Raw genomic sequence first — 111,499 nt, forward strand, 5'->3', positions numbered from 1 at the left:
GGTGGCGCTGGGGCTCTCGAAGGATCTGCTCCAGCGGGTGGCGAGCGTGACGCTCAAGGAGCGGCGGCGGCTGGTGGTCGCGGTGCGCGAGACCCCGTTGAACGGGCCGACGCTGAAGCATCTGGTGACGCTGGACGAGGCGGGCGCCGTGGTGCTGCCCGCCTCACCGGCGTTCTATGCGGGGGCGACGCACATCCAGGATCTGGTGGACTTCGTCGCGGGCCGGGTGCTCGATGCGGCCGAGGTGCCGCACGGGCTGTACCGGCGGTGGGAAGGGGAGCTGCGGGGTGGCTCCAGGGAAGTGGAGGAGGCCCCGGAGGCTCCTTAGCGCTGCTTCGCTGCGGCGCGGCCGAAGAGGCGCCGGGTCCGCGGTGCCGCGGAGCGGTGGGCACGTGAACGATTGGCCTGGTCCTGAAGCTCGCGCATGCGGGCGTAGGCCATCTCGATCGAGTACACGGTGACAACTCCTGTGAGATCGTCTCTGAAAGATTCGCAGGGTCAAGGCCCTGTATGCCTTAGATTCTACATGCAGAACACGAATATGCGTAAAGATTGGAAGGCTTGAGGGCATGGACGCGGTGGATAGGCAGCTCATCCAGGCACTTCGCGAGAACGGCCGGGCCTCGTATGCGGAGCTCGGCCGGCTCGTCGGCCTCTCCGGGCCCAGCGTCACCGACCGGATCAACCGCCTGGAGGCGGCCGGCGTGATCACCGGCTACCGCGCGACGGTCGACGCCGCCTCGCTCGGCCTCGGCGTCACGGCGCTGGTGGGCATCTCGCTGTCGGACGCCACCGACCACGAGGACGTCGCACAGCGGCTGCGCGACCTCGAAGAGATCGAGGACTGCTGGTTCATCGCCGGCGACGACTCGTACATGCTCAAGGTGCGGGTGGGTGACGTGGACGGCCTGGAGCGCACCATCCGGCGGCTGTCCGGCACCAAGGGCGTCTCCCGTACGCGCACCACGATCGTGCTCTCCACCAAGTGGGAGAACCGCGTCGGCCAACTGCCCGAAGAGGCCGAGTAGGCCGCCGGGCGCCGCCGGTACCCACCGGGGCGGACGGGCGCGCCAGGGGGCTCCGTCCGCCTCCCTTACGGGGGAGTACGCTCGGTGAAGCCCGTTTCCGGCTCCGGAGGAACGGCACCGATACGGCAGAGACTGGGAGGCGACCGGATGGCTGCGTCGATGGATGTGGGCCTCAAGCGCGAGCTGGAGGCGAAGGTCCACGCCGGGGAGCGGCTGACCCGCGAGGACGGTATCGCCCTCTACGAGTCCGACGACCTGGCCTGGCTGGGCGGCCTCGCCCATGAGGTGCGTACGCGCAAGAACGGCGACGTCGTCCACTTCAACGTCAACCGTCACCTCAACATGACGAATGTGTGCACCGCGTCGTGCGCCTACTGCTCCTTCCAGCGCAAGCCGGGGGAGAAGGACGCGTACACGATGCGCATCGAGGAGGCCGTCCGCCTCGCCAAGGCGATGGAGAACGACAACCTCACCGAGCTGCACATCGTCAACGGGCTCCACCCCAACCTGCCGTGGCGCTACTACCCCCGCTCGCTCAGCGAGCTGAAGAAGGCGCTGCCGAACGTCTCCCTGAAGGCCTTCACCGCCACCGAGATCCACCACTTCGAGACCATCTCCGGGCTCTCCGCCTCCGAGATCCTCGACGAGCTGATCGACGCCGGCCTGGAGTCGCTGACCGGCGGCGGTGCCGAGATCTTCGACTGGGAGGTCCGGCAGCACATCGTCGACCACCGCACCCACTGGGAAGACTGGTCGCGCATCCACCGCCTCGCCCACGAAAAGGGCCTCAAGACCCCCTCGACGATGCTCTACGGGCACATCGAGGAGCCCCGCCACCGCGTCGACCACGTCCTGCGGCTGCGTGAGCTCCAGGACGAGACCGGCGGCTTCCAGGTCTTCATCCCGCTGCGCTACCAGCACGACTTCGTCGACATGCAGGACGGCAAGGTCCGCAACAAGCTCCAGGCCCGGACGACGATGGCGACCGGCGCCGAGGCCCTGAAGACCTTCGCGGTCTCCCGCCTCCTCTTCGACAACGTCCCGCACGTGAAGTGCTTCTGGGTGATGCACGGTCTTCAGACCACCCAGCTCGCCCTTCAGCACGGCGCGGACGACATGGACGGCTCGGTCGTCGAATACAAGATCACGCACGACGCGGACAACTACGGCACGCCGAACAAGCTGACCCGTGAGGACCTGCTGGAGCTGATCCGCGACGCCGGCTTCCGCCCCGTCGAGCGCAACACCCGCTACGAGGCCATCCGCGAGTACCCGGGCCCGGACCCGGACCGCCGCGAATCCCCGCAGCCGATGCGCGTCTGACCTGCTAGGGAGCGCCGTCGGCGGGGAGCGTTAGGGTCCGGGTCATGAACGTGCGTTTCGACCTGGACCCTTCCGTCACCCCCGAACTCCATGACGGAATATGCGCGTTGTGGGCCGATGTCTCCAACGCCGGGGGCGCGGTCGGGTTCGTCCCGCCGGTGACCCGCGAGGACGTCCGCCCGGAGCTGCGGAGGCATCTGACGGCCATGGCCGAGGGGCGCCAGCGCCTGGTGGTGGGCCGTGACGCGGACGGCCGGGTGCTGGCCACGGCGTTCCTCACCACCAACACCCACCGCCTGATGAAGCACTGGCTGTGGGTCTACACCGTCATGGTGCACCCCGCCCTCCAGGGCCGGGGCACCGGCCGCCGGCTGATGACGGCGGTCGCCGACGCCGCCCGCTCCGTCGAGGGGGTCACCGCGCTCCGCCTCACCTGCCGCGGCGGCTCCGGCGCCCGCCCCTTCTACGAGGCCTGCGGCTACCGGGAGGTCGGCCGGGTGCCCGGCGCGATCCGGGTGGCGGACGACGACTACCGCGATGACATCACCATGTGGCTGGATCTGGGCTGACGGGCGGGCCGGCGGGCGCTGCGAGGGGCGGGCCGCGCCAGGACCGGGCTGCGGCGGGGGCCGCGAAGATCGCCCGAAGCGCTGTGCTTGACTGGATGCAGACCCTTTAGGTTGCCGTTGAGGAGAAGGTCCCATCCGTGAGTAGCCACAACTTCGCCACGCTCCGCTACACCGCCCTTCGCCTCGGCCTCTTCGTCGCCTCGTTCGCCGTGGTGTGGGTGCTGGCGTACCTCCATGTGATTCCGCTCGGACTCGGCGCCTCCAACATCTTCTGGCTGCTGCTGCTCGCCATCGTGATCTCCGCGCCGCTCAGCTTCGTGCTGCTGCGCAAGCAGCGGGACGCGATGGCCGAGCAGATCGCCCCCAAGGTCGACCGCCAGCGTGCCCGCTTCGCGGCCAGCGCCGGCCAGGAGGACGGCCTGAAGTAAGGCCGCCCACCGGGGGCCACCGGCCCCGTGATGTAACACGCCTCACAGCCGCTTCGTCGCGACAGGCGCCCGTCGCCGTGGACTTCGCTCCACGGGCGGGCGCCTGTCGCGTTTCTGACGGTGGGTCCGGTGCGCGGACCGCGCCGAGAACCCAAAGATTTTCTTTGGGTTCCTCAAAGTTCAAGTGTTAACGTTCGTGTCATGAAGACAGCAGCCGCGCCTCCGTCCCCCATGAGCACTCCGCTCGTGGCGCGCCTGCATGTCGATCTCTGCCGCTGTATGTCCGCGGCCTGTTGCCGCCGCTGACCTCTCTCCTCCAGCGGCCGGAGATCCTTCTCCCCACCCCTCCGGGCGGGAGAGGCCCGCAACGCTGCTGCTCCGCAGCCGCTTGAGTCCCTGGCGCTTCTTTTCGCCGTCCCTGACGCCTGACCTGTCCCCGGAGTGTGTCCCTTGTCCCCGTCCGCCGAGACTTCCGAGTCCGCACCGGCGCCGCAGCGCCCCACGTCCTCCCGCATACCCAAGATCCCGTTCTGGGTGCAGATCCTTACCGGCCTGGCCCTGGGCGTGCTGCTCGGCTGGGTCGCCAAGAGCGGTGACGTCGGCTGGCTCACCACCACGCTTCAGCACATCGGCGACCTCTTCGTGCAGCTGCTGAAGCTGGCCGTGGCGCCGCTGGTCTTCTTCGCGATCCTGGTGTCGATCACCAACCTGCGGCAGGTCAACAACGCCGCCCGGCTCGCCTCCCGCACCCTGCTGTGGTTCATGGTCACCTCGCTGATCGCGGTCGCGATCGGCCTGGCGATCGGCCTGCTCAGCAACCCCGGCGCGGGCACCGGCCTGACCCCCAAGGACGGCAAGCTCCCCGACCACGCGGGCTCCTGGATCGACTTCCTGACCGGCATCGTCCCCACCGACATCATCACGCCGTTCACCGAGCTGAACGTCCTCCAGATCGTCTTCATGGCCGCCGTCGCCGGTATCGCGGCGCTCCAGCTCGGCGAGAAGGCCGAGCCGGTCCTCGCGCTCAGCCGCTCGGTGCTGGAGCTGCTCCAGAAGGCCCTGTGGTGGGTCATCCGCCTCGCCCCGATCGGCACCGTCGGCCTCATCGGCAACGCGATCGCGACGTACGGCTGGAACCTCATCGGCAAGTACGCGACCTTCACCGTCGACATCTACGTCGGCTGCGCGATCGTCCTCTTCGGCGTCTACCCGCTGCTGCTGTCGACCGTCGCCAAGGTCAACCCGCTCCAGTTCTTCCGCGGCGCCTGGCCCGCCATCCAGCTGGCCTTCGTCTCCCGCTCCTCGGTCGGCACCATGCCGGTCACCCAGCAGGTCACCCAGCGCCTCGGCGTGCCGCGGGAGTACGCCTCCTTCGCGGTGCCGTTCGGCTCGACGACCAAGATGGACGGCTGCGCCTCGATCTACCCGGCGATCGCCGCGATCTTCATCGCCCAGATCTTCAACGTCGACCTGGGCATCGGCGACTACCTCCTGATCGCCTTCGTCTCCGTCATCGGCTCCGCCGCCACCGCCGGCCTGACCGGCGCCACGGTCATGCTGACGCTGACCCTCTCCACCCTGGGCCTCCCCCTGGAGGGCGTCGGCCTGCTGATGGCCATCGACCCCATCCTGGACATGATGCGCACCGCCACCAACGTGGCCGGTCAGGCAGTTATCCCGATCCTGGTCTCCGCCCGGGAGAAGCTCCTCGACCGCGACGCGTACAACGGGGCGCGGAGCATCTCCCCGGACACGGCCGCCGCCGAGGAAGCGGAAGCAACCGCCTCCGTACCGGCACCGGCTGCCGCCTAGCGTTCCGAGCCGTCCCCATGACTGCGCCCCGGCCTCACGGAAAGGCCGGGGCACAGCCGTATGTGCCCGCTGTCCGCGGACCGGCGGGGCCGGTTTCAGGCCACCGTCACCGCTCCCGTGTGGGTCAGGATCGCGGTGGCCAGTGGTGCGTGGACGGCGGGCGGGAGCGCATGTCCCATGCCCGGGATCTCGACGAACCCCGCGCCCTGGATGCACTGGGCCAGGTGCTGGGCGTGCGGCGGCGGGAAGACCGGGTCGGAGGGTGCGCTGACCACCAGGGCCGGTACCTCGTTCCGGGCGAGCTGGTCCGTGCGGAGCATGCCGTCGTGCTCCGCACGGCCGTGTGCGGTGCCCACCCGGTGGTGTCCCGTGTGCGCGATGACCCGGTGCTCGAAGGCGCGGAAGTAGTCGTCATCGAAGGGGAGCCGGTCACCGGCGAGTACGCGCCAGTGTTCGATCCGGCGCTCCACTTCGGCCGCCGGGCCGTGCTCCTCGACCGGACGCGACCACAGCTCCAGGACCTCGGGCGAGATGCCCGGCAGTGCGTCGGCCGGGACCGTGCTGCCGTCGGGGCGGGTGCAGTGGGTGGTGCTGAGGGCCATGGTGCTGATGAGAGTGGCGCTGAGCAGTCGGTCGGGGTGGTCGGCGAGCACCATCTGGGCGAGCATGCCGCCCAATGACATGCCGACGATATGGGCCCGGTCGATGCCCAGCCCGTCCAGGACCGCGATCACGTCATCGGCGAGATCGGCGATCCGGTACGGCCGTTCCTCGAAGGACCAGGTGGAGCGGCCGGTGTCGCGGTGGTCGTAGCGGACGACCCGGTGGTGCGCGGCCAGCGCGTCGACCAGCGGCTCCGGCCAGCCGAGGCCGCTCGCCTGGGCACCCATGATCAGCAGCAGCGGGGCCGCGTCGGCGGCACCGCGCTGCTCGGTCCACAGGCGGACCTCGGGGGCGGCTTCGATGAACTGCTGCATGGGGTCCTCCAGGTGATGTGGACAAGGGCGTCGCCTCACCGAGTGGCGCGACGAGACGTATCGTCTCGCTATAGCCGAAACGCGTCAAGAGGCGAGGGGTGGGAAGCGAAGATCGTAAACTTACTTTGCAGTAAAGGGGCGGGATGGAGGGACATTTGGGGTGGGAGCTGTGAAGAGCAAGCGGGTGCCGCGCGCCGTCCGGGAACAGCAGATGCTGGACGCGGCGGTGCTGACCTTCGCGCGGCGCGGATACCGGGCGGCCTCGATGGACGAGATCGCCGAACTGGCCGGAGTCTCCAAGCCGCTGGTCTATCTCTACCTGAATTCGAAGGAAGACCTGTTCAACACGGTGATCCGGCGGGAGTCGGCGGCGCTGGTGGCGGCCGTGACATCGGCCGTCGAGCCGGGGGCGGCGGCCGACCGGCAGCTGTGCAGCGGCCTGAAGGGCTTCTTCGCGCACACCGCCGAGCATCCGTACGGCTGGGCCGTACTCCACCAGCAGGCGCGGACGCACGGTGAGCCGTTCGCGCGCGAAGTGGCCGCGCTGCGGGCGGAAATCGTCGCGTTCGTCACGGAGTTGCTCGGTGCAGCCGCAAAGGAGGCGGGCTGCGTCGGCGAACTGGTCGAACGGGAGGTCGCCGGCCTCGCGCACGCGCTGGTCGGCGCGGCCGAGTCACTCGCCGAGTGGGCCAATGTCCGTACGGACGAAGGGGCTTCGGGCGACCCTGAGCATCCGTCGGCCAAGGACACCGCGGCCACGATGATGAACTTCGCCTGGATGGGCCTCAACCAGCTCATGGGTGGAGAACGCTGGGTGCCCGGCGGCCTCGTCGACCACGAGAGCCGCTCCTGCGCCAGGCGCTGACCCGGCCCACGCGCCGACTGCCGCCCCGGTCCCGGTCCTCCGGGGCCGGGGCGGCTCCGTCATTGACGGCACGAAGGTGGTGCCGGGGTATTGGCCAACTCCCGGTCCTCGCTTAGATTTACCTCGAAGTAAGGTTACTTCCGGGTCAGGAGCTGGGTCGAGGATGCGTTTGCTGCCCGGCGGGGGCCTTGGTGGGTCTCGTGTTTGTCTGCGGGTGGGGTGTGGCTGGGCGCGCCGTTCCCCGCGCCCCTAAGGGGGCGCCGTACGTCGTTTGGTGCGGCGCCGTGGTGGCTGGTGCCGTTGCGGGGTCTGTGGGTGCCGCGGGGGCCGGAGGGGACGCACCGGGGCCCGTCCTCGGCGCGGGCGACGCGGCTGCGTGCGTTTGATTGCCCCGGTGTTTGCTCCGGTCCTGCGGGCGGGCCCCGGTACATCCCCTCCGACCGTCCAGCGTTGCCGGCTGCCGGACGGTGGCACCGCCCGTCACAGACCACCTCGGCCCGCGCCCAAGCTGCGGCGGACAGCTCGGCCAGATGCCTGCCAAGGGGTGCCGCTGCACGGCCGCCGTAACGGTCATCGGTACGGCGGGAGGGCCGCGCACGCACGGTGGTTGGAGGGGATGTCCGGTGCCCCGCCCGCAGGACCGGAGCGAACGCCGGGGCTCCCAACTTCTGGGACCAGGGCCGCCCGCGCCGAGGACGGGGTACCGGGCGTCCCCTCCGACCCGCCACCCACAAGCCGTAGGCGAACGGCGCCCAGCCACCGGCAAACCCGCACAGGAACGACGAGGAGCCGCTCGTGTCCCACCAGGAAAGTGCACCCACCGGATCACTCACCGCACCCAGCTCCACCCCCACCCCCACCCTCACCGAGCCGCAGAAAACCCTGGTCGACGGCACGGTCCGCGAGGTCTACGTCCCTCCGCTGGCCCCGCCCGTACGCAGCGGCTCGCTGGGGGACCTCCCCTTCGTCAACGCCCAGGAGGCCCCCGGCGACATCGTGCTCGCCCGTAAGCAGCCCAGCGGTATCTGGCGCGACATCAGCGCCGCGGAGTTCGCCGCAGAGGTACGCGCCGTCGCCAAGGGCCTGCTCGCGTCCGGCCTCCGCCCCGGTGACCGGCTCGCGATCATGGCCCGTACGACCTACGAGTGGACCCTCGTCGACTTCGCCGCCTGGGCGGCCGGCCTGGTCACCGTCCCGCTCTACCCCACGTCCTCCGCCCACCAGGCGCAGTGGATCCTGCACGACTCCGGCGCCCGCGCCTGCGTCGTGGAAGGCGTCGACGAGGCCCGTCTGATCAGCGGCCTCCGCGCCGAACTCCCCGCCTTGGACCACCTCTGGCAGTTCAACACCGGCGCGGTCCCCCAACTCGTCGCGGCGGGCCGCGACATACCGGACGAGGCGGTCGACCAGTGCCGCGCCGCCACCGGCCCGTACGCCCTCGCCACCCTCATCTACACCTCCGGCACCACCGGCCGTCCCAAGGGCTGCGCCCTCACCCACGCCAACTTCTTCGCCGAGGTAGACAACGCCGTCGAGCTGCTGCACCCGGTCTTCAAGTCGGTCAGCGAGGAGCCCGCCGCCACCCTCCTCTTCCTGCCGCTCTCCCATGTCTTCGGCCGGATGGTCGCGGTCGGCTGTCTGCGCGCCCGTGTCCGCCTCGGGCACGCCCCCAGCATCCGGACCGACGATCTCCTCGCCGACCTGGCGGGCTTCCGGCCGACGTTCCTGCTGGCCATCCCGTACGTCCTGGAGAAGGTCTTCAACACCGGACGGGCCACCGCGGAGAAGATGGGCCGGGCCGCCTCCTTCGACCGCGCGGTCCGTGTCGCGCGCTCCTACGGCGAGGCCGTCGAGGCCAAGGAGCACGGGACGGGCCCGGGCCCCGGCGTGGCCCTCAAGGGCGCCCGTAAGCTCTACGATCCCCTCGTCTACCGCCGCATCCGGGCCGCCCTCGGCGGCAAGGTGCGCCACGTCCTCTGCGGCGGTTCCCCCCTCGGCCGCCGCCTCGCCGCGTTCTACACCGGCGCCGGCATCGAGATCTTCGAGGGGTACGGCCTGACGGAGACCACCGCCGCCACGACCGTCACCCCGCCCCTCCGGCCCCGTATCGGCACGGTCGGCTGGCCGCTCCCCGGTACGGCCGTACGCATCGCCGACGACGGCGAGATCCTGATCCACGGCGACCACGTGTTCTCCGGCTACTGGGACGCGGCCCTCGGCGCGGCCCGCCCCGTCACCGACCAGGGCTGGCTGGCAACCGGTGACCTCGGGGCTCTCGACCCGGACGGCTACCTCACGATCACCGGCCGCAAGAAGGAGATCATCGTGACGACGGGCGGCAAGAACGTCGCCCCGGCCCCTCTGGAGGACCGTCTCCGGTCGCACCCTCTCGTAGGCCAGTGCATGGTCATCGGCGACAACCGCCCCTACATCACCGCACTGATCACCCTGGAGCCGGACGGGCTCGCGCACTGGCGCCAGATGAACAAGAAACCGGACCTGCCGCCCGAGCGCCTGGTCCGCGACGAGCGCCTGCTGGCCGACATCCAGCGCGCCGTCGACGACGCCAACGAACTGGTCTCCCGAGCCGAATCCATCCGCCGCTTCGCGGTCCTCCCGGTGGACTTCAGTGAGGAAACCGGGCACCTCACCCCGTCCCTGAAGCTCCGCCGGGCCGCGGTGGCCCGCGATTTCGCCAAAGACATAGCGGCCCTTTACGAAAGCAGGTGACCCCCGGTCTGGAGCAAAAGCCCTCGGCGCGTCAAACTGGAACCCCGTGTCACCTCTGTGGGGGAGGTGGCACGGGGTCTGACGTGCGATGCCGTGCCACGGCATCTGGCTGACTTCCACCGGACGAACCTGTGGCCGTCGGCGCGTCGTCCCCCCCCAGGGGCCGGTCAAGGGTGTCTGTTCCGGGGCGAGTTGTCCGGGTCTTCTCAGCGTGGCGGCAGGGCCACGGCCGTCTGCATATCGCAGGTGTTGCACCAGAACGCCCAGCCGTTGGCGTCGACGGACCGCGACCCGCAGGCCAGGCACGGGTCGCCCACGAAACTCGCGGCGACCCAGGATCCGGCGGTCGCCGCGCGCCGCCCGGCGACCGCGCATTCGTCGGCGTAGCAGGGGATGCACAACCCGCCCTGCTGGCCGGGCAGTTTCATCGACCGTATCCCGCAGGTCGAGCACGGCAGCTTGCCGACGTCCTGCTCGTCCAGGCCGACCGGCTTACCGTGCCTACTGGAGGCCGCCATGTCGCCTCTGCCTCCTCTATGCCAGGACGGTTCCGGTGCCGCCACAACCGGAGCACTGTGTGGTGACGCGGTCGCCGGTCGGCGTCTCCCAGTCCACGGTGCCTCTGCCGGCGCAGTCGGGGCAGGGCTTCTGCGGGGGCAAGTGCTCGCTCATTCTGCCCACGGTATGCCGGGTCATGTTCCGATGTGACCACTTTCCGTGATCGCTTCGGTACGGAGTTGCGTCGGCGCTGTGCGCGCCCCCAGGTGCGCGGTGGGCCGGGCGGGCCAGGGGAGGGCGCTGCCGGGGGGACGCGGGGCGGGCGGCACGCCCGGCAGGGGAATCCGGGTATTTCTTCCCCTGCGGTTCGCCCGGCCGGGAGTCGAGGCGGCCTGCGAATCCGCGGTCATTGGCGGAAGAATTCCCTAATGCGTGCGGCATTCGGGTGTGTCATGCGCCGGACGGCAAGAATTCATGTGTCCGCCATTCGTGGCGGTGCGCGTGTCGGCGGCGAAAAGGCAGGAGCCCCGCTCGCCACCGAAGTGGCGGAGCGAGGCTCCTTGGGTACTGCTTAGGGGCGACCTGGAAGAAATTCCGGGCCGGGCAACTTAGACCGGCGTGACGTTCTCCGCCTGCGGACCCTTCGGGCCCTGCGTGACGTCGAAGTTCACCTGCTGGTTCTCCTCCAGGGAGCGGAAGCCAGAGGCGTTGATCGCCGAGTAGTGGACGAAGACATCCGGGCCGCCGCCGTCCTGGGCGATGAAGCCGAAGCCCTTTTCAGCGTTGAACCACTTGACGGTTCCGGTAGCCATAAGCCCTCCTTGGGCCAAAGGGTTGCCCTGCTCCAGAACCTGCAAAGAAGTCTGAAACTACAAGAGCCTGCGGGGTCACATGCTCCGCAGGCTCTGTACTGCAAGGGAAACCAAACTGCAACTTGCGCTGAGCGTAGCATGTGCTGCTCCTGAGGCGGAAGAGCCAAAGATCACGTTTAACCGACCGCACTAACGTCCATACGGCGACCCGCCGCGCTGCCCCTGGGGAGACAGGTCTAGCCTCCGCATGTGGACAATTCAACCTTCGGAGACGCACCCGCGGGAGCCGACGCCGGCCGCCGTCGCAGCCGGCCGCGAGTGGGCCACATCCAGTTCCTGAACTGCCTGCCCCTTTACTGGGGCCTGGCCCGTACGGGCACCCTGCTCGATCTGGATCTCAGCAAGGACACGCCGGAGAAACTCAGCGAGCAGCTTGTCCGCGGGGACCTCGACATCGCGCCGATCACGCTCGTCGAATTCCTGCGGGCCGCCGACGACCTCGTCGCCTTCCCCGACCTCGCCGTCGGCTGTGACGGCCCGGTGATGTCCTGCGTGATCGTCTCGCAGAAGCCGCTGGACCAGCTGGACGGCGCCCGGGTCGCGCTCGGCTCGACCTCGCGGACGTCCGTACGGCTGGCCCAATTGCTGCTCGCCGAGAAGATCGGGGTGCGGCCCGACTACTACACCTGCCCGCCGGACCTGGGGCTGATGATGCAGGAGGCGGACGCGGCGGTGCTGATCGGCGATGCCGCACTGCGCGCCAATCTGCACGACGGGCCGCGGCTGGGCCTGGAGGTGCACGACCTCGGCCAGATGTGGAAGGACTGGACGGGTCTGCCGTTCGTCTTCGCCGTCTGGGCGACCCGGCGCGAATACCTGGAGCGCGAGCCGGCCGTGGTGCAGAAGGTGCACGAGGCGTTTCTCGCCTCGCGTGATCTGTCGCTGGAGGAGGTCACCAAGGTCGCCGAGCAGGCGGCCCGCTGGGAGACCTTCGACGAACCGGTTCTGGAGCGCTACTTCACCACGCTGGACTTCCGCTTCGGGCCCGCGCAGCTCAAGGGTGTCGCGGAATTCGCCCGGCGGGTCGGGCCGACGACCGGGTTCCCGGCGGATGTGACGGTGGAGCTGCTGGAGCCGGCGGCCGCCCGTTAGCGAGCGGTGGCGCGGCACGGCACCCACTGCCGAGGCGAAGGGGTACGCCCGGTACTCCTGAGCCCGGCCGTGGCCTCCCCTCCCCGGATGTGCCACGGGCGGTCGCCCGGCCGGGCGGCGGGGGTGTCGTACCCCTGACGTACGCTGGTTCAGTTCGTGATGCCCGCCTGCGAAAGGGACGCCCCGGTGACCGAGAACGCCGACCTCCAGTCCGTACTCGACCGCGCCGCGCAGGGCGGCCGCATCACGCCGGAGGAAGCGCTCGACCTGTACCGCTCCGCTCCGCTGCACGCGCTGGGCAAGGCCGCCGACGCCGTCCGCCGCCGCCGCTACGCCGGCACCGAGCACATCGCGACGTACATCATCGAACGCAACATCAACTACACCAATGTGTGCGTGACGGCCTGCAAGTTCTGCGCCTTCTACGCCGCGCCCAAGGACACCGCCAAGGGCTGGACCCGCGACCTCGACGACATCCTGCGGCGCTGCGCGGAGACCGTCGAGCTGGGCGGCACCCAGATCATGTTCCAGGGCGGCCACCACCCGGACTACGGCGTCGAGTACTACGAAGAGCACTTCTCCGCCATCAAGAAGGCCTTCCCGCAGCTGGTCATCCACTCCCTCGGCGCCTCCGAGGTCGAGCACATGGCCAGGATCTCCAAGGTGTCCGTCGAGGAGGCCATCCAGCGCATCCACGCCGCCGGCCTGGACTCCTTCGCGGGTGCCGGTGCCGAGCTGCTGCCCGCGCGTCCCCGTAAGGCCATCGCCCCGCTGAAGGAGTCCGGCGAGCGCTGGCTGGAGATCATGGAGACGGCCCATGAGCTGGGCGTGGAGTCGACCTCCACGATGCTGATGGGCACCGGCGAGACCAACGCCGAGCGGATCGAGCACCTGCGGATGATCCGTGACGTCCAGGACCGTACGGGCGGCTTCCGCGCCTTCATCCCGTACACCTACCAGCCGGAGAACAACCACCTGAAGGGCCGGACGCAGGCCACCCTCTTCGAGTACCTGCGCATGATCGCCATCGGGCGGCTCTTCTTCGACAATGTCGCGCACATCCAGGGCTCGTGGCTGACCACCGGTAAGGAGATCGGTCAGCTGTCGCTGCACTACGGCGCGGACGACCTCGGCTCGATCATGCTGGAGGAGAACGTGGTCTCCTCGGCCGGCGCCAAGCACCGTTCCAACCGCACGGAGATCATCGACCTGATCCGCAAGGCGGGCCGGGTCCCGGCGCAGCGCGCGACGACGTACGAGCACCTGCTCGTGCACGACGACCCGGCCAACGACCCGGTCGACGACAAGGTCGTCTCGCATCTGTCGTCGACGGCGATCGAGGGCGGCACCGCCCATCCGGAACTGAAGCTGGTCGACGCCAACTGAGCCGCGGATGCTGACACTTCACCGGGTCCGGGGAGTCCGGCCCGGTCATGACGGGGAGCCGCTCGCCGGGTACGCGGTCCTCGTCGACGGCGCCCGTCTCGCCGCCATCGGCCCGTACGAGGAGCTGTGGGCGGCCTACGGCGGTCAGGCGCGGGTCCGGGAGTGGGACGGTGTGCTGACTCCCGGCCGGTACGAGCCCGAGGGCGCCGCGCTGTTGGAGTCCGCCTACCACCCCGACCCGCGCGAGGCCGACGAGCTCGGCAGCGAGCCGCTCACCGGCGAGGCGCTCGCCGCCCTCGGGATGACCGAGACCCGCTGGGGCGCCAGCGCCCGTCGTGGTCTTCAGCGTCTGCTGGCCGCCGGGACGACGGCGCTGACCGGGCCGTTCACCCGGCCCGCGGTCCGCACGGCCGTCCAGCGGTCCGGGCTCGCGGAGCCGCCCGGCGGCCGCCCCCGTGCGCTGACGGTGGGTGGCGCGGCCGATTTCGCGGTCTTCGCCGAGGACGGCAGCTGTCTGGCCACCGTCCTCGCCGGCCGTCTGGTGTACCGCCGCCGCTGACGGCGGGCGTTCCGGGGCGTGCCCGGTGCGGTCCCCGGCCCCGGCACGGTGGACAATGGCCGGGTGACCCGAGCATCCCTGGACAAGCAGCCGCACGAAGTCGCCGCGATGTTCGACGACGTGGCGGCGCGGTACGACCTCACCAACGACGTGCTCTCCCTGGGGCAGGCGCGGCTGTGGCGCAAGGAGGTGGAGCGTGCGGTGGCCGCACGGCCCGCCGAGCGGGTGCTCGACCTCGCGGCCGGTACCGGCACCTCCTCACTGCCGTTCGCCAGGACCGGTGCGTATGTGGTGCCGTGCGACTTCTCCGTCGGCATGCTGGGGGAGGGCAAGAAGCGGCACCCGTGGCTGCCGTTCACGGCCGGTGACGGTACCCGGCTGCCGTTCGCGGACGCGGTGTTCGACGCCGTCACCATCTCCTTCGGGCTGCGCAACATCCAGGACACCGATGCCGCGCTGGCGGAGCTGTACCGGGTCACCAAGCCGGGCGGCCGGGTCGTGATCTGTGAGTTCAGCGAGCCGACCTGGGCGCCGTTCCGGACGGTCTACACCGAGTATCTGATGCGGGCGCTGCCGCCGGTCGCCCGCGCGGTCAGCAGCAACCCGGACGCCTACGTCTATCTCGCCGAGTCCATCCGCACCTGGCCCAACCAGCCCGAACTCGCCGCCCGGCTCCAGGGCGTGGGCTGGACCGAGGTGGCCTGGCGCAATCTGACCGGCGGCGTCGTGGCGCTGCACCGGGGACGCCGGCCGGCCGAGGGCTGACGACGGCGCCGCATTCCCCACCGTGGGCAGGGCACTTCTCTGCCGATGAGCGGAAGGGCGCTGCCGAGGAATTCCGCAGCGCCCTTTCCCGTTCGTTCCAGGGCCTCACAGATCCAGCCGGTGGCAATACGCCGTACGCTGCCCGTTCGGCGTGATCACCGTCTCCGCCCGGCGCATCCCCAGCCGCCGGGTCACCGCGAGCGACCGCTCGTTCGCGGCGGCCACCATCGCCACCACATGACGGACCCCGGCCGCCCGTACGGACTCCAGCGCCGCCTGCGCCGCAGTGGTGGCGTAGCCCTTGCCCCAGTACGCGCGGTCGAGCCGCCAGCCGATCTCGATCTCGCCCGCCGGTCCCCAGTCGTGCGGCCAGGGTTGGGCGCCGGTGAAGCCGATGACCGCGCCGTCCGCCGGGTCCACCAGGGTGTACAGGCAGAAGCCCAGCTCGGCGTGGTGCCGGCGCTGACGGGCGGTGAGCTCGTCGTACTCCGAGAGTTCGGCGGGGGCGCCACCGCGGAACTCCATCACGTCCGGGTGGCTGAAGGCCTGGTGCCAGTGCCTCGCGTCCTCGTCGGTGGGCACCCGCAGTTCGACCGAGGGGAGTGGTGTGTGCACAGACTTCATGGGGGACAACCCTTCAGGTTCTGATCACCAAGGCCCCCATAGACTGCACATGCCCAGTGCCGGTCGGCACCCAGATATCCAGATATCGACTTCCGGGAGACAGCGCCGTGACCGAATCCGCGTCCGTGACCGATTCCGTGACCCCCGCCCGATCGGAGCACAGCGCGGATGTGATCGTCGTCGGTGCCGGGCCGGCCGGCTCGGCCACCGCCTATCACCTCGCCAAGTCCGGTCTGGATGTGCTCCTTCTGGAGAAGACCGCGTTCCCGCGCGAGAAGGTCTGCGGCGACGGGCTGACCCCGCGCGCCACCAAGCAGCTGGTCGCGATGGGCATCGACATCTCCGAGGAGGCGGGCTGGCTGCGCAATAAGGGCCTGCGGATCATCGGCGGCGGCTCCCGGCTCCAGCTCGACTGGCCGGAGCTGGCCTCGTACCCGGACTACGGACTGGTCCGTAAGCGCGACGACTTCGACGAGCAGCTGGCGCGGCAGGCGCAGAAGGCCGGGGCGCGGCTGTACGAGCGCTGCAACGTGGGCGCGCCGATCGTCCACGAGCTGACGGGCCACATCACCGGTGTGCACGCCAAGCTCGGCGAGGAGAAGACCCCGGTCACCTTCCACGCCCCGCTCGTCGTCGCCGCCGACGGCAACTCCACCCGGCTCTCGCTGGCCATGGGCCTGCACCGGCGCGAGGACCGCCCCATGGGCGTGGCCGTCCGTACGTACTTCACCTCGCCCCGCCATGACGACGACTACCTGGAGTCCTGGCTGGAACTGTGGGACCGCCGCGGCGCCCAGGACCGGCTGCTGCCCGGCTACGGCTGGATCTTCGGCATGGGCGACGGGACGAGCAACGTCGGCCTCGGCATCCTCAACTCCAGCTCCGCGTTCAAGGAACTGGACTGGCGCGAGATCCTCAAGGCGTGGTGCGCCTCGATGCCCGCCGACTGGGGCTACACGCCGGAGAACATGACCGGACCGATCCGCGGCGCCGCGCTCCCCATGGCCTTCAACCGCCAGCCGCACTACACCAGGGGCCTGCTGCTGGTCGGTGACGCGGGCGGGCTGGTCAACCCGTTCAACGGCGAGGGCATCGCCTATGCGATGGAGTCCGGTGCGATCGCCGCCGAGGTCATCGTGCAGGCGCACGCCCGTGCCACGTACGCGCAGCGCGAACTGGCCCTGGCGCGCTACCCGAAGATCCTCAAGGACACCTACGGCGGCTACTACTCGCTGGGCCGCGCCTTCGTGAAGCTCATCGGCAACCCCAAGGTCATGAAGATCGCCACCCAGCGCGGACTGACCCACCCGCTGCTGATGCGCTTCACCCTCAAGATGCTCGCCAACCTCACCGACCCCACGGGCGGCGACGCGATGGACCGCATCATCAACGGGCTGAGCAAGGTCGCCCCGAAGGCCTGACTCCGGGGCCGGCCACCGGACGGGAGGTCCGGGACCGGCCCCGTCCGTGCTCCTGCGGCGCCCGGAAAGATTTCCCGGCGCCGCGGTCACACTCTCCGGCCGGGATCCGTCAGTGCGGTGACGACGGATTTTTTTTAAGGAGAGCAGCGATGGAAGCACGGATGAAGAACCCCGCGGTGGTCCTGCCCGAGGCCATGCAGCCGCTCCTCGACGTGGTCCGGGCGACCCGCCGGGGCGGGGTGCCGGAGGCGACGCTGGAGCTGGTCCATCTGCGCGCGAGCCAGATCAACGGATGCAGCTTCTGCGTCGACGGGGGAGTGAAGAGCGCCCGGAAGGCGGGCGTCAGCGACGATCAGCTGTTCGCGGTGGCGGCCTGGCGGGAGGCGCCGTACTTCTCGGACGCCGAGCGCGCCGCCCTGGCGCTCACCGAGGCGGCCACCCGGCTCGCCGACAGCTCCGACCCGGTGCCGGACCACCTCTGGGACGCCGCCGCGGACCACTTCGACGAGCGTCAGCTCTCGGCGATCATCCTGACGATCGGCATCACCAACCTCTTCAACCGGCTCAACGCGACCACCAGGCAGCCGGCCGGCGCGGGCTGGTAGCTCCCGCCCGGCGGCGGCCGGTGAGCGCCCAGGGTGGGGCCGGCTCGCGGCCCCGCCGAACGTCCTTGGCGGCCCGTCGGTGCATCCGGCGGGCCGCCGCTGCGAAGCCGCGCTCCCGGGGCCCGGTGACCGGTCCGTCAGCCGACGGGGGCGTGGGCCGGTGCGGGGAGCCGGCGTGCCGGGTCCGGGGACGGCAGCCGGCGGGCCGGGGCGGTCAGCCGCTCGGCGCCCGGCGGCACCGGCACCGCCGCGAAGATCGCGTTCTGCTGCTCCTGGAGCTCCCGCACCCGCGCGGGCGGAGTGCCGGGCAGCCGCTGCTCCTCGTACAGCTTGTGGGTCTCCAGCTGTGCCGCCTTGCTCTCGGGGGTGTGGAACTGGACCTCGAAGAGCTGGCCGGACCGGGGCGCGCGCCAGACGGAGTTGACCGCCTTGTAGCCGGCGGGCCGGTGCCAGGTGTTGGTCCAGCGGGTGGAGTCGTTGCCCCAGGTGGACAGCAGCCCGGCCGCGGTGTGGACGCCCTGGCTGTAGGTGCCGGCCGGCCACTGGAGGGTGAAGCGGACCGCGTCATTGATCGTGCGGAGCGCCGCGTCCACGGTCTGCCCCGGTGTCTCCCGCAGCCGGGTGGCGACCTTGCGCTTGAGCGAGTCCGGCGACTTCAGCCGCTGGTCGAAGCCGACCAGCTCGGCATGGCTGATCCTGGCGGCCGCCCGGACCTCGGGGCTGATGGTGCGCTCGGCCCGCCGGGCGCGGGCGACGAAGCCGTCCACCTTCTTGTTCTCGGCGGCCGTCAGATGCAGCCCGTCCCGGTGCCAGCCGCCGTCGAGGCCGACGGGCCGGCCGGTGAGCGGTGCGGTGGTCGGGGCGGCGGCGGTCGCGGTGTGGACGGCGCCCAGGCCGAGCGCGGTCGCCAGGGCGGCGGCCGTCGCGGCCCGGCCGACGAGGCGGCGGGGGGTGCGATGCGTGTTCATCGGAGCGCGGTTCCCTCTCTCTGCGGATACCGGACGACGCATAAGCGGCATCCACGGCATATGGCGAGAGGTGCAACGGCGCGCACCGCGCATCGGTGGCTCCACGGGGCGGCCTTCGGCCCGTACCTGGCTTGATCATGGCGCCGGGCGGCGCGAATCATCCGTCGGACGACGGGGCGGCAGGACGGCCCGGAGCCTCAGCCCACGCAAAAGGACCGTCCCTCCCGAGCGGCGAGAGGGACGGTCCCTGTGCGGTGTTCGTGTGCGCGGCGGTCCTAGAGGACGCGCACCGCGCCGGTCGGCATGTCGTAGTCGAGCGGGCGCTCGACGATGCCGGTGCTCGGGTTCTGGGCGCCGATGAACTTGCCCCCGCCGACGTAGACGCCGACGTGGTAGGCGCTGCCCGCGCTGCCCCAGTACAGGATGTCGCCGACCTGGAGGTTGTCCAGGCCGACCTGGGTGCCGGCGGTGGACTGGTCCTGCGACACCCGCGGCAGGTCGATGCCGATCTGGTTGAACGCGGCCTGCGTCAGACCGGAGCAGTCGTACGAGGAGGGGCCGCTGGAGCCCAGCACGTAGGCCTTGCCGAGCTGAGCCTTGAGGAAGGCGACGAGCGTGGCGGAGCTGCCGGTGGCGTTCGACGCCGGGGCGGACAGGGTCGAACGGTCGGAGGAGCGCGAGGCACGGGCCTCGGCGGCCTCCTTGGCCTTACGGGCTTCCTCGGCCTTCTTCTTCGCCGCGGCCTTGGCCTTCTTCACGGCCTCGGCCTTGTGCTTCTCCGCGGCCTTGGCCGCGTGCGAGAAGGCGCTGTCCTGGAGCGCCTGACGCTCGTAGTTGAACGCGACCTGCTCGGCCGTGTCGGCGCTCCTGGCGGCGCTGGTCGCCAGCGCCGTCGTGATCGTCGGCATCTCCTGGGTTTCGGAGACGGGCTTTTCCGCGGCGTTGGCCGGCACGGTGGCGCCGGTCACCGCGAGGGTGAGGAAGCCACCGGTCACGCCCGCCCGCAGCGCCCGCGAGGACGCGGAAGGACGGCGGGGCTTCCGGTGGCTGGGTATGAGTGCGTTCGGGGACATGGCAATAACGGCTATCAGGCACCGCAGGTTGCTGCCAAGAAAGGTGCAGTGCGCCACACTTGACGCGTACGCGACGAACAAACCGGACTTTTGTCCGCCTGCTGCCCCCGCGGCGGGATGTCCGAATTTCGCGATCATGTTCCTACGCATGGCATTTGCTGCTCCGCGCGGGCCCGGCGGGCGCCTACCACTTCCGCATCCGCCACGCCAAGGCTTCCCGGGCGTCAAGCGCTTAGTGCTGGAAATAGCGTGGGATAGGTCACTCTTGAGTGTCCGTTATGTTCCCGTGATCTGGCGTCGGCCGGCCGCTCGTGAACGGAAGCACGTGCCGACGATCACGACCGGGTCGCGAACGGGCCGCACCTACGGCGCCTGCTGCGTATAGCAGTTGGCCGCGTCCAGCGCCAATTTGCTTGTAGCGGCAACTACTTGATATTGGCAACCCCGCACTGACCAGCGGTAACACCAGGGAATGTCACCTCTCGTGATCACTCGCGCGCTTCGCGTATGAAGATCACCGCTCATCCGACTTCATGATCCTTCGCCGGGTGGTGGAGATCACAAAGGCGTTGTTCACCCCCGTGTCGCAGATCACAGGACAGCGGGCATAAGATGCAGGCGGCTCGGGCTTGTGAACTGCCTCACATAGGCACGATCTCCATGGGGCAGCCGGAGGGCCCGGGCGGACCGCCATCCAGTCATCGTCGACTGAAGGGAGCGAGGACGGTGAACGCTTACGCGCCCATCCTCGTACTGGGAGCCCTCGGGGCAGGCTTTGCGATCTTCTCCGTCGTGATGGCCACCCTCATCGGGCCCAGGCGTTACAACCGGGCCAAGCTCGAGGCCTACGAGTGCGGCATCGAGCCGACGCCGCAGCCGTCCGGCGGTGGTCGCTTCCCGATCAAGTACTACCTGACGGCGATGCTCTTCATCGTCTTCGACATCGAGATCGTCTTCCTCTATCCCTGGGCCGTCACCTTCGACGCCCTGGGGCTTTTCGGGCTCGTCGAGATGCTCCTCTTCGCGCTCACCGTCTTCGTCGCCTACGCCTATGTCTGGCGTCGTGGCGGCCTGGAATGGGACTAGGGGTCACACATGGGACTTGAAGAGAAGCTGCCGAGCGGCTTTTTGCTGACCACTGTCGAGCAGGCCGCGGGCTGGGTGCGTAAATCCTCGGTCTTCCCTGCGACCTTCGGGCTGGCCTGCTGCGCCATCGAGATGATGACCACCGGCGCCGGGCGCTACGACCTCGCCCGCTTCGGCATGGAGGTCTTCCGCGGCTCGCCGCGACAGGCGGATCTGATGATCGTGGCCGGCCGGGTCAGCCAGAAGATGGCGCCCGTGCTGCGGCAGGTCTATGACCAGATGCCGAACCCGAAGTGGGTGATTTCCATGGGGGTTTGCGCCTCGTCGGGCGGAATGTTCAATAACTATGCGATTGTGCAGGGCGTCGACCACATTGTTCCCGTTGACATTTATTTGCCGGGTTGCCCGCCGCGTCCCGAGATGCTGATGGACGCCATTCTCAAGCTCCACCAGAAGATCCAGGACACCAAGCTCGGGGTCCATCAGGAGCAGGCCGCCCGTGAGGCGGAGGAAGCGGCACTCAAGGCGCTGCCGCTGATCGAGATGAAGGGGCTGCTGCGGTGAGTGAGCAGAAGAACCCCGAGCGTCCCGAGCCGGAGGGCCCGGACGAGGCGGTGCCCGCGCAGCGCGAGGACACCGGCGAGGCGATCGCCACCCGCCGCGGCATGTTCGGCGCCAACAACGGCGGGGACACCACCGGCTACGGCGGCCTCGTCCGCACGGTCCGGCTGCCCGGCGCGGCCCAGCGGCCGTACGGCGGACCACGCGGCAGGGCCGACGGCTACGGGGAGTTCGACGAGATCGCCGACGAGCTGGAGGGCGCCCTCGACGAACAGGGGCTGGTCCCCGAGAACGTCATCGAGAAGACCGTCGTGGACCGCGACGAGCTGACCTTCCACATCGAGCGCGGCCATCTGCCGGCCGTCGCCAGGATCCTGCGGGACGACCCGGCGCTGCGCTTCGAGCTGTGCACGGGGGTGAGCGGAGTGCACTTCCCGGGCGACAAGGGCCGCGAGCTGCACGCCGTCTACCACCTGCGCTCGATCACCCACAACCGGCTGATCCGGCTGGAGGTCTCCGCCCCGGACGCCGACCCGCATGTGCCCTCGCTCGTGGAGGTCTATCCGACCAACGACTGGCACGAGCGGGAGACCTACGACTTCTTCGGAATCGTCTTCGACGGCCACCCGGCGCTGACCCGGATCATGATGCCGGACGACTGGCAGGGCTTCCCGCAGCGCAAGGACTACCCGCTCGGCGGCATCCCCGTCGAGTACAAGGGCGCCCAGATTCCGGCTCCCGACCAGCGGAGGTCGTACAGCTGATGACTACTGCACCGCACTCCCACTCCTCGTCCGGCCACCGCACCTCGAGCGACTTCGACACCCAGGAGTCCCTGGCCCGCGAGACCACCGAGGGGACCGTCTACAACGTCTCCGGTGGCGACTGGGACGAGATCGCCGCGGCCGCGGTGAAGGCCGACGACGAGCGGATCATCGTCAACATGGGGCCGCAGCACCCGTCCACCCACGGGGTGCTCCGGCTGATCCTGGAGATCGACGGCGAGACCGTCACCGAGGCCCGCTGCGGGATCGGCTATCTGCACACCGGCATCGAGAAGAACCTCGAATTCCGGACCTGGACGCAGGGCACCACCTTCGTGACGCGGATGGACTACCTGACGCCCTTCTTCAACGAGACGGCCTACTGCCTGGCCGTGGAGAAGCTGCTGGGCATCACCGACCAGATCCCCGACCGGGCCTCGGTCATCCGCGTGCTGCTGATGGAGCTCAACCGGATGTCCTCCCACCTCGTGGCCATCGCCACCGGCGGGATGGAGCTGGGCGCCACCACGATCATGATCTACGGCTTCCGCGACCGTGAGCTCATCCTCGATCTCTACGAGCTGATCACCGGCCTGCGGATGAACCACGCCTACATCCGGCCCGGCGGCCTCGCCCAGGACCTGCCCCCGGGCGCGGTCGACCAGGTGCGTGAGTTCGTCAAGAAGATGCGGAAGAACATCGGCGAGTACGACAAGCTCGCCACCGGCAACCCCGTCTTCAAGGGCCGCATGGAAGGCATCGGCTATCTCGACCTGGCCGGCTGTATGGCCACCGGCGCCACCGGGCCCATCGTGCGCGCCGCGGGACTGCCGCACGATCTGCGCAAGACCCGGCCGTACTGCGGCTACGAGGACTACGACTTCGAGGTGCCGACCGCCGACACCTGCGACTCCTACGGCCGGTTCCTGATCCGGCTGGAGGAGATGCGCCAGTCGCTGCGGATCGTCGAGCAGTGCCTGGACCGGCTGGCGCCCGGTCCGGTGATGGTCGCGGACAAGAAGATCGCCTGGCCCGCCCAACTGGCCCTCGGCCCGGACGGTCTGGGCAACTCCCTCGACCACATCAAGAAGATCATGGGCACCTCGATGGAGGCCCTGATCCACCACTTCAAGCTGGTGACCGAAGGCTTCCGGGTCCCGCCGGGCCAGGCCTACGCGGCCGTCGAATCACCCAAGGGCGAGCTGGGCGTGCACGCGGTCAGCGACGGCGGCACCCGCCCCTACCGGGTGCACTTCCGCGACCCGTCCTTCACCAACCTTCAGGCCATGGCGGCGATGTGCGAAGGCGGCCAGGTCGCCGACGTCATCGTCGCCGTCGCGTCCATCGACCCCGTGATGGGAGGCGTCGACCGGTGAACGCCACTCCGGCAAACCAGGACGTGCAGCTGGGGATGCCCGCGCTCCCCGCCCCCGATTACCCGGCGGACGTACGGGCCCGGCTGGAGACGGACGCCAAGGAGGTGATCGCCCGCTACCCCGGCTCGCGGTCGGCGCTGCTGCCGCTGCTGCACCTCGTACAGGCCGAGGAAGGGCATGTCACCCGTACCGGCATCCGCTTCTGCGCCGAGATGCTCGACCTCACCACCGCCGAGGTCACCGCCGTCTCGACCTTCTACTCCATGTACCGCCGCAAGCAGAGCGGGGACTACCAGGTCGGGGTCTGCACCAACACGCTGTGCGCGGTGATGGGCGGCGACGCCATCTTCGAGGAGCTCAAGGAGCACCTCGGCGTCGGCAACGGCGAGACCACCGGGGACGGCGCGGTCACCCTCGAACACATCGAGTGCAACGCGGCCTGCGACTTCGCCCCGGTCGTGATGGTCAACTGGGAGTTCTTCGACAACCAGACGCCGGAGAGCGCCCGGCAGCTGGTCGACGACCTGCGGGCCGGCCGGACCGTCGAGCCCACCCGCGGTGCGCCGCTGTGCACGTTCAAGGAGACGGCCCGGATGCTCGCCGGCTTCCCGGACGAGCGGCCGGGCGCCGTCGAGGCCACCGGCGGCGCCGGCCCCGCCTCGCTGATCGGGCTGCGGCTGGCCAAGGGCGAGGCCGCTCCCGGCCGCGGCGCCGACCACGTCGTCTCCCCGCGGACCACGGCCGACGGCGCGCCCTCCGACGAGCCCCCGTCCGGCCACCCCGCGGACGAGGCGCCCTCGGGCCACCCCAGCTCCCACGACGCACCGCAGCAGACCTCGGCCTCCGACGAGGCCAGCCCCTCTCCCGCCACCACCTCGGACGGAGAGGCTTCGCCTCGCAGCAACGATGCGGCCGGCCCCACAGCAGAGGAGGGGGAGTGATGACAGTGGCAGCCGAACACGGGGGCGCCTCCCGGCCGGAGGCCGGCGGGGACTCCCACCCCGAGAAGCTTCTGACGCCCGTCCTGTCCGCCTTCTGGGACCAGTCCGCGTCCTGGACGCTGGAGACCTACCGCCGGCACGAGGGCTACGAGGGACTGCGCAAGGCACTGGCGATGCCCCCGGACGACGTCATCGCCTACATCAAGGACTCCGGGCTGCGCGGCCGCGGCGGCGCGGGCTTCCCGACCGGGATGAAGTGGCAGTTCATCCCGCAGGGCGACGGCAAACCGCACTACCTCGTGGTCAACGCCGATGAGTCCGAGCCCGGGACCTGCAAGGACATCCCGCTGCTCTTCGCGAACCCGCACTCCCTCATCGAGGGCATCGTGATCGCCTGCCATGCGATCCGGTCGAACCACGCCTTCATCTATCTGCGCGGCGAGGTCGTGCCCGTCCTGCGGCGGCTGCACGAGGCGGTGCGCGAGGCCTATGCGGCGGGCTTCCTCGGGAAGAACATCCTGGGCTCGGGGCTCGACCTGGACGTGATCGTGCACGCGGGCGCGGGTGCGTACATCTGCGGTGAGGAGACCGCGCTGCTCGACTCCCTGGAGGGCCGTCGCGGACAGCCCCGGCTGCGTCCTCCCTTCCCGGCGGTGGCGGGCCTGTACGCCTGCCCCACTGTCGTGAACAACGTCGAGTCCATCGCTTCGGTTCCCGCGATCATGAACCGGGGCAAGGACTGGTTCCGGTCGATGGGCAGCGAGAAGTCCCCGGGCTTCACGCTCTACTCGCTCAGCGGCCATGTGGCCAACCCCGGCCAGTACGAGGCCCCGTTGGGCATCACCCTGCGCCAGCTGCTGGACATGAGCGGCGGGATGCGCCGCGGCCACCGGCTGAAGTTCTGGACGCCGGGCGGCTCGTCGACGCCGATGTTCACCGACGAGCACCTCGATGTCCCGCTCGACTACGAGGGCGTCGGCGCGGCCGGCTCGATGCTCGGCACCAAGGCGCTCCAGTGCTTCGACGAGACCACCTGTGTGGTCCGGGCGGTCACCCGCTGGACCGAGTTCTACGCGCACGAGTCCTGCGGCAAGTGCACGCCCTGCCGTGAAGGGACGTACTGGCTGGTGCAGTTGCTGCGCGACATCGAGGCAGGCAAGGGGCGGCCGGGCGACCTCGACAAGATCGACGACATCGCCGACAACATCAACGGCAAGTCGTTCTGCGCCCTCGGCGACGGCGCCGCCTCGCCGATCTTCTCCTCGCTCAAGTACTTCCGCGAGGAGTACGAGCAGCACCTCAACGGCAAGGGCTGTCCCTTCGACCCGGCCAGGTCGACCCTCTGGGCCGACAACGACGCTCACCTGGGGGTGAAGGCATGACCGTCACGACCACGGGGTCGGACAGCGGCTCCGCCGCCCGTCCCTCGGGGGGCGGCGAGGCAGCGATCCCGCCGGAGGACCTCGTCACCCTGACGATCGACGGCATCGAGATCTCCGTCCCCAAGGGGACGCTGGTCATCCGCGCCGCCGAACTCCTCGGCATCGAGATCCCGCGCTTCTGCGACCACCCGCTGCTGGACCCGGCGGGCGCCTGCCGGCAGTGCATCGTGGAGGTCGAGGGCCAGCGCAAGCCGATGGCCTCCTGCACCATCACCTGCACCGACGGCATGGTGGTCAAGTCGCAGCTGACCTCCCCGGTGGCCGAGAAGGCCCAGCGCGGGGTGATGGAGCTGCTGCTGATCAACCACCCGCTGGACTGCCCGGTCTGCGACAAGGGCGGCGAGTGCCCGCTCCAGAACCAGGCGATGCAGGTCGGCGACCCGGAGTCGCGCTTCGAGGGCAAGAAGCGCACCTTCGAGAAGCCGGTGCCGATCTCCACGCAGGTGCTGCTGGACCGTGAGCGGTGTGTGCTGTGTGCGCGCTGCACCCGCTTCAGCAACCAGATCGCCGGCGACCCGATGATCGAACTCGTCGAGCGCGGCGCCCTCCAGCAGGTCGGCACCGGAGAGGGCGACCCCTTCCAGTCGTACTTCTCCGGCAACACCATCCAGATCTGCCCGGTCGGCGCGCTCACCTCCGCCGCGTACCGCTTCCGCTCCCGCCCCTTCGACCTGGTCTCCTCGCCGTCGGTGTGTGAGCACTGCGCGGGCGGCTGCGCGACCCGTACGGACCACCGGCGCGGCAAGGTCATGCGACGGCTGGCGGCCGACGACCCCGAGGTCAACGAGGAGTGGATCTGCGACAAGGGGCGGTTCGCCTTCCGGTACGCGCAGCAGCGCGACCGGCTGGAGCACCCCCTCGTGCGCAACCCGGAGTCCGGCGAACTGGAGCCGGCGAGCTGGCCCGCGGCCCTGGAGGCGGCGGCCCGTGGACTGGCTGCCGCCAAGGGGCGCACCGGCGTACTGACCGGCGGCCGGCTGACCGTCGAGGACGCCTACGCCTACGCCAAGTTCGCCCGGATCGCGCTGGGCACCAACGACATCGATTTCCGGGCGCGGGTGCACAGCGCCGAGGAGGCCGACTTCCTGGCGTCCCGGGTCGCCGGCCGCGGCCGTGACCTGGACGGCGGGGGCGTCACCTACACCGCGCTGGAGAAGGCACCGGCCGTGCTGCTGGCCGGTATCGAGGCCGAGGAGGAGGCCCCGGGTGTCTTCCTGCGGCTGCGCAAGGCACACCGCAGGAGCGGACAGCGCACCTACGGGCTGGCCGCCTACGCCTCGCGCGGGCTGATCAAGGCCGGCGGGACGCTGCTGCCGTCCGCGCCCGGTACCGAGACCGAATGGCTGGACGCGCTCGCGGGCGGCGTCGGCCTGGAGGGCGAGGGCCGTACCGCGGCCGAGGCGCTGCGGGCCGAGGGTTCGGTGATCGTCGTCGGTGAGCGGCTGGCGGCGGCGCCCGGCGCGCTGACCGCCGCGCTCCGCCTGGCGTCGGCCACCGGGGCCCGCCTGGTATGGATTCCGCGGCGGGCCGGTGAGCGCGGCGCCGTCGAGGCGGGGGCGCTGCCCGGACTGCTGCCGGGCGGCCGGCCGGCCACCGATCCGCGGGCCCGCGACGAGGTCGCCGCCGCCTGGGGCGTGGCCGCACTGCCGCACCGGCACGGCCGGGACACCGGCCAGATCATCGAGGCCGCGGCGACCGGCGAGCTCAGTGCGCTGCTGGTGGCGGGTGTCGAAATCGCCGACCTGCCGGACCCGGCCCGCGCGCTGGCCGCGCTGGACCAGGTCGGCTTCCTGGTCAGCCTGGAGCTGCGGCCCTCGCAGGTCACCGAGCGGGCGGATGTGGTCTTCCCGGTGGCGGCCGTGGTGGAGAAGGACGGCACCTTCCTCAACTGGGAGGGCCGGGCGCGGCTGTTCGAGGCCGCGCTCAAACCGGACCAGATGACCCGCCGGCATCTGCTGTCGGACTCCCGGGTGCTGCACATGCTCGCCGACGCCCTCGACGTCCACCTGGCGCTGCCGGACATCCGTTCCGTACGCCGCGAACTGGACCGGCTCGGCGGCTGGGACGGCCCGTACGCGGGCGAGCCCGCGGAGACCGGGCGTCCGCTGCCCCGCCCCGACAGCGGGGAGGCCGTCCTCGCCGGCCACCGGCTCCTGCTGGACCAGGGACGGCTCCAGGAAGGCGACCCGGCGCTGGCCGGCACCCGGCACGCCGCGGTCGCCCGGCTGTCGGAGACCACTGCGCAGGAGACCGGGGTCAAGGACGGGGATCTGCTGGCGGTCACCGGGCCGGCCGGCGCGGTCCGGCTGCCGCTCCAGGTCACGCCGATGCCCGACCGGGTGGTGTGGCTGCCGCTCAACTCCACGGGCGGTGGGGTCGCCGCCGATACCGGGGCCCGCCCCGGTGACCTGGTGAAGATCTCCGCCGCCCCGGGCACCCCGGAGCCGGCCGAGGAGGTGGACGCATGATGCAGCAGCTCGATCAACTCGCCGCCGCCGGCAGCGCGCTGGCCCAGGAAGACCTGTCGATGTTCGGCCGCGACCCGTGGTGGCTCGTCGTCATCAAGGCGGTCTTCTGCTTCGCGTTCCTGATGCTGACGGTGCTGTTCTCGATCGTCTGGGAACGCAAGGTCGTCGCCTGGATGCAGCTGCGTATCGGCCCCAACCGGCATGGTCCCTGGGGGATGCTCCAGTCCCTCGCCGACGGCATCAAGCTGATGCTGAAGGAGGACCTGGTCGTCAAGCGGGCCGACAAGGTGGTCTATCTCCTCGCGCCGGTCGTGGCGGCCATCCCGGCCTTCATGGCGATCGCGGTGATCCCCTTCGGGCCCGCGGGCAACGAGATCTCGATCTTCGGTGTCCGTACCCCGATGCAGCTGACGGACCTGCCGATCGGCATCCTCTACATCCTGGCCACGGCCTCGGTCGGCATCTACGGCATCGTGCTGGCGGGCTGGTCCTCCGGCTCGACCTATCCGCTGCTCGGCGGACTGCGTTCGTGCGCGCAGATGATCTCGTACGAGATCGCGATGGGGATGTCGTTCGCGGCGGTGTTCCTCTACTCCGGGTCGATGTCGACGTCGACCATCGTGGAGTCGCAGCAGAACCGGTGGTACATCCTGCTGCTGCCGGTGTCGTTCATCATCTACATCGTCGCGATGGTGGGCGAGACCAACCGCGCGCCGTTCGACATGCCGGAGTCCGAGGGCGACCTCGTCGGCGGCTTCAACACCGAGTACTCGTCCATCAAGTTCGCGATGTTCATGCTCGCCGAGTACATCAACATGGTGACCGTCTCGGCCGTCGCGATCACCCTCTTCCTGGGCGGCTGGCGGGCACCCTGGCCGATCTCCACCTTCTGGGAAGGCGCGAACCACGGCTGGTGGCCGCTGCTCTGGTTCACCCTCAAGGTGCAGCTGCTGCTGTTCTTCTTCATCTGGCTGCGCGGCACCCTGCCACGGGTGCGCTACGACCAGTTCATGAAGCTGGGCTGGAAGGTCCTCATCCCGGTCTCGCTGGTCTGGCTGATGCTGGTCGCCACCGTCCGGGCGCTGAAGAACGAGGGCTACGACTTCTCCCAGATCGTGCTGTACGTCGCCGGCGGCGCCGTCCTGCTGCTGTTGATCTCCCTGCTCGTGGACTTCTTCCGGCGCGCTGAGGTGGTGGAGGAGACGGACGGCGACGGCGCCTTCGACCCCATGGCGGGCGGCTTCCCCGTGCCGCCGCTGCCCGGACAGAGCCTGCCGCCGGTGCCGCGCCGCAGGCCGCGCCGGGAGCGGGAGCTGATTGTCAGTGGCGGGACGGACACTGTCAGTGACGGAATCGGAAACGACGGAAAGGGGGGCGACGGTGCCTGAGTTCCAGAACCCCGTGGCCGGCTTCGGCGTGACCTTCAAGGCCATGTTCAAGAAGCGGCTGACCGAGCAGTATCCGGAGGAGAAGAAGCCGACGGCGCCGCGTTTCCACGGCCGCCACCAGCTCAACCGCCATCCGGACGGGCTGGAGAAGTGCATCGGCTGCGAGCTGTGCGCCTGGGCCTGCCCGGCGGACGCGATCTATGTCGAGGGCGCGGACAACACCGACGAGGAGCGCTACTCCCCGGGCGAGCGCTACGGCCGCGTCTACCAGATCAACTATCTGCGCTGCATCCTGTGCGGCCTGTGCGTGGAGGCCTGCCCGACCCGCGCACTGACCATGACGAATGAGTACGAACTCGCCGACAGGTCCCGGGAATCGCTCATCTACACCAAGGAAGAGCTGCTCGCGGGCCTGGAGGAGACCATGGTCGACAGCCCGCACGCGATCTACCCCGGCATGACGGAGAAGGACTACTACCAGGGCCTGGTGACCGAGGCCGCGCCGGGGACCGTCCGTCAGGTCGCCACCTCCAAGGGCGAGAAGGCCGACGACAACCCGCAGGCGAAGGGGGCGCACGCATGACCGGCCTCGCCGCCGCGGCCTCCATGACCTCCACGGGGGAGGCCGTGCAGTTCTGGATCCTGGGCAGTGTCGCCGTCATCGGCGCGCTGTGCACGATCCTGATGAAGCGCGCCGTGCACAGCGCGCTCTCGCTCGCCGGGACCATGATCGTCCTGGCGGTCTTCTACCTCGCCAACGGCGCCTACTTCCTCGGCGTCGTCCAGATCGTCGTCTACACGGGCGCGATCATGATGCTGTTCCTGTTCGTCGTCATGCTCGTCGGTGTCACCGCCGCGGACTCCCTCAAGGAGACGCTCAAGGGGCAGCGCTGGCTCGCCGCCGCGGCGGGTCTCGGCTTCGGCATCCTGCTGATCGCCGGTATCGGCAACGCCTCGCTGAAGTCGTTCAACGGGCTGGGCGAGGCCAACGCGGGCGGCAACGTGCAGGGCCTGGCGGCGCTCATCTTCACCAAGTACGTCTTCGCCTTCGAAGCCACCGGCGCGCTGCTGATCACGGCGGCGGTCGGCGCGATGGTGCTCACCCACCGGGAGCGCACGGAGCGTGCCAAAACGCAGCGTGAGCAGTCCGAGGCCCGGATCCGCGAGGGCAAGCAGGTACCGCCGCTGCCCGCCCCCGGCGTCTACGCCCGGCACAACGCCGTCGACATTCCGGGGCTGCTGCCCGACGGCACCGTGTCCGAGCTCAGCGTCAACCCGACGCTGCGGGGGCGCGGTCAGATCCGCGATGTCTCCGGAGCGTCGCTCGCCGAACTGAAGGCGCTGGAGCGGCGCTCCGAGGAATGGCTGGGCCGGGGCTCCGAGGACGAGCCCGGCCCGTCGTCGTCCGGTGGCGCGCCGTCGACGGAGCACAAGGAGGGGGCCAAGAAATGAGCCCGGTCTACTACCTCTATCTCGCCGCCCTGTTGTTCACGATCGGCGCGGCCGGCGTACTGATCAGGCGGAACGCCATCGTGGTGTTCATGTGCATCGAGCTGATGCTCAACGCCTGCAATCTCGCCTTCGTCACCTTCTCGCGGATGCACGGGAATCTGGACGGCCAGATCATCGCCTTCTTCACGATGGTCGTCGCCGCGGCCGAGGTCGTGGTCGGTCTGGCGATCATCGTGTCGATCTTCCGCACCCGTCATACGGCCTCGGTCGACGACGCCAGCCTGATGAAGCTGTAAGGGGTCGCACAAAGTGGAGAACTTGATCGCGCTGCTTGTCGCGGCACCGCTGGTCGGTGCGGCCCTGCTGCTGTGCGGCGGCACCCGACTCGACCGCACCGGCCACTTGATCGGCACGCTGTTCTCGGTGGCGTCGTTCGCCATCGGGGTGGTGCTCTTCGCCGACATGCTCGGCAGGGGCGCCGAGGACCGTGCCCTGCATCAGCATTTGTTCAGCTGGATCCCGGTCGGCGGCTTCCAGGCCGACGTCGCGTTCCAGCTCGACCAGCTGTCCATGACGTTCGTCCTGCTGATCACCGGTGTCGGCTCGCTGATCCACATCTATTCGATCGGCTATATGGAGCACGACGAGCGGCGCCGCCGCTTCTTCGGCTACCTCAATCTCTTCCTCGCGGCGATGCTGCTGCTCGTCCTCGCCGACAACTACCTTCTGCTGTACGTCGGCTGGGAGGGCGTCGGTCTCGCCTCGTACCTGCTCATCGGGTTCTGGCAGCACAAGCCGAGCGCGGCCACCGCCGCCAAGAAGGCGTTCCTGGTCAACCGCGTCGGCGATATGGGCCTGTCCATCGCGATCATGCTGATGTTCACGACGTTCGGGACCTTCGCCTTCGGCCCGGTGCTCGCCGCGACCGGTGACACGTCCGAGGGCAAGCTGACCGCCCTCGGGCTGATGCTGCTGCTGGCCGCCTGCGGTAAGTCGGCGCAGGTACCGCTCCAGTCCTGGCTCGGTGACGCGATGGAGGGCCCGACCCCGGTCTCGGCCCTGATCCACGCCGCCACGATGGTCACCGCCGGCGTGTATCTGATCACCCGCTCCGGGGCGATCTTCAACGCCGCCCCGACCGCCCAGCTGGCGGTCGTCGTGGTCGGTGCGGTCACGCTCCTCTTCGGTGCGATCGTCGGTTGCGCCAAGGACGACATCAAGAAGGCGCTGGCCGGTTCGACGATGTCGCAGATCGGCTACATGATCCTGGCCGCCGGCCTCGGCCCGATCGGCTACGCCTTCGCGATCATGCACCTGGTCACCCACGGCTTCTTCAAGGCGGGCCTCTTCCTCGGCGCCGGTTCCGTGATGCACGGGATGAACGACGAGGTGGACATGCGCCGTTACGGCGGTCTGCGGAAGTACATGCCGGTCACCTTCGTCACCTTCGGCCTCGGCTATCTGGCGATCATCGGCTTCCCCGGTCTGTCCGGCTTCTTCTCCAAGGACAAGATCATCGAGGCGGCGTTCGCCAAGGGCGGCACCGAGGGCTGGATCCTCGGCGGCGCGGCCCTGCTGGGCGCGGCGATCACCGCGTTCTACATGACGCGGGTGATGCTGATGACGTTCTTCGGCGAGAAGCGCTGGGACGCCGGCGAGGTGCATCCGCACGAGTCGCCGAAGGTCATGACGCTCCCGATGATCGTGCTGGCCGTCGGATCGGTCTTCGCGGGCGGGCTGTTCAGCGTCAACGAGGCCTTTGTGAAGTGGCTGGAGCCGGTCACCTCGTTCGCCCACGGCCACTCCCCGGTCAGCGCCACCACGGTCACCGCCGCGACGATCGTGGTGCTGCTCATCGGCGTCGGCATCGCCTGGGTGATGTACGGCCGCAAGCCCGTGCCGGCGCTGGCCCCGCGCGGCTCGCTGCTGACCCGGGCCGCCCGCCGCGATCTGCTCCAGGACGACTTCAACCACATCGTCTTCGTGCGCGGCGGCGAAGAGCTCACCGGCACCCTCGTCCAGCTCGACCGCACCCTCGTGGACGGCGCGGTCAACGGCACGGCGGCGTCGATGGGCGGACTCTCCGGCCTGCTGCGCCGGTTGCAGACCGGATTCGTCCGTTCGTACGCGGTCCAGATGCTGGGCGGCGCCGCCGTTCTCGTCGCCGCGACCCTGCTGATGAGGGGTGTCTGAGCCATGTCGTTTCCCCTGCTGACGGCGGTGGCCGCGGTCCCGGCGGCCGGCGCGATCGCCACCGCCGCGCTGCCCGCCGCCAAGCGCACCGCGGCCAAATGGCTCGCGCTGCTGTTCTCGCTGGTCACCTTCGCGCTGGCGCTGGTCGTCGCGTTCCGCTTCGACCCGGGTGCGAAGGGCCCGTTCCAGCTCACCGAGTCGCATGCCTGGATCAGCGACTTCGGCGTCCGCTACGAACTCGGCGTGGACGGCATCGCGGTCGCCCTGATCGCGCTGACCACCCTGCTGATCCCCTTCATCATCCTGGCGGGCTGGCATGACGCCGACCCTCTGGAAGAGGCCACGCCCAACCGGCGCTGGCGGCCCACCCAGGGCTTCTTCGCGCTGATCCTGGCGGTCGAGGCGATGGTGGTCCTCTCCTTCGAGGCCACCGATGTCTTCCTCTTTTACATCTTCTTCGAAGCCATGCTGATCCCGATGTACTTCCTCATCGGCGGCTTCGGGGACCGGGCGGGCGCGGACGGCGAGGAGCAGGCCGCGGGCCGGCGCTCGTACGCCGCGGTGAAGTTCCTGCTCTACAACCTCGCCGGCGGACTGATCATGCTGGCCGCGGTGATCGGGCTGTACGCCGTCACCGCCGACCAGCTCGGCACCGGCACCTTCTCGCTCCAGCAGATCGTCGAGGCCCGGGCGGCCGGCAAGCTCGACATCGGCACCGGCACCGAGCGGCTGCTCTTCCTCGGCTTCTTCTTCGCTTTCGCGGTGAAGGCGCCGCTGTGGCCGCTGCACACCTGGCTGCCGGGCGCCATGGGCGAGTCCACCGCGCCGGTCGCGGTACTGATCACCGCGGTGGTCGACAAGGTCGGCACGTTCGCGATGCTCCGCTTCTGCCTCCAGCTCTTCCCGGAGGCCAGCAGCTGGGCGACGCCCGTCATCCTGGTCCTCGCCCTGATCAGCGTGGTCTACGGCGCCCTGCTGGCGGTCGCCCAGCGCGACATCAAGCGGCTGATCGCCTACGCCTCGATCTCCCACTTCGGCTTCATCATCCTGGGCATCTTCGCGATGACGTCCCAGGGCCAGAGCGGCGCCACGCTCTACATGGTCAACCACGGCATCTCGACCGCCGCACTGATGCTGGTGGCCGGCTTCCTGATCAGCCGCCGCGGCTCCCGGCTCATCGCGGACTACGGCGGCGTCCAGAAGGTCGCCCCGGTCCTCGCCGGCACGTTCCTCATCGGCGGCCTGGCCACCCTGTCGCTGCCCGGTCTGGCGCCGTTCGTCAGCGAATTCCTGGTCCTGGTCGGCACGTTCAGCCGCTATCCGGTGATCGGCATCATCGCCACCCTCGGCATCGTCCTCGCCGCGCTGTACGTCCTCGTGCTCTACCAGCGGACGATGACCGGGCCGGTGAAGGCCGAGGTGCGGAGCATGCCCGACCTCCGGGTGCGGGAGCTGCTGGTGGTGGCGCCGCTGGTCGCGCTGCTGCTCTTCCTCGGGGTCTATCCGAAGCCGCTCACCGACCTCGTCAATCCGGCGGTCGGCCACACCCTGTCCGTCGTGGACAAGAAGGACCCCAAGCCCACTGTGCAGGTGGACGCCGGGCCCGGTGGAGGCCGGGCCGGCCAGGCCGTGCATGATCAAGACCGGGAGGCCGCGAAGTGAGTTCCGTGGCAAGTGTCCACAGCCTGTGGACGGTGGCGCACGGCGCACCGGGCAAGATCCCGGCGCCGCACATCGAGTACGCCCAGCTGTCGCCGACGCTGATCGTCCTGGGCGCGGCGGTGCTCGGCGTCGTCATCGAGGCGTTCGTGCCGCGCCGGCACCGCTACTACTCCCAGCTGCTGCTGACCGTGGTGACGCTGGCCGCCGCGTTCGCCGCGGTGATCGGTCTGGCGGCCGGCGGCTTCGGCTCGGCCAAGGCGCATATCGCCGCCATGGGCGCCCTCGCCGTCGACGGGCCCGCGCTGTTCCTCCAGGGCACCATCCTGCTGGTCTCCCTGGTCGCGGTCTTCACCTTCGCCGAGCGGCGGCTCGATCCGGCGGCGCACGGCAAGCACGTGGACTCCTTCGCCGCGCAGCCCGCGGCCGTCCCCGGCGGTGCCGCCGAACAGGCCGCGGTCAAGGCGGGGTTCACCACCACCGAGGTCTTCCCGATCGTGCTCTTCGCGGTCGGCGGCATGCTGGTCTTCCCGGCGGCCAATGACCTGCTGACCCTCTTCATCGCGCTGGAGGTCTTCTCCCTCCCGCTGTACATCCTGTGTGCGCTGGCCCGCCGCCAGCGGCTGCTGTCGCAGGAGGCCGCGGTGAAGTACTTCCTCCTGGGCGCCTTCTCGTCCGCCTTCCTGCTGTTCGGTGTGGCCCTGCTGTACGGCTACGCGGGCACGGTCACCTACGCCGGGATCGCCGAGGTGATCTCGGACGGTGCCAAGCAGATCGATCCGGCGCTGGCCGGCACGATGGGCAATGACGCACTCCTGCTGATCGGTGCCGCGCTGGTGCTGATGGGGCTGCTGTTCAAGGTCGGCGCGGTCCCGTTCCACATGTGGACCCCGGACGTCTACCAAGGTGCCCCGACCCCGGTCACCGGCTTCATGGCGGCCGCCACCAAGGTCGCGGCGTTTGGTGCGCTGCTGCGGCTGCTGTATGTCGTCCTGCCGGGCATGCGCTGGGACTGGCAGCCGGTGATGTGGGGCGTCGCGATCATCACGATGCTGGGCGGGGCGATCGTCGCCATCACCCAGACCGACATCAAGCGGCTGCTGGCCTACTCCTCCATCGCGCACGCCGGCTTCATCCTCGCCGGTGTCATCGCCACCAGCGAGGAGGGCATCTCCTCGGTGCTCTTCTACCTCGCCGCCTACTCCTTCGTGACCCTCGGTGCCTTCGCCGTCGTCACCCTGGTGCGGGACGCCGGCGGGGAGGCCACCCAGCTGTCCAAGTGGGCCGGGCTCGGCCGGCGTTCGCCGCTGGTGGCCGCGGTCTTCGCGGTCTTCCTGCTGGCCTTCGCGGGCATCCCGCTGACCTCCGGGTTCGCCGGAAAGTTCGCGGTCTTCAAGGCGGCGGCGCAGAGCGGCGCGGGCTGGCTGGTGGTGGTCGGTGTGCTCTCGTCGGCCATCGCCGCGTTCTTCTACATCCGCGTCATCGTGCTGATGTTCTTCCACGAGCCCAAGGCGGACGGCCCGACCGTCGCGGTGCCCAGCCCGCTGACGACCACGGCCATCGCCATCGGTGTCGCGGTCACCCTGGTGCTCGGCCTGGCGCCGCAGTACTTCCTCGATCTGGCCGGCCAGGCCGGGGTCTTCGTGCGCTGACCACGGCGGCGCGGTACGGCAACGGCCGCCGCCCGGAGCCCTCGGGGGGTTCCGGGCGGCGGCCGTCCGCGTGGCGGGGCGGTCAGCTCTTGGGCATCCCGCTCGGCATCTCCGGCATGTCGGGGATCTTCACGCTGCCGTCGGTGGACTTGGTGTACTTCTCGGTGGGGCCGTTCTTCCAGTCCACGGTCAGGGTCTTGCCGTCCGCGCCGGGCTTGAGGGTGCCCATGGTGCGGGTGGTGTCCCCGTCCGTGCACTTGAGCGCGGCCATGGTCATCCCGGCCATCTGCTGGACCTTGCCCAGACAGGCGGCCTTGTGGCCGTTGCTGAACGCGACGGTGCCCTTGGTGACCACCAGGATCAGCTGGCTGTCCTTCGGGCCGGACTTCCAGGCACCCTCGAAGGCGGCCGGGTCCGCGGGCTTGTCCGGAGTCGACGGCGCGTCCGGCGACTTGCTGGGCGTGCTGTCCTTGCCGCTGTCGTTGCCGCCGCTGCTTCCGCAGCCGCTGAGCAGCATCGCGGCGATGGCTGCCGCCCCGGCGATCTGCGCTGCCTTGCGCACGTACGTCTCCTCCGTTGTGGGACCAGGAGACGTGAGGCTAGCAGCGGCCCCGGCGGCCGTCCGAGCCGTCGCCCGGATTGCGGCGGCGCCGGTACCGAGTTGGTGTGGGGCTGTGACGGGAGAGTGCCCGTGAGGCGGCACGGCGGGAGATCCGCGGCGGGCCGCCGGCCGGACCGGCCCGCGCCGCTCCGGCCGGTCCGTACCGGTCATCCCGTGGGCAGGATGCGGCCGGTGACCTCGCCCAGGCCGATGCGGGCGCCCTCGGGGCCGGGCGCCCAGGCGGTGAGGGTGACCTCGTCGCCGTCCTGGAGGTAGGGGCCCTTGCCCTGGGTGAGTTCCAGCAGGCAGCCGAGCTGGTCGGGGTCGGGGCCGGAGACGGTGCCGGAGGCGAACAGATCGCCGGTGCGCAGCGAGGCGCCGTTGACGGTCATATGGGCGAGCTGCTGGGCGGCCGTCCAGTACATGGTGGAGAACGGCGGCCGGGAGACCGTCTCGCCGTTGACGCGCACCTCGATGCGGATGTCGATGCCGCCCGGCTCCGCACCCGCGTCGTCGAGGTAGGGCAGCAGCGGGAAGTCCCGGGCGGGCGGCGCCGTACGGGCCTCGTCGAGGGCGTCGAGCGGGGTGATCCAGGCGGAGACGGAGGTGGCGAAGGACTTGCCCAGGAACGGGCCGAGCGGCACGTACTCCCAGGCCTGGATGTCGCGCGCCGACCAGTCGTTGAGGAGGCAGACACCGAAGACATGGTCGCGGAAGGCGCCCAGGCCGACCGGTTCGTGGAGCGTGGAGGGCGCCCCGACGACGAAGCCGACCTCGGCCTCGATGTCGAGGCGGAGGGACGGGCCGAAGGTGGGCGCCTCGCCCGCGGGGGCCTTGCGCTGGCCCCGGGGCCGTACGACCGGGGTGCCGGTGACGACCACGGTGCCCGCCCGGCCGTGGTAACCGATCGGCAGATGCTTCCAGTTGGGGGTCAGCGCCGCGTCGTTCGGACGGAAGATCCGGCCGACGTTGGTGGCGTGGTGTTCGCTGGCGTAGAAGTCGACATAGTCGGCCACCTCGAAGGGGAGGTGCAGCGTGACCCCGTCCAGCGGATGGAACAGCGGCGCCACTTCGTCGCGGTGCGCGGGGTCGGTCACGGCGCTGTGGACGGCCGCGCGGATCTGCCGCCATACGGGGCGGCCGGCGGCGAGCAGCGGGTTGAGGGTCGGTGCCGCGAGCAGTTCGGCGTGCGGGTGGATGGCGGCGGGCAGCGCGCTCGGCAGGGCGCTCAGATCGAGGACGCTGTCGCCGTAGCGGACGCCGAGGCGGCGCCGGTCGGGCGCGTCGGCGGTGCTGAAGACGCCGTAGGGGAGGTTGTGCGGGCCGAAGGGATCGCCTTCCGCCAGGTCGAACGGGCTCTGCTCGGGCATGGACAGCTCCTCGCGTTCGTCGTCGCCGGTGGGCGGCCGGGGCCGGGTGGCCCGCGGGCCGTGGGGCCGTTGATCAGAGTACGGCCGGGCGGTGATCTACGGGGCGGTCCCGGGGCGCGAGGGCGCGGAGACGTACGCAGACGGTGGGCGGTGGCGCGGTGCGCCGCGCCCCACGCATCGGTCATGTCCGGAAAAGCCTTGCCGCACCGCGCAATTCGGGCCTAACTTCCTTCCCTGACCGGCGGGAGGACGGGGGCCACCGGGCGGGAGGGGCCGGACCGGCGGGTGACGGGGCTGTTGCTCCCCCTCGCCGAAGAGGCGGCCGGGCGGCCGTTCTTCACGCGAGGGAGGGACCGAAGTGAGCACTCCGGTAGCGGTCATCGGGGCCGGCCCGTACGGGCTGTCGGCGGCCGCGCATCTACGGGCGTACGGCCTGCCGGTGCGGGTCTTCGGGCAGCCGATGGCGAGCTGGCGCGCGGGGATGCCCGCGGGCATGCTGCTCACCTCGGCGCCCGCGGCCTCCGGCATCGGCGTCCCGCAGCCCGGCCACACCCTCGGCGACTTCTGCGCGGCGACGGGGGAGGGGCCCTACGTCACGGACCGGGACCTCGTCCCCGTGGAGACCTTCGTGCGGTACGGGCAGTGGGTGCAGCAGCGGCTGGTCCCCGGGCTGGAGCAGGTCCGGGTGGTCTCGGTCGACCGGCGGGCCGACGGCTTCGAGCTGAAGCTGGACAGCGGTGAGCAGGTCGGCGCGCGGGCCGTGGTCGTCGCCACCGGCCTGACCGGAATGGCGCAGCTGCCGCCGGAACTGGCCGCCGCGCTCCCGGACGGCCCGTCGGCCACCGGGCCGGTCTCGCACAGCTCGCAGCACCACGATCTGTCCGCGCTGGCCGGCCGGGACGTGGTCGTGATCGGTGCCGGGCAGTCGGCGCTGGAGAGCGCGGTGCTGCTCGCCGAGACGGGCGCGGCGGCCGTACGGGTGGTGGCGCGCGGTCCCGGCGCGGTGGGCTTCGGCGCGCCGCCGGACCACCGGCCGCGGCGGCGCCCGCCGTCGCCGTTCGGCGCCTGGCCGCGGTATGCGCCGGCGTACCGCGCCGGTGCCTTCCGCCGGCTGCCGGCGCCCGCCCGGCGGTATCTGGGGCGCCGGGTGCCCGTCCCCCGGGGGGCGTGGTGGCTGCGGGAGCGCTTCACCGACCGGGTGCGGGTGACGCAGGGGCGGCGGATCGTACGGGCCACGGTCCGTGACGGCCGCCCCGTACTGGCGCTGCGCGGCGCGGACGGGCAGGGCGGGGAGGTCGTCGCCGACCATGTGCTGGCCGCGACCGGCTACCGGATGGATCTGGCGGCGCTGGACTTCCTGGGAGCGGGGCTGCGCACCGGGATCGTGGTGCGGGCCGGCGGTCCGCTGCTGGACGGCGGTTTCGGCTCGTCCGTGCCGGGGCTGTATTTCACGGGGCTGCCGGCGGCCGCCTCCTTCGGGCCCGCGATGCGCTTCGTGTGCGGTACGGAGTTCGCCTCGCCGCGGCTGGCCAGGGCGGTGGCGCGGGCGTACGGGTGAGGCGGGGCGCCCGCACCGGCCCGGCACCCGGTGACCCCGGGACGCCCGGTGTCCCGTATGCCGCGTGCTCGCCTCGCCCGGCCAGGACGGCCGGGGGTGCGTGGGCGCGGAAGTCGTCCTGCGCCACGGTGATTTCGCACGGGGCGGCGACCGGTACGTCCGCTCCGGGGGCGGGGCGGTGACCGGGGCGGGGCTTTCCGGCCATGGCCGGTCCGTGGGGCCTTGCCCGAGCGGAAGCGGACCGGGGATGCTGACGGTTGCCGGTCCCGCTCTTCCCGTTCGCCGGTCCCGCTCTTCCGCGTCGCAGCGCGTCAACAGATGATCCGGAACATCCCGGCCGAGGGGTCGCCGTGCTTCCCGGGCGGTTCGGGGGGCGGGCGCTCACGGTGATCGAACTGCGACCGGATACGCTGGCCAATGGTGGAGACAGCGACAGATCGACATTCAGTTTGATCGTCAGCAGACAGGAGTACCCCTCGTGACCGTCGTCGGGCCCTTCGGGCTGAGCGTGCGGGACCAGGCTCTTGAGGCCGATGTCCAGGCCGGGTTGGCGGCTGTCGAGGAGGGCCTGCTGGAGGCCACCAAAAGCGACGTGCCGTTCATCACCGAAGCCGCGCAGCATCTCGTGCGCGCGGGCGGCAAGCGGTTCCGGCCGCTGCTGGTGATGCTGGCCGCCCAATTCGGTGACCCCTACAGCCCGGGTGTGGTGCCCTCCGCCGTCGTCGTGGAGCTCACGCATCTGGCGACGCTCTACCACGACGACGTGATGGACGAGGCCGATGTGCGCCGCGGGGTGGCCAGCGCCAACGCCCGCTGGGGCAACTCCGTCGCGGTGCTGACCGGCGACTTCCTGTTCGCCCGCGCCTCGCACATCCTCGCCGACCTCGGCCCCGAGGCGGTCCGCATCCAGGCCGAGGCGTTCGAACGCCTGGTGACCGGCCAGATCCTGGAGACCGCGGGCCCGCGCGACGGCCGGGACCCCATCGACCACTACCTGGACGTGCTCGCGGGCAAGACCGGCTCGCTGGTCGCCGTCGCCTGCCGCTTCGGCGCGATGATGTCGGGCGCCGAGGAGTCGACGGTCAACATCCTCACCCAGTACGGCGAGCGGCTCGGTACGGCCTTCCAGCTGGCCGACGATGTGCTGGACATCGCCAGCGACTCGCACGAGTCGGGCAAGACGCCCGGGACGGACCTGCGCGAGGGCATTCCGACGCTGCCGGTGCTGCGGCTGCGCGCGCGGGCCGAAAGCTCCGCCGGTACCCCCGAGGACCGCGCGCTGTGCGAGCTGCTGGCCGGTGACCTCACCGACGACGCCCGGCACGCCGAGGCGCTGGCCGGTCTGCGCGCCCACCCGGCGCTCGAAGAGGCCCGCCGCGACACCGTGCGCTATGCGGAGGAGGCCCGCGCGATGCTGGCGCCGCTGCCCTCGTGCATGGCCAAGTCGGCTCTTGAGGGGCTCTGCGACGCGGTGGTGCACCGCGCGGGCTGAGGCCGCGGTGCCTGTCCCTGAGGCATCCCGCCGCCCCTGCGCCTGCGGCATGCCGCCACATCCCTGAGGAGCTTTCCCCGCATCCCCTAGGGAGTGCTCCGCCTCCTGTGGTACGGCCTCCGACCTGAGGTGATCGTGCGTCATACCTCAGCAGTACGACGAGTTGCTCCCGCGGGCTGACGTTTTGTGCCGGGCGGTTTGGTGAGATGGAACCACCTGAGCGCGGCGGGCAGGTGACCCTGGGCCCCAGGGGGGAACACGTGGACAGCACAGCAGCCGCCGCACACGACGGAGGTAGGGCAGATGCCACGGAACGAACCGACCGAGGTCACCGACGGATGGGGCGGGGAGCGTTCCCCGAAGCGCCGTAAGGCGGTGCGGTATGGCGTGCCGGTCGCGGTGGCGGGAGTGTCGGCGGCCATGATCGGGCTGGTCCCGGCGTTCGCCGGCTCCGCTCCGGACCTGCCGAAAATCTCGGCACAGGACCTGATAGCCAAGGTCGCCAAGTCGGATGTCCAGCAGCTCTCCGGGACGGTCCGGGTCACCACGGACCTCGGCCTGCCGTCGCTGCCGGGCGTCGGTGGCGGAGCGGGCGGCTTCGGCGGTGCCCAGGACGGCGGCGCGCAGGGCGGGGAGGGCGCCTCCGCAGCGCCCCAGCAGAAGCTGATGGAGCTGGCGTCCGGTGCGCACACGCTGCGCGTCGCGGCCGACGGCCCCGAGAAGCAGCGGGTCTCCATCGTGGACAAGGCCGCCGAGTACAGCCTCGTCCACAACGGCAAGGACGTCTGGGCGTACGACAGCGGCAGCAACACCGCCGTGCACAACACCGCCCCCGGCGACCGGTCCGGCAAGCAGCACCGCGCCCCCGAGGGCCTGCCCAAGGACCTGAAGACCGCGACGCCGCAGGACCTCGCGAAGCAGGCCCTGGAGGCGGCCGGGGACACGACCTCGGTCAGCGTCGACGGCACCGCCAAGGTCGCCGGACGGGACGCCTACCAGCTGCTGATCAAGCCCAAGCAGGCCGGTTCCACGGTCGGCTCGATCCGGGTCGCGGTGGACGCCGCCAACGGTGTGCCGCTGAAGTTCACCCTGACCCCCAAGAGCGGTGGCGCCGCCGCCGTCGACGTCGGCTACACCAACGTCGACTTCGCCAAGCCCGCCGCGAGCACGTTCTCCTTCACCCCGCCCAAGGGTGCCAAGGTCGTCGACGGCGACAAGGAGCGCGCGACCGCGCAGCGCGAGCACGGCAAGGACGCCCCGTCCCGCAAGCACCTCGCCAAGGACATGGACGGGATGGACGTCATCGGCAAGGGCTGGACGTCCATCGCCACGATCAAGGGCGACGGCTCCGGTCTGCCCTCCGGCAAGGACAAGGACAAGGCCAAGGGCGCGGGCGGTGACGTCGGCAAGTTCCTGGACAGCATCGGTGACAAGGTCAACGGCAAGTTCGGCTCCGGCCGGGTCTTCAGCACCCGTCTGGTCAACGCCCTGATCACGGACAACGGCACGGTCTATGTCGGCGCCGTCGACAAGCAGACCCTGATCAACGCGGCCAACGCCGCCAAGTAAGGCACCACCGCGGCCTCGCGGGACCGCCGCGCCACCCCTTCGCGGAGGGGTGGCGCGGCACCGCCCGTGGGCCTTCCGTACGACAGGGGGGAACCGATGCCGGCACCGCCCGCCCCGGGCCCCGACCGGATGCGCCCGCCCGTCGACGAGCCCGGGGCCATGCCTGCACCCGCCGGGGAGTGGGCGATCGAGACCCAGGGGCTGACCAAGGCGTACCGCGGCGGGCGGCTCGCCGTCGACGGCCTCGATCTGGCCGTACCGCGCGGCAGCGTCTTCGGCTTCCTCGGTCCCAACGGCTGCGGCAAGACCACCACCATCCGCATGCTGATGGGCCTGATCGAGCCGACCGCCGGCCGCGCCCGGGTGCTCGGGCAGCCGATGCCCGCCGCGGGGCGCCGGGTGCTGCCCCGGGTGGGTGCGCTCATCGAGGGCCCGGCGCTCTACGGCTTCCTCAGCGGGCGGGACAACCTCCGCCGGTTCGACGCCGCCGACCCGGCCGCCGATCCCCGGACCCGCGAGGCGCGGGTCGGCCGGGCGCTGGAGCGGGTGGGCCTGGCCGCGGCGGCCGGCAAGAAGGCGCGCGCCTACTCACTCGGTATGAAGCAGCGCCTCGGTCTGGCCGCGGCCCTGCTCCAGCCCCGTGAGCTGCTGGTGCTCGATGAGCCCACCAACGGCCTGGACCCCCAGGGCATGCGGGAGATCCGGGCCCTGGTCCGCGAACTGGCGGCGGACGGTACGACCGTCTTTCTCTCCTCGCACCTCCTCGACGAGATCGAGCAGGTCTGCACCCATGCCGCGGTGATGGCCCGCGGCCGGCTGCTCACCCAGGGCACGGTCGCCAACCTCTCCGCCACGGTCCTCGGCCCGCACGGCCACGCCGGACTCACGGTGATCACGCCGGACACCGCGGAGGCGGCCCGGGTGCTGAAGGAGTGCGGGGTGACCGGTGTGGAGATCACCGACGACCGGGTGACGGGCGAACTCCCGCCCCCGGACGGCCCCCTGGGCGGGGCGGAGGACGGGGCGCCGCGGGAGATCGCGGAGCTCAATGCCGCGCTGGTGCACGCCGGTGTGCGGGTCCGCGGCTTCGGCACGGCGCGGCCCTCGCTGGAGGATGTCTTCGTGGCGCTGACCGGGGAGGGCTTCGATGTCGCAGGCTGAGGCGGTGGCGCGGACGCCCCGGCCGCTGTGGTCGCTGGGGCTGCTGCGCAGCGAGATCGCCATGACGTTCCGGCGCTGGCGCACCCTCGCGCTGCTGGCGGTGCTCGCGGGCGTACCGGTCCTGGTCGGTGTCGCCGTGCGGATCGAGACCGGTGACGGCGGGCCGGGCGGCGGTGGCGGTGGCGGCGGGGAGGGCGGCCCGGCCTTCCTCTCCCAGGTCACCCACCACGGCCTCTTCCTGGTCTTCGCCTCGCTCGCGGTGACCCTGCCGTTCTTCCTGCCGATGTCCGTCGGCGTGATCGCGGGCGACTCCCTCGCCGGTGAGGCACACGGCGGGACGCTGCGCTATCTCCTGGTCGCCCCCGCGGGCCGTACCCGTCTGCTGCTGGTCAAGTACGCCACGACCCTGACGTTCTGCCTGGTGAGCACCCTGATCGTGGCGCTCTCCGCATTGGCGACCGGCGCGCTGCTCTTCCCCCTGGGCGAGGTCACCCTGCTCTCGGGCACCTCCGTGTCCTTCGGTGAGGGGCTGCTGCGGGCGCTGGCCATAGCGGTCGCGGTGGCGGTGTCCCTGGCCGGGGTGGCCGCCATCGGCCTGTTCGTGTCGACGCTCACCACCAGCGGTATCGCGGCCATGGCGACCACGGTCGGCCTGCTGATCACCGTGCAGATACTGGACTCGCTCCCGCAGCTGCACGCTCTCCAGCCCTACCTCTTCCCGCACTACTGGCTGTCCTTCGCGGACCTGCTCCGCGACCCCGTCTACTGGGACCAGCTGGAGAAGAACCTCGGCCTACAGGCGCTGTACGCCGTGGTGTTCGGCTCGGCGGCCTGGGCGCGCTTCAGCACCCGGGACATCACTGCGTGAGGCCGGGCGGCCGCGGCGTCCCCGGCTGCTCCGCGGTGTGCGGCGCCGCCACGGCTGCCGGGGTCGCGTCCGCGGCCGCTTCCGGGGGAGGTGCCGCCGCGGCAGCCTGGGCCGCGGCCTCGGCCAGCGCCGCCCGTGCCCGCCCCGCGGTCCGCAGCGCGTCCCAGGTCAGCACCGCCAGCGCCAGCCACACCAGCGCGAACCCGGCCCAGCGCTCCGGCGGCATCGTCTCGTGGAAGACCGTGAGCCCCAGCAGGAACTGGAAGGTCGGCGCCAGATACTGGAGCATCCCGATCATCGTCAGCGGCAGCCGCACGGCCGAGGCGCCGAAGCAGATCAGCGGCACCGCCGTCGCGACCCCGCAGGCCGACAGCAGCAGCGCCTGGCCCACCCCGGTGGTGAAACTGGCCTCGCCGCGCAGGCCGAGGAAGACCAGAAAGCCCAGCGCGGGCAGCAGCTGGAGGGCCGTCTCGGCGCTGAAGCCCTCGATCCCGTCGAGCTTGATGCCCTTCTTGACCAGCCCGTACGTCGCGAACGAGAAGGCCAGCGCGAGCGCGATCCAGGGCATCCTGCCGTAGGCGACGGTCATCACCAGGACGGCCAGCGCGCCGATCCCCACCGCTGCCCACTGGAGCGGCCGCAGCCGTTCGCGCAGCACCAGGACGCCGAAGGCGATGCTGACCAGCGGATTGATGAAGTAGCCGAGCGATGCCTCCAGGACGTGCCCGGAGTTGACCGCCCAGATGTAGAGGAACCAGTTCGCCGAGATCACCAGCGTGCTGACCAGGATCAGCCCGAGCCGCCGGGGCTGCCGCAGCAGCGGGCCGATCCAGGACCAGCGGCGGAGCACGGCCAGGAGGACGACGGCGACGGGCAGCGACCACACCATGCGATGGGCCAGGATCTCGGAGGGCGCGGCGTCGTCCAGCAGCCGCCAGTAGAGCGGCAGCAGGCCCCACATGGTGTAGGCGGCGATGCCGTAGGCGAGTCCGGTGCGCTGATCGCTTCGAGGCTGCAAGAGGACCCTCCTGGTGGTGCCGTGTCGCCCTGGTGAACGTAGCGCCGCCCGGACCGCCTGTCATGCCCGTCTTGCCATACGGTCATGACGGTCCCTAGGAGCGGTCCGGCGGGCTTCCTTCAGGCGGGCAGCCCGTTCGGCCCCTCCAGTCCCTTCAGTGCCTCCGCGATCGCCTCGGCGATCGGTGTGGTCGGCCGGCCGATGAGCCGGGACAGCTCCCCGGGCGTCGCGGACAGCTCGCCGCGGGCGATCCCGGTGTCCGCGTCGGCGATCAGCCGGGCGCCCAGCGCCGGTACGCCCGCCTCCACCAGCAGCGCCGCATACTGCTCCGGCGGCAGATCGCGGTACGCGATGCGCCGGCCGGTCTGCCGCGAGACCTCGGCCGCGTACTCGGCCATCGTCCAGGCGGTGTCGCCGCTCAGCTCGTACACCGTGTTCTCGTGGCCGCTGCCGGTGAGCACGACGGCGGCCGCCTCGGCGTAGTCCCGGCGCGCGGCGGTGGCCACCCGGCCCCCGTCCGCGCTGCCCACGACGGCGCCGGTCCGGAGGGTGGTGGCGAGCGCGCCCGTGTAGTTCTCGTGGTACCAGCCGTTGCGCAGCAGGCAGTACGGCACCCCGGACGCGAGCAGCGCCTGCTCGGTGGCGAGGTGCTCCTCGGCGATGGCGAACGTGGCCGTCGGCCCGCCCAGCACGCTGGTGTACGCCAGCAGCCCGACGCCCGCCTCCCGCGCGGCGTCGATGACGGTGCGGTGCTGGGTGAGGCGCTGCCCCGCCTCGTTCCCGGAGATGAACAGCACCCGGTCACCGGCCGCGAAGGCGCCCTGGAGGGTTTCGGGGCGGCTGTAGTCCGCGGTCTTGATCTCCACCCCGCGGGCCGCGAGGCCGGCGGCCTTGGTCCGGTCGCGGGCGAGGGCGACGATCTCGCCCGGTGTGGTGCGCCGGAGCAGTTCCTCGATGACGAGCCGGCCGAGTGCCCCGGTGGCGCCGGTGACGACGTAGCTCATGAGTACCCCCTGTGGGCTCGCTGGCTGAGGACCCGACCGTACGCCTGCGATAAACGATCGTCTATGACGGATGTACGGATAGCTGCTACGGGATCCCTTTCAGCATCGCCCGGCGGCGCGGCACCGGCACGGCGCAGGGGAGGAGCGGCCTGCCGTGAGTACGGCCCACAACGAACGGGTGCCTCCGGAGCGCCGTAAGACGCTCCCGGAGGCACCCGTTTCGGCACCGGTCGGTCAGCCGACGACCGTCCAGGTGTCATTGCCGGTCAGCAGTGCGGCGAGGTCGCCCTTGCCCTTCTGCTCGATGGCGGCGTCCAACTGGTCGGACATCAGGGTGTCGTAGACCGGCCGGTCGACGCTGCGCAGCACACCGATGGGGGTGTGGTGGAGGGTGTCGGGGTCGGCGAGCCGGGAGAGCGCGAAGGCCGTCGTGGGCGAGGGGTTGTGGGCGTCGTGCACCAGCACCCCGCCCGTGCCCTCCTCCCGGACGTCGATGATCTTGAGGTCGCCGGTGGCCGGGTCGCGGACCACGCCCTTGGAGCCGAAGCCGTCGGGGGCCAGCGCGCCGAAGCGGATCGGCTGCCCGTGCTCCAGCCGGATCACGGCCTCCTCGGCCTGCTCCTTGTCCTTGAGGACCTCGAAGGCGCCGTCGTTGAAGATGTTGCAGTTCTGGTAGATCTCCACCAGGGCCGTGCCGGGGTGGGCGGCGGCCTCGCGCAGCACCGAGGTGAGGTGCTTGCGGTCGGAGTCGACGGTGCGGGCCACGAAGGACGCCTCGGCGCCGAGCGCCAGCGAGACCGGGTTGAACGGCGCGTCCAGCGAGCCCATCGGCGTCGACTTGGTGATCTTGCCGACCTCGGAGGTGGGGCTGTACTGGCCCTTGGTCAGACCGTAGATCCGGTTGTTGAACAGCAGGATCTTGAGGTTGACGTTGCGCCGCAGGGCGTGGATGAGGTGGTTGCCGCCGATGGACAGCGCATCGCCGTCGCCCGTGACGACCCAGACGGACAGATCGCGCCGCGAGGAGGCCAGGCCGGTGGCGATGGCCGGGGCGCGGCCGTGGATGGAGTGCATCCCGTAGGTGTTCATGTAGTACGGGAAGCGGGACGAGCAGCCGATGCCGGAGACGAAGACGATGTTTTCCTTCGCCAGGCCGAGCTCGGGCATGAAGCCCTGCACGGCGGCGAGGACGGCGTAGTCACCGCAGCCGGGGCACCAGCGCACTTCCTGATCGGACTTGAAGTCCTTCATGGACTGCTTGGCGTCGGCCTTGGGCACCAGGGAGAGCGCCTCGATCTGCGAGGGCCTCTCCGAGATCGCCTCAGTCATTGATGGCCTCCTTAAAGACCTCCGCGAGCTGCTCGGCCTTGAACGGCATTCCGCTGACCTGGGTGTGCGAGTGCGCGTCGACGAGGTACCTGGCGCGCAGCAGAGTGGCGAGCTGTCCGAGGTTCATCTCCGGCACGATCACCTTGTCGTAACGCGCCAGGACCTCGCCGAGATTCCGTGGGAAGGGGTTGAGATGGCGCAGATGGGCCTGCGCGATGCGGTCTCCCCCGCGCCGGACGCGCCGGACCGCCGCAGTGATCGGTCCGTACGTCGAGCCCCAGCCCAGGGCCAGGGTCCGGGCGCCCCGGCCGCTCTCGTCGGCGGGGTCGTCGACCTCGAGGTCGGGAACCTCGATGCCGTCCACCTTCGCCTGGCGGGTGCGCACCATGAAGTCGTGGTTGGCGGGGTCGTAGGAGATGTTGCCGGTGCCGTCCTGCTTCTCGATGCCGCCGATGCGGTGCTCAAGACCCGGCGTGCCCGGTACGGCCCAGGGGCGGGCCAGCGTCTGCTCATCGCGCTTGTACGGCCAGAACACCTCGGTGCCGTCCGCCAGCTGATGGTTGGTGCCGGAGGCGAACTGGACCCGCAGATCGGGGAGTTCCTCGATGTCGGGGATCCGCCACGGCTCGGAGCCGTTGGCCAGATAGCCGTCAGAGAGCAGGAAGACGGGGGTGCGGTAGGTGAGCGCGATACGGGCCGCGTCCAGCGCCGCGTCGAAGCAGTCGGCGGGCGTCTTCGGCGCCACGATCGGCACCGGCGCCTCGCCGTTGCGGCCGTACATGGCCTGGAGCAGGTCGGCCTGCTCGGTCTTCGTCGGCAGTCCCGTCGAGGGGCCGCCGCGCTGGATGTCCACGATCAGCAGCGGCAGCTCAAGGGACACCGCGAGGCCGATGGTTTCCGACTTCAGCGCCACACCGGGGCCGGAGGTGGTGGTCACCGCCAGCGCGCCGCCGAAGGCCGCGCCCAGCGCCGCGCCGATACCGGCGATCTCGTCCTCCGCCTGGAACGTCCGCACACCGAAGTTCTTGTGCTTGGACAGCTCGTGCAGGATGTCGGAGGCCGGGGTGATGGGGTACGAGCCCAGATACAGTGGCAGATCCGCCTGCCGGCCCGCCGCGATCAGCCCGTAGGACAGCGCGAGATTCCCGGAGATATTGCGGTAGGTGCCGGTGGGGAAGTCCTTCGTGGCCGGTGCGACCTCGTAGGAGACGGCGAAGTCCTCCGTCGTCTCGCCGAAGTTCCAGCCCGCCCGGAACGCGGTGACGTTCGCCTCCGCGATGTCCGGCTTCTTGGCGAACTTCGCCCGCAGGAACTTCTCGGTGCCCTCGGTCGGCCGGTGGTACATCCACGACAGCAGGCCCAGCGCGAACATGTTCTTGCTGCGCTCGGCCTCCTTGCGGGAGAGCCCGAACTCCTTGAGCGCCTCGATCGTCAGCGTGGTCAGCGGCACCGGGTGGACGTTGTAGGCCTCCAGCGAGCCGTCCTCCAGCGGGCTGGTGGCGTAGCCGACCTTCGCCATCGGGCGCTTGGTGAACTCATCGGTGTTGACGATGATGTCCGCGCCCCGCGGGACATCGGCGAGGTTCGCCTTCAGTGCGGCGGGGTTCATCGCGACCAGCACATTCGGTGCGTCACCGGGCGTGAGGATGTCGTGGTCGGCGAAGTGCAGCTGGAAGCTGGAGACGCCCGGCAGGGTCCCGGCAGGGGCCCGGATCTCGGCGGGGAAGTTGGGCAGCGTCGACAGGTCGTTGCCGAATGAGGCCGTCTCGGAGGTGAACCGGTCGCCGGTGAGCTGCATACCGTCACCGGAGTCACCGGCGAACCGGATGATCACCCGGTCCAGACGTCGGACTTCTTTGCCTTCGCCGCCGTTACCGGACGCGCGTTGTTCCCCGACAAGCGCTGCGTCGGTCTGCTCGGCTGGGCTACTGACCTGGCTGGTCACTGCTTCGGACCTCCCTCGAGGGGTGCGGCGTCCCCGCCGGAGGCAGGGCTCGGGACCTGTCGTACCGACCGGTTGTCCCATAACCATCGTACGTGGGTAAGGGTGACCTTCCTTGGGTCGATCGCATAATGGACGTCAACATGAGATAGCGATCTGGTGCGTTTTGTCATGAAATCACCGCCCCCGTGACCCCGTTCTTCATGACGCTCCGGACTCCTCCATTGGTTCTACGTCCAAAGCCCTGGACCTGCGCGGAAAACACCTCGAACAGCCCATCTGACAGGGTGTCAGATCCTCAGGAGTTGAGATAGGTGAGCACCGCAAGCACTCTGCGGTGATCCCCGTCACTCTGCGCCAGCCCCAGTTTCGAAAAGATATTGCTGACGTGTTTCTCGACCGCACCGTCGCTGACCACCAGCTGCCGGGCGACCGCGGAGTTCGTCCGGCCCTCGGCCATCAGCCCCAGCACCTCCCGCTCCCGGGGTGTCAAATGGGCCAGCACATCCTGCTTACGGCTGCGGCCCAGCAGCTGGGCGACCACCTCCGGGTCCAGTGCGGTGCCGCCCCCGGCGACCCGGACCACCGCGTCGACGAACTCCCGCACCTCGGCCACCCGGTCCTTGAGCAGATAGCCGATGCCCCGGCTCGAACCGGCCAGCAGCTCCGTGGCGTACTGCTCCTCGACGTACTGCGAGAGGACCAGCACGCCGAGGCCCGGGTGGTCCCGGCGCAGCCGGATCGCGGCCCGCACCCCTTCGTCGGTGTGCGTCGGCGGCATCCGTACGTCCGCCACCACCACCTCCGGCAGTGCCCCCTCGTCCGCCAGCTCCCCGATCACCTTGATCAGCGCCTCGGCGTCCCCCACACCGGCCACGACCTCGTGTCCCCGGTCGGTGAGCAGCCTGGTCAGGCCCTCCCGGAGCAGCACCGAGTCCTCGGCGATGACCACCCGCACCTTGTCCTCCACGGCTCAGATCCCCCCATGCGTCACCCCGTCCCGCCCCTGCCGGACCCCAGCATCCCAGCATCCGGACGGAAGAGAGCCGGGTGAGGGGGTTCCGGGGCGCAGACAGGGGTCCGAGGGGCGCCGGGAGTGGGGGGCCGGGCCCCGGCGGTGCTGACCCGGCGGCGCGCTCAGTGTCGTCCTGTGGTCTTCCGCCGGTGCCGTCCGACTGTCATCCGCAGGCGCCGCCCGGCGGCCCGGGAGGTGACGCGCCGGGCCGCGGAGCTCGCCGAGCGGCTCGGCGCGCGCGGCGGCTGCCCGCTGCGCATCGCCCTCCGCCGGCATCGTCCGCCGGTCATCCGCCCCACGGCAGACCATCGGCGCCGTCCGGTGGCTATCCGCGCCACGGCAGCTCGGCGGTGACGCAGGTCGGGCCGCCGGTCGGGGAGTCCACTATCAGCAGGCCGTCGACGGCATCGAGGCGTTCGGCGAGGCCGGCCAGGCCGGTGCCGCTCTCCGTGTGCGCACCGCCCTGCCCGTTGTCCGCGACCAGCACCATGAGCCGGTCGGCGGTGCACCAGACGTCGAGCGTGGCGCTGGTGGCCCGGGCGTGCTTGGAGACGTTCTGGAGCAGCTCGGAGGCGGTGAAGTAGGCGATGCCCTCGATCGCCGCGGCCGGCCGACGGTCCAGATCCACGGTCACCGTCACCGGAACCGCGCACCGCGCGGCCAGTGCCGACAGCGCCGGGCCGAGGCCCCGGTCGGTGAGGATCGCCGGATGGATGCCGCGGGCCAGGTCACGCAGCTCCTGGAGTGCGGTCTTCACCTCGCCGTGCGCCTCGTCCACCATCTTGGCCGCCGCCTCCGGGTCCGCCGCCAGCTTCTCCTTGGCCAGACCCAGGTCCATGGCGAGGGCCACCAGTCGCGCCTGGGCGCCGTCGTGCAGATCGCGCTCGATGCGCCGCAGGTCGGCCGCCGCGGTGTCCACCACCACCCCACGGTCCGACTCCAGCTGCGACACCCGGGTGGCGAGCAGGGAGGGCCCCAGCAGGCCGTGGACCATGACCCGGTCGACCTGCGTCAGCCCGTGGATCACCCACGGCCCGGCCAGGACCAGCAGCAGCCCGAACCCGCTGGTGAACCCGATCTCCGCCGGGGCGTCGAGATAGATGCCGTGGCCGGAGCCGTCATCCCACATCAGGGCGCCCGGCTGGTCGAGATACGCGGGAAACGTCCACCGCCACAGCGGATAGGCCAGCAGGACCCAGCCGACGGACCAGAACGTCAGCGAGAAGACGAAGGAAAAGATCGCCCACGGCATGTGCAGCAGGGAGTAGACGACGTGCCGCCAGGACGCCCCGCTCTTCAGCACGGCCCCGACCCACCCCATCAGGCCCGGCTTGGAGGCCCGGGGCGGCTCCGGATCGGCGACCTCCAGCCCCAGCAGGGCGCGGGCCCGCGCCCGCTCCAGACCGCCGAGCGCACGGCTGCCGGCCAGCCCGCCCGCCAGCACCGGGATGCCCAGGAACGTCACCAGCAGACCGGCGCCCAGCGCGAGCACCGTTATCGCGTACGTGAACATCAGGACGGACATCGGAAGGCTGAGGAAGAGGTAGAGGAACTCCCGCCAGGTGCGCCCGGAGAACGGGGCGCGCAGCCCCACGGGCACCCGGGAGCCGCGAAGTCGCGGTGCGTATGCGGTATCCATCGTCTCGTCGTCCGTTCTGCCGGGCGCGGCCATGCCCTGTCGGCGCCGCTGTCTGCTCCGCCGCTCGGTGCGGCTTTTCCGCCATGACCAGCGTCCGCGACCGGCACCCCCCGGCACCATGAGGGTTCTCGCAGTCTTCGCCGGGGGTTATCCCCACCCCCGGACCTGTGGTCGACCGCAAGCGGCCGACCACGGCCGGCCGCGCCGAACCGCCGCGCGGACCCGCCGCCCCACCCCGACGGGCCGTTGCGCCCTCAGGCCCTCGCCCCGCCGCGCCGACGCGCGGATCCGGCCCCGGCCCCGTCCCCCGTCCGCTCCCGCCACGGCAGCTCCGCCGTCACCCGCGTGGGCCCGCCCACCGGCGAATCCAGCACGAACAGCCCGTCCACCGACCCCAGCCGCTCGGCGAGCCCGGCCATCCCGCTGCCGCCGTCCAGCCGCGCCCCGCCCTTCCCGTCGTCCGACACCTGGATCAGCAGCCGTCCGCCCGCCCGTCGCCCACGACCACCCCTGTCCGAGGTCCCTGCGGACCCGCCCTCCTGGACGCGCCACACCTCGACGGACGCCTGCCGCGCCGCACTGTGCTTGGAGATGTTCTGCAGCAGCTCGGAGATGGTGAAATAGACGATGCCCTCGATGGCGGGCGCGGGCCGCTCGGCCAGGTCCACGGTCGTCGTGACCGGCACCGTGCAGCGCCCGGCCAGCGAGGTCAGTGCGGGGCCCAGCCCCCGGTCGGTGAGGATCGCCGGATGAATGCCCCGGGCCAGATCCCGTAGCTCCTGGAGCGCCAGCTTCACCTCGCCGTGCGCCTCGTCCACCATCGCCGCCACGCTTTCGTCGGCCCGGCCCTCCAGCAGCTTCTCCTTCGCCAGGCCGAGCCCCATGGCGAGCGCCACCAGCCGGGCCTGTGCGCCGTCGTGCAGATCCCGTTCGATGCGCCGCAGATCGGCGGCCGCGGTGTCGGTGACCGTCACCCGGTCCGTCTCCAGCTCGGCGATCCGCCGCTCCAGCTCGTCGGACGGCGAGAGGAGCCCGCGCACCATCGCCCGGTCCACGTTGGTCAGCCAGCGCGCCACCCAGGGCAGCGCCGGCCACCCCAGGAAGAGCAGGACGAAGACGACCAGGAACGTGAGGAGCGACCACGGCAGCCGGATGAAGGTGAACAGCGCATGCCGCCAGGCGACCGGATCCTTCAGACTCGCCCACAACCACGGCAGGAACCCCGGGTGCCGCGCCCGCAGCGGACTCGGCTCCTCGACCCGCACCCCCAGCAACGCCCGCGCCCGGCCCCGCTCCAGCCTCCCGTATTGCCGGCACGCCTGTAGCCCCGTGGCCAGCAGCGGCAGCGTGATCACGATGAGGGACAGCCCGATCCCCGCCATCACCCACACCATCAGCACCGCGAACGCCACGCATCCCAAAGGGAAGTTGGCCAGCAGGTAGGCGATCTCCCGCCACGTCGCGCCGCTGAGCGGCGCTCTGGGTGGCGGTGGTGTGGCGCCGTCAAGGGCGTCCTCGGCAGCGCTGGGGCGGGAACTCTCCGTCATGCGCCCCAGCCTGCCCGGTGGCCGCCCTGGGTGCCATGGGGTAGTTGGGTGGACCGGGGTGGGGTTTGCCCCATTCCGCTCCTCGCTTCGAGCATCCCGCCGCAGGTCAAGGCGGTTGCGCAAGGCCGGGGCACAGTGCCTGTCCCGTTACCGGCGTGGTGGACACGGCGCGCCGACGGGACCGTAAGGTGTGGCGATGCACAACGGGAGGGGCGAGGGGCCATGGCGCGGGGTTACGACGGCCAGTTGCTGAAGCCGGATGACGTCGCAGGCCGGCCGGAGCCCGCCACACGGGACCTCGCCGACGCGGTGGCCACCCCCCTCGACGTCCGCGGCTGGGGATGGGGCGAACGGAGCCGGGCCTGGACGGCGGTGACGGCGAGTGTGCTGCTCGCGGCGGTCACCGGGGCCTGCGCGGGCAGTTGGTACGCCAACGGGGACGCGACCCTCTGGCTGGGTGTCGCCGCCGTCCTCGTCACCGCCGCGGGTGCCGCCGTTGGCGCGTTCGCCGCGCGGCACGGGCAACAGGTCCCGGGAGCGGCCCTGTTGCTGCTCGGCGGGGTGCTCGGCGTGGCCGCGGCCTGGCAGGCGGCCCCGGGCGGCGCTGCGAGGCTCGCCGTCGTCGGACTCACCGTGGCGGCCGTCCTCGCGATCCTCGGGCTCTGTACGGGGCTGGGGCGGGGCGGCCTGACCGGTGCCGGGTCGCTCGCGCTCGCGGTGGGCGCCTGGGAGCTGGGCCTGGCGCTGACCACCCCCGCACGTACGGGAGTTGCGCTCGGCTTCGTCTCCGTCCTCGTCCTGGGCCAGCTGCCGCGTCTCGCACTGCGGGGCGCCGGCCTGACCCGGCTCGACGATCTGCACTCCGGCGGTACGCCGGTCAGCCGGCACCAGGTGGCGGGCGCGCTGGGCGCCACCCACCGGGAGCTGGCCCCGGCCACCACGGTCGCGGCGGCCTCGGCCGGAGCGGCCGGGGTGCTCGCGGTACAGACCCCCGGCCTCTGGACCGTGCTCGCCGCGGTGCTGCTGTGCGGTGTGCTGTGCTCACGGGCACGGGCCTATCCGCTGGCGGTGGAGGTCGTCGCGCTGCTGGCGGCCGGTCTGGCGGTCGGCGTACGGCTGGTGCTGCTCTGGGCCACCGACGGCGGGGCGGCGGCGCCCGCGCTGGTCGTGCTGGGCCTGCTGGCGGTGCTGCCGGTCGCGCTGCTCGCGGTGCGGATCCCGGAGCCCTCGCTCGCCCGGCTGCGACGGTGGCTGAACCGTGCCGAGTCGGTGGCTGTAGTGGCGCTGATCCCGGTCACCCTCGGGGCCTTCGGGCTCTACGGCCTGCTGTTCGGCGCATCCTGACCCGGAGAGGCGGTGGAGCGGACATGTCATCGGCGGAGCGCAATCCGGCGCAAGCGGGAACGGGCGCGGAAGGGGGAGGGGGCGTGGACGCGGTGCAGGCGATGAATCCGACTCCGGGGGCCTCTACGGCAAGGGAGTTGAGCGGGGCGGGAAATACGGGCGAGAGCGGCGAGTGGGGTATGACGGGCGAGGCGGGCGCGATGCGCGAGTCGGGGGCGATGAGCGAGCCGGACGGCGGTCCGGCGGGGCAGGGGACCGCTCCGGGGGCGCCGGGGATGCCCGGGGGCATGTCTGGGGGCAACCCTGGGGGCGTGCCTGGGGGCGGTCCGATGTCGCTGAGTAAGCCGATGCCTGCGACTGGGGCGACGCCTCATGCTGAGCCGATGCCTGCGGCTGGGGCGACGCCTCACGCTGAGCCGGTGCCTGCGGCTGGGATGACGCCTCCCGCCGCTCCGACGATGCCCGCCGCCGAGGCCCGGACCACCCCCGCCCAGCCCTCCGCACCGGCCCAGCCCTCCGGCCCCGCCGCTGCGTACCCCGGCCCCGCGTCACCCACCCCGCCGGCTTCTGCGCCCCCGGCCCAAGGAGCACCCGCCCAAGGAGCACCCACCCCCGGAGCACCCGCCCAAGGAGCACCCGCCCCCGCGCCGGCTCCCGGCCGCTACGGCCGGGCCGGGCTGCCGGCCCGGACGCCGCTCTCGGTGCCCCTGCTGCCGCCGGAACTGGCCGACGGCCGGCCCCGGCCGCGTCGTGGCGACCCCGTGGCCCGGCGTGCGGGCCGCGCGCTGCGCAAGGTCTTCGCCTCGTCCCCGGCCGCCGAAACGGCCGCGGTCACCCAGGCCGCGCACGCCATCCAGCAGCCCGTGACCACGGGCCGGCAGATCGCCGTGTCCAGCATCCGGGGCGGCGCCGGCAAGTCCACCCTCGCCGCCCTGCTGGCGCTCACCTACGCGCACTACCGCTCCGATCCGGTGCTCGCCGTCGAGGCCGATCCGGCGCTCGGCACGCTGCCGCACCGGCTCGGCGCCCGTGAAGTGCGGTGGTCGGGCAGCGACCTGGCGCAGATCGTCGAGCCATCGATGTTGATCACGGACCTGACCGGCTATCTCCTCCCGTTCGCGGGCGGCGGCTGGCTGCTGCCCGGTAGCCAGGGAGCCATCGGCACCCGGCTGGATCTCGACACCTACCGCGTGGTGATGACCTCGCTGCGGCGCCACTTCGCGGCCACCGTCGTGGACTGCGAGACGCTGCCCGCCGAAGTGGCGCGCACCGCGCTGGTGACCACCCAGGCGCGGGTGGTGGCCACCCCGGCGACCGCGGAAGGCGTGGCCGCCACCCGCTCCGTACTGGACTGGGTCGGTGGGCTGCACTCCGGCCTGCTGCCCACCACCGTCGTCGTGCTCACCCATACCTCACCCGACAGCGGTGTCGACGTCCGCAGGGCCGCCGAACACCTGGGCGCCGGCGGTGCGGCGGTGCTGCCGCTGCCCTACGACCGGCATCTGGCGGCCGGCGGCGCCATCCGTACGGAGCTGCTCGGCGAACGGACGAGGGAGGCGGCGGCACGCATCGCGGCCGAGGTGATGGACCGCGCGGTCTCACGGGAGCCGGGCCGGCGGCAGCAGCAACGGCAGACGACGGTCCACCGGCCGGGGCAGCCGCCGGTGTACGTCCCCGGGCAGCCGACGGTCCCCGCGCCACCCCAGGAACCCCAGCGGTCACAGGGACACCCCGGCCCCGGCCCGCAAACTCAACCTCAGCCCCAGGCCGGCCCGCAGGCACAGGCACAACCTCAGGCCGGTCCGCAGCCGCAGTCGCAGGCCCAGCCCCAGGCCGCTCCGCAGGCCCAGCCCCAGGCCGCTCCGCAGGCCCAGCCCCAGGCCGCTCCGCAGTCGCAGGCGCAGCCTCAGGCCGTTCCCCAGCCCCAGCCCCAGGCCGTTCCCCAGCCCCCACATCAGCCCCAGCCCGCTCCCCAGTACTACCCGCCCCAGGCCACGCCCCCGGCGCCCGCACCGCACCAGCCTCCGCCGCACCCCCAGGCGCAGGCCGCCCCCACCCAGCCTGCTTCCCCGTCTTCGTCGCAGCCGCCGTCTCAGCCCCTGCCGACGATGCCGGTGGCGGCGCCCCGGCAAGCCGCCGGCCCGGAAGCCACCGGTGCCCCCACCGCCCCCGACCGGCGCAGCCCGTTCGACGGAGGCCCGGTCCACTGACGCCAAGCCCTCCCGGACTTCTCCGCCCCGCCGTCCGTCCGGTCCGTGAGACAGGTTCTGAGACAACCGGGCGCTCTGTCTACGCTGCCGGCCACCCAGGAAGGGCGAAGTGGGGACAACCCCACCGGCCGCGACGATGCGGCTGCTCACCGCAGCCGGGGCAGGGCCTAGACTCCGGTCCGTACAGATCGTCGAAGTCGTTGAACAATCACAGTCAGGGAGCGAGGGGCGGACGTGCCGGACGCGACCGTACGCACCACCGTCGCCGCGGACTACTTCCAGGGCTACTCGGTCGTCGGGCTCATCGCCGTGATCGGTGTGCTCTTCGTCGCCGTGGCGTTCGGTGCCGGGCGGCTGCTGCGGCCCGTGGTACCGACGCCGGAGAAGCTGCTGACGTATGAGTGCGGTGTGGATCCGGTCGGTGAGGGCTGGGCGCACACCCAGGTCCGCTATTACGTCTACGCCTTCCTCTACGTCGTCTTCGCCGTGGACTCGATCTTCCTGTTCCCCTGGGCAACGATCTTCGCCGCCCCCGGTTTCGGCGGCGTGACGCTGGTGGAGATGTTCATCTTCCTCGGCTTCCTCGCCGTCGGGCTGCTCTACGCATGGAAGAAGGGCGTCCTGGAATGGACGTGACCCCCGCCTCCAACGGCGCCGCGGCCGCGGGCGCCGCCCCCGAGTTCCTGCCGGAGCCGCGGCGCCTGGGCACCCTCGCGCGGCTCGCGCCCGAACCGATGAAGGTGGTCCTCAACTGGGGCCGCCGCTACAGCCTCTGGGTCTTCAACTTCGGCCTGGCCTGCTGTGCCATCGAGTTCATCGCCGCGTCCATGGCGCGCCACGACTTCATCCGGCTCGGCGTGATCCCGTTCGCGCCCGGCCCCCGCCAGGCCGACCTGATGGTCGTCTCCGGCACCGTCACCGACAAGATGGCGCCCGCGGTGAAGCGGCTCTACGAGCAGATGCCGGAGCCGAAGTACGTCATCTCCTTCGGGGCCTGCTCCAACTGCGGCGGCCCCTACTGGGACTCGTACTCCGTCACCAAGGGCGTCGACCAGATCATTCCGGTGGATGTGTACGTCCCGGGCTGCCCGCCGCGTCCGGAGGCGCTGCTCCAGGGCATCCTCAAGCTCCAGGAGAAGATCGCGCGCGAATCGCTGGGGGAGCGGTACGCGAAGGGCGGCGCCGCCCGGCCCTCGGCGGCCGCGCTGCGCAGCGGACTCGTCACACCGCCCGCGCCGCAGCCGGCGGATGCGCCGAAGCCGGCGGGGGAGGAGCCCCGATGACCGAGCAGCCCGAGCAGCAGCCGGAGACCCCCGAGCAGCAGCCGGAGACCTCCGGGCAGACGACGCCCTCCGAGCAGACGGCGGCGCCCGAGCCGTCGGCCGCGCCGGACCAGGGCCAGCAGCCCGAGCAGCCCCCGGCCGAGCCCGTCGTCGGCTGGCTGCCGCGCCCGGCGAGCGAGCTCTTCGGCCCCGGGGCCACCGCGGAGCTGGCGTACGACCTGCTGACCGTCGACGTCCCCGTCGACGGCTGGCTCACCGCGCTGACCGCCGCCCGCGACACCCTGGGGTGCACCTTCTTCGACTGGCTGAGCGCCGTCGACGAGCCCGGCACCGGCTTCCGGATCTGTGCCCACCTCGCGGAGGTGGCGCACCCCGGTACCGTCCACCGGCTGATCGTGCGGACGACCGTGCCGCACGACGCGGCCGCGCTGCCCACCGCCGTCGGTGTGTACGCGGGCGCGGGCTGGCACGAGCGGGAGACCCACGAGATGTTCGGGGTCGACTTCACCGGCCACCCGCACCTCGTACCGCTGCTGCTCCCGGAGAACTTCGAAGGGCACCCGCTGCGCAAGGACTTCGTGCTGGCGGCGCGGGTCGCCAAGGCGTGGCCCGGCGCCAAGGAGCCGGGCGAGTCCGAGCACGGCGGGCCCAAGCGGCGCCAGATGCTGCCCCCGGGCGTCCCGGACCCGAACGAGTGGGGCCCGCTGAAGGGCCAGCTGCCGCCCGCGCCCGCACGTCCGGCGCGGGGTGCACGGGCGGCCGGCGGCGCCGCGGGCGAGCGTCCGGCACGTCGTACCCGTACGGCGGCCGCGGGTTCGGCCGGCCAGCAGGCGGCGGCGGAGGGGACCGGAACTCCGGCGCGTACCGAGCGGCCCGAGCGCCCGGCACGGCGTACCCGTTCGGTGAGCGAGGGGTCGGCCAGCCAGCAGCGAGCGGCGGCGGAGGCAGCGGACGCGGCGGAGACCGCGGCGGCCCCGGCCGCCGGGGGCCCGGCGACGGAAGTTCCGTCAAAGGAGACACCGGCCAAGGACGCCCCGACCCAGGACGCGTCGACGAAGGACGCCCCGGCCAAGGATTCCCCGGCTCAGGGCACCCCGCCCCAGGCGTCCCCCGAGAAGCCGGCGCCCCCGCGCTCCTCCGACGCCCCCTGGCACCACGCCCGCCCGGCCTTCGACGAGCCGGAGCGGACGGCGGAGGCCGGGAAGAAGCCGGAGAAGCCCGAGCCGGAGAAGCCGGAAGTGAAGGCCGAGCCGGAGAAGCCGGAAGAGAAGCCCGAGCCGGAGAAGCCGGAAGCGAAGGCCGAGCCGGACCCGGAGCCCGCGGCCCCCCGGGACCAGCCCCCCACCCCCCAGGACCCGGCAGGAGGCGACACCCCATGAGCGACGCTCTCGACATCACGCTGCGCCTGCTCGCCGTCTTCGTCGTGTTCCTGGTCTTCCCCCTGATCATCGGGCAGACCGAGCACAAGGTCATGGCCCATATGCAGGGCCGGCTCGGGCCGATGTACGCGGGCGGGTTCCACGGCTGGGCGCAGCTCGTCGCCGACGGTGTGAAGTTCGCGCAGAAGGAAGACATCGTGCCGGCCGGTGCCGACCGGCGGATCTTCCAGCTCGCGCCCGCCGTCGCGCTGCTCCCGTACCTCCTGGTCCTGGTCGCCATCCCGATAGGCCCGCACAACGCCGTGGGCCAGGACCTGGACGCGGGGATCTTCTTCGTCCTCGCCGTCATGGGCGTCGGGGTGCTCGGCTCGCTGATGGCGGGCTGGGCCTCGGCCAACAAGTTCTCGCTGCTCGGCGGTCTGCGGACGGCCGCGCAGCTGCTGGCGTACGAGCTGCCGATGCTGCTCGCCGCGGCCTCCGTCGCGATGGCGGCGGGCACGCTCTCGTTGCCCGGCATCATCGAGGCGTTCCACTGGTGGTGGGTGCCGTGGCAGATCGTCGGCGGCGTGGTCTTCTTCACCGCCGGGCTCGCCGAGCTCCAGCGACCGCCGTTCGACATGCCGGTCGCCGACTCGGAGATCATCTTCGGTGCGTACACCGAGTACACCGGACTGCGCTTCGCCCTCTTCCTCCTCGCCGAGTACGCGGGCATCGTCGTTCTCTGCGCGCTGACCTCCGTTCTCTTCCTGGGCGGCTGGCACGGCCCGTTCGGCGCCGACGGCCTGGGCTGGCTGTGGACCCTGCTGAAGACCGTGATCCTCGCCTTCGGCGTCATCTGGCTGCGGGTGACCTATCCGCGGCTGCGCGAGGACCAGTTGCAGAAGCTCGCCTGGACGGTCCTCATCCCGCTCGCCCTCGCCCAGATCGCCCTCACCGGCGTCGTCAAGGTGGTGATCTCGTCATGAGCTTCCCCGGTTCCGGCCTCGCCAAGGGGCTGGCCGTCACCCTGCGGACGATGACGAAACGATCGGTCACCGCGCAATACCCGGACGTCCAGCCCGACCTCCCGCCCCGTACCCGTGGCGTCATCGGGCTGTTCGAGGAGAACTGCACGGTCTGCATGCTGTGCGCCCGGGAGTGCCCGGACTGGTGCATCTACATCGACTCCCACAAGGAGACGGTGCCGCCGGCCGCCCCCGGAGGCCGCGAGCGCAGCCGCAATGTGCTGGACCGCTTCGCGATCGACTTCGCGCTGTGCATGTACTGCGGTATCTGCATCGAGGTCTGCCCCTTCGACGCGCTCTTCTGGTCACCGGAGTTCGAGTACGCCGAGACGGACATCCGCGAGCTGACCCATGAACGCGACAAGCTCCGCGAGTGGATGTGGACGGTGCCCGAGCCGCCGGCGCTCGACCCGGCGGCCGAGGAGCCCAAGGAACTCGCCGCCGCCCACAAGGCCGCGGACAAGCTCGCCGCCCAGCAGGCGGCGGAGGCCGAGGCACAGGCCCAGGCCGAAGCCGCGGACCAGGACCGACCGGACACCCCAGGGGAGGGACAGTGACGCTCGCCGCCACCGCAGCCGGCCAGGGCTTCCTCTCGCCCACGGGCGTCGAGGTCGCCTTCGTCCTCGTCGGTATCGCCACCCTCGGCGCGGCCGTCATCACCGTCACCACCAGGCAGCTGGTGCACGCCGCCCTCTGGCTGGTCGTCGCCCTCGGTGGGATCGCCGTCGAATACCTCCTGCTCACGGCCGAGTTCATCGCCTGGGTGCAGGTGCTGATCTACGTCGGTTCGGTCGTCGTCCTGCTGCTCTTCGGGCTGATGCTCACCAAGGCGCCCATCGGCCGCTCCCCGGACGCCGATTCGGGCAACCGCTGGGCCGCGCTCGCGGTGGCCCTCGCCTCGGCCGCCGCCCTGGTCTGGGTCGTCGTGGACGCCTTCCGGGCCACCTGGATCAGCTTCGAGGGCGCCGCCCAGGGCTCCACCGAAGCCTCCGGGCGCAGCCTCTTCCAGTACTGGGTGCTGCCCTTCGAGGCGCTGTCCGTGCTGCTGCTCGCCGCGCTCGTCGGGGCGATCGTGCTGTCCCGCAGGACAGGGGAGGGCAAGGCCGCGGCGGCTGACCTCAAGACCGGCGCCTCCCACGGCCCCGCCGCCCCCGCCCCGCGAGAGGAGCAGCGCTGATGCATCTCGTCTACCCGGCCGTCCTCGCCGTCCTCCTCTTCTGCACCGGGCTGTACGGCGTGCTCGCCCGCCGCAACGCGATCCTGGTGCTGATGTCCGTCGAGTTGATGCTCAACGCCGTCAACCTCAACCTCGTCGCCTTCGACGTCTGGCTGCGCGACACCCTGCACACCGGCCAGGCGCTCACCCTCTTCACCATCGCCATCGCCGCCGCCGAGATCGGCATCGGGCTGGCGATCGTGCTGCTCGTCTACCGCAACCGCGGCAGCTCCGACATCGACCGGCTCCGTGACCTCGCCGAGCAGGCGGGCGCCGGGGACGGGGACCCGCAGCCGGACACCACGGCGGAGGCCGCCGCGTGACCCTCACCACCACCGCCGTTCTCGTTCCCCTCCTCCCCTTCCTCGGGGCCGCCGCCGGCCTCCTCCTGGGCCGCCGGGCGCCCGGATTCGTCCGGCCGCTGGCAGTGCTGCCGACGCTGGCCGCCGCCGTGCTCGCGGTGCTTGTCGCCGTCGGGCAGGGCACCGGCCCGGCGACCGACATCGCCACCGAGCTCACCCCGACCGGCTCGATCCCCATTGACCTGGCCCTGCATCTGGACGGCTTCGCCGTGCTGATCGCCGTGCTGGTCGGTGTCGTGGCGACCTGTGTGCAGCTCTACTCCACCGGCTATCTGCGCAACGACCCGCGCTACGCCTCCTACGCCGCGCTGGTCTCGCTCTTCACCTCCGCGATGCTGCTGGTCGTCTACACCGGCGACCTGATGCTGCTGCTGGTCGGCTGGGAAGTCATGGGCATCTGCTCCTACTTCCTCGTCGGCCACTACTGGGAGACCGAGGCCGCCCGCGCCGCCTCCCTCAAGGCCTTCCTCGTCACCAAGCTCGGTGATGTCCCCTTCCTCTTCGGCATCTTCGCGCTGGCCGCCGACGCCGGGACCTTCCGCATCACCGGCATCCTCGGGAGCGTCGCCAGTGGCGGCCTGGACCATCCGACGCTGATCGCGCTGCTGCTGCTCGCCGGTGTCGCGGGCAAGTCGGCGCAGTTCCCGCTGCACACCTGGCTCCCGGACGCGATGGCCGGTCCGACGCCCGTCTCGGCGCTGATCCACGCCGCGACGATGGTGGCGGCCGGTATCTATGTCGTGGCCCGCCTCCTCCCCGTCTTCGCCGCCTCCGCGGCCGCGCTGGTGGTGATGGCCGTCATGGCCGCGGTCACCATGGTCGGCTCCGGTCTGGCCGCGCTGGCCCAGGACGACATCAAGCGCGTCCTGGCCTATTCGACGGTCGGTCAGCTCGGCTACATGCTCGGCGCGCTGGCCGTCGGCGACCGCGGTGCCGCCGTCTTCCACCTCATCTCGCACGGTGCGTTCAAGGCCCTCCTCTTCCTCGGCGCGGGCGTGATCATCCACGCCGCGGGCACCAACTCGCTGGCCGCCATGTCCCGGATGAGCGGCCTGGCCCGGCGCATCCCGGACGCCTACTGGACCGTCACCGTCGCGCTGCTCGCGCTCGCCGCGATCCCCCCGTTCGCCGGCTTCTTCTCCAAGGAAGCCGTCCTGGGCGCCGCCGAGCACGCCGCCACCGGTGCGGCGCACGGCATCCCCGGCGCGGCCGGCTGGACCGTCCTGGTCTCCGGACTGCTCACCGCCCTCCTCACCGCGGCCTACGCCACCCGTCTGTGGCTGCTGGCCTTCAAGGGCACGGGCGTCGAGGCCCCCGACCACGGCCCGCAGCCGGTCGTCATGAACGCCGTGCTGTGGGTGCTCTTCCTCCCCACCGTCGCGCTCGGCCTCGCCGCCCCCCTCCTGCCCGGCTGGTTCGACGGGCGTTCGCTCGCGCCGACCCTGACCACCTCCGTCCTGGGCACCGGTGTCGCCCTCGTCGGCGGCCTGGTCACCTATGCGGCCTGGCGCCACACCACCGCCCTGGCCGCCCGCACCCCCATCGGCGCGGTCGTCACCGACCCGGACGCCCCGCCCGGGCTCGCCGAGGAGACGGCCATCGCCACCCACGCCCCGGTCTACGGGAGCATCGCCGGCGCCCCGGACCCGGCCGACCCCGGCCGCCTCCTCCTCGGCCCGCTCCAGCCCCACGCCGCCGTCGGCTTCCACCTCGACGCCGTCTACTCCGTGCTGTTCGTCCGGCCCGTACGCGCCGCCGCCTCGCTCGTCCGCTTCTTGGACCGCGAGGTCGTCGACACCTACGTCAGCGGTGCCGCCGCCACCCCCCGGTGGCTGGGCGCCGCCGTCCGCCGTGCCCAGACCGGGAACGTGCAGACCTACCTCGGCGCTCTGCTCGCGGGCTCGCTCGTCCTGGCCGTCGCCGCCGTCCTCGTCGCCACGGGCACGGGGGCCTGACCGTGCTGCCATCCCCCGGGGGCCGGCCCCCGCACCCCCAGCCGACAGCCTTCGCGGCCTGCCTCGCCGGAGCCGAACCCCGCAGGAGGGCCTGACCCGTGAATCACACCGTTATGCAGCTTCTCCTCGCGGCCGTCGTCGTCCTCCCCCTCGTCGGCGCGCTCGCCGCCCTGCTCCCGGCCCCGCCCGGCCTGCGCGGCAAGAACCCCGACCAGGCCGTACTGCGCCACGGCGTGACCGTCACCGGTGTCGTGCTCGCCGCCGCGATCGCGCTGGCGGCCGGCTTCGACCACGACCACCCGGCCCGTATGCAGGCCACCACCGACATCAGCTGGATCCCGGCGCTCGACATCCGCATCCACCTCGGCGTCGACGGCATCTCGCTCCCCCTCGTCGTCCTGACCGCGTTGCTGACCTTCCTCTGCGCGCTCTACTCCTACTTCCACATGCCAACGGGCCCGTCTCCCAAGGCATTTGTGGCCCTGCTGCTCACTCTTGAGGGCGGCACCCTCGCCACCTTCGCCGTCCTCGACCTGATGCTCTTCTTCCTCGCCTTCGAGATGGTCCTCATCCCGATGTACTTCCTCATCGCCCGCTGGGGCGGGGCGGGAAAGCAGGCGGCGGCCTGGAAGTTCATCCTCTACACGCTGCTCGGCTCCGTCGTGATGCTGCTCGGCCTCCTCCTCATCGGCGTGAAATCCGGCACGTTCGACATGGTGGCACTCGCCACTGACAACGGGCCGAAAGCCCAGCTCAGCCACACCGTTCAGCTGCTGGCGGTGCTCGCCGTCGGCATCGGACTGGCCGTCAAGTCCCCGATGTGGCCGCTGCACAGCTGGCTGCCCGACGCGCACACCGCCGCCCCCACCGTCGGCTCGGTGCTGCTGGCCGGCGTGCTGCTGAAGATGGGCACCTACGGCTTCGTACGGATCGCGCTGCCCATCACCCCCGAGGGCATGCAGACCTTCGCGCCGTACCTGGCCGCGCTGGCCGCCGTCGGCATCATCTACGGCTCGCTCGCCTGCCTCGCCCTCGTACGCAAGGGCGCCAAGGGCGACCTCAAGCGTCTGATCGCCTACAGCTCCGTCGGCCACATGGGCTTCGTCCTGCTCGGCATCGCCAGCATGACCCCCACCGGCGTCAACGGCGCGCTGTTCGCCAACATCGCGCACGGCCTGATCACCGGCCTGCTCTTCTTCCTGGTCGGCGCCCTCAAGGACCGCACCGGCACCACCGACCTCGACGCCCTGGCCGGGACCACCGGCGCCGCCCTCTACGGCAAGGCGCCCCGCTTCGGCGGTCTGCTCGCCTTCGGCGCCGTCGCCTCCCTGGGCCTCCCCGGACTCGCCGGGTTCTGGGGCGAGATGCTGGCCATGTTCGGTGCCTTCCAGCCGGCCGCCGGCCTCAGCCGCCCCGCCTTCCTGACGTTCATGGTGCTGGCCGGCCTCGGCACCCTGCTGACCGCCGCCTACCTGCTGCTCGTCGTCCGCCGCGTCTGCATGGGCGGCACCCCGCACCTCGCCCCGACCGCCCCGCTCGGCACCGCCGACCCGGCCGGCGAGGACCCGTCAGGACAGCCCGCACCGGCCCCCGCCGTTCCCGACATCGCGCGCTACGAATACGCGGCCTGGACCCCCCTCGCCGTCCTCACCGTCCTTGCCGGACTGTGGCCCGCGGCCCTCCTCGGCCTCACCGACCCGGCCGTCCAGCAGCTCCTCGGAGGCGGTAAGTGATGAGCTCGATCACGCCCCTGGTCCAGTCCGTCGACTGGCTCGCCCTCGCGCCGCCCACGCTCACCGCGGCCGTCGCCCTGGTGGTGCTCGTCGCCGACCTCTTCCTCCCGGTGGCCCGTAAGCCGCTGCTGGGCTGGATCGCCACGGCGGGTCTCGCGCTCGCCGCGCTGTTGCTGCTGCCCCTCCTGGGCGGCGACCGCCGCACCTTCTGCCTGCCCGCCCACCCCGACGTGTGCAGCTATGTGGCCGACCCGTTCGCCCTGGTCATCCAGTTCCTGGTGCTCGGCGGGGCGCTGCTGACCGCCCTGCTGTCCATCGACACCGTCAAGGACCAGGGCCTGCCCACCGGGGAGTACTGGTTCCTGCTGCTCTCCTCGGCGGCCGGCGCCGCCCTGCTGCCCGCCTCCCGGGACCTCGCCACCCTCGTCATCGCCCTCGAAGTGGCCTCGCTGCCCGCCTTCGCCCTCGTCGGGCTGCGGCGCGGCGACCGGCTCTCCTCCGAGGCGGCGCTGAAGTTCTTCCTGTCCTCGGTGGCCGCCACCGCCGTGATGCTGCTCGGCGTGAGCTTCCTGTACGCGGCCACCGGCAGCCTGCACCTCTCCCGGGTGGCGCACGCCCTCACCGCGCTGCCCGACCCGCGGCTGGCCACACTGGCGAGCGCCGGCGTCGCGCTCACCCTGGTCGGCTTCGCCTTCAAGACCGCCGCCGCCCCGTTCCACTTCTGGGTGCCGGACACCTACGTCGGCGCGCCGCTGCCCATCGCCGGCTACCTCTCCGTGGTCGGCAAGGCCGTCGGCTTCTCCGGCCTGATCCTCGTCACGGTCCAGGGCTTCCCGTCGTACGCGGACGTCTGGGGCCCGGCGCTGGCCGTTCTCGCCGCCCTCACCATGACCGTCGGCAATGTCGCGGCCGTCCGCCAGGACCCCCGCCGCGCACACAGCGCCGTACGCCTGCTCGCCTGGTCGTCGGTCGGCCAGGCCGGCTACCTCCTGGTGCCGATCGCGGCGGCCGGCTACACCCGGGACCCGGCGCACGCCATCGGCTCCACCGTCGCCTACGCCCTGATGTACGCGGCCGTGAACCTCGGCGCCTTCGCCGTCGCCGCCCTGGTGGCCCGAACGAGCCCCGCCAACCGCATCACCGACTACCGGGGCCTGTACGCCCGCCGCCCGCTGGCCGCGCTCGCCATGGGCTTCTTCCTGCTGTGCCTGGCCGGTCTGCCGCCGGGCATCATCGGCCTGTTCGCCAAGGTCACGGTCTTCTCCGTGGCCGTCGACGCGGGCCTGGCCTGGCTCGCGGTGATCATGGCGGTCAATGTCGTGATCGCGCTCTACTACTACCTGAAGTGGACCACGGTCCTCTTCCGGGGAGCCGAGGCCGTGCCCGGGGCAGCCCCGGCGGAGCAGCAGCCGCCCCGCGCCGGGATCCCGGCCCCCCTCGCCACCGCCATCGCTCTCGCCACCGTCCTGGGCATCGCCCTCTCCGGCGCCCCGCAGCTCGTCCTGCGCTTCGCCTCCGGGGCGCTGCTCTAACCGGCCATCCGGCCGATACCCGCCCGCTCCGGACCGCTCCCGGCGGCCCGGAGCGGCCCCCAGGCTGCCCGTACGGCGGCGGGCCCCACCGGGCGCCACTCCCTGCCCGGCCCGGCCCGTCGCGCGCGCACCGGGGAACCAGGCTCGTTCATCTCGCGTTGACCAGTGAGTAAGGGTCCACTGGAGAGTGGAGAAACGCAGCACAGGGTTCCCCTGCCGCACCGCTTGGAGGGCGTACCGTGCACCGCCGGCACAACGGGCTCAGGACCGCCGTACTCCTCGGGGGACTGTCCGCCCTCATCATCGTCATCGGCAGCCTGTTCGGCCGTACGGGCCTGATCATCGCCGTCGTCGTCGCCCTGGGCACCAACGCCTACGCGTACTGGAACAGCGACAAGCTCGCCCTGCGGGCCATGCGCGCCCGCCCGGTCAGCGAGTTCGAGGCCCCCCAGCTCTACCGCATGGTCCGCGAGCTCTCCACCACGGCCCGCCGGCCCATGCCGCGCCTGTACATCTCCCCGACCCAGGCGCCCAACGCCTTCGCCACCGGCCGCAACCCCCGCAACGCCGCGGTCTGCTGCACCGACGGCATCCTTCAGCTGCTCGACGAGCGTGAGCTGCGCGGTGTCATCGGCCATGAGCTCAGCCATGTCTACAACCGCGACATCCTCATCTCCTCGGTCGCGGGCGCACTGGCCTCCGTCGTGATGTTCCTCGTCAACTTCGCCTGGCTGATTCCCATAGGCCGCTCCGACGACGACGAGGGCCCCGGCCTCCTGGGCATGCTGCTGATCATGATCCTCGGGCCGGTCGCGGCCGGGATCGTCCAGCTCGCCGTCAGCCGCTCCCGTGAGTACCAGGCGGACGCCTCGGGCGCCCAGCTCACCGGCGACCCGCTGGCCCTGGCCTCCGCCCTGCGCAAGCTGGAGGCGGGCACCCGGCAGCTTCCGCTCCCGCCCGAGCCACGGCTGGAGACCGCCGGACACATGATGATCGCCAATCCGTTCCGGGCGGGCGAGGGCATGACCCGGCTGTTCTCCACCCACCCCCCGATGCGCGAGCGCATCGCCCGTCTGGAACAGATGGCGGGCCACCGCCCCTGACGGACCAGGGGCCGCGGGGGAGCGGTGGCCGCCGCCTGCCGCCCGCCGCATGATGAACGCAACGCAACGCTTTACCCGGCCCAGGGCGTCCTGCCCAGCAGTGACGTTCTCCGCCGTGCCTGTGGAAGGCTGCTGATCATGAAGTTCATCCTCAACATCCTCTGGCTGGTCCTCAGCGGCTTCTGGATGGCGCTCGGCTATGTGGCCGCGGGCATCATCTGCTGCATCCTCATCATCACCATCCCGTTCGGCGTCGCGTCCTTCCGGATCGCCGGCTACACCCTGTGGCCCTTCGGCCGGACGACCGTGGTGCGCCACGACGCCGGTGCCGGCTCGGCGATCGGCAATGTCATCTGGATCATTTTCGCGGGCTGGTGGCTGGCCCTGGGGCACATCATCACCGGCCTCGCCCTGTGCGTGACGATCATCGGCATCCCGTTCGGCATCGCCAACTTCAAGCTGATCCCGGTCTCCCTGATGCCGCTGGGCCGCGACATCGTCCCCACGGACGAGCCCTTCGCGACGCGCTGACCACCCGCCCCGCCCCTCGCCCTCAGACCCGTACGAGCCCCCGAGGGGCCACGAACCGCCGGAATCCCACCGGTTCCACCCCCGGCAGACCGTCGATGAAGCTCCGCACCTCCCCACGGCGCCGGAGCCGGGTGCCGAGCTCCCGTTCGTGCGACTCCGGATCCGTCCACTCGCTGTAGTTGACGACCCGGTCGCCCTCGTCGCTGATGTGGAAGTGCGAGGCGATCCCGCCCTCCCCGCGCTGGAGCTCGCCGACCAGTTCCAGCAGCCCGTCCACGAGGCCCCGGGCGGCCTCGTGCCCCGTCGTCCGGAAGGCGACGCGTACGACGCAGCCCGGCTCCCGCGGCGCTCCGTGCGGCAGCATGCTGCGGTACAGCCGGAAGCGGCCGGGACCGGAGTTGCCGACGTCCCCCACCCCGTCCAGCACCGCCGCGATCCGCTCGCTCAGCCCGGTGTTCTCGGTCCGTACGAACTCCCGGTGCGCCGCCTCGCTCGTCCACTGCGCGTAATTGAGCACACCGCGCCCGTCCGTACCGGCGAACAGCACCCGCGACAGGAAGCCCGCCGGCAGCGGCGTCTCCTCCCAGGCGCGGGCGACCCCGTCCAGGACGGCGCGCTGCCCCGCCGGGCCGCCCGCGTCCCACTCGCTGATCAGTACGGCACCGGCATCCGGCCGCCGTATGTCCGGGAACACATCGCTGCGGAACCCGGCCCCGGGGCCGGTGAAGGGACGGGCCGGTGCGTCATGAGAAGAAGTCATGCCACGACCCTGCAATCTCAAGCGCAGTTGAGGTCAAGTGCCCCGCAGAGCCGCTCAGTTCGCCGCCCCGATACACCGGTGGGGCGGCACGCCGAAGCGCGCCGCCCCATCCTGTGGCACCCGGAAAACGGGTCTCTACCGGTAGTTCACGAACTGGAGCGCGAAGTCCAGGTCCTTGCCCTTCAGCAGCTGCTGAACGGCCTGAAGGTCGTCCCGGCTCTTCGAGCTGACCCGCAGCTCGTCGCCCTGCACCTGCGCCTTGACGCCCTTCGGGCCCTCATCGCGGATGATCTTGGCGACCTTCTTCGCGTTCTCCTGCGAGATCCCCTCCTCGATCGAGGCGAAGATCTTGTACTCCTTGCCCGAGGCCTGCGGCTCGCCGGCGTCCAGCGCCTTCAGGGAGATCCCACGCTTGACCAGCTTGGACTGGAAGATGTCGAGTACCGCCTTCACCCGCTCCTCGGCGTTGGCCCGCATCTCGATCTTCTCGCCCGACCACTCGATCGACGCGCCCACGCCCTTGAAGTCGTAGCGCTGCGAGATCTCCTTGGCGGCCTGATTGAGGGCGTTGTCGACCTCCTGCCGCTCTACCTTCGAGACGATGTCGAAACTGGAGTCGGCCATGTTGAGTTGGCTCCTCGTACCTAGATCCGTCAGGGGTGCGGCCCGTCCCCGGACCGCCTGCCAAGCCTAGCCACCCGGCCAAGATCCAGCGCTCTCGAATCGAGTGGCGAACCACCCCCCGCCATCGGGTATGGTTTACGTCGTTGCCACGGAGCACCGCCCACAGCGGCTCTCCCGGCAGCAAACCCAGGCGGTGTGCCCGAGCGGCCAAAGGGAGCAGACTGTAAATCTGCCGGCTCAGCCTTCCCAGGTTCGAATCCTGGCGCCGCCACAGGTGTGAAGGGGCCCGTGACCAGCGTAAATGCTGGTCACGGGCCCCTTCTTCGTTCCCGGCCCACCAAAGCGCCGCTGTGGGCGGGTATGCCCTACTCCGTCTCACCCCCGCACGCTGCACGGGCGGACGGGGCGGGCCACCCCCGCCCACCCGGCGCGCCCGCCCTTCAGCGCGCGGCCACCGCCCGCACCGCGTCCTCCACCGGTACTTCCCCGCCGATCAGCTCCAGCGTCCTGCCGATGGTGGCCGGCTCGTCGAGCAGCGCCACCAGGGCGGCCGCCACATCGTCCCGGGCCACCTCGCTGCGGCCGGTCGTGTCGGCCAGCGCCACCAGGCCCGTGCCGGGGTCGTTGGTCAGCCGGCCCGGCCGCAGGATCGTCCAGTCCAGCCCGGCGCGGGCCCGTACGTCCGCGTCCGCGGCGCCCTTCGCCCGCAGGTACGCGGCGAAGACCGGGTCGGTGCCCTCGGGGGGCTCACGGTCGGCGCCCATGGACGAGACGACGAGGAAGCGCCGTACCCCGGCCGCCTCGGCCGCGTCCGCGAAGACCGCCGCCGCACCGCGGTCCACCGTGTCCTTGCGTTCGATGCCACTGCCCGGTCCCGCGCCCGCAGCGAAGACGGCCGCGTCGGCGCCCTCCATGTGCCGGGCGAGGTCCTCCACCGACGCCGACTCCAGGTCGCAGACCACCGGTTCGGCTCCCGCGGCCAGCACGTCACCGGCCTGTTCCGGCCGGCGGATGATGCCCGCGACCTCATCCCCGCGCTTGGCGAGCAACCGCTCCAGCCGCAGCGCGATCTGACCATGTCCACCTGCGATGACAATGCGCATGATCCCGACCGTACGCCGAACCGCCGCCGCGTAGTGCGGGACCGGCCGGGGGAACGGCCCTTGTCCCCGCGCGCGGCTCAGCGCTGCGACTGCCGCGGCAGCTCCAGCGCCACATCCGCCGCCGAGTCGCAGTACTCCCGCACCGCGCTGGTACGGGCGACCACCCGCCCGCGGTGGATCACGATCCGGCTGTACGCGAGCGAGAGCACCCCCGCGATCCGCTCGCCCCGCACGGCCAGCAGCTCCGCGGGAAAGCCCGCCTCGACCCGTACCTCCGGCAGCCCCAGGGTCGCCCGGGCCGCCGAACTCACGCTCTCGTAGGCCGCCTCCGGCGTGGCCTCCCCCAGAGACGCCAGCAGATACGCGGCCTCCAACGGGTCACCGCGCCCCACCGGATTCGCCACGTCCCGCAGCGCCCCGCTGCCCGCCGCCACCTGGACACCGGCCGCCCGCAGCAGCCGTACGGGCGCCGGCCGCGACACCCGCGAGCCGTACCGCTCCAGGCCCGTGCAGTCGCCCTGCGGCAGACAGACGACGGCGACCCCGGCGGCCGCCAGCTGCTCGGCGACCCGCGCCGCCACGCTCCGCGGCATCCGCGCCATCCCGGCACACGGGCCGAGCGCGACGCCCGGCCGCAGCCCGCCGGACATCGCCGCGAACCGCGCCAGCCGCGCCGGATCGTCCCCGTCGGTGTGCAGATCCACCGGGCAGCCGTGCTCCCCGGCCAGCTCCAGAACCGTCTCGACGTACCCGGCCGGATCGGGGTCCAGGTCCGGGCAGCCGCCGATGACCGAGGCGCCCATCTTCACCGCGTCCCGCAGCATCGCCAGCCCGTCCGCCCCGGCCACCCCGGTCAGCACCCGCGGCACCGCTACCGCCGCCAGATCGGCCAGCCCGCGCAGCGACCGGCGCGCCTGGAGCACCGCCTCCAGCGAGCGCAGACCCTGTACGTCGCCGATCCTGACGTGACTGCGTGAGGCGGTGGCGCCGTGCCCCAGCTGGAGCAGCGCGGCCTCGGTCGTCCGGCGCTGTACGTCCTCCGGCGAACGGGAGGCGGGGCCGTCGGAGTCGGCGGTCAGGGCGGTGTCGCAGTGCGCATGGGGTTCGGCGGGGGCGGGGAGCAGGAGGTAGCCGGCGAGGTCGACGCGGGCGCCCTGCGGGGCGAGGCTGCCGGCCGTCCCGACGGCCTCGATGCGTCCGCCGCCGAGCCGTACGTCCACCGTCCGCCCGTCGGCGAGCCGGGCGCCGCACAACACGAGCGCACCGCTTTCCGACCTGGCGAACCGGCCGGGCCCGACGGGCTTTCCCGGCTGCGGCTGCGGCGAACTGCTGTCGGACATCGCGCTCCTCGAAGGCACCGGCGTGCAAGATCACGCAGCGTTCTTCTGAGCCTAGGCCGCTGCCGGGAGAGCGTTGCGCAAGCGCGAAATAGTCGTACCGGTGTGGTGCGCGGGGCCGCTGTGGCACGGCCCGGATACGGATTTCACGTTTGGCGGCGGGCCGTGTAATGTCTTCATCGCTCGCCCCAATAGCTCAGTCGGCAGAGCGTCTCCATGGTAAGGAGAAGGTCTACGGTTCGATTCCGTATTGGGGCTCTGATGTGTGAGGTTCCCGCCTTCGGGCGGGGCCCCCTCGCATCGCAGCGGTGTAGCTCAGTCGGTAGAGCAAGCGGCTCATAATCGCTGTGTCACCGGTTCAAGTCCGGTCACCGCTACTGACAGTAGCCGATTGTGGGGTCGGTCCTCCGATCGGCTACTCTTTTATGCGTTAATCCGACCACCCGTCCGTCCAAGGAGCACTCACGTGGCTGCCACCGACGTCCGCCCGAAGATCACGCTGGCCTGCGTGGAGTGCAAGGAGCGGAACTACATCACCAAGAAGAACCGGCGCAACGACCCGGACCGTCTTGAGATGAAGAAGCACTGCCCCCGTTGCAACTCGCACACCGCGCACCGCGAGACGCGATAACACAGGCTCGCCCGTGAGGCCGTCCCCATTCGTGGGGGCGGCCTCACGGCGTTGTCACCATCAGTACAGGGAGGTTGCGAGCCCATGGCGCTCGACCAGTCTTTTGTCGGACGCACGTACCCGCCCACCGACCCGTACGAGGTCGGCCGGGAAAAGATCCGTGAATTCGCCGAGTCGATCGGCGACCCCAACCCCGCTTACACCGACGCCGAAGCGGCCAAGGCACTCGGGTACTCCGATGTGATCGCTCCGCCGACTTTTGTGTTCGCCATCACTTTCAAGGCCGCGGGACAGGTCATCGAGGACCCGCAACTGGGCCTGGACTACAGCCGGGTGGTTCACGGCGACCAGAAATTCGCCTACACCCGCCCCGTGCGCAGCGGGGACCGGTTGTCCGTCACCTCCACCATCGAGGCCATCAAGACCATGGCGGGCAACGACATCATCGACATCCGCGGCGAGGTGCACGACGAGGCGGGCGAACACGTCGTGACCGCGTTCACCAAGCTGGTGGCCCGTGCCGCGAAGGAGGCCTGAGATGACCGCGAAGATTTCCTATGACGAGGTCGAGGTCGGCACGGAACTCCCGGCGCAGACCTTCCCGGTGAGCCGCGCCACGCTCGTCCGGTACGCGGGCGCCTCCGGTGACTTCAACCCGATCCACTGGAACGAGAAGTTCGCCAAGGAGGTCGGGCTGCCGGACGTCATCGCGCACGGCATGTTCACCATGGCCGAGGCGATCCGGGTGGTCACCGACTGGGCCGGGGACCCGGGCGCGGTCGCCGAATACGGGGTGCGCTTCACCAAGCCCGTCATCGTCCCCAACGACGAGACCGGCGCACTGATCGAGGTCAGCGCCAAGGTCGCCGCCAAGCTGGACGACGACGACCGTACGGTCCGCGTCGACCTCACCGCGATGAGCGCCGGCCAGAAGGTGCTGGGCATGTCCCGCGCCGTGGTCCGCCTCGCCTGAGCCGGGGCCGCCGGGGGCGTCCGGCCGAGCGCTGTCGGACCGCCCCCGTACCCTTGGGCGCGTGCAGGAACTCCACGACGCCCCCCTCGCCCCGCTGACCACCTTCCGCCTCGGCGGCCCGGCCACCCGCCTCGTCACGGCCACCACCGACGACGAGGTGATCGCCGCCGTCCGCGCGGCCGACGACACCGGGACCCCGCTGCTGATCATCGGCGGCGGCAGCAACCTCGTCATCGGCGACAAGGGCTTCGACGGCACGGCCCTGCGCATCGCCACCCGCAGCTTCACGCTCGACGGCACGACCCTCACGCTCGCCGCGGGGGAGAACTGGTCCGACGCGGTCGCCCGCACGGTCGAGGCCGGACTGGCCGGTGTGGAGTGCCTGGCCGGCATCCCCGGCTCCGCGGGCGCCACCCCGATCCAGAACGTGGGCGCGTACGGCCAGGAGGTCTCCGCCACGATCACCGAGGTCGTCGCCTACGACCGCCGCCGCGGCGAGACCGTCACGATCCCCAATGCGGAGTGCGGCTTCTCCTACCGCCACAGCCGCTTCAAGCAGCACCCCGACCGGTTCGTGGTGCTGCGGGTGCGCTTCGCCCTGGAGGACGCCGGAGGCCTGTCCGCGCCCCTGAAGTACCCCGAGACCGCCCGCGCCCTCGGTGTGGAGGCCGGGGACCGGGTCCCGGCAGCCGTCGCCCGGGAGACCGTGCTGGCCCTGCGCGCCGGCAAGGGCATGGTGCTGGACCCCGAGGACCACGACACCTGGTCGGCGGGCTCGTTCTTCACCAACCCGATCCTCACCGAGGCCGAGCACGCCGTCTTCGTCCGCCGCGTCCGGGACCGCCTCGGCCCCGACGTCGCCCCGCCCGCCTTCCCGGCCGGCGACGGCCTGGTGAAGACCTCCGCGGCCTGGCTCATCGACCGGGCCGGCTTCACCAAGGGCTACGGCAGCGGCCCCGCTCGCATCTCCACCAAGCACACCCTCGCGCTCACCAACCGCGGCGCGGCCACCACCGAGGACCTGCTCGCCCTGGCCCGCGAGGTCCGCGACGGCGTGCACGCGGCCTTCGGCGTCACGCTCGTCAACGAACCCGTCACGGTCGGCGTCAGCCTCTAGCCGACCTCTGGCGGGCCTCCAGCGGGCCTCTGGCGCCCTACGCGGCCAGCCAGGCGTCGATCTCCGCCAGCAGCCCCTGCTGCGCGTCCTGCGGCGCGCACGAGCCGCGGACCGACTGCCGGGCCAGCTCGGCCAGTTCGGCGTCGGTGAAGCCGTGCGCGCTGCGGGCGATCTCGTACTGCGCGGCCAGCCGCGCGCCGAACAGCAGCGGATCGTCCGCGCCCAGTGCCATCGGCACGCCCGCGTCGAAGAGCGCCCGCAGCGGCACGTCCTCCGGCTTCTCGTAGACCCCCAGCGCCACATTCGACGCGGGGCACACCTCGCACGTCACCCCGCGCGAGGCCAGCCGGCTCAACAGCACGGGATCCTCCGCGGCCCGTACGCCGTGCCCCACCCGGCCGGCATGCAGATCGTCCAGACAGTCCCGGACGCTCGCCGGCCCCGACAGCTCGCCGCCGTGCGGAGCCGCCAGCAGGCCGCCCTCCCGGGCGATGGCGAAGGCGCGGTCGAAGTCCCGGGCGAATCCCCGGCGTTCGTCGTTGGACAGCCCGAAGCCGATCACGCCGCGGTCGGCGTAGCGCACCGCGAGACGCGCCAGCGTACGGGCGTCCAGGGGGTGCTTCATCCGGTTCGCGGCCACCAGGACGCGGATACCGAGCCCGGTGTCCCGGGAGGCGCTCTGCACCGCGTCCAGGATGATCTCCAGGGCCGGGATCAGCCCGCCCAGCCGCGGGGCGTACGAGGTCGGGTCGACCTGGATCTCCAGCCAGCGCGACCCGTCCCGGACGTCCTCCTCGGCGGCCTCACGCACCAGCCGCTGGATGTCCTCGGGCGTCCGCAGACACGACCGCGCGATGTCGTACAGCCGCTGGAAACGGAACCAGCCGCGCTCGTCCGTGGCTCTGAGCTGGGGAGGTTCACCGCTCCGCAGTGCCTCCGGCAGATGGACGCCGTACTTGTCGGCGAGGTCCAGCAGGGTCGCGGACCGCATCGAACCGGTGAAGTGCAGGTGCAGATGGGCCTTCGGCAATCGGCGCAGGTCTCGAATGGCGGCTTCATCGCGGGCACGAACGCTCTCCATCCGAAGATCTTGCCGTATGGGAGCGGGCGCCGGTAGGGCCTTTCCCGAAGGGGTGTCCGGCGGAACGCGCGCACGGGCGCCCGGAAGGCTCCGGACGCCCGTCTGCACCTACGATTTTTCGGAGGTTGCCTAGATCACTTGGCCTCCGCCAGCAGCTTCTGGATCCGCGACACGCCCTCGACCAGGTCCTCGTCGCCCAGCGCATACGAAAGCCGCAGGTAGCCGGGGGTGCCGAAGGCTTCACCCGGGACGACGGCGACCTCCGCCTCCTCCAGGATCAGCTCGGCCAGCTCGACGCTGGTCTGCGGGCGCTTCCCGCGGATCTCCTTGCCCAGGAGCTCCTTGACCGACGGGTAGGCGTAGAACGCGCCCTCCGGCTCCGGGCACAGCACCCCGTCGATCTCGTTGAGCATCCGCACGATGGTCTTGCGGCGCCGGTCGAAGGCGACCTTCATCTCCTCGACCGCCGTCAGATCGCCGGAGACCGCCGCGATCGCCGCGGCCTGCGCGACGTTCGAGACGTTGGACGTGGCGTGCGACTGGAGGTTCGTGGCGGCCTTGATGACGTCCTTGGGGCCGATCGCCCAGCCCACCCGCCAGCCGGTCATCGCGTAGGTCTTCGCCACACCGTTGACGATGATGCACTTCTCGCGCAGCTCGGGCACGACCACCGGCAGCGACGAGAACGCGGCGTCGCCGTAGACCAGGTGCTCGTAGATCTCGTCGGTCAGCACCCACAGGCCGTGCTCGGCGGCCCAGCGGCCGACCGCCTCGACCTGCTCGCGGCTGTAGACCGCGCCGGTCGGGTTCGACGGCGAGACGAACAGCAGCACCTTGGTGCGGTCCGTACGGGCCGCCTCCAGCTGCTCCACGGTCACGCGGTAGCCCGTGGTCTCGTCCGCGACGACATCGACCGGCACCCCGCCCGCCAGCCGGATCGACTCGGGGTAGGTGGTCCAGTACGGAGCCGGGACGATGACCTCGTCGCCCGGGTCGAGGATCGCTGCGAACGCCTCGTAGATCGCCTGCTTGCCGCCGTTCGTCACCAGGACGTTCGCGGGCTCGATCTCGTAGCCGGAGTCGCGCAGCGTCTTCGCGGCGATCGCGGCCTTCAGCTCGGGGAGGCCGCCGGCCGGGGTGTAGCGGTGGTACTTCGGGTTGCGGCAGGCCTCGGTCGCCGCCTCGACGATGTAGTCGGGCGTCGGGAAGTCGGGCTCACCGGCACCGAAGCCGATCACCGGGCGTCCGGCGGCCTTGAGGGCCTTCGCCTTGGCGTCGACGGCCAGGGTCGCGGACTCGGAAATCGCACCGACGCGGGCCGAGACACGGCGGTCGGCAGGGGACGAAGCGGGAGGAGTGGCAGCGCTCATACCTGCATCGTCCCAGACCTCCGACAAGCCCGGCACATGGATCGGCGGGCACCACCCGGGACGTTTCTGTTCGACGCCCGGCTCTGAAGCACGTACACTCGCTGACCGTTGGCTCCCGACAGGTCGCCGCGGTGCACGCACGTAGTGCAGTCAGCCGCATGCGGTAGGTTGGGGGAACCACAAAGGGTCGTAGCTCAATTGGTAGAGCACTGGTCTCCAAAACCAGCGGTTGGGGGTTCAAGTCCCTCCGGCCCTGCTACACGCACTTCGTCACCACAGTGCGTGCACGCGTACGTATGAAATGCACCGCCGTGCGGCTCAACCGGGCGCGGCACGGCCACGACCCGGATTCAGGTGAGGACGAGTGACGGACGCCCTGGGCTCCATCGACATGCCTGAGCGCGGTCGTTCCGAGGACGACACCGCGGAATCCCAGAAGAAGCCCCGTCGCGGCGGCAAGCGCGGCAAGAAGGGCCCCTTCGCGCGGCTCGCGCTCTTCTACCGCCAGGTCGTGGCGGAACTCCGCAAGGTCGTCTGGCCCACGCGCAGCCAGCTGTCGACGTACACCAGCGTGGTGATCGTCTTCGTTGTCATCATCATCGGTCTCGTAACCGTGATTGACTTGGGAATCAACCGAGTCGTCGGGTACGTCTTCGGCTGATCCCGCGGAGGGCGCCTCAGCGGGCGCCCATTTCGCATGTTCAACCCCTTGAAGCCAGGAAGAAGCAGCCACCGTGTCTGACCCGAACCTGAACGACGCCGCCGACTCCGCCGAGACGGCAGCGGCCGACGTGGACGCGGCTGCCTCGGCCGAGGTCGAGGGCGACGACACCGCGCTTGAGATCGTCGAGGGCGTCGACGAGGCCGACGAGCTCGACGCCGAGGACGCTGCCGCCGGCGAGCCCGCCGAAGAGGCCGCGGTGCACACCGAAGAGGACGCCGAGGCCACCGCCGAGGTGGACGAGGACGAGGAGCAGGAGCCGGTCGACCCGGTGGCCGCCCTCCGCGACGAGCTCCGCGGCCTCCCCGGTGAGTGGTACGTCATCCACACCTACGCGGGTTACGAGAACCGCGTGAAGACCAACCTCGAACAGCGTGCCGTTTCGCTGAACGTCGAGGACTACATCTTCCAGGCCGAGGTGCCGCAGGAAGAGGTCGCCCAGATCAAGAACGGCGAGCGCAAGACCATCCGCCAGAACAAGCTCCCGGGCTACGTGCTGGTGCGCATGGACCTGACGAACGAGTCCTGGGGCGTCGTCCGCAACACCCCGGGCGTCACGGGCTTCGTCGGCAACGCCTACGACCCCTACCCGCTGACGCTGGACGAGATCGTCAAGATGCTCGCCCCGGAGGCCGAGGAGAAGGCCGCCAAGGAGGCCGCCGCGGCCGAGGGCAAGCCGGCGCCGTCCCGCAAGGTCGAGGTCCAGGTGCTGGACTTCGAGGTGGGCGACTCCGTCACCGTCACCGACGGCCCGTTCGCGACGCTCCAGGCCACGATCAACGAGATCAACGCCGACTCGAAGAAGGTCAAGGGCCTCGTCGAGATCTTCGGCCGCGAGACCCCGGTCGAGCTGAGCTTCGACCAGATCCAGAAGAACTAGGTTCTTCCGGACCACCAGCCAAATCGACCAGGTCAGACGGGCTCACAGCCGGTCTGACCTGCTCGGTTTTTGGCCGCACGACCATACCCGTTATCGTTGTGCGGTATGCCTCCATCCGGATGACCGGGTGGATCGGCGAAACACCTCTCACTAGGACCCGGAGAGAGCATGCCTCCCAAGAAGAAGAAGGTCACGGGGCTTATCAAGCTCCAGATCCAGGCCGGTGCCGCAAACCCGGCTCCGCCGGTCGGCCCCGCGCTGGGTCAGCACGGCGTCAACATCATGGAGTTCTGCAAGGCCTACAACGCCGCGACCGAGTCGCAGCGTGGCATGGTCGTGCCGGTGGAGATCACGGTCTACGAGGACCGTTCCTTCACCTTCATCACCAAGACCCCGCCGGCCGCGAAGCTCATCCTGAAGGCCGCGGGCGTGGAGAAGGGCTCCGGCGAGCCGCACAAGACCAAGGTCGCGAAGATCACGCGTGACCAGGTCCGTGACATCGCCACCACCAAGATGCCCGACCTGAACGCCAACGACCTGGACGCCGCCGAGAAGATCATCGCCGGCACCGCCCGTTCCATGGGCATCACGGTCGAGGGCTGATCCCAGCCCTTCAGGCACCACACGTGGCAGGGCCAGGCGCTGGTCCGCACCACGACTCCACCCCACTGCATCAGGAGCAGAAGTGAAGCGCAGCAAGACTCTTCGCAACGCGGACGCGAAGATCGACCGGGAGCGTCTGTACGCCCCCCTCGAGGCCGTCCGTCTCGCCAAGGACACCGCGTCCGTCAAGTTCGACGCGACCGTCGAGGTCGCCATGCGTCTGGGTGTCGACCCGCGCAAGGCCGACCAGATGGTCCGTGGCACCGTGAACCTCCCGCACGGCACCGGTAAGACCGCCCGGGTCCTGGTCTTCGCGACCGGTGACCGTGCTGCGGCCGCGGAAGCCGCCGGCGCCGACATCGTCGGCTCGGACGAACTGATCGACGAGGTCTCCAAGGGCCGTCTGGACTTCGACGCCGTCGTCGCCACCCCGGACCTCATGGGCAAGGTCGGCCGCCTCGGCCGCGTGCTCGGTCCGCGTGGTCTGATGCCGAACCCGAAGACCGGCACCGTCACCCCGGATGTCGCCAAGGCTGTCACCGACATCAAGGGCGGCAAGATCGAGTTCCGCGTGGACAAGCACGCGAACCTCCACTTCATCATCGGCAAGGTCTCCTTCGACGAGGCCAAGCTCGTGGAGAACTACGCCGCGGCGCTCGAGGAGATCAACCGCCTCAAGCCGTCCGCTGCCAAGGGCCGCTACATCAAGAAGGCCACCATCACCACCACGATGGGCCCTGGCATCCCGGTGGACTCCAACCGCACCCGCAACCTCCTCGTCGAGGACGAGGCCGTCTGATCTTCCCGATCGGCGCCTCGTAGCGTGTGACCACTGTCGTCAGGCCCCGCTCTCCCGCAAGGAGGGCGGGGCCTGACGCATGCTGTGCCGCCCTCAGCGGCCGCGCCGGGCCTCGGGGCGAGGGCGGGGCGGAAGGCGCGCTCCAGCGGCCGGGAGCGCGTCCGGTGCCTGCTCTCGGTCGATTTGCCTGACGCAGGGCTCTCCCGTACCGTATGCGGAAGCCAAAGACCGCTGGTTGTCTCTGTGCGCCCGATCCCGGGTGTGCAGTGGCCGAAGGATCCGCTAGCTGCGGACGGCCTGCGCAGGTGTGTATGGATGAACTCCCGGGCGGATTTCTGCCTTGGTCGAGTACGCCCCGTGCGCCTGCGCCGGGGCGTTTGTTTTGCCCAGCCCCTTCTGCGCGGTCCTCATCACCCGGAAGGAGGCCGAGGCTCATGGCGACGTCTGACAAGATCGCAGCCGTTGAGGAGATCACTTCGAAGCTCCGTGACTCCAACGCAGCTGTTGTGACTTCTTACACCGGACTGACTGTGGCGCAGCTCAAGGAGCTGCGTCGTTCTCTCGGCGAGAACGCTCAGTACCGTGTGGTGAAGAACACGCTGACCAAGATCGCGGCCCAGGAGGCCGGGATTCAGCTGGACGAGCACCTCAAGGGCTCGACCGCTGTTGCTTTCGTGACCGGTGACCCGGTCACGGCGGCGAAGGGTCTGCGTGACTTCGCCAAGGAAAACCCCTCTCTCGTCATCAAGGGCGGTGTCCTTGAAGGCAAGGCGCTGTCCGCCGACGAGATCAAGAAGCTTGCGGACCTCGAGTCCCGTGAGGTTCTGCTCGCCAAGCTGGCGGGTGGCATGAAGGCGTCCATGGCCAAGGCCGCGGCGACCTTCCAGGCCCCGCTCACGAAGTTCGCCCGCACCGCGGACGCGCTTCGCAGCAAGGTCGAGCAGGGCGGTGCCGGTACGCCGGCTCCCGCCGAGGCTGCCGAGTAATCACTCGGACGCCCAGCGGGCCCGTAGTACGCCCGCCAGACATGTACATCCGGCACCAGCCGAATTAGTGGAAGGACCGCCACCATGGCGAAGCTCAGCCAGGAAGACCTGCTCGCGCAGTTCGAGGAGATGACCCTCATCGAGCTCTCCGAGTTCGTGAAGCTCTTCGAGGAGAAGTTCGACGTCGAGGCTGCCGCCCCGGTCGCCGTTGCCGCCGCCGGTGCCCCGGGCGCCCCGGCCGCCGCCGCCGAGGAGGAGAAGGACGAGTTCGACGTCATCCTCACCGGTGCGGGCGACAAGAAGATCCAGGTCATTAAGGTCGTGCGTGAGCTGACCTCCCTGGGTCTGAAGGAGGCCAAGGACCTCGTCGACGGCACCCCGAAGCCGGTCCTCGAGAAGGTCGCCAAGGACGCCGCCGAGAAGGCCGCCGAGTCCCTCAAGGGCGCCGGCGCCTCCGTCGAGGTCAAGTGACCCCACTGAGTCTCTGACTCACGTCCACAGCGCCTCTGGCGCGCCGGACACCAGCGAAGGGCGATCACCCATGCGGGTGGTCGCCCTTCGGCGTGCTCGCCACGGCTGCGTTGTCTCGCGCCTGCGTGCGAGTATGGTGATCATCGTTGCCCGGACGTGCCCCCATGTGACGATCTCCCAGAGGTGGGGGGCCTTGACGAACCGGACGCGGCGCGCAATTCTCGGGACGCGACGCAGAAGCGATCCAGGGTTCGAGGCATGGATCGCGGACGAAGAGGGAAGCATCGGTGTGCGCCACTGGCGCAGGGCTTTCGGCAGGCGCATGGCATTGAGAAGAACAAACGAGGGCTTCCTCCGGTGCGGAGGGCGTGACCTCCCGGAGGGAGAAGATCGGTATCACGGTGCTGAACCGGTCTCCGGAAACTCGCTCTGGACATCAGTGTGCCAAGTGGCTACACTGACCCTTTGCGCTGCCTGTTAGCTGCTCCCTGCCCGTCACCAGGGGCATACCCGAGCCCGAGCAAACCTGAATGAACCGCCCTGAACTGGGCTTTTCCTCAGTCTGCTCGATTCGGGACCGGTACGCGCGTAGTGAGTCCGAGCCCTCGGAAGGACCCCCTCTTGGCCGCCTCGCGCAACGCCTCGACTGCCAATACGAACAACGGCGACAGCACCGCCCCGCTGCGCATCTCTTTTGCGAAGATCAAGGAGCCCCTCGGGGTTCCGAACCTCCTTGCGCTGCAGACCGAAAGCTTCGACTGGCTGCTCGGCAATGCCGCATGGAAGGGTCGCGTCGAGGCTGCGCTGGAGAGTGGGCAGGAAGTCCCCACCAAGTCCGGTCTTGAGGAGATCTTCGAAGAGATCTCCCCGATCGAGGACTTCTCCGGGTCGATGTCGCTGACGTTCCGCGACCACCGCTTCGAGCCCCCGAAGAACTCCATCGACGAGTGCAAGGAGCGCGACTTCACGTACGCGGCTCCGCTCTTCGTCACCGCCGAGTTCACCAACAACGAGACCGGCGAGATCAAGTCCCAGACGGTCTTCATGGGCGACTTCCCGCTCATGACGAACAAGGGCACCTTCTGCATCAACGGCACCGAGCGTGTCGTCGTCTCGCAGCTGGTGCGCTCGCCGGGCGTGTACTTCGACAGCTCCATCGACAAGACGTCCGACAAGGACATCTTCTCCGCCAAGATCATCCCGTCCCGGGGTGCCTGGCTGGAGATGGAGATCGACAAGCGCGACATGGTCGGTGTGCGCATCGACCGTAAGCGCAAGCAGTCCGTGACCGTTCTGCTCAAGGCGCTCGGCTGGACCACCGAGCAGATCCTCGAGGAGTTCGGCGAGTACGAGTCCATGCGCGCCACCCTGGAGAAGGACCACACCCAGGGCCAGGACGACGCGCTGCTCGACATCTACCGCAAGCTGCGTCCGGGCGAGCCGCCGACGCGCGAGGCCGCGCAGACGCTGCTGGAGAACCTGTACTTCAACCCCAAGCGCTACGACCTCGCGAAGGTCGGCCGCTACAAGGTCAACAAGAAGCTCGGTGGCGACGAGCCGCTCGACGCCGGTGTGCTGACCACCGATGACGTCATCGCGACGATCAAGTACCTGGTCAAGCTGCACGCCGGCGAGACCGAGACGATCGGCGAGAACGGCAACTCCATCGTTGTCGAGACCGACGACATCGACCACTTCGGCAACCGCCGTCTGCGCAACGTCGGCGAGCTCATCCAGAACCAGGTCCGCACGGGTCTGGCTCGTATGGAGCGCGTCGTGCGTGAGCGCATGACGACCCAGGACGTCGAGGCGATCACGCCGCAGACCCTGATCAACATCCGGCCGGTCGTCGCCTCCATCAAGGAGTTCTTCGGCACCAGCCAGCTGTCCCAGTTCATGGACCAGACCAACCCGCTGTCGGGTCTGACCCACAAGCGCCGTCTGTCGGCGCTGGGCCCGGGTGGTCTCTCCCGTGAGCGGGCCGGCCTGGACGTCCGTGACGTGCACCCCTCGCACTACGGCCGCATGTGCCCGATTGAGACCCCTGAGGGTCCCAACATTGGTCTCATCGGCTCGCTGGCCTCCTACGGCCGGGTCAACGTCTTCGGCTTCATCGAGACGCCGTACCGCAAGGTCGTCGACGGCCAGGTCACGGAGGAGGTGGACTACCTCACCGCTGATGAGGAGGACCGCTTCCTGATCGCCCAGGCCAACGCGAAGCTGACCGACGACATGCGCTTCGCCGAGCAGCGTGTCCTGGTCCGCCGTCGTGGCGGCGAGGTCGACCTGGTCCCCGCCGACGAGGTCGACTTCATGGACGTCTCGCCGCGCCAGATGGTGTCGGCCGCGACCGCCATGATTCCGTTCCTTGAGCACGACGACGCCAACCGCGCGCTCATGGGATCGAACATGATGCGCCAGGCCGTTCCGCTGATCAAGGCGGAGTCGCCGCTGGTCGGCACCGGCATGGAGTACCGCTGCGCGGTCGACGCCGGTGACGTCATCAAGGCCGAGAAGGACGGTGTGGTCCAGGAGGTCTCCGCGGACTACATCACCGTCGCCAACGACGACGGCACGTACACCACGTACCGCGTCGCCAAGTTCACCCGCTCCAACCAGGGCACCTCCTTCAACCAGAAGGTCGTCGTGGACGAGGGCGCGCGGGTCATTGAGGGCCAGGTCCTCGCCGACGGTCCGTCCACGGACGAAGGCGAGATGGCGCTCGGCAAGAACCTGCTCGTGGCGTTCATGCCGTGGGAGGGCCACAACTACGAGGACGCGATCATCCTGTCGCAGCGCCTCGTGCAGGACGACGTCCTCTCCTCGATCCACATCGAGGAGCACGAGGTCGACGCCCGTGACACCAAGCTGGGCCCCGAGGAGATCACCCGGGACATCCCGAACGTCTCCGAGGAGGTCCTCTCCGACCTCGACGAGCGCGGCATCATCCGTATCGGTGCCGAGGTCGTCGCCGGCGACATCCTCGTCGGCAAGGTCACGCCCAAGGGTGAGACCGAGCTGACCCCCGAGGAGCGCCTGCTCCGCGCGATCTTCGGTGAGAAGGCGCGCGAGGTGCGCGACACCTCGCTGAAGGTGCCGCACGGTGAGATCGGCAAGGTCATCGGCGTCCGCGTCTTCGACCGCGAAGAGGGCGACGAGCTGCCCCCGGGCGTGAACCAGCTGGTCCGCGTCTACGTTGCGCAGAAGCGCAAGATCACCGACGGTGACAAGCTCGCCGGCCGTCACGGCAACAAGGGCGTCATCTCGAAGATCCTGCCGGTCGAGGACATGCCGTTCCTGGAGGACGGCACCCCGGTCGACATCATCCTCAACCCGCTGGGTGTCCCGTCCCGAATGAACCCGGGACAGGTCCTGGAGATCCACCTCGGCTGGCTCGCCAGCCAGGGCTGGAAGGTCGAGGGTGGCGAGGAGTGGCAGCAGCGGCTCCAGGCGATCGGCGCCGACGACGTCGCTCCCCGCACCAACGTCGCGACCCCGGTCTTCGACGGTGCGCGCGAGGACGAGCTGGCGGGTCTCTTCGACTCGACGCTCCCCAACCGCGACGGCGAGCGGATGGTCAAGAGCTCCGGCAAGGCCCAGCTGTTCGACGGCCGCTCCGGTGAGCCGTTCCCGGACCCGATCTCGGTCGGGTACATGTACATCCTCAAGCTGCACCACCTGGTCGACGACAAGCTCCACGCGCGTTCGACCGGTCCGTACTCGATGATCACCCAGCAGCCGCTGGGTGGTAAGGCTCAGTTCGGTGGCCAGCGGTTCGGTGAGATGGAGGTGTGGGCGCTGGAGGCATACGGCGCCGCATACGCCCTCCAGGAGCTGCTGACGATCAAGTCCGACGACGTGACCGGCCGCGTGAAGGTCTACGAGGCCATCGTCAAGGGCGAGAACATCCCCGAGCCCGGCATTCCCGAGTCCTTCAAGGTGCTCATCAAGGAAATGCAGTCCCTGTGCCTCAACGTGGAGGTGCTGTCCTCGGACGGCATGTCCATCGAGATGCGCGACACCGACGAGGACGTCTTCCGCGCTGCGGAGGAGCTCGGCATCGACCTGTCCCGGCGCGAGCCGAGCAGCGTCGAAGAGGTCTGACGGGAGTTCGGCCGGGGAGCCAGTGATGGTTCCCCGGCCGGCCCCAGGACCCCCGTTTCAGACCCCAAGACTTACAACCCTGAGAGGGATTGACGCATAGTGCTCGACGTCAACTTCTTCGATGAGCTCCGGATCGGTCTGGCCACCGCTGACGACATCCGTCAGTGGAGCCACGGCGAGGTCAAGAAGCCCGAGACCATCAACTACCGCACCCTCAAGCCCGAAAAGGACGGACTCTTCTGCGAGAAGATCTTCGGTCCGACCCGGGACTGGGAGTGCTACTGCGGTAAGTACAAGCGCGTCCGCTTCAAGGGCATCATCTGCGAGCGCTGCGGCGTCGAGGTCACTCGCGCCAAGGTGCGCCGTGAGCGGATGGGCCACATCGAGCTGGCCGCTCCCGTGACCCACATCTGGTACTTCAAGGGCGTGCCGAGCCGGCTGGGCTACCTGCTGGACCTCGCGCCCAAGGACCTTGAGAAGGTCATCTACTTCGCCGCCTACATGATCACGTGGGTGGACGAGGAGCGCCGCACGCGCGACCTGCCCTCGCTGGAGGCGCATGTCTCCGTCGAGCGTCAGCAGATCGAGCAGCGCCGCGACTCCGACCTGGAGGCCCGCGCCAAGAAGCTCGAGACCGACCTGGCCGAGCTGGAGGCCGAGGGCGCCAAGGCGGACGTGCGCCGCAAGGTGCGCGAGGGTGCCGAGCGTGAGATGAAGCAGCTGCGTGACCGTGCGCAGCGCGAGATCGACCGTCTCGACGAGGTCTGGAACCGCTTCAAGAACCTCAAGGTCCAGGACCTGGAGGGCGACGAGCTGCTCTACCGCGAGCTGCGGGACCGCTTCGGCACGTACTTCGACGGCTCCATGGGTGCCGCTGCCCTGCAGAAGCGCCTGGAGACCTTCGACCTCGACGAGGAGGCCGAGCGCCTCCGCGAGATCATCCGTACCGGCAAGGGCCAGAAGAAGACCCGTGCGCTCAAGCGCCTCAAGGTCGTCTCCGCCTTCCTCCAGACCCGCAACAGCCCCAAGGGCATGGTGCTGGACTGCATCCCGGTGATCCCGCCGGACCTGCGTCCGATGGTGCAGCTGGACGGTGGCCGCTTCGCGACCTCCGACCTGAACGACCTGTACCGCCGTGTGATCAACCGCAACAACCGTCTGAAGCGGCTTCTCGACCTCGGTGCGCCCGAGATCATCGTGAACAACGAGAAGCGGATGCTCCAGGAGGCCGTCGACGCGCTGTTCGACAACGGCCGCCGCGGTCGCCCGGTCACCGGTCCCGGTAACCGTCCGCTGAAGTCCCTCAGCGACATGCTGAAGGGTAAGCAGGGCCGCTTCCGTCAGAACCTGCTCGGTAAGCGAGTCGACTACTCGGCGCGTTCCGTCATCGTCGTCGGCCCGCAGCTCAAGCTGCACCAGTGCGGTCTGCCCAAGGCCATGGCGCTGGAGCTCTTCAAGCCGTTCGTGATGAAGCGCCTGGTGGACCTCAACCACGCGCAGAACATCAAGAGCGCCAAGCGCATGGTCGAGCGCGGCCGCACGGTCGTCTACGACGTGCTCGAAGAGGTCATCGCCGAGCACCCGGTGCTGCTGAACCGTGCGCCCACGCTGCACCGTCTGGGCATCCAGGCCTTCGAGCCGCAGCTGGTCGAGGGCAAGGCCATTCAGATTCACCCGCTCGTCTGCACCGCGTTCAACGCGGACTTCGACGGTGACCAGATGGCCGTCCACCTCCCGCTGTCCGCGGAGGCCCAGGCCGAGGCCCGCATCCTGATGCTGTCCTCGAACAACATCCTCAAGCCGGCCGACGGCCGTCCGGTCACCATGCCGACCCAGGACATGGTGCTCGGTCTCTTCTTCCTCACCACGGATGAAGAGGAGCGCGAGGTCAAGGGTGAGGGCCGGGCCTTCGGCTCGGTCGCCGAGGCCATCATGGCCTTCGACGCCCGTGAGCTCTCGCTTCAGGCGAAGGTCGACATCCGCTTCCCGATCGGCACCGTCCCGCCCCGCGGCTGGACCCCGCCGGTTCCGGAGGAGGGCGAGCCCGAGTGGCAGCAGGGTGACAGCTTCCGGCTGCGGACGACCCTGGGCCGTGCGCTCTTCAACGAGCTGCTGCCCGAGGACTACCCGTTCGTCGACTACTCGGTGGGCAAGAAGCAGCTCTCCGCGATCGTCAACGACCTGGCCGAGCGCTACCCGAAGGTCATCGTGGCGGCGACGCTCGACAACCTGAAGGCGGCCGGCTTCCACTGGGCGACCCGTTCCGGCGTCACCGTCGCCGTCTCGGACATCGTCGTGCCGGAGGCCAAGAAGGCCATCGTCGCGGGCTACGAGGCCCAGGACGAGAAGGTCCAGAAGCAGTACGAGCGCGGTCTGATCACCAAGGACGAGCGCACTCAGGAACTGATCAACATCTGGACCAAGGCGACCAACGAGGTCGCCGAGGCGATGAACGAGAACTTCCCCAAGACGAACCCCATCTTCATGATGGTTGACTCGGGTGCCCGAGGAAACATGATGCAGATGCGGCAGATCGCCGGTATGCGTGGTCTGGTGTCGAACGCGAAGAACGAGACCATCCCGCGTCCGATTAAGGCGTCGTTCCGCGAGGGTCTGTCCGTGCTGGAGTACTTCATCTCCACCCACGGTGCCCGTAAGGGTCTGGCGGACACCGCTCTGCGTACCGCCGACTCCGGTTACCTCACCCGTCGTCTGGTCGACGTCTCCCAGGACGTCATCATTCGCGAGGAGGACTGCGGTACGGAGCGCGGCCTCAAGCTGCGGATCGCCTCGAAGGACGCCGCCGGTGTCCTGCGCAAGGCGGACGACGTCGAGTCCAGCGTCTACGCACGCATGCTGGCCGAGGATGTCGTCGTCGACGGCAAGGTCGTCGCCCCGGCGAACGTCGACCTCGGTGACGTGCTCATCGACGCGCTGGTCAACGCGGGCGTCGAGGAGGTCAAGACCCGCTCGGTCCTGACCTGTGAGTCCGCGGTCGGCACCTGTGCCTTCTGCTACGGCCGTTCGCTGGCCACCGGCAAGCTGGTCGACATCGGTGAGGCGGTCGGCATCATCGCCGCCCAGTCCATCGGTGAGCCCGGCACCCAGCTGACGATGCGTACCTTCCACACCGGTGGTGTGGCCGGTGACGACATCACCCTGGGTCTGCCGCGTGTCGTCGAGCTCTTCGAGGCCCGTACGCCCAAGGGTGTCGCCCCGATCTCGGAGGCGGCCGGCCGCGTCCGGATCGAGGAGACCGAGAAGACCAAGAAGGTCATCGTCACGCCGGACGACGGCAGCGACGAGACGGCTTACGGCGTCTCCAAGCGTGCCCGTCTCCTGGTGGGCGAGGGCGACCACGTCACGGTCGGCCAGCCGCTGACCGTGGGTGCCGTCAACCCGCACGACGTGCTGCGGATCCTCGGCCAGCGTGCCGTCCAGGTCCACCTGGTCGGCGAGGTCCAGAAGGTCTACAACAGCCAGGGCGTGGCGATCCACGACAAGCACATCGAGATCATCATCCGGCAGATGCTGCGCCGTGTGACGATCATCGAGTCCGGCGACGCGGAGCTGCTGCCGGGCGAGCTCGTGGAGCGCACGAAGTTCGAGGGCGAGAACCGTCGGGTCGTGGCGGAAGGCGGCCACCCGGCCTCCGGCCGTCCGCAGCTGATGGGTATCACCAAGGCTTCGCTGGCGACGGAATCCTGGCTGTCGGCCGCCTCCTTCCAGGAGACGACCCGAGTCCTGACGGACGCGGCGATCAACGCCAAGTCCGACTCGCTCATCGGCCTCAAGGAGAACGTCATCATCGGTAAGCTCATCCCGGCCGGTACGGGCCTGTCCCGTTACCGCAACATCCGGGTCGAGCCCACCGAAGAGGCCAAGGCCGCGATGTACTCGGCCGTCGGTTACGACGACATCGACTACTCGCCCTTCGGCACCGGCTCCGGCCAGGCGGTCCCGCTGGAGGACTACGACTACGGTCCGTACAACCAGTAATCCTGGTCCGTACGACAGCGACAGGGCGGTCATCCCTTACGGGGTGGCCGCCCTGCGGCGTGGGGGCGGGAGGTGTTCCGGGCCATCCTGACGGTCTGGGAGCCCCGCGGGGGAACTCGTCCTCCCATTGCTGCGTCTGTGATGACAAGATGGGGAGAACTGTCGAGCGGGGGGAGGTTCGCGAAGTGGCATTCCAGCCGTGGCAGGGCGGTCAGCCGGCTCAGCCGTCGAATCAGGTGCCTGCCATGCGTGCCTCGCACGCCGATCGTGAGCGTACGGTCGATGTGCTGAAGGCGGGATTCGCCGAGGGGCGGCTTCAGCAGCCGGAGTACGAGCAGCGGATCGCACGGGCCTACAAGGCGCAGACGCACGCCGAGCTGCAGATGCTGGTCGCGGACCTGCCGCAGGGACCGGTGCCGCAGGCGCAGTTCGTGCCGCAGCGGCCGATGGTGCCGGCGACGTTCATGCCGATGCAGATGCCGATGCCGGTGACGACGAACAGCTCGGCGACGGGCGCGCTGGTCTGCGGGATCATGACGCCGGTGACCTGGGGTCTGACGGCGATTCCGGCGGTGATCCTGGGGCACAAGGCGCGGGCCGAGATCCGCCGGTCCGGGGAGCGCGGTGACGGCCAGGCCCTCACCGGTCTGATTCTGGGCTGGCTGGCGATCGGTGGCTGGGCGCTGTTCCTACTGATCCTCATCCTCTCCGCCGCGGTCAACCTCTAGGGGCCGTCCGGTGGAGCCGCCCGCGGTCGGGCGGCGGTTCCCGGGGCCCCGGGGGAGGGCCGGCGCGGGGGCGTGGTGCCTTCTTCCGTACGGCCGTGGATCCCACTACGGTGACCGCAACGCCGTGAGGAGTCCGGCGTGTCCTTCGCGTGTGCATTTGTTTTGACCGCAGCCAATGCGGTAGGTACGCTCTGACCTTGTGCCTGGGGTGTCCCTGGGCTGCCGTGCGCGCACTCTCCCACTGGAGTACCTGCCGGGCCGTAAGGCCGTGGGAGGACTTCGTCCGGAGTGCCACCAGCACGGAAGCCGGGTTTTGACACCGCAATCTGCCGCCTCACTCGTTCCAGCGAGGGACCGGACTGCAGTATTCGACACACCCGACCGCGTGGGTCGGGGAATGTTCCAGGTTAGCTTTACCGAGACTGGCACACAGAAACCGGAGAAACGGTGCCTACGATCCAGCAGCTGGTCCGCAAGGGCCGGCAGGACAAGGTCGAGAAGAACAAGACGCCCGCGCTCGAGGGTTCGCCCCAGCGCCGTGGCGTCTGCACGCGTGTTTTCACCACCACCCCGAAGAAGCCGAACTCGGCCCTGCGTAAGGTCGCGCGTGTGCGTCTGACCAGCGGGATCGAGGTCACCGCTTACATTCCGGGTGAGGGCCACAACCTCCAGGAGCACTCGATCGTGCTCGTGCGTGGCGGCCGTGTGAAGGACCTGCCGGGTGTTCGGTACAAGATCATCCGCGGCTCCCTCGACACGCAGGGCGTCAAGAACCGCAAGCAGGCTCGCAGCCGCTACGGCGCCAAGAAGGAGAAGTAAGAATGCCTCGTAAGGGCCCCGCCCCGAAGCGCCCGGTCATCATCGACCCGGTCTACGGCTCTCCTCTGGTGACCTCCCTCATCAACAAGGTGCTGCTGAACGGAAAGCGCTCCACCGCCGAGCGCATCGTTTACGGCGCCATGGAGGGTCTGCGCGAGAAGACCGGTAACGACCCGGTCATCACGCTCAAGCGCGCGCTCGAGAACATCAAGCCGACCCTTGAGGTCAAGTCCCGCCGCGTCGGTGGCGCGACCTACCAGGTCCCGGTCGAGGTCAAGCCCGGCCGTGCCGCCACCCTCTCGCTCCGCTGGCTCGTGGGCTACTCCCGCGCCCGCCGCGAGAAGACCATGACCGAGCGCCTCATGAACGAACTGCTGGACGCCTCCAACGGCCTCGGCGCTTCGGTCAAGAAGCGTGAGGACACGCACAAGATGGCCGAGTCCAACAAGGCCTTCGCGCACTACCGCTGGTAGTCGCAACCCACATCGAGACCGAGAGAAGATTGAGCCACTATGGCTACCACTTCGCTTGACCTGGCCAAGGTCCGCAATATCGGGATCATGGCCCACATCGACGCGGGCAAGACGACCACCACCGAGCGGATCCTGTTCTACACCGGTGTTTCGTACAAGATCGGTGAGGTCCACGACGGCGCTGCCACGATGGACTGGATGGAGCAGGAGCAGGAGCGCGGCATCACGATCACGTCTGCCGCGACGACCTGCCACTGGCCGCTGGAAGACGTCGACAACACCATCAACATCATCGACACCCCGGGCCACGTCGACTTCACGGTCGAGGTGGAGCGCTCGCTGCGCGTCCTGGACGGTGCGGTGACGGTGTTCGACGGCGTTGCCGGTGTCGAGCCGCAGTCCGAGACCGTTTGGCGTCAGGCGGACCGCTACGGCGTGCCGCGTATCTGCTTCGTCAACAAGCTCGACCGTACGGGTGCCGAGTTCCACCGCTGCGTCGACATGATCGTGGACCGCCTGGGCGCGACCCCGATCGTGATGCAGCTGCCGATCGGCACCGAGGCGGACTTCAAGGGCGTCGTCGACCTCGTGACGATGAAGGCCCTGGTCTGGTCGGCCGAGGCCGCCAAGGGCGAGATGTACGACACCGTCGACATCCCGGACACCCACATCGAGGCCGCCGACGAGTGGCGCGGCAAGCTGCTCGAGGCCGTTGCCGAGAACGATGAAGAGATCATGGAGCTGTACCTGGAGGGCCAGGAGCCCACCGTGGAGCAGCTCTACGCGGCGATCCGCCGGATCACCATCGCTTCGGGCAAGGCCGAGAACACCACCGTTACCCCGGTGTTCTGCGGTACCGCGTTCAAGAACAAGGGTGTCCAGCCGCTGCTCGACGCGGTCGTGCGCTACCTCCCCTCCCCGTTGGACGTCGAGGCCATTGAGGGCCACGCGGTCAACGACCCGGAAGAGGTCATCAAGCGCAAGCCGTCCGAGGACGAGCCGCTGTCCGCTCTTGCGTTCAAGATTGCGAGCGACCCCCACCTGGGCAAGCTCACCTTCATCCGGGTGTACTCGGGCCGCCTTGAGGCCGGCTCGCAGGTGCAGAACTCGGTGAAGGGCAAGAAGGAGCGCATCGGCAAGATCTACCGGATGCACGCGAACAAGCGTGAGGAGATCGAGTCGGTGGGTGCCGGTGACATCGTCGCCGTCATGGGTCTGAAGCAGACCACCACCGGTGAGACCCTCTGCGACGCCGGCAACCAGGTCATCCTGGAGTCGATGGAGTTCCCGGCCCCGGTCATCCAGGTCGCCATTGAGCCCAAGTCCAAGGGCGACCAGGAGAAGCTGGGTGTCGCCATCCAGCGTCTCGCCGAAGAGGACCCCTCGTTCCAGGTGCACACCGACGAGGAGACCGGCCAGACCATCATCGCGGGTATGGGCGAGCTGCACCTCGACGTGCTGGTCGACCGTATGAAGCGTGAGTTCCGGGTCGAGGCCAACGTCGGTAAGCCGCAGGTCGCCTACCGCGAGACCCTGCGCAAGGCCGTCGAGCGTCTCGACTACACGCACAAGAAGCAGACCGGTGGTTCCGGTCAGTTCGCCAAGGTGCAGATCGCGATCGCGCCGCTCGAGGGCGACGGGTACGAGTTCGAGAACAAGGTCACCGGTGGCCGTATCCCGCGGGAGTACATCCCGTCCGTGGACGCGGGCTGCCAGGAGGCCATGGAGTTCGGTGTTCTCGCCGGCTACCCGCTGACGGGCGTCAAGGTCACCCTGCTCGACGGTGCGTTCCACGAGGTCGACTCGTCGGAAATGGCCTTCAAGATCGCCGGTTCGATGGCCTTCAAGGAGGCCGCGCGCAAGGCCTCCCCGGCCCTGCTCGAGCCGATGATGAAGGTCGAGGTCACCACGCCCGAGGACTACATGGGCGACGTGATCGGCGACATCAACTCCCGCCGTGGTCAGATCCAGTCCATGGAGGACCGCAGCGGCGCCAAGCTCGTCACGGGCCTGGTCCCCCTGTCGGAGATGTTCGGCTACGTCGGAGACCTCCGCAGCAAGACGTCGGGTCGCGCAAGCTACTCGATGCAGTTCGACTCCTACGCCGAGGTTCCCCGGAACGTCGCCGAGGAGATCATCGCGAAGGCCAAGGGCGAGTAGTCCCGTCTCCCGAGAGCCGGAACACGCTTTAGGCTTGACACCGTCTGATGGGGTAATCCCCGCAATCCGTGAGGATTGCCCCGTCAGCCGGCATCCCAGCAAAGATCACCTGGCGCCGATGAGTAAGGCGTACAGAACCACTTCAGGAGGAACCAGTGGCGAAGGCGAAGTTCGAGCGGACTAAGCCGCACGTCAACATCGGCACCATCGGTCACATTGACCACGGTAAGACGACCCTCACGGCCGCCATTACCAAGGTGCTGCACGACGCGTACCCGGAGCTGAACGAGGCCTCGGCCTTCGACCAGATCGACAAGGCTCCTGAGGAGCGCCAGCGCGGTATCACGATCTCCATCGCGCACGTCGAGTACCAGACGGAGAACCGTCACTACGCCCACGTCGACTGCCCCGGTCACGCGGACTACATCAAGAACATGATCACGGGTGCGGCGCAGATGGACGGCGCCATCCTCGTGGTCGCCGCCACCGACGGCCCGATGCCGCAGACCAAGGAGCACGTGCTCCTGGCCCGCCAGGTCGGCGTTCCGTACATCGTTGTCGCCCTGAACAAGGCCGACATGGTGGACGACGAGGAGATCCTGGAGCTCGTCGAGCTCGAGGTCCGTGAGCTCCTCTCCGAGTACGAGTTCCCCGGCGACGACGTTCCGGTCGTCAAGGTCTCGGCGCTCAAGGCGCTCGAGGGCGACAAGGAGTGGGGCGACTCCGTCCTCAAGCTCATGGCCGCCGTCGACGAGTCGATCCCGCAGCCCGAGCGTGACGTCGACAAGCCGTTCCTGATGCCGATCGAGGACGTCTTCACGATCACCGGCCGTGGCACCGTTGTCACCGGTCGTATCGAGCGTGGTGTCCTCAAGGTCAACGAGACCGTCGACATCATCGGCATCAAGACCGAGAAGACCACCACCACGGTCACCGGCATCGAGATGTTCCGCAAGCTCCTCGACGAGGGCCAGGCCGGTGAGAACGTCGGTCTGCTTCTCCGTGGCATCAAGCGCGAGGACGTCGAGCGCGGCCAGGTCATCATCAAGCCGGGCTCGGTCACCCCGCACACCGAGTTCGAGGCGCAGGCCTACATCCTCTCCAAGGACGAGGGTGGCCGCCACACGCCGTTCTTCAACAACTACCGTCCGCAGTTCTACTTCCGTACGACTGACGTGACCGGTGTTGTGACCCTCCCCGAGGGCACCGAGATGGTCATGCCGGGCGACAACACCGAGATGTCGGTCCAGCTGATCCAGCCGGTCGCCATGGAGGAGGGCCTGAAGTTCGCCATCCGTGAGGGTGGCCGGACCGTCGGCGCCGGCCAGGTCACCAAGATCACGAAGTAATTTCGCTGATCCGGATGATCCGGTCGTAGCTCCCCGGAGCTCACAAGGAGCCCCGCTCACCATCAGGTGGGCGGGGCTCCTTGACAGTTGGGGTCCGATTGGCCTTAGGCATCCCGGGTATGGCACACTGTCCAGGTTGCTCGGTTGAGTGCCGATGCTGCGCGCCTCCCGCCGGGAGGACCGGAAGCGAGTCCCAGGTATTCGTCGTCCCTTCTCAGGGCCGGAAATACGGGAATCTTCCGGGAAGCGTCAGCGGGGTGCCTCGGCCAGGCGCCCGGTGGGTGTTCTTCCCCTGCCTTCTCCTTCTTGAAGGATCCCCGTTGTGGGGATTTACGAGAAGGGGTGCGACACGCCCGACCGCGTGGGTCGGAGAAGAACGGGAACGCACCGGGTCCCAGAGCGTTACGAGAGACAGGACTACGAAGTAGCCATGGCGGGACAGAAGATCCGCATCCGGCTCAAGGCCTACGACCACGAGGTCATCGACACGTCGGCGAAGAAGATCGTCGAGACGGTGACCCGTACTGGTGCGTCGGTCGCGGGCCCGGTGCCGCTGCCCACTGAAAAGAACGTGTACTGCGTCATCAAGTCGCCGCACAAGTACAAGGACTCGCGCGAGCACTTCGAGATGCGCACGCACAAGCGCCTGATCGACATCCTCGACCCGACGCCCAAGACCGTTGACTCGCTGATGCGCCTGGACCTTCCGGCCGGCGTTGACATCGAGATCAAGCTCTGAGAGGCGCGGAAGAGATGGCTAAGCAGATCAAGGGCATCCTGGGCGAGAAGCTCGGCATGACCCAGGTCTGGGACGAGAACAACCGTGTCGTCCCGGTGACCGTGGTGAAGGCCGGCCCCTGTGTCGTTACCCAGGTGCGCACCAATGACCAGGACGGTTACGACTCCGTCCAGATCGCCTTCGGCGAGATCGACCCGCGCAAGGTGAACAAGCCCCTCAAGGGCCACTTCGCGAAGGCCGACGTCACCCCCCGTCGTCACCTCGTCGAGGTCCGTACCGCCGACGCCGGCGAGTACACCCTCGGCCAGGAGCTGACCGCTGAGACCTTCGAGTCCGGCGTCAAGGTGGACGTGACCGGCAAGAGCAAGGGCAAGGGCTTCGCCGGTGTCATGAAGCGTCACGGCTTCCATGGCGGCAAGGCGTCCCACGGTGCCCACCGTGTGCACCGTAAGCCGGGCTCCATCGGTGGCTGCGCCACCCCGGGCCGCGTGTTCAAGGGCATGCGGATGGCCGGCCGTATGGGCAATGAGCGGGTCACCACCCAGAACCTGACCGTCCACGCCGTTGACGCGGAGAAGGGCCTGCTGCTCATCAAGGGCGCAGTTCCTGGTCCGAACGGCGGCCTCGTCCTGGTCCGTACCGCGGCCAAGGGGGCCTGAGGTAACCGATGAGCACCATTGACATCCTTTCGCCGGCAGGCGACAAGGCCGGTACCGTCGAGCTCCCCACGGAGATCTTCGACGCCAAGGTCAGCGTTCCGCTGATCCACCAGGTCGTTGTCGCACAGCTGGCCGCTGCCCGTCAGGGCACGCACAAGACCAAGACTCGCGGCGAGGTCCGCGGCGGTGGCAAGAAGCCGTACCGCCAGAAGGGCACCGGCCGGGCGCGTCAGGGTTCGACCCGTGCGCCGCAGTTCGCCGGCGGTGGCATCGTCCACGGCCCCGTGCCGCGTGACTACAGCCAGCGGACCCCGAAGAAGATGAAGGTTGCCGCCCTGCGCGGTGCCCTCACCGACCGGGCCCGTAACAGCCGTATCCACGTCGTTGCCGGCGTGGTCGAGGGCGACATCTCCACCAAGGCCGCCAAGACTCTCCTCGGCAAGGTCAGCGAGCGCAAGAACGTGCTCCTGGTCGCCGAGCGCAGCGACGAGGCCGCGTGGCTGTCCGCCCGCAACCTGCCCCAGGTTCACATCCTGGAGCCGGGCCAGCTGAACACGTACGACGTGCTCGTCTCCGACGACGTGGTCTTCACCAAGGCCGCTTTCGAGTCCTTCGTGTCTGGCCCCAAGGCCGCTGAGACCGAAGGGAGCGACGCCTGATGACTGAGGCCGTCGTCACCAGCAAGACCTTCACGGACCCGCGCGACGTTCTCGTCAAGCCCGTGGTTTCCGAGAAGAGCTACGCGCTGCTGGACGAGAACAAGTACACGTTCATCGTCGCGCCCGGCGCGAACAAGACCCAGATCAAGCAGGCCGTCGAGGCGGTCTTCTCGGTCAAGGTCACCGGGGTCAACACGATCAACCGGCAGGGCAAGCGCAAGCGCACCCGCACCGGTTACGGCAAGCGCGCCAACACCAAGCGCGCCATCGTGACCCTCGCCGAGGGCGACCGTATCGACATCTTCGGCGGCCCGGTCTCCTAACGGAGTCCGAGTCGTCCGGAATCGGACGAGGACTGAGAAATGGGTATCCGCAAGTACAAGCCGACGACCCCGGGCCGTCGTGGCTCCAGCGTCGCCGACTTTGTCGAGATCACGCGGTCCACGCCGGAGAAGTCGCTGGTCCGCCCGCTGCACAGCAAGGGCGGCCGTAACAACGCCGGTCGTGTGACCGTTCGCCACCAGGGCGGTGGCCACAAGCGCGCCTACCGAGTGATCGACTTCCGTCGTCACGACAAGGACGGCGTGCCGGCCAAGGTCGCGCACATCGAGTACGACCCGAACCGCACCGCGCGCATCGCGCTGCTGCACTACGCAGACGGCGAGAAGCGCTACATCATCGCGCCCCGTGGCCTGGTCCAGGGTGCTCGGATTGAGAACGGCCCTGGCGCCGACATCAAGCCGGGCAACAACCTGCCGCTGCGTCACATCCCCGTGGGTACGACGATCCACGCGATCGAGCTGCGTCCGGGCGGCGGTGCGAAGTTCGCCCGCTCGGCCGGTGCCTCCGTGCAGCTGCTGGCGAAGGAGGGCCGCATGGCCCACCTGCGCATGCCGTCCGGTGAGATCCGCCTGGTCGACGTCCGCTGCCGCGCCACTGTGGGCGAGGTCGGCAACGCCGAGCAGTCGAACATCAACTGGGGCAAGGCCGGCCGTATGCGCTGGAAGGGCGTCCGCCCGACCGTGCGTGGTGTCGTGATGAACCCCGTCGACCACCCGCACGGTGGTGGTGAGGGCAAGACCTCCGGTGGTCGCCACCCGGTCTCGCCGTGGGGTCAGAAGGAGGGTCGTACTCGCTCGCCGAAGAAGGCCAGCAACAAGTACATCGTCCGCCGCCGCAAGACGAACAAGAAGCGCTAGGAGCGGGTTTAGATGCCGCGCAGTCTCAAGAAGGGGCCCTTCGTCGACGACCACCTTTCCAAGAAGGTGGATGTTCAGAACGATGCCGGCACCAAGAACGTCATCAAGACCTGGTCCCGCCGCTCCATGATCGTCCCGGCCATGCTCGGCCACACGATCGCGGTGCACGACGGCCGCAAGCACGTCCCGGTGTTCGTCACCGAGTCGATGGTCGGCCACAAGCTCGGCGAGTTTGCGCCGACCCGCACCTTCCGCGGCCACGAGAAGGACGACCGCAAGTCGCGGCGTCGTTGATCGGCGGAGTGCGAAGACTATGACTGACACCGAAGGGACAACCATGGAAGCCAGGGCCCAGGCGCGGTACATCCGCGTCACGCCCATGAAGGCCCGCCGCGTGGTGGACCTTATCCGTGGCATGGATGCCACGGAGGCTCAGGCGGTCCTGCGTTTCGCCCCGCAGGCCGCGAGCGTGCCCGTCGGCAAGGTGCTGGACAGCGCCATTGCCAACGCCGCGCACAACTACGACCACACGGACGCCTCCACGCTGGTTATCAGCGAGGCGTACGTCGACGAGGGCCCGACCCTGAAGCGGTTCCGTCCGCGTGCTCAGGGCCGTGCCTACCGGATCCGCAAGCGGACCAGCCACATCACCGTGGTCGTCAGCAGCAAGGAAGGAACCCGGTAATGGGCCAGAAGGTAAACCCGCACGGGTTCCGCCTCGGCGTGACGACGGACTTCAAGTCCCGCTGGTACGCCGACAAGCTGTACAAGGACTACGTCAAGGAAGACGTCGCCATTCGTCGCATGATGACGAAGGGCATGGAGCGCGCCGGTATCTCCAAGGTGGAGATCGAGCGCACCCGTGAGCGCGTCCGCGTTGACATCCACACCGCTCGTCCGGGCATCGTCATCGGCCGCCGCGGCGCCGAGGCCGACCGCATCCGCGGCGAGCTGGAGAAGCTGACCGGCAAGCAGGTCCAGCTGAACATCCTCGAGGTCAAGAACCCCGAGACCGATGCTCAGCTCGTGGCCCAGGCCGTCGCCGAGCAGCTCTCGTCCCGCGTCTCCTTCCGTCGCGCCATGCGTAAGAGCATGCAGTCGACGATGAAGGCCGGCGCCAAGGGCATCAAGATCCAGTGCGGTGGCCGTCTCGGCGGCGCCGAGATGTCCCGCTCGGAGTTCTACCGCGAGGGCCGTGTGCCCCTGCACACGCTCCGCGCGAACGTCGACTACGGCTTCTTCGAGGCCAAGACCACCTTCGGCCGCATCGGTGTGAAGGTCTGGATCTACAAGGGCGACGTCAAGAACATCGCCGAGGTGCGTGCCGAGAACGCTGCCGCCCGTGCGGGTAACCGCCCGGCCCGCGGTGGCGGCAACGACCGCCCGCGCCGCGGTGGCGAGCGTGGCGGCCGCGGTGGCCGCAAGCCGCAGCAGCAGACCGCCGCTGCCGAGGCCCCCAAGGCCGAGGCCGCTGCCGCTGCTCCGGCGGAGACCCCCGGAACGGAGGCCTGACCGACATGCTGATCCCTCGCAGGGTCAAGCACCGCAAGCAGCACCACCCGAAGCGCAACGGTATGGCCAAGGGTGGCACCGAGCTGGCCTTCGGTGAGTACGGCATCCAGGCCGTGACCCCGGCCTACGTGACGAACCGGCAGATCGAGTCCGCTCGTATTGCCATGACCCGTCACATCAAGCGTGGCGGCAAGGTGTGGATCAACATCTACCCCGACCGTCCGCTGACGAAGAAGCCGGCCGAAACCCGCATGGGTTCCGGTAAGGGTTCTCCGGAGTGGTGGGTCGCGAACGTCAAGCCCGGTCGGGTGATGTTCGAGCTGTCCTTCCCGAACGAAAAGGTTGCCAAGGAGGCGCTGACCCGCGCCGCCCACAAGCTTCCGATGAAGTGCCGCATCGTGCGGCGCGAGGCAGGTGAGTCGTGATGGCGGCCGGTACCAAGGCGACCGAGCTGCGCGAGCTGAACAACGAGGACCTCGTTGCCAAGCTGCGTGAGGCCAAGGAGGAGCTGTTCAACCTCCGCTTCCAGGCGGCGACCGGACAGCTCGAGAACCACGGCCGGCTGAAGGCCGTCCGCAAGGACATCGCCCGGATCTACACCCTGATGCGTGAGCGCGAGCTGGGCATCGAGACGGTGGAGAGCGCCTGATGAGCGAGAAGAATGTGACTGAGACGAACGAGCGCGGTTTCCGCAAGACCCGTGAGGGTCTCGTCGTCAGCGACAAGATGGACAAGACCGTCGTCGTCGCTGTCGAGGACCGCGTCAAGCACGCGCTGTACGGCAAGGTCATCCGCCGTACCAACAAGCTCAAGGCGCACGACGAGCAGAACGCTGCCGGCGTCGGCGACCGCGTCCTCCTGATGGAGACCCGGCCGCTGTCCGCCACCAAGCGCTGGCGCATCGTCGAGATCCTCGAGAAGGCCAAGTAATCCCTCCTAGGGGGACCCCCTAGGAACAGTTCCGCCAGGCTCGGCAGGGGCCCACTCGTCAGAGGAAAGCCCCTGCCGGGAACCGGCAGACACACAGGAGATAGACGTGATCCAGCAGGAGTCGCGACTGCGGGTCGCCGACAACACTGGTGCGAAGGAGATCCTTTGCATCCGTGTTCTCGGTGGTTCCGGTCGCCGCTACGCGGGCATCGGTGACGTCATCGTCGCCACCGTGAAGGATGCGATCCCCGGTGGCAACGTGAAGAAGGGTGACGTCGTCAAGGCGGTCATCGTTCGCACCGTCAAGGAGCGCCGCCGTCCGGACGGCTCGTACATCCGCTTCGACGAGAACGCGGCCGTCATCCTCAAGAACGATGGCGACCCCCGCGGCACCCGCATCTTCGGCCCCGTGGGCCGGGAGCTGCGCGAGAAGAAGTTCATGAAGATCATCTCGCTCGCGCCGGAGGTGCTGTAACCGATGAAGATCAAGAAGGGCGACCTGGTCCAGGTCATCACCGGTAAGGACAAGGGCAAGCAGGGCAAGGTCATCCAGGCCTTCCCCCGCGAGGACCGCGTCCTGGTCGAGGGTGTCAACCGGGTCAAGAAGCACACCAAGGCCGGACAGACCGCTCGTGGGTCGAAGACCGGCGGCATCGTGACGACCGAGGCCCCCATCCACGTCAGCAACGTTCAGCTGGTCGTGGAGAAGGACGGCAACAAGGTCGTCACCCGCGTCGGATACCGCTTCGACGACGAGGGCAACAAGATCCGCGTTGCCAAGCGGACCGGTGAGGACATCTGATGACTGCCACCACCAACGCGCCGCGTCTGAAGACGCGCTACCGCGAAGAGATCGCCGGGAAGCTGAAGGACGAGTTCTCCTACGAGAACGTCATGCAGATCCCCGGTCTGACCAAGATCGTGGTCAACATGGGTGTGGGCGACGCCGCCCGCGACTCCAAGCTGATCGAGGGCGCCATCCGCGACCTCACCACGATCACCGGCCAGAAGCCGGCCGTCACCAAGGCCCGTAAGTCCATCGCGCAGTTCAAGCTGCGTGAGGGCCAGCCGATCGGTGCCCACGTCACCCTCCGCGGTGACCGCATGTGGGAGTTCCTGGACCGCCTGCTGTCGCTCGCGCTGCCGCGCATCCGCGACTTCCGTGGTCTGTCCCCGAAGCAGTTCGACGGTCGGGGCAACTACACCTTCGGTCTCACCGAGCAGGTCATGTTCCACGAGATCGACCAGGACAAGATCGACCGTACCCGGGGTATGGACATCACCGTGGTCACCACGGCGACCAACGACGATGAGGGCCGCGCTCTCCTTCGTCACCTCGGCTTCCCGTTCAAGGAGGCGTGAGCGAGATGGCGAAGAAGGCTCTGATTGCCAAGGCTGCTCGCAAGCCGAAGTTCGGTGTGCGCGCGTACACCCGCTGCCAGCGCTGCGGCCGTCCGCACTCCGTTTACCGCAAGTTCGGCCTGTGCCGCGTGTGCCTTCGTGAGATGGCTCACCGTGGCGAGCTGCCGGGCGTGACCAAGAGCTCCTGGTAATTCCCTAGTTGGAATGACCGGGGCTCTCGGTAAGCAATCGGCCGGCGGGCGCACCCACCCCCTTTTCCCGTAGGGTAGAAGGGTTTGGGCGCCCCGCCGCCCGAGACCGACCGCGGGCCGAGCCCGCATAACGTCGCTTACTACGCCGTAGGTCCCCGCGCCGCACCCGTCCCGACTCTGATCGGGGAGAGGGATGGCGCACATAGGAAACCCCGGCGAGAGAGGCCGAAGGCCAATTCATGACCATGACTGATCCCATCGCAGACATGCTGACCCGTCTGCGGAACGCGAACTCGGCGTACCACGACACCGTCGTGATGCCGCACAGCAAGATCAAGTCGCACATCGCGGAGATCCTCCAGCAGGAGGGTTACATCACCGGCTGGCGCGTCGAGGACGCCGAGGTTGGCAAGAACCTCGTCCTCGAGCTGAAGTTCGGCCCGAACCGCGAGCGCTCGATCGCCGGCATCAAGCGGATCTCGAAGCCGGGCCTCCGGGTCTACGCAAAGTCCACCAACCTGCCGAAGGTCCTCGGCGGCCTGGGCGTGGCGATCATCTCCACGTCCCACGGTCTCCTGACCGGTCAGCAGGCCAGCAAGAAGGGCGTGGGTGGGGAAGTCCTCGCCTACGTCTGGTAACCAGGGAACGGAGGAATAGCTAATGTCGCGCATTGGCAAGCTGCCCATCCAGGTTCCCGCTGGTGTGGACGTCACCATCGAGGGCCGGACGGTCGCGGTGAAGGGCCCCAAGGGTTCCCTCTCGCACACCGTCGCGGCACCCATCGAGGTCGCCAAGGGTGAGGACGGCGTGATCAACGTTGTCCGCCCGAACGACGAGCGTCAGAACAAGGCCCTGCACGGCCTGTCCCGCACGCTGGTGGCGAACATGATCACCGGCGTGACCCAGGGCTACAGCAAGGCTCTCGAGATCAGCGGTGTCGGCTACCGCGTCCAGGCCAAGGGCTCCAACCTGGAGTTCTCCCTGGGCTACAGCCACCCGATCCTGGTCGAGGCCCCCGAGGGGATCTCCTTCAAGGTCGAGTCGCCCACCAAGCTCAGCGTCGAGGGCATCGACAAGCAGAAGGTCGGCGAGGTGGCGGCGAACATCCGCAAGCTGCGCAAGCCTGACCCGTACAAGGCCAAGGGCGTCAAGTACGCCGGCGAGGTCATCCGCCGCAAGGTCGGAAAGGCTGGTAAGTAAGCCATGGCATACGGTGTGAAGATCGCTAAGGGTGACGCCTACAAGCGCGCCGCCGCTAAGCGTCGCCACATCCGCATCCGTAAGCGGATTTCGGGTACGCCGGAGCGTCCGCGTCTGGTGGTGACGCGGACCAACCGTGGCATCACCGCGCAGGTCATCGACGACATCGCGGGCCACACGCTGGCCTCCGCGTCGACCCTGGACGCGTCGATTCGCGGTGGCGAGGGCGACAAGAGCGCTCAGGCCAAGAAGGTCGGCTCCCTGGTCGCCGAGCGTGCCAAGGCCGCCGGTGTCGAGGCCGTCGTGTTCGACCGTGGTGGCAAGCAGTACGCCGGGCGGATTGCCGCTCTGGCCGACGCCGCCCGCGAAGCCGGGCTGAAGTTCTAAGCCCCGGTTCCGGAGCTAGCGGACGTAACAGAGAGAGGTAAATCCAATGGCTGGACCCCAGCGCCGCGGGAGCGGTGCCGGTGGCGGCGAGCGGCGGGACCGGAAGGGTCGCGACGGTGGCGCTGCCGCCGAGAAGACCGCATACGTTGAGCGCGTTGTCGCGATCAACCGTGTCGCCAAGGTTGTCAAGGGTGGCCGTCGCTTCAGCTTCACCGCGCTGGTCGTGGTGGGCGACGGTGACGGCACCGTAGGTGTCGGTTACGGCAAGGCCAAGGAAGTTCCGGCTGCCATCGCCAAGGGCGTGGAAGAGGCCAAGAAGAACTTCTTCAAGGTCCCCCGTATCCAGGGCACCATCCCTCACCCCATCCAGGGCGAGAAGGCTGCGGGCGTCGTCCTGCTCAAGCCGGCTTCCCCCGGTACCGGTGTGATCGCCGGTGGCCCCGTGCGTGCCGTTCTGGAGTGCGCGGGCATCCACGACGTGCTGAGCAAGTCGCTCGGTTCGTCGAACCCGATCAACATCGTGCACGCCACGGTGGAGGCCCTCCAGGGACTGCAGCGTCCCGAGGAGATCGCCGCCCGTCGTGGTCTGCCGCTGGAGGACGTTGCTCCCGCCGCTCTGCTGCGGGCGCGTGCTGGGGTGACCGCGTAATGGCGCACCTCAAGATCACGCAGACGAAGTCCTACATCGGTAGCAAGCAGAACCACCGCGACACCCTCCGTTCGCTGGGCCTCAAGCGGCTCAACGACGTGGTTGTCAAGGAGGACCGCCCCGAGTTCCGCGGCATGGTGCACACCGTCCGCCACCTCGTGACGGTTGAGGAGGTCGACTGACATGGCGGAGACCAACCCGCTGAAGGTCCACAACCTCCGGCCCGCCCCGGGCGCCAAGACCGCCAAGACCCGTGTGGGTCGTGGTGAGGCGTCCAAGGGTAAGACCGCTGGTCGTGGTACCAAGGGCACGAAGGCCCGTTACCAGGTTCCGGAGCGCTTCGAGGGTGGGCAGATGCCCCTCCACATGCGCCTCCCGAAGCTGAAGGGCTTCAAGAACCCCGCTCACAAGCAGTTCCAGGTCGTGAACCTGGCGAAGCTGGCCGAGCTCTACCCGCAGGGTGGCGAGGTCACGGTGGCCGATCTGGTCGCCAAGGGCGCGGTGCGCAAGAACGAGCTCGTCAAGGTCCTGGGCCAGGGCGAGATCTCCGTGGCGCTGCAGGTTTCGGTTGACGCCGTTTCCGGCTCCGCCAAGGAGAAGATCGCCGCTGCCGGCGGCACCGTCACCGAGCTCATCTGAGTTCGTTGGTTCAACTGACCGGGGATGCCCATCGATTGGGCATCCCCGGTTGGTCGTTCCAAGGGGGTACGGTCGCCGGTAAGGTGGCGTGCAGTGTTGTTTTGTCCGGGACCAGTCCTCGGACGTTCGCCGCACAGGCCGTGCCTGTGCGGTTTTGGCCGCTAACTATTCGTCGATCCTCAAGACCGTCACCTCTCGCACAGGCGGGAGGCGCAGGAGGCACCGTGCTCACCGCGTTCGCCCGAGCGTTCAAGACGCCCGACCTGCGCAAAAAGCTGCTGTTCACATTGGGCATCATCGTGCTCTACCGGATCGGCGCGCATGTCCCGGTCCCCGGGGTGAATTACGCGAACGTCGAGACCTGCATGAAGCAGGCCGGCGGTAACAGCGGGTTGTTCGCCCTGGTGAACATGTTCAGCGGTGGTGCGCTGCTGCAGATCACGATCTTCGCGCTGGGGATCATGCCGTACATCACGGCGAGCATCATCCTCCAGCTGCTGACCGTCGTGATCCCCCGGCTGGAGGCCCTCAAGAAAGAGGGGCAGTCCGGCCAGGCGAAGATCACCCAGTACACGCGCTATCTGACCGTGGCGCTCGCGATCCTCCAGGGAACCGGCCTGGTGGCCACCGCCCGCAGCGGTGCGCTCTTCCAGAGCTGTCCGGTCGCCAGTGAGATCGTCCCCAGCGACTCGATCTTCACCACCATCACGATGGTCATCACGATGACCGCCGGCACCGGCCTGATCATGTGGCTCGGCGAGCTGGTCACCGACCGCGGTATCGGCAACGGCATGTCGATCCTGATGTTCATCTCGATCGCCGCCGGCTTCCCGGGCGCGCTGTGGCAGATCAAGCTCACCGGCAAGCTGGCCGACGGCTGGATCGAGTTCTTCTCGGTGATCGCGGTGGGTCTGGCGATGGTCGCCCTGGTGGTCTTCGTCGAGCAGGCGCAGCGGCGGATCCCGGTGCAGTACGCGAAGCGGATGATCGGCCGCCGGTCCTACGGCGGTACGTCCACTTACATCCCGCTCAAGGTGAATCAGGCAGGTGTGATTCCTGTCATCTTCGCGTCATCGCTGCTCTACATTCCAGCCCTCATCGCACAGTTCAGCGGGTCGAAGGCGGCATGGGCGACGTGGATCGCCACCAACTTCACCAAGGGAAATCACCCGGTTTACATCGTTACGTACTTCCTGCTGATCGTGTTCTTCGCCTTCTTCTACGTGGCCATCAGCTTCAACCCCGAAGAAGTTGCCGACAACATGAAGAAGTATGGTGGCTTCATCCCGGGTATCCGGGCTGGTCGCCCGACGGCCGAGTACCTCAGCTACGTGCTCAACCGGATCACGTGGCCGGGCTCGCTGTACCTGGGGCTGATCGCGCTCGTACCAACAGTGGCGTTGGTGCTTTTCAACGCGAACCAGAACTTCCCGTTCGGCGGGACGAGCATCCTGATCATCGTGGGTGTGGGTCTGGAGACCGTGAAGCAGATCGAGAGCCAGCTTCAGCAGCGCAACTACGAAGGGTTCCTCCGCTGATGCGAATCGTCCTCGTCGGACCCCCGGGGGCCGGCAAGGGTACGCAGGCTGCGTACCTTGCCAAGAACCTCGCGATCCCGCACATCTCCACGGGGGACCTGTTCCGCGCCAACATCAGCCAGGGGACGCCCCTCGGCCGCGAGGCGAAGTCATACATGGACGCCGGCAATCTGGTGCCCGACTCGGTCACCATCGCGATGGCCGAGGACCGTATGGAGCAGCCCGACGCAGCCAACGGCTTCCTCCTGGACGGCTTCCCCCGCAACCTGGGCCAGGCCAAGGCGCTGGACGAGTACCTCAGGGACAAGAACCTCACGCTGGACGCCGTCCTGGACCTGGAGGTCCCCGAGGACGAGGTCGTGAAGCGGATCGCCGGCCGGCGCATCTGCCGCAACGACAGCAGCCACGTCTTCCACGCCGAGTACAACAAGCCGGAGGCCGAGGGCGTCTGTGACGTCTGCGGCGGCGAGCTGTACCAGCGGGACGACGACCGTGAGGAGACCGTCCGCAAGCGCCTGGAGGTCTACCACACGGAGACCGAGCCGATCATCGACTACTACAAGGCGCAGGACCTGGTGGTCACGCTCCTGGCGATGGGCAAGGTCGACGAGGTCACCAAGCGCGCGATGGCGGCCCTCCCGTCCCGGGACGCGTAGCAGCAGAAACGGCGTGCCTACGGCCGCGGTGCCCGCGACGGGTACCGCGGCCGTATCGTGTACGGGGCGGTCGTGACGGCCGCCGGAGAAGTGTTGTAGTCGGTTCAGGAAGGCGCCAGCCGTCATGGTGGAGATCAAGACCCCCGAGCAGATCGCGAAGATGCGCGAGGCGGGGCTGGTGGTCGCCGCCATTCACGCGGCGACCCGGAAAGTCGCGGTGCCCGGCGCCACGACCAAGGATCTGGACGACGCGGCACGCAAGGTGCTCGCCGAACACGGTGCGAAGTCGAACTTCCTCGGATACGGCGGCTTCCCCGCGACGATCTGCACCTCGGTCAACGATGTCGTGGTCCACGGCATCCCCGACACCGAGACGGTGCTCCAGAACGGCGACCTGATCTCGATCGACTGCGGCGCGATCATCGACGGCTGGCACGGCGACGCGGCGTACACCGCCTTCGTCGGCTCCGGTCACGCACCGGAGCTGGTCGAGCTGAGCCGGGTCACCGAGGAGTCGATGTGGGCCGGCATCGCGGCGGTCGCCAAGGGCAACCGCCTGGTCGACATCTCCAAGGCGATCGAGGGCTACATCCGCCGCCAGCCCCGGCCGGCCGGCGGTAAGTACGGCATCGTCGAGGACTACGGCGGCCACGGCATCGGCTCGCAGATGCACATGGACCCGCATCTGCTGAACTACGTCGACCGCAAGCGCGGCCGCGGCCCGAAGCTGGTGCCCGGCTTCTGCATCGCGATCGAGCCGATGGTGAACCTCGGCACGGCCAAGACCCATGTGCTCGACGACGACTGGACGGTCAAGTCGAACGACGGCAGCTGGTCCTCGCACTGGGAGCACTCGGTCGCGCTGACCGAAGAGGGCCCGCTGGTGCTGACCGCGCCGGACGGTGGCAAGGCCAAGCTCGCCGAGCTGGGGATCACGGCAGCGCCCGACCCCCTGGCATGAGCCGGGCGGCCCGGGCGTAAGGATCACGCCCGATGGGCAATAATCCAGGATTCGTCTTTTCCTGGGCCCTGGCGTAGACTGACGCGTCGGCTCTCGTGCATCCGTATGCCCTCTTGGTTGAGGGTGTGGTGCGGGATAGTCGATCAAGGTAGCCGATTCGAAGGGCGAAGCGTGGCCAAGAAGCAAGGTGCCATCGAGATCGAGGGCACCGTGATCGAGTCCCTCCCGAACGCCATGTTCAAGGTGGAGCTCCAGAACGGTCACAAGGTCCTCGCGCACATCAGCGGCAAGATGCGGATGCACTACATCCGTATCCTCCCGGATGACCGGGTCGTCGTGGAGCTTTCTCCGTACGACCTGACGCGTGGCCGGATCGTCTACCGCTACAAGTAGATCTTGTCGGCGCCCCGCTCCCGTGGGGTGACGGCACTGACCCGGAGAACCTCACATCCCATGAAGGTCAAGCCGAGCGTCAAGAAGATCTGCGACAAGTGCAAGGTGATCCGCCGCCACGGCCGGGTCATGGTTATCTGCGACAACCTGCGCCACAAGCAGCGCCAGGGCTGACGCACGCCGACCACCTGCATTTCGCAGTTTTCGCGCGACGCAAGCACATACGTACATACGCAGTCACCCGACCCCCGCATCACTCGCGTGGGGACGACACCCCCGGCTCGGAGGCCGGGGACCCGGCTCGTAATTCTTCAGAGTCTTACGGGAACGGTGCTGCGGAAGACCTCCGAATAGCCATCAGGAGCCACATCAATGGCACGCCTCGCAGGCGTTGA

The 111,499-nt window shown here is 69.7% G+C and carries 114 protein-coding genes and 4 tRNA genes (2 of these 118 only partly in view); 95 read left to right on the forward strand and 23 right to left on the reverse strand.

Going from position 1 to position 111,499, the window contains the following annotated elements:
- Positions 1–328, forward strand: the 3' end of a protein-coding gene (locus tag TU31_RS17900) for a UbiX family flavin prenyltransferase (RefSeq protein ID WP_042155699.1). 401 nt of this gene lie to the left of the window's left edge; the window shows 328 of its 729 coding nt (coding positions 402–729); its start codon lies off the left edge, out of view; it ends in the stop codon at positions 326–328.
- On the opposite strand, the gene TU31_RS40270 is transcribed toward TU31_RS17900, so the two are convergent.
- A complete protein-coding gene (locus tag TU31_RS40270; protein WP_275451831.1) occupies positions 325–456 on the reverse strand; it encodes a hypothetical protein in 132 nt (43 codons plus the stop codon). The two genes, TU31_RS17900 and TU31_RS40270, sit on opposite strands and share 4 nt — an antisense overlap.
- A 113-nt stretch (positions 457–569) precedes the next feature.
- On the opposite strand from TU31_RS40270, the gene TU31_RS17905 reads away from it, so the two are divergent.
- From TU31_RS17905 to TU31_RS17925, 5 genes are all read left to right on the forward strand, one after another.
- Positions 570–1,028: an Lrp/AsnC family transcriptional regulator gene (locus tag TU31_RS17905; protein ID WP_042155701.1), complete on the forward strand. Its 459-nt coding sequence runs from the start codon at positions 570–572 to the stop codon at positions 1,026–1,028.
- Positions 1,029–1,187: 159 nt separating this feature from the next.
- Positions 1,188–2,351: an aminofutalosine synthase MqnE gene (gene mqnE, locus TU31_RS17910; RefSeq protein ID WP_042155703.1), complete on the forward strand. Its 1,164-nt coding sequence runs from the start codon at positions 1,188–1,190 to the stop codon at positions 2,349–2,351.
- A 44-nt stretch (positions 2,352–2,395) separates the two neighbouring features.
- The gene (locus TU31_RS17915; RefSeq protein WP_042155705.1) at positions 2,396–2,920 is read left to right on the forward strand and encodes a GNAT family N-acetyltransferase; all 525 of its coding nucleotides are present in this window, start codon (positions 2,396–2,398) and stop codon (positions 2,918–2,920) included.
- 137 nt (positions 2,921–3,057) lie between these two features.
- Positions 3,058–3,348, forward strand: a complete 291-nt coding sequence (locus tag TU31_RS17920) for a DUF4229 domain-containing protein (RefSeq protein ID WP_042155707.1) — start codon at positions 3,058–3,060, stop codon at positions 3,346–3,348.
- A 450-nt stretch (positions 3,349–3,798) separates the two neighbouring features.
- On the forward strand, positions 3,799–5,160 hold the full coding sequence (locus TU31_RS17925; protein WP_042155709.1) for a dicarboxylate/amino acid:cation symporter: 1,362 nt from the start codon (positions 3,799–3,801) through the stop codon (positions 5,158–5,160).
- A gap of 95 nt (positions 5,161–5,255) precedes the next feature.
- Here TU31_RS17925 and TU31_RS17930 read toward each other — a convergent pair whose 3' ends face one another.
- A complete protein-coding gene (locus TU31_RS17930) occupies positions 5,256–6,137 on the reverse strand; it encodes an alpha/beta fold hydrolase (RefSeq protein WP_042155711.1) in 882 nt (293 codons plus the stop codon).
- A gap of 160 nt (positions 6,138–6,297) precedes the next feature.
- Here TU31_RS17930 and TU31_RS17935 point away from each other — a divergent pair, with 160 nt between their 5' ends.
- On the forward strand, positions 6,298–7,002 hold the full coding sequence (locus tag TU31_RS17935; RefSeq protein ID WP_181018626.1) for a TetR/AcrR family transcriptional regulator: 705 nt from the start codon (positions 6,298–6,300) through the stop codon (positions 7,000–7,002).
- A gap of 795 nt (positions 7,003–7,797) precedes the next feature.
- Positions 7,798–9,732, forward strand: coding sequence for an AMP-dependent synthetase/ligase (locus tag TU31_RS17940; RefSeq protein WP_042155714.1), 1,935 nt, complete (start codon positions 7,798–7,800; stop codon positions 9,730–9,732).
- Between the two features lie 206 nt (positions 9,733–9,938).
- Here the strand turns inward: TU31_RS17940 and TU31_RS17945 are convergent, their stop codons facing one another.
- The 3 genes from TU31_RS17945 to TU31_RS17950 form a co-directional block, all read right to left on the reverse strand.
- Positions 9,939–10,250 (reverse strand): hypothetical protein, encoded by a 312-nt coding sequence (locus TU31_RS17945; protein ID WP_042155717.1) that lies wholly within the window; start codon positions 10,248–10,250, stop codon positions 9,939–9,941.
- 16 nt (positions 10,251–10,266) lie between these two features.
- On the reverse strand, positions 10,267–10,404 hold the full coding sequence (locus tag TU31_RS38680; protein ID WP_158092640.1) for a hypothetical protein: 138 nt from the start codon (positions 10,402–10,404) through the stop codon (positions 10,267–10,269).
- A gap of 434 nt (positions 10,405–10,838) precedes the next feature.
- A complete protein-coding gene (locus TU31_RS17950) occupies positions 10,839–11,042 on the reverse strand; it encodes a cold-shock protein (RefSeq protein ID WP_003984261.1) in 204 nt (67 codons plus the stop codon).
- Between the two features lie 249 nt (positions 11,043–11,291).
- Here TU31_RS17950 and TU31_RS17955 point away from each other — a divergent pair, with 249 nt between their 5' ends.
- From TU31_RS17955 to TU31_RS17970, 4 genes are all read left to right on the forward strand, one after another.
- On the forward strand, positions 11,292–12,194 hold the full coding sequence (locus TU31_RS17955) for a menaquinone biosynthetic enzyme MqnA/MqnD family protein (RefSeq protein ID WP_078885844.1): 903 nt from the start codon (positions 11,292–11,294) through the stop codon (positions 12,192–12,194).
- 186 nt (positions 12,195–12,380) lie between these two features.
- Positions 12,381–13,580 (forward strand): cyclic dehypoxanthinyl futalosine synthase, encoded by a 1,200-nt coding sequence (gene mqnC, locus TU31_RS17960; RefSeq protein WP_042155722.1) that lies wholly within the window; start codon positions 12,381–12,383, stop codon positions 13,578–13,580.
- A gap of 7 nt (positions 13,581–13,587) precedes the next feature.
- The gene (locus tag TU31_RS17965) at positions 13,588–14,139 is read left to right on the forward strand and encodes a hypothetical protein (protein ID WP_042155724.1); all 552 of its coding nucleotides are present in this window, start codon (positions 13,588–13,590) and stop codon (positions 14,137–14,139) included.
- A 63-nt stretch (positions 14,140–14,202) separates the two neighbouring features.
- Positions 14,203–14,904, forward strand: a complete 702-nt coding sequence (locus TU31_RS17970; RefSeq protein WP_042156591.1) for a demethylmenaquinone methyltransferase — start codon at positions 14,203–14,205, stop codon at positions 14,902–14,904.
- 105 nt (positions 14,905–15,009) lie between these two features.
- On the opposite strand, the gene TU31_RS17975 is transcribed toward TU31_RS17970, so the two are convergent.
- Positions 15,010–15,528, reverse strand: a complete 519-nt coding sequence (locus TU31_RS17975; RefSeq protein WP_042155726.1) for a GNAT family N-acetyltransferase — start codon at positions 15,526–15,528, stop codon at positions 15,010–15,012.
- A gap of 74 nt (positions 15,529–15,602) precedes the next feature.
- Between TU31_RS17975 and TU31_RS17980 the strand changes: the two genes are divergently transcribed.
- The gene (locus TU31_RS17980) at positions 15,603–16,949 is read left to right on the forward strand and encodes a geranylgeranyl reductase family protein (protein WP_349632529.1); all 1,347 of its coding nucleotides are present in this window, start codon (positions 15,603–15,605) and stop codon (positions 16,947–16,949) included.
- 149 nt (positions 16,950–17,098) lie between these two features.
- Positions 17,099–17,554 (forward strand): carboxymuconolactone decarboxylase family protein, encoded by a 456-nt coding sequence (locus tag TU31_RS17985; protein ID WP_042155728.1) that lies wholly within the window; start codon positions 17,099–17,101, stop codon positions 17,552–17,554.
- Positions 17,555–17,691: 137 nt separating this feature from the next.
- On the opposite strand, the gene TU31_RS17990 is transcribed toward TU31_RS17985, so the two are convergent.
- On the reverse strand, positions 17,692–18,522 hold the full coding sequence (locus tag TU31_RS17990; protein ID WP_042155730.1) for an ATP nucleotide 3'-pyrophosphokinase: 831 nt from the start codon (positions 18,520–18,522) through the stop codon (positions 17,692–17,694).
- Between the two features lie 275 nt (positions 18,523–18,797).
- Positions 18,798–19,595 (reverse strand): C40 family peptidase, encoded by a 798-nt coding sequence (locus TU31_RS17995; protein ID WP_042155732.1) that lies wholly within the window; start codon positions 19,593–19,595, stop codon positions 18,798–18,800.
- Between the two features lie 726 nt (positions 19,596–20,321).
- Here TU31_RS17995 and TU31_RS18000 point away from each other — a divergent pair.
- Genes TU31_RS18000 through nuoN form a run of 14 tightly spaced genes read left to right on the forward strand, consistent with a single transcriptional unit; the run spans position 20,322 to position 36,577 of the window.
- Positions 20,322–20,681 (forward strand): NADH-quinone oxidoreductase subunit A, encoded by a 360-nt coding sequence (locus TU31_RS18000; protein ID WP_042155734.1) that lies wholly within the window; start codon positions 20,322–20,324, stop codon positions 20,679–20,681.
- Positions 20,682–20,690: 9 nt separating this feature from the next.
- Positions 20,691–21,245, forward strand: coding sequence for a NuoB/complex I 20 kDa subunit family protein (locus TU31_RS18005; protein WP_042155737.1), 555 nt, complete (start codon positions 20,691–20,693; stop codon positions 21,243–21,245).
- Positions 21,242–22,006: an NADH-quinone oxidoreductase subunit C gene (locus TU31_RS18010; protein WP_042155739.1), complete on the forward strand. Its 765-nt coding sequence runs from the start codon at positions 21,242–21,244 to the stop codon at positions 22,004–22,006. Before TU31_RS18005 ends, TU31_RS18010 begins: the two co-directional genes overlap by 4 nt.
- The gene (locus tag TU31_RS18015; RefSeq protein ID WP_245698584.1) at positions 22,006–23,382 is read left to right on the forward strand and encodes an NADH-quinone oxidoreductase subunit D; all 1,377 of its coding nucleotides are present in this window, start codon (positions 22,006–22,008) and stop codon (positions 23,380–23,382) included. Before TU31_RS18010 ends, TU31_RS18015 begins: the two co-directional genes overlap by 1 nt.
- A gap of 35 nt (positions 23,383–23,417) precedes the next feature.
- Positions 23,418–24,323: an NADH-quinone oxidoreductase subunit NuoE gene (gene nuoE / locus TU31_RS18020; protein ID WP_042156598.1), complete on the forward strand. Its 906-nt coding sequence runs from the start codon at positions 23,418–23,420 to the stop codon at positions 24,321–24,323.
- On the forward strand, positions 24,323–25,705 hold the full coding sequence (nuoF, locus tag TU31_RS18025) for an NADH-quinone oxidoreductase subunit NuoF (RefSeq protein ID WP_042155741.1): 1,383 nt from the start codon (positions 24,323–24,325) through the stop codon (positions 25,703–25,705). Before nuoE ends, nuoF begins: the two co-directional genes overlap by 1 nt.
- Positions 25,702–28,233 carry an NADH-quinone oxidoreductase subunit G gene (locus tag TU31_RS18030; protein ID WP_042155743.1) on the forward strand — a complete coding sequence of 844 codons (2,532 nt, stop codon included), beginning with the start codon at positions 25,702–25,704 and terminating at the stop codon, positions 28,231–28,233. The genes nuoF and TU31_RS18030 overlap by 4 nt, the downstream gene beginning before the upstream one ends.
- Entirely contained in the window at positions 28,233–29,621 is a 1,389-nt protein-coding gene (gene nuoH, locus TU31_RS18035; RefSeq protein WP_042156600.1) for an NADH-quinone oxidoreductase subunit NuoH, read from the forward strand. Before TU31_RS18030 ends, nuoH begins: the two co-directional genes overlap by 1 nt.
- Positions 29,614–30,204, forward strand: coding sequence for an NADH-quinone oxidoreductase subunit NuoI (gene nuoI, locus TU31_RS18040; RefSeq protein WP_245698585.1), 591 nt, complete (start codon positions 29,614–29,616; stop codon positions 30,202–30,204). Before nuoH ends, nuoI begins: the two co-directional genes overlap by 8 nt.
- Positions 30,201–31,073, forward strand: a complete 873-nt coding sequence (locus TU31_RS18045) for an NADH-quinone oxidoreductase subunit J (RefSeq protein WP_042155747.1) — start codon at positions 30,201–30,203, stop codon at positions 31,071–31,073. Before nuoI ends, TU31_RS18045 begins: the two co-directional genes overlap by 4 nt.
- Complete coding sequence (nuoK, locus tag TU31_RS18050) at positions 31,070–31,369, forward strand: NADH-quinone oxidoreductase subunit NuoK (protein WP_042155750.1); 300 nt, start codon at positions 31,070–31,072, stop codon at positions 31,367–31,369. Before TU31_RS18045 ends, nuoK (TU31_RS18050) begins: the two co-directional genes overlap by 4 nt.
- Before the next feature lie 13 nt (positions 31,370–31,382).
- Positions 31,383–33,266 carry an NADH-quinone oxidoreductase subunit L gene (gene nuoL, locus TU31_RS18055; RefSeq protein WP_042155754.1) on the forward strand — a complete coding sequence of 628 codons (1,884 nt, stop codon included), beginning with the start codon at positions 31,383–31,385 and terminating at the stop codon, positions 33,264–33,266.
- A gap of 3 nt (positions 33,267–33,269) precedes the next feature.
- Positions 33,270–34,928, forward strand: a complete 1,659-nt coding sequence (locus TU31_RS18060; RefSeq protein ID WP_042155757.1) for an NADH-quinone oxidoreductase subunit M — start codon at positions 33,270–33,272, stop codon at positions 34,926–34,928.
- The gene (gene nuoN, locus TU31_RS18065; RefSeq protein ID WP_042155759.1) at positions 34,925–36,577 is read left to right on the forward strand and encodes an NADH-quinone oxidoreductase subunit NuoN; all 1,653 of its coding nucleotides are present in this window, start codon (positions 34,925–34,927) and stop codon (positions 36,575–36,577) included. Before TU31_RS18060 ends, nuoN begins: the two co-directional genes overlap by 4 nt.
- 82 nt (positions 36,578–36,659) lie before the next feature.
- Here the strand turns inward: nuoN and TU31_RS18070 are convergent, their stop codons facing one another.
- The gene (locus TU31_RS18070) at positions 36,660–37,139 is read right to left on the reverse strand and encodes a hypothetical protein (protein ID WP_042155762.1); all 480 of its coding nucleotides are present in this window, start codon (positions 37,137–37,139) and stop codon (positions 36,660–36,662) included.
- 206 nt (positions 37,140–37,345) lie between these two features.
- Positions 37,346–38,548: a fumarylacetoacetase gene (gene fahA / locus TU31_RS18075; RefSeq protein ID WP_042155764.1), complete on the reverse strand. Its 1,203-nt coding sequence runs from the start codon at positions 38,546–38,548 to the stop codon at positions 37,346–37,348.
- 358 nt (positions 38,549–38,906) lie between these two features.
- Here fahA and TU31_RS18080 point away from each other — a divergent pair, with 358 nt between their 5' ends.
- From TU31_RS18080 to TU31_RS18100, 5 genes are all read left to right on the forward strand, one after another.
- Entirely contained in the window at positions 38,907–40,106 is a 1,200-nt protein-coding gene (locus TU31_RS18080) for an FAD-dependent oxidoreductase (protein ID WP_042155766.1), read from the forward strand.
- A gap of 478 nt (positions 40,107–40,584) precedes the next feature.
- Complete coding sequence (locus TU31_RS18085) at positions 40,585–41,598, forward strand: polyprenyl synthetase family protein (protein WP_042155768.1); 1,014 nt, start codon at positions 40,585–40,587, stop codon at positions 41,596–41,598.
- 303 nt (positions 41,599–41,901) lie between these two features.
- The gene (locus TU31_RS18090; protein ID WP_042155771.1) at positions 41,902–43,167 is read left to right on the forward strand and encodes a LolA family protein; all 1,266 of its coding nucleotides are present in this window, start codon (positions 41,902–41,904) and stop codon (positions 43,165–43,167) included.
- 129 nt (positions 43,168–43,296) lie between these two features.
- Positions 43,297–44,328, forward strand: a complete 1,032-nt coding sequence (locus tag TU31_RS18095) for an ABC transporter ATP-binding protein (protein WP_042156602.1) — start codon at positions 43,297–43,299, stop codon at positions 44,326–44,328.
- Positions 44,315–45,196, forward strand: a complete 882-nt coding sequence (locus TU31_RS18100; RefSeq protein ID WP_042155773.1) for an ABC transporter permease — start codon at positions 44,315–44,317, stop codon at positions 45,194–45,196. Before TU31_RS18095 ends, TU31_RS18100 begins: the two co-directional genes overlap by 14 nt.
- Here the strand turns inward: TU31_RS18100 and rarD are convergent.
- From rarD to TU31_RS18135, 7 genes are all read right to left on the reverse strand, one after another.
- The gene (gene rarD, locus TU31_RS18105) at positions 45,186–46,214 is read right to left on the reverse strand and encodes an EamA family transporter RarD (RefSeq protein ID WP_042155775.1); all 1,029 of its coding nucleotides are present in this window, start codon (positions 46,212–46,214) and stop codon (positions 45,186–45,188) included. The genes TU31_RS18100 and rarD overlap by 11 nt on opposite strands.
- Before the next feature lie 119 nt (positions 46,215–46,333).
- Positions 46,334–47,218 (reverse strand): SDR family oxidoreductase, encoded by an 885-nt coding sequence (locus TU31_RS18110; protein ID WP_042155778.1) that lies wholly within the window; start codon positions 47,216–47,218, stop codon positions 46,334–46,336.
- Between the two features lie 234 nt (positions 47,219–47,452).
- Entirely contained in the window at positions 47,453–48,547 is a 1,095-nt protein-coding gene (locus tag TU31_RS18115) for a 2-oxoacid:ferredoxin oxidoreductase subunit beta (protein ID WP_042155780.1), read from the reverse strand.
- The gene (locus tag TU31_RS18120) at positions 48,540–50,492 is read right to left on the reverse strand and encodes a 2-oxoacid:acceptor oxidoreductase subunit alpha (RefSeq protein ID WP_042155781.1); all 1,953 of its coding nucleotides are present in this window, start codon (positions 50,490–50,492) and stop codon (positions 48,540–48,542) included. The genes TU31_RS18115 and TU31_RS18120 overlap by 8 nt, the downstream gene beginning before the upstream one ends.
- A 295-nt stretch (positions 50,493–50,787) precedes the next feature.
- A complete protein-coding gene (locus TU31_RS18125; protein ID WP_042156605.1) occupies positions 50,788–51,447 on the reverse strand; it encodes a response regulator transcription factor in 660 nt (219 codons plus the stop codon).
- Positions 51,448–51,829: 382 nt separating this feature from the next.
- Entirely contained in the window at positions 51,830–53,143 is a 1,314-nt protein-coding gene (locus tag TU31_RS18130) for a sensor histidine kinase (protein WP_042156607.1), read from the reverse strand.
- A gap of 254 nt (positions 53,144–53,397) precedes the next feature.
- A complete protein-coding gene (locus tag TU31_RS18135; RefSeq protein WP_042155784.1) occupies positions 53,398–54,690 on the reverse strand; it encodes a sensor histidine kinase in 1,293 nt (430 codons plus the stop codon).
- Positions 54,691–54,912: 222 nt separating this feature from the next.
- On the opposite strand from TU31_RS18135, the gene TU31_RS18140 reads away from it, so the two are divergent.
- The 14 genes from TU31_RS18140 (at position 54,913) to TU31_RS18205 (ending at position 70,342) form a co-directional block, all read left to right on the forward strand.
- Complete coding sequence (locus TU31_RS18140) at positions 54,913–56,034, forward strand: ubiquitin family protein (protein WP_042155787.1); 1,122 nt, start codon at positions 54,913–54,915, stop codon at positions 56,032–56,034.
- A gap of 419 nt (positions 56,035–56,453) precedes the next feature.
- Positions 56,454–58,244 (forward strand): MinD/ParA family ATP-binding protein, encoded by a 1,791-nt coding sequence (locus TU31_RS39800; protein WP_245698587.1) that lies wholly within the window; start codon positions 56,454–56,456, stop codon positions 58,242–58,244.
- A 234-nt stretch (positions 58,245–58,478) separates the two neighbouring features.
- Entirely contained in the window at positions 58,479–58,880 is a 402-nt protein-coding gene (locus TU31_RS18150) for an NADH-quinone oxidoreductase subunit A (RefSeq protein WP_042155789.1), read from the forward strand.
- Positions 58,871–59,527 carry an NADH-quinone oxidoreductase subunit B gene (locus tag TU31_RS40455; protein ID WP_042155791.1) on the forward strand — a complete coding sequence of 219 codons (657 nt, stop codon included), beginning with the start codon at positions 58,871–58,873 and terminating at the stop codon, positions 59,525–59,527. Before TU31_RS18150 ends, TU31_RS40455 begins: the two co-directional genes overlap by 10 nt.
- Positions 59,524–60,906 carry an NADH-quinone oxidoreductase subunit C gene (locus TU31_RS18160; RefSeq protein ID WP_052718978.1) on the forward strand — a complete coding sequence of 461 codons (1,383 nt, stop codon included), beginning with the start codon at positions 59,524–59,526 and terminating at the stop codon, positions 60,904–60,906. Before TU31_RS40455 ends, TU31_RS18160 begins: the two co-directional genes overlap by 4 nt.
- A complete protein-coding gene (locus tag TU31_RS18165; RefSeq protein WP_042155793.1) occupies positions 60,903–61,871 on the forward strand; it encodes a complex I subunit 1/NuoH family protein in 969 nt (322 codons plus the stop codon). The genes TU31_RS18160 and TU31_RS18165 overlap by 4 nt, the downstream gene beginning before the upstream one ends.
- On the forward strand, positions 61,868–62,467 hold the full coding sequence (locus TU31_RS18170) for a NuoI/complex I 23 kDa subunit family protein (protein ID WP_042155795.1): 600 nt from the start codon (positions 61,868–61,870) through the stop codon (positions 62,465–62,467). The genes TU31_RS18165 and TU31_RS18170 overlap by 4 nt, the downstream gene beginning before the upstream one ends.
- Positions 62,464–63,087 carry an NADH-quinone oxidoreductase subunit J family protein gene (locus TU31_RS18175; RefSeq protein WP_042155796.1) on the forward strand — a complete coding sequence of 208 codons (624 nt, stop codon included), beginning with the start codon at positions 62,464–62,466 and terminating at the stop codon, positions 63,085–63,087. The genes TU31_RS18170 and TU31_RS18175 overlap by 4 nt, the downstream gene beginning before the upstream one ends.
- Positions 63,087–63,449: an NADH-quinone oxidoreductase subunit NuoK gene (nuoK, locus tag TU31_RS18180; protein ID WP_042155798.1), complete on the forward strand. Its 363-nt coding sequence runs from the start codon at positions 63,087–63,089 to the stop codon at positions 63,447–63,449. The genes TU31_RS18175 and nuoK (TU31_RS18180) overlap by 1 nt, the downstream gene beginning before the upstream one ends.
- On the forward strand, positions 63,446–65,443 hold the full coding sequence (locus tag TU31_RS18185) for an NADH-quinone oxidoreductase subunit 5 family protein (protein ID WP_042155800.1): 1,998 nt from the start codon (positions 63,446–63,448) through the stop codon (positions 65,441–65,443). The genes nuoK (TU31_RS18180) and TU31_RS18185 overlap by 4 nt, the downstream gene beginning before the upstream one ends.
- A gap of 113 nt (positions 65,444–65,556) precedes the next feature.
- Positions 65,557–67,176 (forward strand): complex I subunit 4 family protein, encoded by a 1,620-nt coding sequence (locus TU31_RS18190; RefSeq protein WP_042155802.1) that lies wholly within the window; start codon positions 65,557–65,559, stop codon positions 67,174–67,176.
- Entirely contained in the window at positions 67,176–68,708 is a 1,533-nt protein-coding gene (locus TU31_RS18195; protein WP_042155804.1) for an NADH-quinone oxidoreductase subunit N, read from the forward strand. The genes TU31_RS18190 and TU31_RS18195 overlap by 1 nt, the downstream gene beginning before the upstream one ends.
- Before the next feature lie 239 nt (positions 68,709–68,947).
- Positions 68,948–69,811, forward strand: coding sequence for a zinc metalloprotease HtpX (htpX, locus tag TU31_RS18200; protein ID WP_042155806.1), 864 nt, complete (start codon positions 68,948–68,950; stop codon positions 69,809–69,811).
- A gap of 138 nt (positions 69,812–69,949) precedes the next feature.
- Entirely contained in the window at positions 69,950–70,342 is a 393-nt protein-coding gene (locus TU31_RS18205) for a YccF domain-containing protein (protein WP_042155809.1), read from the forward strand.
- A gap of 22 nt (positions 70,343–70,364) precedes the next feature.
- Here the strand turns inward: TU31_RS18205 and TU31_RS18210 are convergent, their stop codons facing one another.
- Positions 70,365–71,102: an antibiotic biosynthesis monooxygenase gene (locus tag TU31_RS18210; protein ID WP_052718979.1), complete on the reverse strand. Its 738-nt coding sequence runs from the start codon at positions 71,100–71,102 to the stop codon at positions 70,365–70,367.
- 135 nt (positions 71,103–71,237) lie between these two features.
- Entirely contained in the window at positions 71,238–71,726 is a 489-nt protein-coding gene (locus tag TU31_RS18215; RefSeq protein WP_030262720.1) for a YajQ family cyclic di-GMP-binding protein, read from the reverse strand.
- A gap of 189 nt (positions 71,727–71,915) precedes the next feature.
- Between TU31_RS18215 and TU31_RS18220 the strand changes: the two genes are divergently transcribed.
- Positions 71,916–71,997 (forward strand) — tRNA-Tyr (locus TU31_RS18220).
- A 169-nt stretch (positions 71,998–72,166) separates the two neighbouring features.
- On the opposite strand, the gene TU31_RS18225 is transcribed toward TU31_RS18220, so the two are convergent.
- Positions 72,167–72,829, reverse strand: coding sequence for an NAD(P)H-binding protein (locus TU31_RS18225; RefSeq protein ID WP_042155812.1), 663 nt, complete (start codon positions 72,827–72,829; stop codon positions 72,167–72,169).
- 77 nt (positions 72,830–72,906) lie between these two features.
- Complete coding sequence (locus TU31_RS18230) at positions 72,907–74,169, reverse strand: amidohydrolase family protein (protein ID WP_042155814.1); 1,263 nt, start codon at positions 74,167–74,169, stop codon at positions 72,907–72,909.
- A 182-nt stretch (positions 74,170–74,351) separates the two neighbouring features.
- On the opposite strand from TU31_RS18230, the gene TU31_RS18235 reads away from it, so the two are divergent.
- The 6 genes from TU31_RS18235 (at position 74,352) to TU31_RS18260 (ending at position 76,887) form a co-directional block, all read left to right on the forward strand.
- Positions 74,352–74,424 (forward strand) — tRNA-Thr (locus TU31_RS18235).
- A 46-nt stretch (positions 74,425–74,470) separates the two neighbouring features.
- Positions 74,471–74,543 (forward strand) — tRNA-Met (locus tag TU31_RS18240).
- Positions 74,544–74,632: 89 nt separating this feature from the next.
- On the forward strand, positions 74,633–74,797 hold the full coding sequence (gene rpmG / locus TU31_RS18245; RefSeq protein ID WP_006604855.1) for a 50S ribosomal protein L33: 165 nt from the start codon (positions 74,633–74,635) through the stop codon (positions 74,795–74,797).
- 84 nt (positions 74,798–74,881) lie between these two features.
- Positions 74,882–75,334: a MaoC family dehydratase N-terminal domain-containing protein gene (locus tag TU31_RS18250; RefSeq protein ID WP_042155816.1), complete on the forward strand. Its 453-nt coding sequence runs from the start codon at positions 74,882–74,884 to the stop codon at positions 75,332–75,334.
- Position 75,335: 1 nt separating this feature from the next.
- Positions 75,336–75,770, forward strand: coding sequence for a MaoC family dehydratase (locus TU31_RS18255; RefSeq protein WP_042155818.1), 435 nt, complete (start codon positions 75,336–75,338; stop codon positions 75,768–75,770).
- Positions 75,771–75,831: 61 nt separating this feature from the next.
- Positions 75,832–76,887, forward strand: coding sequence for a UDP-N-acetylmuramate dehydrogenase (locus TU31_RS18260; RefSeq protein WP_042155819.1), 1,056 nt, complete (start codon positions 75,832–75,834; stop codon positions 76,885–76,887).
- Positions 76,888–76,924: 37 nt separating this feature from the next.
- On the opposite strand, the gene TU31_RS18265 is transcribed toward TU31_RS18260, so the two are convergent.
- A complete protein-coding gene (locus TU31_RS18265) occupies positions 76,925–77,968 on the reverse strand; it encodes an adenosine deaminase (protein ID WP_042155821.1) in 1,044 nt (347 codons plus the stop codon).
- Between the two features lie 134 nt (positions 77,969–78,102).
- On the reverse strand, positions 78,103–79,338 hold the full coding sequence (locus TU31_RS18270) for a pyridoxal phosphate-dependent aminotransferase (RefSeq protein ID WP_042155823.1): 1,236 nt from the start codon (positions 79,336–79,338) through the stop codon (positions 78,103–78,105).
- Between the two features lie 183 nt (positions 79,339–79,521).
- On the opposite strand from TU31_RS18270, the gene TU31_RS18275 reads away from it, so the two are divergent.
- From TU31_RS18275 to rpsM, 41 genes are all read left to right on the forward strand, one after another.
- A tRNA-Trp gene (locus tag TU31_RS18275) sits at positions 79,522–79,594 on the forward strand.
- A gap of 108 nt (positions 79,595–79,702) precedes the next feature.
- The gene (gene secE, locus TU31_RS18280) at positions 79,703–79,999 is read left to right on the forward strand and encodes a preprotein translocase subunit SecE (protein WP_042155825.1); all 297 of its coding nucleotides are present in this window, start codon (positions 79,703–79,705) and stop codon (positions 79,997–79,999) included.
- A 73-nt stretch (positions 80,000–80,072) separates the two neighbouring features.
- Positions 80,073–80,939 (forward strand): transcription termination/antitermination protein NusG, encoded by an 867-nt coding sequence (gene nusG, locus TU31_RS18285; RefSeq protein ID WP_042155829.1) that lies wholly within the window; start codon positions 80,073–80,075, stop codon positions 80,937–80,939.
- A 168-nt stretch (positions 80,940–81,107) separates the two neighbouring features.
- Positions 81,108–81,542 (forward strand): 50S ribosomal protein L11, encoded by a 435-nt coding sequence (gene rplK, locus TU31_RS18290; protein WP_009715899.1) that lies wholly within the window; start codon positions 81,108–81,110, stop codon positions 81,540–81,542.
- Between the two features lie 82 nt (positions 81,543–81,624).
- Positions 81,625–82,341, forward strand: a complete 717-nt coding sequence (gene rplA, locus TU31_RS18295) for a 50S ribosomal protein L1 (protein ID WP_042155835.1) — start codon at positions 81,625–81,627, stop codon at positions 82,339–82,341.
- Positions 82,342–82,775: 434 nt separating this feature from the next.
- The gene (gene rplJ, locus TU31_RS18300; RefSeq protein ID WP_042155838.1) at positions 82,776–83,327 is read left to right on the forward strand and encodes a 50S ribosomal protein L10; all 552 of its coding nucleotides are present in this window, start codon (positions 82,776–82,778) and stop codon (positions 83,325–83,327) included.
- 84 nt (positions 83,328–83,411) lie between these two features.
- Complete coding sequence (rplL, locus tag TU31_RS18305; RefSeq protein WP_042155841.1) at positions 83,412–83,798, forward strand: 50S ribosomal protein L7/L12; 387 nt, start codon at positions 83,412–83,414, stop codon at positions 83,796–83,798.
- Positions 83,799–84,419: 621 nt separating this feature from the next.
- Entirely contained in the window at positions 84,420–87,902 is a 3,483-nt protein-coding gene (rpoB, locus tag TU31_RS18310; RefSeq protein WP_042155844.1) for a DNA-directed RNA polymerase subunit beta, read from the forward strand.
- A gap of 99 nt (positions 87,903–88,001) precedes the next feature.
- Positions 88,002–91,901, forward strand: coding sequence for a DNA-directed RNA polymerase subunit beta' (locus tag TU31_RS18315; protein ID WP_042155846.1), 3,900 nt, complete (start codon positions 88,002–88,004; stop codon positions 91,899–91,901).
- A gap of 245 nt (positions 91,902–92,146) precedes the next feature.
- Positions 92,147–92,629: a DUF1707 and DUF4190 domain-containing protein gene (locus TU31_RS18320; RefSeq protein ID WP_042155848.1), complete on the forward strand. Its 483-nt coding sequence runs from the start codon at positions 92,147–92,149 to the stop codon at positions 92,627–92,629.
- A 447-nt stretch (positions 92,630–93,076) separates the two neighbouring features.
- Positions 93,077–93,448, forward strand: a complete 372-nt coding sequence (rpsL, locus tag TU31_RS18325; RefSeq protein ID WP_003948652.1) for a 30S ribosomal protein S12 — start codon at positions 93,077–93,079, stop codon at positions 93,446–93,448.
- 2 nt (positions 93,449–93,450) lie between these two features.
- On the forward strand, positions 93,451–93,921 hold the full coding sequence (gene rpsG, locus TU31_RS18330) for a 30S ribosomal protein S7 (protein WP_004571813.1): 471 nt from the start codon (positions 93,451–93,453) through the stop codon (positions 93,919–93,921).
- A 39-nt stretch (positions 93,922–93,960) separates the two neighbouring features.
- Positions 93,961–96,081: an elongation factor G gene (fusA, locus tag TU31_RS18335; RefSeq protein ID WP_042155852.1), complete on the forward strand. Its 2,121-nt coding sequence runs from the start codon at positions 93,961–93,963 to the stop codon at positions 96,079–96,081.
- Between the two features lie 155 nt (positions 96,082–96,236).
- Positions 96,237–97,430: an elongation factor Tu gene (tuf, locus tag TU31_RS18340; RefSeq protein WP_042155854.1), complete on the forward strand. Its 1,194-nt coding sequence runs from the start codon at positions 96,237–96,239 to the stop codon at positions 97,428–97,430.
- A 430-nt stretch (positions 97,431–97,860) separates the two neighbouring features.
- Complete coding sequence (rpsJ, locus tag TU31_RS18345) at positions 97,861–98,169, forward strand: 30S ribosomal protein S10 (protein WP_004571821.1); 309 nt, start codon at positions 97,861–97,863, stop codon at positions 98,167–98,169.
- A 14-nt stretch (positions 98,170–98,183) separates the two neighbouring features.
- Positions 98,184–98,828 carry a 50S ribosomal protein L3 gene (gene rplC, locus TU31_RS18350; RefSeq protein ID WP_042155856.1) on the forward strand — a complete coding sequence of 215 codons (645 nt, stop codon included), beginning with the start codon at positions 98,184–98,186 and terminating at the stop codon, positions 98,826–98,828.
- Between the two features lie 8 nt (positions 98,829–98,836).
- Positions 98,837–99,487: a 50S ribosomal protein L4 gene (gene rplD / locus TU31_RS18355; protein WP_042155858.1), complete on the forward strand. Its 651-nt coding sequence runs from the start codon at positions 98,837–98,839 to the stop codon at positions 99,485–99,487.
- Positions 99,487–99,810: a 50S ribosomal protein L23 gene (rplW, locus tag TU31_RS18360; RefSeq protein ID WP_042155860.1), complete on the forward strand. Its 324-nt coding sequence runs from the start codon at positions 99,487–99,489 to the stop codon at positions 99,808–99,810. The genes rplD and rplW overlap by 1 nt, the downstream gene beginning before the upstream one ends.
- A 39-nt stretch (positions 99,811–99,849) precedes the next feature.
- Positions 99,850–100,686, forward strand: a complete 837-nt coding sequence (gene rplB / locus TU31_RS18365; RefSeq protein WP_042155863.1) for a 50S ribosomal protein L2 — start codon at positions 99,850–99,852, stop codon at positions 100,684–100,686.
- Between the two features lie 12 nt (positions 100,687–100,698).
- The gene (rpsS, locus tag TU31_RS18370) at positions 100,699–100,980 is read left to right on the forward strand and encodes a 30S ribosomal protein S19 (RefSeq protein WP_018090899.1); all 282 of its coding nucleotides are present in this window, start codon (positions 100,699–100,701) and stop codon (positions 100,978–100,980) included.
- 43 nt (positions 100,981–101,023) lie between these two features.
- Entirely contained in the window at positions 101,024–101,371 is a 348-nt protein-coding gene (rplV, locus tag TU31_RS18375; RefSeq protein WP_009997296.1) for a 50S ribosomal protein L22, read from the forward strand.
- The gene (gene rpsC, locus TU31_RS18380) at positions 101,371–102,198 is read left to right on the forward strand and encodes a 30S ribosomal protein S3 (protein WP_018090897.1); all 828 of its coding nucleotides are present in this window, start codon (positions 101,371–101,373) and stop codon (positions 102,196–102,198) included. Before rplV ends, rpsC begins: the two co-directional genes overlap by 1 nt.
- Before the next feature lie 5 nt (positions 102,199–102,203).
- Entirely contained in the window at positions 102,204–102,623 is a 420-nt protein-coding gene (gene rplP, locus TU31_RS18385) for a 50S ribosomal protein L16 (protein ID WP_004571829.1), read from the forward strand.
- Positions 102,623–102,847 (forward strand): 50S ribosomal protein L29, encoded by a 225-nt coding sequence (gene rpmC / locus TU31_RS18390; RefSeq protein ID WP_004950453.1) that lies wholly within the window; start codon positions 102,623–102,625, stop codon positions 102,845–102,847. The genes rplP and rpmC overlap by 1 nt, the downstream gene beginning before the upstream one ends.
- The gene (gene rpsQ, locus TU31_RS18395; protein WP_006604882.1) at positions 102,847–103,128 is read left to right on the forward strand and encodes a 30S ribosomal protein S17; all 282 of its coding nucleotides are present in this window, start codon (positions 102,847–102,849) and stop codon (positions 103,126–103,128) included. Before rpmC ends, rpsQ begins: the two co-directional genes overlap by 1 nt.
- A 106-nt stretch (positions 103,129–103,234) precedes the next feature.
- On the forward strand, positions 103,235–103,603 hold the full coding sequence (gene rplN / locus TU31_RS18400) for a 50S ribosomal protein L14 (RefSeq protein ID WP_003998823.1): 369 nt from the start codon (positions 103,235–103,237) through the stop codon (positions 103,601–103,603).
- 3 nt (positions 103,604–103,606) lie between these two features.
- Positions 103,607–103,930 (forward strand): 50S ribosomal protein L24, encoded by a 324-nt coding sequence (gene rplX / locus TU31_RS18405; RefSeq protein ID WP_030062892.1) that lies wholly within the window; start codon positions 103,607–103,609, stop codon positions 103,928–103,930.
- Positions 103,930–104,490, forward strand: a complete 561-nt coding sequence (gene rplE / locus TU31_RS18410; RefSeq protein WP_016571061.1) for a 50S ribosomal protein L5 — start codon at positions 103,930–103,932, stop codon at positions 104,488–104,490. The genes rplX and rplE overlap by 1 nt, the downstream gene beginning before the upstream one ends.
- 5 nt (positions 104,491–104,495) lie before the next feature.
- Complete coding sequence (locus TU31_RS18415) at positions 104,496–104,681, forward strand: type Z 30S ribosomal protein S14 (protein WP_003956452.1); 186 nt, start codon at positions 104,496–104,498, stop codon at positions 104,679–104,681.
- A 239-nt stretch (positions 104,682–104,920) separates the two neighbouring features.
- On the forward strand, positions 104,921–105,319 hold the full coding sequence (rpsH, locus tag TU31_RS18420; RefSeq protein WP_006604885.1) for a 30S ribosomal protein S8: 399 nt from the start codon (positions 104,921–104,923) through the stop codon (positions 105,317–105,319).
- 22 nt (positions 105,320–105,341) lie between these two features.
- Positions 105,342–105,881, forward strand: coding sequence for a 50S ribosomal protein L6 (gene rplF / locus TU31_RS18425; RefSeq protein ID WP_042155875.1), 540 nt, complete (start codon positions 105,342–105,344; stop codon positions 105,879–105,881).
- A gap of 3 nt (positions 105,882–105,884) precedes the next feature.
- Positions 105,885–106,268, forward strand: a complete 384-nt coding sequence (gene rplR, locus TU31_RS18430; protein ID WP_042155876.1) for a 50S ribosomal protein L18 — start codon at positions 105,885–105,887, stop codon at positions 106,266–106,268.
- 46 nt (positions 106,269–106,314) lie between these two features.
- Positions 106,315–106,917, forward strand: coding sequence for a 30S ribosomal protein S5 (gene rpsE / locus TU31_RS18435; RefSeq protein ID WP_042155878.1), 603 nt, complete (start codon positions 106,315–106,317; stop codon positions 106,915–106,917).
- A complete protein-coding gene (gene rpmD, locus TU31_RS18440) occupies positions 106,917–107,099 on the forward strand; it encodes a 50S ribosomal protein L30 (protein ID WP_006604889.1) in 183 nt (60 codons plus the stop codon). Before rpsE ends, rpmD begins: the two co-directional genes overlap by 1 nt.
- Position 107,100: 1 nt before the next feature.
- Entirely contained in the window at positions 107,101–107,556 is a 456-nt protein-coding gene (gene rplO, locus TU31_RS18445; RefSeq protein ID WP_042155880.1) for a 50S ribosomal protein L15, read from the forward strand.
- A 224-nt stretch (positions 107,557–107,780) separates the two neighbouring features.
- The gene (secY, locus tag TU31_RS18450) at positions 107,781–109,094 is read left to right on the forward strand and encodes a preprotein translocase subunit SecY (protein ID WP_042155883.1); all 1,314 of its coding nucleotides are present in this window, start codon (positions 107,781–107,783) and stop codon (positions 109,092–109,094) included.
- A complete protein-coding gene (locus TU31_RS18455) occupies positions 109,094–109,750 on the forward strand; it encodes an adenylate kinase (RefSeq protein ID WP_042155885.1) in 657 nt (218 codons plus the stop codon). The genes secY and TU31_RS18455 overlap by 1 nt, the downstream gene beginning before the upstream one ends.
- A gap of 124 nt (positions 109,751–109,874) precedes the next feature.
- Entirely contained in the window at positions 109,875–110,711 is an 837-nt protein-coding gene (map, locus tag TU31_RS18460) for a type I methionyl aminopeptidase (protein ID WP_042155888.1), read from the forward strand.
- 171 nt (positions 110,712–110,882) lie between these two features.
- Positions 110,883–111,104 (forward strand): translation initiation factor IF-1, encoded by a 222-nt coding sequence (infA, locus tag TU31_RS18465; protein WP_003956442.1) that lies wholly within the window; start codon positions 110,883–110,885, stop codon positions 111,102–111,104.
- 60 nt (positions 111,105–111,164) lie between these two features.
- Positions 111,165–111,278, forward strand: coding sequence for a 50S ribosomal protein L36 (gene rpmJ, locus TU31_RS18470; RefSeq protein ID WP_003956441.1), 114 nt, complete (start codon positions 111,165–111,167; stop codon positions 111,276–111,278).
- Between the two features lie 198 nt (positions 111,279–111,476).
- Positions 111,477–111,499: the start of a 30S ribosomal protein S13 gene (gene rpsM / locus TU31_RS18475; protein ID WP_018090888.1), read on the forward strand. 358 nt of this gene lie beyond the right edge of the window; 23 of the gene's 381 nt are visible here — the first part of the coding sequence; its start codon is at positions 111,477–111,479; its stop codon lies beyond the right edge, outside the window.

It is taken from the genome of Streptomyces lydicamycinicus (assembly GCF_000829715.2).
GTDB lineage: Bacteria > Actinomycetota > Actinomycetes > Streptomycetales > Streptomycetaceae > Streptomyces > Streptomyces lydicamycinicus.

What these genes read in the sequence shown, in the direction of transcription:
- TU31_RS17905 (WP_042155701.1), top strand. Translation starts at nt 570, where the DNA reads ATGGACGCGGTGGATAGGCAGCTCATCCAGGCACTTCGCGAGAACGGC.
- mqnE (WP_042155703.1), top strand. Translation starts at nt 1,188, where the DNA reads ATGGATGTGGGCCTCAAGCGCGAGCTGGAGGCGAAGGTCCACGCCGGG.
- TU31_RS17915 (WP_042155705.1), top strand. Translation starts at nt 2,396, where the DNA reads ATGAACGTGCGTTTCGACCTGGACCCTTCCGTCACCCCCGAACTCCAT.
- TU31_RS17930 (WP_042155711.1), bottom strand. Translation starts at nt 6,137, where the DNA reads ATGCAGCAGTTCATCGAAGCCGCCCCCGAGGTCCGCCTGTGGACCGAG.
- TU31_RS17945 (WP_042155717.1), bottom strand. Translation starts at nt 10,250, where the DNA reads ATGGCGGCCTCCAGTAGGCACGGTAAGCCGGTCGGCCTGGACGAGCAG.
- TU31_RS38680 (WP_158092640.1), bottom strand. Translation starts at nt 10,404, where the DNA reads ATGAGCGAGCACTTGCCCCCGCAGAAGCCCTGCCCCGACTGCGCCGGC.
- TU31_RS17950 (WP_003984261.1), bottom strand. Translation starts at nt 11,042, where the DNA reads ATGGCTACCGGAACCGTCAAGTGGTTCAACGCTGAAAAGGGCTTCGGC.
- TU31_RS17965 (WP_042155724.1), top strand. Translation starts at nt 13,588, where the DNA reads ATGCTGACACTTCACCGGGTCCGGGGAGTCCGGCCCGGTCATGACGGG.
- TU31_RS17975 (WP_042155726.1), bottom strand. Translation starts at nt 15,528, where the DNA reads ATGAAGTCTGTGCACACACCACTCCCCTCGGTCGAACTGCGGGTGCCC.
- TU31_RS17985 (WP_042155728.1), top strand. Translation starts at nt 17,099, where the DNA reads ATGGAAGCACGGATGAAGAACCCCGCGGTGGTCCTGCCCGAGGCCATG.
- TU31_RS17990 (WP_042155730.1), bottom strand. Translation starts at nt 18,522, where the DNA reads ATGAACACGCATCGCACCCCCCGCCGCCTCGTCGGCCGGGCCGCGACG.
- TU31_RS17995 (WP_042155732.1), bottom strand. Translation starts at nt 19,595, where the DNA reads ATGTCCCCGAACGCACTCATACCCAGCCACCGGAAGCCCCGCCGTCCT.
- TU31_RS18005 (WP_042155737.1), top strand. Translation starts at nt 20,691, where the DNA reads ATGGGACTTGAAGAGAAGCTGCCGAGCGGCTTTTTGCTGACCACTGTC.
- TU31_RS18015 (WP_245698584.1), top strand. Translation starts at nt 22,006, where the DNA reads ATGACTACTGCACCGCACTCCCACTCCTCGTCCGGCCACCGCACCTCG.
- nuoE (WP_042156598.1), top strand. Translation starts at nt 23,418, where the DNA reads ATGCCCGCGCTCCCCGCCCCCGATTACCCGGCGGACGTACGGGCCCGG.
- nuoF (WP_042155741.1), top strand. Translation starts at nt 24,323, where the DNA reads ATGACAGTGGCAGCCGAACACGGGGGCGCCTCCCGGCCGGAGGCCGGC.
- TU31_RS18030 (WP_042155743.1), top strand. Translation starts at nt 25,702, where the DNA reads ATGACCGTCACGACCACGGGGTCGGACAGCGGCTCCGCCGCCCGTCCC.
- nuoH (WP_042156600.1), top strand. Translation starts at nt 28,233, where the DNA reads ATGCAGCAGCTCGATCAACTCGCCGCCGCCGGCAGCGCGCTGGCCCAG.
- TU31_RS18045 (WP_042155747.1), top strand. Translation starts at nt 30,201, where the DNA reads ATGACCGGCCTCGCCGCCGCGGCCTCCATGACCTCCACGGGGGAGGCC.
- nuoK (WP_042155750.1), top strand. Translation starts at nt 31,070, where the DNA reads ATGAGCCCGGTCTACTACCTCTATCTCGCCGCCCTGTTGTTCACGATC.
- TU31_RS18060 (WP_042155757.1), top strand. Translation starts at nt 33,270, where the DNA reads ATGTCGTTTCCCCTGCTGACGGCGGTGGCCGCGGTCCCGGCGGCCGGC.
- fahA (WP_042155764.1), bottom strand. Translation starts at nt 38,548, where the DNA reads ATGCCCGAGCAGAGCCCGTTCGACCTGGCGGAAGGCGATCCCTTCGGC.
- TU31_RS18090 (WP_042155771.1), top strand. Translation starts at nt 41,902, where the DNA reads ATGCCACGGAACGAACCGACCGAGGTCACCGACGGATGGGGCGGGGAG.
- TU31_RS18095 (WP_042156602.1), top strand. Translation starts at nt 43,297, where the DNA reads ATGCGCCCGCCCGTCGACGAGCCCGGGGCCATGCCTGCACCCGCCGGG.
- TU31_RS18100 (WP_042155773.1), top strand. Translation starts at nt 44,315, where the DNA reads ATGTCGCAGGCTGAGGCGGTGGCGCGGACGCCCCGGCCGCTGTGGTCG.
- TU31_RS18110 (WP_042155778.1), bottom strand. Translation starts at nt 47,218, where the DNA reads ATGAGCTACGTCGTCACCGGCGCCACCGGGGCACTCGGCCGGCTCGTC.
- TU31_RS18115 (WP_042155780.1), bottom strand. Translation starts at nt 48,547, where the DNA reads ATGACTGAGGCGATCTCGGAGAGGCCCTCGCAGATCGAGGCGCTCTCC.
- TU31_RS18130 (WP_042156607.1), bottom strand. Translation starts at nt 53,143, where the DNA reads ATGGATACCGCATACGCACCGCGACTTCGCGGCTCCCGGGTGCCCGTG.
- TU31_RS18135 (WP_042155784.1), bottom strand. Translation starts at nt 54,690, where the DNA reads ATGACGGAGAGTTCCCGCCCCAGCGCTGCCGAGGACGCCCTTGACGGC.
- TU31_RS18140 (WP_042155787.1), top strand. Translation starts at nt 54,913, where the DNA reads ATGGCGCGGGGTTACGACGGCCAGTTGCTGAAGCCGGATGACGTCGCA.
- TU31_RS40455 (WP_042155791.1), top strand. Translation starts at nt 58,871, where the DNA reads ATGGACGTGACCCCCGCCTCCAACGGCGCCGCGGCCGCGGGCGCCGCC.
- TU31_RS18160 (WP_052718978.1), top strand. Translation starts at nt 59,524, where the DNA reads ATGACCGAGCAGCCCGAGCAGCAGCCGGAGACCCCCGAGCAGCAGCCG.
- TU31_RS18165 (WP_042155793.1), top strand. Translation starts at nt 60,903, where the DNA reads ATGAGCGACGCTCTCGACATCACGCTGCGCCTGCTCGCCGTCTTCGTC.
- TU31_RS18170 (WP_042155795.1), top strand. Translation starts at nt 61,868, where the DNA reads ATGAGCTTCCCCGGTTCCGGCCTCGCCAAGGGGCTGGCCGTCACCCTG.
- nuoK (WP_042155798.1), top strand. Translation starts at nt 63,087, where the DNA reads ATGCATCTCGTCTACCCGGCCGTCCTCGCCGTCCTCCTCTTCTGCACC.
- TU31_RS18190 (WP_042155802.1), top strand. Translation starts at nt 65,557, where the DNA reads ATGCAGCTTCTCCTCGCGGCCGTCGTCGTCCTCCCCCTCGTCGGCGCG.
- TU31_RS18195 (WP_042155804.1), top strand. Translation starts at nt 67,176, where the DNA reads ATGAGCTCGATCACGCCCCTGGTCCAGTCCGTCGACTGGCTCGCCCTC.
- TU31_RS18205 (WP_042155809.1), top strand. Translation starts at nt 69,950, where the DNA reads ATGAAGTTCATCCTCAACATCCTCTGGCTGGTCCTCAGCGGCTTCTGG.
- TU31_RS18210 (WP_052718979.1), bottom strand. Translation starts at nt 71,102, where the DNA reads ATGACTTCTTCTCATGACGCACCGGCCCGTCCCTTCACCGGCCCCGGG.
- TU31_RS18215 (WP_030262720.1), bottom strand. Translation starts at nt 71,726, where the DNA reads ATGGCCGACTCCAGTTTCGACATCGTCTCGAAGGTAGAGCGGCAGGAG.
- TU31_RS18225 (WP_042155812.1), bottom strand. Translation starts at nt 72,829, where the DNA reads ATGCGCATTGTCATCGCAGGTGGACATGGTCAGATCGCGCTGCGGCTG.
- TU31_RS18230 (WP_042155814.1), bottom strand. Translation starts at nt 74,169, where the DNA reads ATGTCCGACAGCAGTTCGCCGCAGCCGCAGCCGGGAAAGCCCGTCGGG.
- TU31_RS18250 (WP_042155816.1), top strand. Translation starts at nt 74,882, where the DNA reads ATGGCGCTCGACCAGTCTTTTGTCGGACGCACGTACCCGCCCACCGAC.
- TU31_RS18255 (WP_042155818.1), top strand. Translation starts at nt 75,336, where the DNA reads ATGACCGCGAAGATTTCCTATGACGAGGTCGAGGTCGGCACGGAACTC.
- TU31_RS18265 (WP_042155821.1), bottom strand. Translation starts at nt 77,968, where the DNA reads ATGGAGAGCGTTCGTGCCCGCGATGAAGCCGCCATTCGAGACCTGCGC.
- TU31_RS18270 (WP_042155823.1), bottom strand. Translation starts at nt 79,338, where the DNA reads ATGAGCGCTGCCACTCCTCCCGCTTCGTCCCCTGCCGACCGCCGTGTC.
- rplK (WP_009715899.1), top strand. Translation starts at nt 81,108, where the DNA reads ATGCCTCCCAAGAAGAAGAAGGTCACGGGGCTTATCAAGCTCCAGATC.
- rplJ (WP_042155838.1), top strand. Translation starts at nt 82,776, where the DNA reads ATGGCGACGTCTGACAAGATCGCAGCCGTTGAGGAGATCACTTCGAAG.
- rplL (WP_042155841.1), top strand. Translation starts at nt 83,412, where the DNA reads ATGGCGAAGCTCAGCCAGGAAGACCTGCTCGCGCAGTTCGAGGAGATG.
- TU31_RS18320 (WP_042155848.1), top strand. Translation starts at nt 92,147, where the DNA reads ATGCGTGCCTCGCACGCCGATCGTGAGCGTACGGTCGATGTGCTGAAG.
- rpsG (WP_004571813.1), top strand. Translation starts at nt 93,451, where the DNA reads ATGCCTCGTAAGGGCCCCGCCCCGAAGCGCCCGGTCATCATCGACCCG.
- fusA (WP_042155852.1), top strand. Translation starts at nt 93,961, where the DNA reads ATGGCTACCACTTCGCTTGACCTGGCCAAGGTCCGCAATATCGGGATC.
- rpsJ (WP_004571821.1), top strand. Translation starts at nt 97,861, where the DNA reads ATGGCGGGACAGAAGATCCGCATCCGGCTCAAGGCCTACGACCACGAG.
- rplC (WP_042155856.1), top strand. Translation starts at nt 98,184, where the DNA reads ATGGCTAAGCAGATCAAGGGCATCCTGGGCGAGAAGCTCGGCATGACC.
- rplD (WP_042155858.1), top strand. Translation starts at nt 98,837, where the DNA reads ATGAGCACCATTGACATCCTTTCGCCGGCAGGCGACAAGGCCGGTACC.
- rplW (WP_042155860.1), top strand. Translation starts at nt 99,487, where the DNA reads ATGACTGAGGCCGTCGTCACCAGCAAGACCTTCACGGACCCGCGCGAC.
- rplB (WP_042155863.1), top strand. Translation starts at nt 99,850, where the DNA reads ATGGGTATCCGCAAGTACAAGCCGACGACCCCGGGCCGTCGTGGCTCC.
- rpsS (WP_018090899.1), top strand. Translation starts at nt 100,699, where the DNA reads ATGCCGCGCAGTCTCAAGAAGGGGCCCTTCGTCGACGACCACCTTTCC.
- rplV (WP_009997296.1), top strand. Translation starts at nt 101,024, where the DNA reads ATGGAAGCCAGGGCCCAGGCGCGGTACATCCGCGTCACGCCCATGAAG.
- rpsC (WP_018090897.1), top strand. Translation starts at nt 101,371, where the DNA reads ATGGGCCAGAAGGTAAACCCGCACGGGTTCCGCCTCGGCGTGACGACG.
- rplP (WP_004571829.1), top strand. Translation starts at nt 102,204, where the DNA reads ATGCTGATCCCTCGCAGGGTCAAGCACCGCAAGCAGCACCACCCGAAG.
- rpmC (WP_004950453.1), top strand. Translation starts at nt 102,623, where the DNA reads ATGGCGGCCGGTACCAAGGCGACCGAGCTGCGCGAGCTGAACAACGAG.
- rpsQ (WP_006604882.1), top strand. Translation starts at nt 102,847, where the DNA reads ATGAGCGAGAAGAATGTGACTGAGACGAACGAGCGCGGTTTCCGCAAG.
- rplX (WP_030062892.1), top strand. Translation starts at nt 103,607, where the DNA reads ATGAAGATCAAGAAGGGCGACCTGGTCCAGGTCATCACCGGTAAGGAC.
- rplE (WP_016571061.1), top strand. Translation starts at nt 103,930, where the DNA reads ATGACTGCCACCACCAACGCGCCGCGTCTGAAGACGCGCTACCGCGAA.
- TU31_RS18415 (WP_003956452.1), top strand. Translation starts at nt 104,496, where the DNA reads ATGGCGAAGAAGGCTCTGATTGCCAAGGCTGCTCGCAAGCCGAAGTTC.
- rpsH (WP_006604885.1), top strand. Translation starts at nt 104,921, where the DNA reads ATGACCATGACTGATCCCATCGCAGACATGCTGACCCGTCTGCGGAAC.
- rplF (WP_042155875.1), top strand. Translation starts at nt 105,342, where the DNA reads ATGTCGCGCATTGGCAAGCTGCCCATCCAGGTTCCCGCTGGTGTGGAC.
- rplR (WP_042155876.1), top strand. Translation starts at nt 105,885, where the DNA reads ATGGCATACGGTGTGAAGATCGCTAAGGGTGACGCCTACAAGCGCGCC.
- rpsE (WP_042155878.1), top strand. Translation starts at nt 106,315, where the DNA reads ATGGCTGGACCCCAGCGCCGCGGGAGCGGTGCCGGTGGCGGCGAGCGG.
- rpmD (WP_006604889.1), top strand. Translation starts at nt 106,917, where the DNA reads ATGGCGCACCTCAAGATCACGCAGACGAAGTCCTACATCGGTAGCAAG.
- rplO (WP_042155880.1), top strand. Translation starts at nt 107,101, where the DNA reads ATGGCGGAGACCAACCCGCTGAAGGTCCACAACCTCCGGCCCGCCCCG.
- TU31_RS18455 (WP_042155885.1), top strand. Translation starts at nt 109,094, where the DNA reads ATGCGAATCGTCCTCGTCGGACCCCCGGGGGCCGGCAAGGGTACGCAG.
- map (WP_042155888.1), top strand. Translation starts at nt 109,875, where the DNA reads ATGGTGGAGATCAAGACCCCCGAGCAGATCGCGAAGATGCGCGAGGCG.
- rpmJ (WP_003956441.1), top strand. Translation starts at nt 111,165, where the DNA reads ATGAAGGTCAAGCCGAGCGTCAAGAAGATCTGCGACAAGTGCAAGGTG.